Raw genomic sequence first — 113779 nt, 5'->3', positions numbered from 1 at the left:
CCGTCACCGTGCCCTGGCTGCCGCTCGCCGCCGCGGCGCTGCTCGCCTCCGCGGCGACGGCCCTGGCCTGCGCGCTCACCGGGCGACGCGGCTGACCGGCCCATCAGGACGCGGCGTACCCTCGCCCCATGCCGTCCACCGACCCGCACTCCGTGTCCGAGACGCCCGCCGCCCCCGACCGGGGTCCGGCCGACCGGGACCCGTCCGCCGTCCCCGGCGCGGTCGCGCCCCGCGCCGACTGCGTCGAGTGCGGCCGCCCGACGGAGTACCCGGCCGCCCGCCCGGGGATCGTCCGCTGCCCGGTCTGCGAGTGGCAGGAGGCCCAGCGGACGGCCTGCTCGGGCTGACAATCGCGGCGGCCGCCGCGGGGTACGTCCGGTGCGGCCTACGCCGCCAGCGTCTTGGCGTCCCTGGCCAGCGCGGTCAGCCGGGATATCGCCCGGAAGTACTTCTTGCGGTAGCCGCCGCGCAGCATCTCGTCGCTGAACAGCTCGTCGAAGGGCTTGCCGGCGGCCAGCACAGGCACCTCGCGGTCGTAGAGCCGGTCGGCGAGCACCACCAGGCGCAGCGCGGTGGACTGGTCCGGCACCGCCTGGACGTCGGTGAGGCAGACCGCCGATATGCCGTCGCACATCGCGCCGTACCGGCTGGGGTGCACCGTCGACAGGTGCCCCAGCAGGGACGGGAAGTCGTCCAGCGAGGCACCGGGGGTGCGGTGTGCCGCGCGGGTCACCGTCTCCTCGTCGAACGGGGCGGGCGCCTCGGGCAGTCCCCGGTGGCGGTAGTCCTCGCCGTCGATCCGCAGGGGGCGGAAGTGGGCGCTCAGGCCCTGGATCTCGCGCAGGAAGTCGGCGGCCGCGAACCGGCCCTCGCCGAGCTTGCCGGGCAGCGTGTTGGAGGTGGCGGCCAGCGCGACGCCCGCCTCCACCAGCTTGCCCAGCAGGGTGGAGACCAGCACCGTGTCGCCGGGGTCGTCCAGCTCGAACTCGTCGATGCACAGCAGCCGGTGGCCGCTGAGCGTCCGCACGGTCTGCTGGAAGCCGAGCGCGCCGACCAGGTTGGTCAGCTCGACGAAGGTGCCGAACGCCTTGAGCTCCGGCGCGGCCGGGGTGGCGTGCCAGAGGGAGGCCAGCAGGTGGGTCTTGCCGACGCCGTAGCCGCCGTCCAGATAGACCCCGCGCGGCCCCTTGGGGGCCGCGGCCTTCTTCGGCCCCCGGGAGAACCAGCGGCGCTTCCCGCCGCCCGCGTCCGCCCCGCCGTCGATGCCGGCGGCGAACGTCCGCAGGACCCGCACCGCCTCGGCCTGGCTGGGCTGGTTCGGGTCCGGGAGGTAGGTGTCGAAGCGGGCCCCCTGGAAGCGCGGCGGCGGCACCATCTCGGCGACCAGGCGCTCGGCCGGGACGTGCGGTGCGCGGGAGGTGAGCGCGGTGGGCGCCGCGGTGCCGTCCCCGTCGGCCGGGGGCCCGGCTATCGGGGTGGGCGCGGAAGAGGACGAGGGCTGGGAAGGTGACACAGCCGTCCAGCCTAGTCGCTGTGCGGTACCACCCGACCCGGTGAGCGAGGCATGTCACACTGCGCCCATGCGACGCCTGTTCCCCCTCCCGACCGCGACCGTCCCGTCCCCGGAAACCGGCCTGGAAACCGGCCCGGACGCGGGTCCCGACGCCACCGCCGACCGCGAGTGGACGCTGGACGAGCTGGCCGCGGCCTACGCGTACCCGGCGGCGGACGATCCGGTGCGCTCCGGCCGCCCCGGCTGGCTGCGCGCCAACATGGTGTCCTCCCTGGACGGCGCGGCGCACCACGAGGGCCGTTCGCAGCCGCTTTCCGGGGACGCCGACATGCGGATCTTCGGGGTGTTGCGGGCGCTCGCGGACGCGGTCGTGGTGGGCGCGGAAACGGTCCGGCGGGAGGGCTACCGGCCGGCCCGCGCGCGGGCCGCGTTCACCGGGCGGCGGGCCGCCGCCGGGCAGGCCCCGGCGCCCGCCATCGCCGTGGTGAGCGCGAGCCTGGACCTGGACTTCGCCCTGCCGCTGTTCACCGAGCCGCTGGTGCCCACCCTGGTGGTGACCGGCACCGGCGCCCCCGAGGAGCGGGTGCGGGCGGCCCGCGCGGCCGGCGCCGAGGTGCTCTTCGCCGGCGAGGGGCTCGGCGTCGACCCGGCGCGTGTCCCGGGGGCGCTGGCCGAGCGGGGCCACACCCGGCTGCTGTCCGAGGGCGGGCCGCGCCTGCTGGGGCAGTTCGCGGCGGCCGGGGCACTGGACGAGATGTGTCTCTCGCTCTCCCCGGTGGTGGCGGTGGGCGGTGCGCAGCGGATCATGGACGGACCCGCGGTGGCCGTGCCGGAGCGGTTCGCGCTGGTGTCCGTACTGGAGGAGGCCGGGTTCCTGTTCACCCGTTACCGCCGGTTCTGAGCGTGCTGCCGGTGCTCAAAAGAGCGTGCGGAATTGCCTGTTCCGCTTAGCTTCCGTTGGGCACACTAAAAGCCGACAGGTCCCGTGTGGCGACGGGGCAGGATGGTTTCTGTGGGTGCCGTGACAGCGGTGCCGGAAGAGAAGAAGGGCGTCCGTCGTGTTCACGAGCGTATTGATGATCGAGAAGCCTCTGACGCCCGCCGACGTGGAGTTCGTCACCACTCTGCACGGGGACGATCCGGTCTCCTTCGTGGTCCTCATGCAACCGCGCGGTAAACAGGACGTCCTGCTGCGGGCCATCGACGACGTCGCGCTCGGGGAGTTCGAGGACGCGGTGCGGGAGGGCGAGGAGCCGGGCGGGACGAACGCCGTGCTCCCCGCCGAGCAGGGGCTCTCGCACACCCTGCAGGCTCTGCGCGCAGCCGGCGCCGAGGCGGTCGGGCAGGTGGTCGAGGACCATCCGCTGGACCTGCTGAAGTCGGTCGTCGACGAGACCGGCGCGGACGAGGTGATCGTGCTGACCGCCCCGCACTTCGTCGAGGAGTTCTTCCACCGCGACTGGGCCTCCCGGGCCCGCCACAAGGTCGGCGTCCCGGTCCTGAAGCTGTTCTCGCACGCCGCCGACGACCAGCCGCGGCAGTCCGGCGGCGCCTGACGCGGTCCCCTAGGGCGCTTCTGACGGATCTCCGCGGCGTCCACGGAGATCCGTCAGAAGCGCCCTGGCCACGTCACCCCCGCGTCGGCCCGCCACCCGAACGGGCCAGCTCCGGCCCGCCGCCGCCACCGATCGGTGCGTTCCTGGTCAGAAAGCGGCCCGTGGCGGGCCGTATCCGACAGCCGAGGACCGGCGCAGAGAGGAAAGGGGCCGTCATGGCGGAGCAGCGGGGACGGGAACCGGGCGACGAACGGGAACGCGGCCGCGACGAGGGCCGGACCCGTGACGAGGAGCGCGGCAAGGAGGCGACGGAGGAGGCCGCCCCGGAGGCCGGGAAGCCGGGAAAGCGGGCGAGCGGTCCCTCCAAGGCGAGCGGCCCCTCCAAGGGGAAGACGGGCGGTCCGTCCGGCCTGTTCCCCACCTTCTCGCACCGCGACGAGTAGGTGTGACGAGCAGGTGTGCTGTCCGGGGAGGGGCGGAGGTTGTGGACAGAACACCGGGAGCCCGGGCCCGGCAGGTGTACGGGACGGCCGGTGTCCCGCCCGTCCCGTACCGGCTCACACCCCGGCGCCCGCCACCGAGGTCAGCCGGCCGTCCAGGACCTCCGCCACCGCGTCCACCGCGTCCAGGTGGGACCGGTCGTGGGTGACCAGGACCGTCGCGGTGCCGCGCGCGTGGGTCAGCTCGGTCAGCAGGGCGAGGACCGCGGCGCCCCGCTCGTGGTCCAGCGCGCTGGTCGGCTCGTCGACCAGCAGCACCGCGGGCTCGTTCATCAGCGCCCGGGCGATGTTGACCCGCTGCCGCTGGCCGCCCGAGAGCTGGTGCGGCCGCCGGTCCGCCTGCTCCGCCAGGCCCACCGCCGCCAGCAGCTCCCGCGCCCGGGACCGCGCCGTACGGGGCGGGCGGCCGTCCAGATGGGCCATCACCTGGAGCTGCTCGGCCGCCGTCAGCGCCGGCAGCAGGTTCGGCTGCTGGAAGACCGTCCCGATGGTGGTGCGGCGCAGCGCCGTCAGCTCGGCGCGGCTCAGGCCCGCGGTGTCCCGGCCGTCGACCACCACCCGGCCGCGGTCCGGCCGGATCAGCGTCGCGGCGACCGCCAGCAGGCTGGACTTGCCGGACCCGGACGGCCCGACCACCGCCGTCAGGCTGCCCGCCGGCACCGTCAGCGAGACCGCGTCCAGTGCGGTCAGCCGGGTGTCGCCGTCGGGGTAGGTGAGGGTGACATCGGTCAGTTCGAGGCTCATCGGGCACTTCCCAGGGCGGTCAGCGGGTCGACGGAGGTGATGCGGCGGATGGACAGCGCGGCGCCCACGGCACCCAGCGCGATCATGACCAGCGCCGGGACCAGCACGGTGGACGGGTCGAGGACGAACGGCACGGTCCCGCCCACCGCGGCGCCCACCCCGGCCGCCACCGCCGTCCCCAGGGCGGTGCCGGCCACCAGCAGGACGACGGCCTGGCCCAGGGCGTCCCGCAACAGATAGCGGGTCGAGGCGCCGAGTGCCTTGAGGACCGCGACGTCGCCGCTGCGCTGGATCGTCCAGACCGTGAAGAATGCCCCGATGACCAGCGCGGAGATCGCGAACAGGAAGCCGCGCATCAGCTGCAGCGAGCCGTTCTCGGCGCTGTAGGAACCGATCGCCGCCAGGGCGTCCGCGGCGGCCACCGTACGGGTGCCCAGCCGCCGGTCCGCGGCGGCCAGACCGTCCGTCCCGGTGGTGGACAGGGCGAGCACCGTCGCGCCCCCGGAGTCCGCGCCGCCGGGGCCGCCGGACAGCCGGTGCCAGTCGTCCAGGGAGGTCCACACCACCGGGGTGTGGCTGTACATCGCGGCCCCCGACACCGCCGTCACGGCGAGCTTCCGGCCGCCCAGCGCGACCCGGTCGCCGGCCCGCACCCCGAGCTTGTCGGCGGCCTTCTCCGACAGCACCACCGTGCCGTCGGCGGCCGGGCCCGCGGACGGCGCCAGGCGCGAACCGGGCCGCACCCCGAACACCGACACCGCCGCCGACCTCCCGCCGGCCCCCTCGGCCTTGGTGGTCGCGATCCCCAGCGGGTCCGCGCCGCGCACACCCGGCACCCGGGCCCACTCCCGCACCGTCCGCTCCGGGAGCCGGGAGTCGGTGAACGACGGCTTGCCGTCCCCGGCGGGCGCGGCGAAGACCAGGTGGTCGGCGGGGAGCGCGGTGATCGCCGAGGTGTTCTCCCGGCCCAGCCCCGCCGTCAGGCCGGACAGCAGCCCCACCAGCACCGTGATCAGCGTGACGACGGTCCCCATCAGGGCGAACCGGCCCTTGGCGAATCTCAGGTCTCTCCAGGCGACGAACACCGGCGCGGCCATCCTCGGCTCGGTGCCGGGCCCACTGCCCGGCGGCTGACCCCACCGTCGCCCGCCGGAGGGGCGCCGGGCATCGCGCCCAGGAGTGGTTCACCGCCGCCGAAGGATGCGGTCCGGCCTCCACCTTTGGACGCCCGCGCTCCACCTTTCGATTGATGCCGGCCCCGGTACCGGCCCGTAGCCTGGAGAGGCCGTGACCGAAGAAGCCAGGACCGACCACACCCTCACCCCCGTCCTGCGCGCGCTGCGCCTGTGCCTCCATCTGATGGTGGCCGCGCTGCTCGCGCTCGCCGCCGTACGCGCACTGGCGGCCGGCGCGCCCGCCGCCCCCGCCGTCCTCGCCACCGCCGTGGTCCTGCTGGCCCTCTACGTCCTCGGGCCCTTCCTGCCCCGGGTGCGCGGCTCCGCCCGCGCCGCCGCGCTCTGGCTCGCCGCCGTGGCCGCCGTCTGGCTGGTGCTGCTGGCGCTCACCCCGGACGGCGTCTGGCTGGCCTTCCCGCTCTTCTTCGTCCAGCTGCACCTGCTGCCGCTGCGCGCGGCGCTGCCCGCCGTCGCGGCCAGCACGGCCGTCGCCATCGCCGGCTTCGCCTGGCACACCGGCGCCCTCAGTGTCGGCACGGTCATCGGCCCCGTCCTGGGCGCCGCGGTCGCCATCGCCGTCGTCCTCGGCTACCAGGCCCTCTACCGGGAGAGCGAGCAGCGCCGCCGTCTCATCGAGGAGCTCACCGCGGCCCGCAGTGAACTGGCCGCCGCGGAACGGGCCGCCGGCGTCCTCGCCGAGCGGGAGCGGCTGGCCCGCGAGATCCACGACACCCTCGCCCAGGGCCTCTCCAGCATCCAGCTGCTGCTCCGGGCCGCCGAGCGGGCCGTACCGAGGCGGCCGGAGACGGCCCTGGACCACATCCGGCAGGCCCGCACCGCCGCCGTCGACAACCTCGCCGAGGCGCGCCGCTTCGTCCGCGCGCTGAGCCCGCCCGACCTGGAGGCCGGCTCGCTGCCGGCCGCCCTGGAGCGGCTGTGCGCGGCCACCGCCCGCACCTCCGGGCTGGCCGTGCACTGCCAGGTCTCCGGCGCCCCCGCCCCGCTGCCCACCCCGCACGAGGTCGCCCTGCTGCGCATCGCCCAGTCCGCGCTCGCCAACACCGTCCAGCACGCCGCCGCCCGCCGCGTCGAGCTGACCCTCAGCTACATGGACACCGAGGTCGCCCTGGACGTCGTCGACGACGGCGCCGGGTTCGTGCCCGCCGACGTCCCGCCGCCCGGCTCCGCGCCGGCCGGCGACTCCGGCTTCGGGCTGGCCGCGATGAGGGCCCGTGCCCGCGCCCTCCAGGGCACCCTCGCCGTCGAGTCCGCCCCCGGGGAGGGCACCGCGCTCGCCGTCACCCTGCCCTGCCCCGACCCGTCCGCCGTTCCCGACGAGCCCGACGAAGGGGCCGCCCCGTGACCGCGTCTGCTGGGCCTGCTGCGTCTGCCGCGCCCGTCCGCCTGCTGCTCGCCGACGACCACCCCGTCGTACGGGCCGGGCTGCGCGCCGTCCTGGAGACCGAGCCGGACTTCGAGGTGGCCGCCGACGTGCCCACCGCCGAGGAGGCCGTGGAACTGGCCGCCCGCCTGGACGTCGACGTGGTCCTCATGGACCTCCAGTTCGGCGGCCGGATGCTGGGCTCGCAGGCCACCGCCGAGATCACCGCCCGCCCCGGTGCGCCCCGTGTGCTGATCCTGACCACCTACGACAGCGACGCCGACATCCTCGCCGCCATCGAGGCCGGCGCCACCGGCTACCTCCTCAAGGACGCCCCGCCGGAAGAGCTGGCCGCCGCGGTGCGGGCCGCCGCGGCCGGGAAGTCCGCGCTCGCCCCGACCGTCGCGCTGCGCCTGATGGACCGGATGCGGACGCCCGCCACCGCGCTCTCCCGCCGCGAGACCGAGGTCCTCCAGCTCGTCGCCGACGGCCTCTCCAACGCGGCGATCAGCAAGCGGCTCTTCCTCAGCCAGGCGACCGTCAAGTCCCACCTTGTCCACATTTACTCAAAGTTGGGGGTCGACTCCCGTACCGCAGCGGTCGCCGCCGCCACCGCGCAGGGCCTGATCCGCCGCTGAGCGGCCCGCCGGGCGCCGGGACGCGCACCCCCGCGGGGTCACGGACCCCCGCTGTCGGTGCCGGGTGCGAGAATCGTCGGCAGCAGGCCCCACGCGCGGCCGGCACCACCCGCACGACCAGCACGCCCGCTCGACGATCAGGGAGACCCACCCATGGCACCCGCCATCCCAGCCTCGATGGAACGGCCGCACTTCATCGGCATCGGCGGCGCCGGCATGTCGGGCATCGCGAAGATCCTCGCGCAGCGCGGCGCCGAGGTGGCGGGCAGCGACGCCAAGGACTCCGCGACGGCCGCGGCCCTGCGCGAGCTGGGCGCCACCGTCCACATCGGCCACGCCGCCGAGCACCTCGCCGCCGGCGCCACCAGCGTCGTGGTCTCCTCCGCCATCCGCCCGGACAACCCCGAGCTGGCCGCCGCCCAGCAGCGCGGCATCCCCGTCATCCACCGCTCCGACGCCCTCGCCGCGCTCATGGACGGCCTGCGCCCCATCGCCGTCGCCGGCACCCACGGCAAGACCACCACCACGTCCATGCTCGCCGTCTCCCTCGGCGCCCTCGGCCTCAAGCCGTCGTACGCCATCGGCGGCGATCTCGACGCCCCCGGCTCCAACGCCGAGCACGGCACCGGCCGGATCTTCGTCGCCGAGGCCGACGAGAGCGACCGCAGCTTCCACAAGTACGCCCCCGAGGTCGCCATCGTCCTCAACGTCGAGCTGGACCACCACGCCAACTACGCCTCGATGGACGAGATCTACGCCTCGTTCGAGACCTTCGCCGACCGCATCCGCCCCGGCGGCACCCTGGTCATCTCCGCCGACCATCCCGGCGCCCGTGAGCTGACCGCCCGCCTCGCCGGCCGCGACGACATCGAGATCGTCACCTACGGCGAGGCCAAGGACGCCGACGTCCGCATCCTCCAGATCACCCCGCACGGCCTGGCCAGCGACGTCACCGTCACCCTCACCAGCGGCAAGATCCTCACCTTCACCGTCTCGGTCCCCGGCCGGCACTACGCGAGCAACGCCGTCGCCGCCCTGGCCGCCGGCGTCGCCCTCGACCTCCCGCCGCACCAACTCGCCGACGCCCTCGGCAAGTACACCGGCGTCAAGCGCCGCCTCCAGCTCAAGGGCGAGGCCGCCGGCGTCCAGGTCATCGACTCCTACGCCCACCACCCCACCGAGATGACCGCCGACCTGGAGGCCATCCGCAGCGCCACCGCCGAGTCCGGCGGCCGCATCCTCGTCGTCTTCCAGCCCCACCTCTACTCCCGCACCCAGGAGCTGGGCACCGAGATGGGCCAGGCGCTCGCCCTCGCCGACGCCTCCGTCGTCCTGGACATCTACCCGGCCCGCGAGGACCCGATCCCCGGCGTCACCAGCGCCCTGATCACCGACGCCGCCCGCGCCGCCGGCGCCGAGGTCACCCCCGAGGCCGACAAGAGCGCGATCCCGGACCTGATCGCCGGAATGGCCCGGCCCGGTGACCTTGTTCTCACCATGGGCGCGGGCGATGTGACCGACCTCGGCCCCGCCATCCTGTCCCGCCTGGGCGCATGAGCTGAGGAGGCCCCTCGATGACCTACGAGATCGACAAGCCCGACGACCAGTGGCGCGCCGAGCTGACCCCGGCCGAGTACCACGTCCTGCGCCAGGGCGGCACCGAGCCCGCCTTCGTCGGCGAGTACACCGACACCAGGACCACCGGCGTCTACTCCTGCCGCGCCTGCGGCGCCGAGCTGTTCCGCTCCGACACCAAGTTCGAGAGCCACTGCGGCTGGCCGTCCTTCTACGACCCCAAGGACTCCGCCGCCGTCGAGCTCCTGGAGGACCGCAGTCACGGCATGGTCCGCACCGAGGTCCGCTGCGCCCGCTGCGGCTCCCACCTCGGCCACGTCTTCGAGGGCGAGGGCTACCCGACACCCACGGACCAGCGGTACTGCATCAACTCGATCTCGTTGCGGCTGACGCCCGGCGCGGGTTGAGCATGCGGATGCCCGCGTCCTGGTGGCAAGGCGCGGGCATCCGGGTTTCAGGGGGTGGAGACATCCACCGCGGGCCCCTTCGGGCCGGCGCGTTACAGGTGGGCGACGTTGTTGCACCCCATCGACGTGCCGATCCGGACGTGCTGGTCGCCCCGCCGGTCATGCCACCGGTGCAGCGGCAGCCAGCCGTTCGCGACCCCGACCTCGCCGAACACGTCGACGTTCTTGTCGTACGTCCCGCACGCCGAGCTCTGCCGGAGGACGAGGACGTGGCCGCCCTCGTGGCGCCCGCGGTTGCTCTGCTGCCGGGGGGCGGTGCTGGGGCTCGCCTGCTGCTGCGGCTGGGGGGCGGCCTGCTGCGGTTGGGCGGGGGCGGGAGCCGCCTGCTGGGGGGCGGTCTGCTGCTGCGGCTGGCCGTTGATGACGGTCGTCTGCTGCCGCATCACGGTGCTGCGGCTCGGCCGGTGCCGGACGATGATGGTGCGGCTCGGCTGCTGCCGCACGATGATGTAGCGGGGCGGCTCCTGCCGCACGATGATGCCGCTGCGGCTCGTCTGGTGGCGGATGGTGTGGGGGCTCGCCTGCTGCCGGTGGGTGGTCTGCCGGACCGGCTCGGGGTGGCCGGAGTGGCCGCCCGCGTCGGTGCCGGCGTAGGAGGTACCGGCGCCGAGGAGTCCGACGCTGCCGAAAACGGCTACGACGACGGCAGCCTTGCGAAGCTTGCGCATGTCTTCTCCGAAAGTTGACCGGATGCGATCGGATGCGATCAGTAATTGATCGACTTCATACGGTTAGTGGAGGTTAATGGAAAAGACGATGCCGCCGCTCAGGGACGCGCCGAGTCCCGTGGTGGTCCCTGACGGCGGCGGCCGGCACCGCCTGCGACGGCGGGCCGGCCGCTGGACCCCGCTCGGCGGGGCACCAGGGGCGCGCGGGGGTATCGGGGGGTGTCAGGGAGTCCAGGGAGTCCCGGTGGCTGCCCGAAAGGGGTACCCGCGCGGGAGAGGCGGTCGAAGCGGGCTGCCGGTCAGACCGTTCCCGGCACCGTCACCGCCGTCATCACCAGCCCCGCCCCGATCAGCCACCGGCCGCTGAACGTGTCGAGGCGGCGGCCGTCCACCACCGGGCCCGGCACCAGCAGGCGGGCGGTGAAGGTGGCGTCGGTCGGGTCGAGGGTGAGGTGGGCGTCCTCGAAGCCCAGCCAGCGGCCGGTGAGCGGATACCACGCCTTGTAGACGCTCTCCTTGGCGCTGAAGATCAGCCGCGTCCAGCAGATCTCCGGCTGGTGCACGGTGAGTTGGGAGATCTGGGCGCGCTCCTCGGGGAGCGTCACCAGGTCGACGACCCCGAGGTCCTCGATGGGGGCGTGGGGTTCGGCGTCCACACCCAGGGAGCGGACGTCCCGGGCCCGGGCCACCGCGGCGCCGCGGTAGCCGGTGCAGTGGGTCATCGCGCCGACGATGCCGTCCGGCCAGCGCGGGGCGCGGCCGGGGCCGGGCAGCACGGGCGCCGGGTCGATGCCGAACGCCCCCAGGGCCCGGCGGGCGCAGTTGCGCACCGTCCCGAACTCCCGCTGCCGGTTGGGCACCGCGTTGGCGACCAGCTCGAACTCCTCGGGATACATCTCCGAGACGGGGTCGTCGGCGAACGACTCGGCGGTGGATATCGGTGCGGGCAGCAGCTTCTCGATCACGCGGGCACTCCGGTGGTCGCAAGGGGCAGGATCTGGACCGGGCGGCCGGGGGAACCGGAGCGGCGCCGCCATTCGCGAGGGTAGCCGAGCGACACCTCCTGATGGGGCACTCCGTCGCACAGCAGCAACCGCGGGATGTGGAGATGGCCGTAGACCACCGTGGCGGCGCGGAACCGGCGGGGCCAGTCGGCGGTGGCCTCCGTCCCGCACCACAGGGCGAACTCCGGGTACCACAGCGGCCTGGTGGGCTCGCGGACCAGCGGCCAGTGGTTGATCAGGACGGTCGGCAGGTCCTCCGGGAGCGCCGCCAGCCGGGCCTCGGTCTCCGCCACCCGGGCGCGACACCACGCCTCGCGGGACGGATAGGGGTCGGGGTGCAGGAAGTACTCGTCGGTGCAGACGACTCCGGCCTGCTCGGCGATCTTCAGGGCCTCCTCCTTGGAGGCCGCGCCGGGCATCCGGAAGGAGTAGTCGTAGAGCAGGAAGAGCGGCGCGATGACGACCGGGCCGCCGGCGCCCTCCCAGACCGGATAGGGGTCCTCGGGCGTCACCACCCCCAACTCCCGGCAGATCTCCAGCAGATGCTCGTAGCGGGCCACCCCGCGCAGCTGGACCGGGTCGTTGGCGGGGGTCCACAGCTCGTGGTTGCCGGGCACCCACACCACCTTGGCGAACCGGCTGCTCAGCAGGGTCAGCGCCCAGCGGATGTCGTCGGTCTGCTCCCCGACGTCGCCGGCGACCAGCAGCCAGTCGTCGTCGGACTCCGGCCGTAACTGCTCGACGATGTCGCGGTTCTCGTCGTACCGGACGTGCAGGTCGCTGACGGCCACCAGCCGGCCCGCGCGCGAGGCGGGGGCCGGCCCGGCGGTGGCGTACTCGGCGCCGGGGGCGAAGGTGCGGATCTCGTAGGTCACCTCAGCAGTAAAGACGCTGACCGGGGGAAAGGTGAAGCGCCGTCCGTGATCCGGAGGGTGATCCGGAGGGTGTGCCGAGAGTCCGCCGGGCTCAGGGCGGTGGGGCGGCGGGCCGCCGGCGCGCACCCGGGCGCCCGGTCGTCAACGGCCGCCGGGGAAGCGGTCACCGCGTCGGATACGGGTCGCCAGCCACAGGTCGAAGCGGTCGTCGGGGTCGTCGAGGCGGCGCCCGGTGAGGCCCATCGCCTTGTCCAGGCGGTTGCGCACGGTGTGCCGGTGGACGCCGAGCCGGCGGCTGGTGGCGTCCCAGGCGCCGCCGGTCTCCAACCAGGCGGCGAGGGTGGCGATCAGTTCCGCACCGCCGTCGGCGAGGTCCAGCGGGCCGAGCACGGTGTCGGCGTAGCCGTGCAGCGTCCGGCGGTCGCCCAGCTCCAGCAGAAGTCGGGCGGCCTCGCTCTGCCGGGCCTCCGCGGGCGCCCCGCCGGTCCGGCTGACCGCCAGCAGCCCCGTCGCCTGCCGCAGCGACACCCTTACGGCCTCCGGCGCGGTGGCCGGTCCGATGCCCGCCGGGCAGCCCGGCGCGAACCGGGCGAGCACCGCGTGGATGTCCAGCTCCTCGCCGACCACTGCCTCGATCACCGGTGCCGGCCCGGAATCCGGCCCGCCGGTCGGGGTCACCCGCACCAGCCCGCCGGGCATCGCCAACGCCAGATCGGCCGCCATCTCCTGGGCCGCGCCCTCCGGCAGCCCGGACGGCGCGGCGGCGCCGCCCGCGCCCTGTGGTCCCGTGGCCGGCGCGGCCTCCACGACGACCGCCCGCACCCGCTCCGCGGACAGCCCCACCGAGGCCAGCATGTCCCGGGCCCGGTCCGCCGTCAGGTCCTCGTCCGCCAGCAGCTCCGACAGCAGCGCCGACCGCCGGCGGCGCTCCGGCTCGTCGCGCAGATGGCGTCGCTCCAGCTCCAGGGAGAGCAGCGAGATCAGTCCCGGGATCACCGAGCGGGCGGCGTCGTCCGGGCGGCCGGCGAGCAGCAGCAGACCGCGCAGCCGGCGGGCGCCGAGCGGCTGCACCTCCAGCTGACGGCCGCCGGCGGTACTGGTCGCACTGCCCCGCAGCCCCCGTGCGGTGACCCGTTCGACCAGGTCACGGGCGTGCTCCGGCGGTGTCCGCGGCTCCTGCTCGGCGGTCGCCAGCTGCCTCCCCAGCGGATCGAGGACCGTGGCGCCGACCCCGGTGGCCGCCGTCCACTCCACCAGCATCGGCTGCAGCCCGTCGCTGGTCGCCGCGGCCGCGGTCAGCCGGCGCTGGGTGGCGAAAGCCCGCTGCAGCACCTCGCGTTGCTCGGCGGCCCGGGCGTCGAAGACCGCCTTGGTGACCGCGATGAACGGCACCTCGTCCGGCACCGTCAGCAGCGGCAGCCCCGCCTCCTTCGCCGCCGTGACCAGCGGCTCCGGTGCCTCCTGATACGGCAGCCCCTGCCCCAGCCCGAGCGCCAGGCAGGCCGCACCGCCCCCGGCCACGTCCCGGACGTAGGCCCGGCAGGCCGCCGGCTCCATCGGCAGCAGCAGCCCGATCGTCATCAGCAGCTCGCCGCCCTGCAGCCACTTCCCCGGGACCAGCAGATCGGAGACGGTCGCCGCGTCGACGGTGCGGGAGAGCAGCTCAGGCGGCACGTCGTAGGCGAGCGCCAGATGCAGCCCGGGCCGGGCCAGCAGGTCCGAGATACGCAACGGCATGGACATAGTGTCCACCACATATCCGTGGGGTGGACGGTCGGGCGATCGAGTGCCTTGCGGGCGGGCGCCTAGGTTCACGTAGGTTCACACCACGCCATCCAGGTTCACACCACCGCGGAAACCGCCGCCCCACGGCGGCCGCCCGCGGACCGCCCCGTACACCCCCGTCGCCACGCCCGAGGAGTGACCATGGACCCCGCGGTACCCATGGAAGGAACGAGCGCGGGGCGCGGCTCCCGCATGATCGAAGTCCGCTCCATCGACTACGTCCCGGTCCGCGAACGGCACGGGAAGGTGTGGCACCAGGGCCCCTTCTGGTTCACCGGCAACTTCGTGCCGACCACGATGGTCACCGGCTTCCTCGGCCCGGCCCTCGGCCTGAGCCTGCCCGCCTCCGTGGCCGCCGTCGTCCTCGGCGCCTGCTTCGGCACCTTCTTCATGGCGTTCCACGCCAACCAGGGCCCCCGGATGGGCCTGCCGCAGATGATCCAGTCGCGGGCCCAGTTCGGCATCCGCGGCGCCATCGTCCCGTTCGCCGCCGTGGTCTTCGTCTACGTCGGCTTCAACGTCTTCAACGTCGTCCTGGCCGCCCAGGGCCTGCGGACCGTCTTCTCCGGCGGTACCACCCTCTGGTACGCGCTGATCATCGGCGTCGCCCTCCTGCTCGCCGTCGTCGGCCACGACCTGCTGCACCTCGTCCAGCGCTGGCTCACCTATGTGCTGATCGCGGTCTTCGGCGTGCTGACCGTCGGCGTGCTGACCCGGCTCGACCCGCACTCCGCGGCCGCCGCCGGGCACGCCGCGCACTCGCACGGCTCCTGGACGTCCTTCCTGGTCGTCTTCTCCGCCGCGGCCGGCTACCAGATCAGCTACGCCGTCTACGTCTCGGACTACTCCCGCTACCTGCCCCGCGACGTCTCCGCGCGCAGGGTCATCTGGTGGACCTACGCGGGCGCGGCCGGTTCTGCCGCCTGGCTGATGTCGCTGGGCGCCCTGCTCGCCTCGGCGCTGCCGCACCCGGACGCGATCAGTAGCATCCGCCAGGTCGGCAACGCGATCGTCCCCGGCTTCGGCACCTTCGCGGTGGTCGTCTCCTCCGTCGCCCTGGTCGGCATCATGGCCGTCAACGCCTACGGCGCGATGCTCACCACCACCAGCGCGATCGACGCCTTCCGCGCGGTCAGGCCGACCGTCCGGATCCGGATCGCCGGCATCGTGGCCGTCGGCCTGATCGTCTTCACTGTGGCGATGCTGCTGCCGGAGAACTACCTGGAGAGCTTCAACACCTTCGTGCTGATGATGCTTTACTTCCTGATCCCGTGGACGGCGGTCAACCTCGTCGACTTCTACTGGGTCCGGCGCGGCCACTACGCGGTCACCGCCCTCTTCGACCCGTCCGGCATCTACGGCCGCTGGTCCTGGCGCGGCATCGCCGCCTACGCCGCGGGCTTCGCCGCGATGATCCCGTTCTTCGCCACGTCCTTCTACACCGGCCCGGTCGCCGAGGCGCTGGGCGGCGCGGACCTGTCCTTCGTGCCCGGTCTGCTGGTCGGCGGCGGCCTCTACTACCTGCTCACCCGCAACCTCGACCTGGCGGCGGAGGCGGCGGCGGTCACCGCGAGCGAGCGCGAGCTGGAGGGAGCCGAAGCGGACGGGCCGGCGGCCGCGGCCTCGCGCGCCTGAGCCGCGGGGGCGAGCGGCGCGGCGCGGGCTGCCCGGGGGCGCTGCGCACCAGCGGATGAGCCGCCCCCTTCCTCCCGTTATGGTCGGTCGGTAGGGACATGTCCCGCTGACCGGCTGGTGTCTTCCGGTGTCTACCGGTGTCTTCCGGTGTTTCCGGCGCCTTCCGGCCCGTTCGGCCCTCCGGCCGGTGGGCTGACGGGAACCGCCCAGCTGAAGGGAAGTGAGCGCACCATGCAGGTGGCGTTTCTGGTGGCCCCCGAGGGCACCGAGCAGGTCGAGCTGACCAGGCCCTGGCAGGCGGTCATCACCGCGGGCGGCACCCCCACGCTGGTCTCCACCAGGTCGGGCCGGATCCAGACGTTCCACCACCTCGACCGGGCTGACAGCTTCCCCGTCGACCTGACCGTGGACGCCGCGTCGGCCGCCGACTTCGACGCCCTGGTCCTCCCCGGCGGCGTGGCCAACCCCGACGCCCTCCGTATGGACAAGGGCGCCGTCTCCTTCACCGCGTCCTTCTTCGAGGCCGGCAAACCGGTCGCCGCCATCTGCCACGCTCCCTGGACCCTGATCGAGGCCGGCGTGGTCCGCGGCCGCACCCTCACCTCCTGGCCCAGTCTGCGCACCGACATCCGCAACGCCGGCGGCACGTGGGTCGACAAGCAGGTCGTCGTCTGCACCCAGGCCGACAACACCCTCGTCACCAGCCGCAGACCCGGCGATCTGGATGCCTTCTGCAAAACCCTGCTCGCGGAGTTCGCCCGCTGACGGGGCGTCGTGACGGCTGGCCGCCCGCCATGTCCAGCTCGACATACCCCACCCCGGGCGTACACCGGCGTCAGGTCCAGAGCACCCCCGCGCGTAGCGCTGTGCCGCCCCTGATGGGCCTTCTCTTAGGGCCCTCTCTGGAGGGCCTTCTCTGATGGGGGCCTCCTCTGACGGGCCTCTCTGCGGAATACCCCATCCCCGTCCGGGCGTTGGGAACCCGCAGGGGGCCCAGGCGTCCCCTAGGGAACATCCCCCACATCCCCAGCCCCGCCTCACCCACCTCCCCACCCCGCCCCGATCACCACCGCCACCGATTCCCCGGGCAGGTGCAACACCCCGTCGTCGTCCGGGAGTAGAGGGTGCGGCCAGCCCGCCGGGGCGTGGAAGACGGAGAGGGTGGGTGGGGTGGACGGGGCGAGGGGGATGGTGGCCGTGGAGTCGGGGGCGAGGTTGACGGCCAGGTGGAGGGGGCCGCGGCGGAGCAGGAGCCAGCGGGCCGTCCCGTCGTAGGCGACCTGTGTGCGGGACGGGTCGGGGTCGGTCAGGGCGGGGTGGGTGCGGCGGAGGGCGAGGAGGGCGCGGTACCACGACAGCAGGGCGGCGTGCGGCTCGGCGGACCGCTCGGACCAGTCCAGGACGGAGCGGTCGCGGGTGGCCGGGTTCTGCGGGTCGGGCCAGTCGGCGCCGAGGCCGTCCCCGTGCGTCGCGCCGTCCGAAGGGGCTGCGCCGTCCTTGTGCGGCGCGCCGCTCTCCTGTGCGGCGAACTCTCGACGCCGGCCGGCCCGTACGGCCTCCGCCAGCTCCGGGTCCGGATGGTCGGTGAAGTACTGCCACGGCGTCCGCGCGCCCCACTCCTCGCCCATGAAGAGCATCGGGGTGAACGGGGAACAGAGCACCAGCGCCGCGGCGCAGGCGAGCAGGCCGGGGGAGAGCGTAGCGGTGAGCCGGTCGCCGTACGCGCGGTTGCCGATCTGGTCGTGGGTCTGGGCGTAGGCGAGCAGCCGGTGCGGCGGGGTGGTCCGCAGGTCGAGCGGTGCGCCGTGCCGGCGGCCGCGGAAGCTGGAGTGGTCGCCGTCGTGGAAGAAGCCGCCGGTCAGGGTCTTGGCGAGGGCGGCGAGCGGGGCGCGCGCGAAGTCGGCGTAGTAGCCGTGGGATTCACCGGTCAGCGCGGTGTGCAGGGCATGGTGGAAGTCGTCGTTCCACTGGGCGTGCAGGCCGAGGCCGCCGCTCGACCGCGGCGCCGTGGTACGGGGGTCGTTGCGGTCGGACTCGGCGATCAGGAACAGCGGGCGGCGCAGCTGGGCGGCGAGCGCGTCCACCGCGGCGGAGAGTTCGGCCAGGAAGTGCTGGGCGCGGCCGTCGTGCAGGGCGTGCACGGCGTCCAGCCGGAGCCCGTCGACGCGGTAGTCGCGCAGCCAGCCGAGCGCGCTCCCGATGAGATAGCGGCGGACCTCGTCGGAACCGGGGGCGTCGAGGTTGACCGCGGCCCCCCAGGGCGTCCGGTGGGCGTCGGTGAAGTACGGGCCGAATTCCGGGAGGTGGTTGCCGGACGGGCCGAGGTGGTTGTGGACGACGTCGAGGACGACACCGAGCCCGTGGCCGTGCGCGGCGTCCACGAACCGCTTGAGACCGTCGGGCCCGCCGTACGGTTCGTGCACCGCCCAGGGCGCGATCCCGTCGTAGCCCCAGCCGTGCCGCCCGGGGAAAGGGCAGACCGGCATCAGGGAGACATGGGTGATGCCGAGGTCGGCGAGGTGGCCGAGGCGGGCCGCGGCCGCATCGAAGGTGCCCTCGGGGGTGTACGTCCCGATGTGCAGTTCGTAGAGGACGGCGCCGGGCAGCGGCCGGCCGGGCCAGGGGTGCCGCCAGGCGAACCGCGCGTGCTCGACGACCGCGCCGGGCCCGCCCGGGCCGTCCGGCAGCCGGGCGGCGCGTGGGTCCGGCCGCGGCGGGCCGCCGTCGAGCCGGAAGGCGTAGCGGTCGCCGTCGCCGGCCGGGGTCTCCGCGTGCCACCAGCCGGGGCGGACGGGATCGCGCTCCAGGGGGACCGGCGGCTCGTCCGACCGTTCGCCGGCCCACTGGAGCGCGACCCCGTCGGCGTCCGGCGCCCATACCTCGAACAGCACGCCTGTCCTCCTTCGTCACTCCGGCCCCGGCCGGCCCCGTACACCCGAAGGCCCCCGCGGACCCGCTTCCCGACGACGAAAGCACGCCGCCGCCCCGGACGGAAGGACGCGGTGCGGCGGGGCACCGACATCGCCTGGACACCGGCTCACCGCAGGTCGGAGAATCACCCCATGACTTCGCTCCAGTTCCCCGCGCGGCCCTCGGACGCCGACCGGGAACGCGCCCTTGAGCTGCTGCGCGACGGCGCGGCGGACGGTCGGCTGTCCCAGGACACCTTCCTGCGCCGGCTGGAACTCGTCCTGGCCGCCCAGCAGCACTCCGAACTCGCGGCCGCCACCGCGGATCTGGAGAGCCGCGGCAAGGTGCAGGCACTGGTGCTGCGGATGGTCGGCCGGGTGTCGGCGTTCCACATCCGGGTGCGCAGGGCGTGGCGCACGGAGCGACTGCCGAAGCTGCTGCTGCCGGAGCCCGGTCCGTTCCCGCTGCTGATCGGGCGGGCCCCGGGCGTCGGCCTGCGGCTCAACCACGAGACGGTCTCCCGCAACCATGCCGAGCTGCGCAGCGAGGGCACCGGCTGGATGCTGCGCGACCTCGGCTCCACCAACGGCACCTGCGTCAACGGCCGCCGCCTGGTGGGCGAGATACCGGTGGGGCCCGGCGACCACATCAGATTCGGACAGGTGGACTACGTTCTGACGGAGCGCCAAGAGGGGCGTCGGGAGCGCCAGGACCGCCCCGAGCGCTGAGGAACGGCGCCCTGCCCGGCGGCATGGCGCGCGCCTCCGCGGTCCCGTCGCGGCGCACTGTCACTGCTGGTGCAGCCCCCGCACCGCCGGCGTCACTCGCTGGCTGTCCTCGTCCGCTGTTCCCGTTCCCGCTCGTCCTCCCGCCGTTCGGCCCGTGCCGACCGTCGCCGTTCCTCCCGTACGAGCAGGGCCACCGGCCACTCCGTCAGCAGGGTGTCCACCCCCACTGCGGCGCCGCCCGCCAGTGTGCGGCCGGTGAGCAGCTCCCGCCAGGCGCCGCCCGCGGGCAGCCGTAGCACGGTGTCCCACCAGCCGCCGGTCTCCCGCAGGCGCAGCGACAGCCGGGTCACCGCCGTCACCACCTGCCCGCCGCGGACGAAGGCCACACAGTGCTCGGCCGCCGGGCCCTCCGCGGCCAGCGGCTCGTACGTCGAGGCGGCGCCGAACCACTCCGGGTGCGCCCGCCGCAGCCGCAGCGCGGCCGTCGTCAGCCGCAGCTTCTCGGCGGACGGGCCGGCCGGCGCGGCACCGCCGTCCAGTTCCGCGAGCAGCTCCGGCACGAACCGCGGGGGCCGCCGGTTGTCCGGATCGACCAGCGCCGCGTACTCCCGCTCGGTGCCCTGATAGAGGTCGGGGACGCCCGGCATGGTGAGGTGCAGCAGCGCGGCGCCCAGGACGTTCGCCCGGATGTGCGGGGCGAGTTCGGCCTCCAGGGCGGCCAGCCGGCCGGCCGCCGGGCCGCACGGCCCACTGCGGACGAACTCCGCCACCGCCTCCTCGTACACCGCGTCGGGCTCCGTCCAGGTCGTGCGCAGCCCGGCCTCCCGCACCGCCTTGAGGACCGCGGGCGTCAGACGCTCCGCCGCCCGGCCCCCGGCGGCGGACGCGCCGAGCCCGAACGCGGTCTGCCAGGCCGTCCAGGCCACCATCGGATCCACCGGAACCACATCGTCCGCGACCTCCCTCCCGTCGGCCACCGCACCCAGCACATCCCGCCACCGGTCCGGGCACTCCGACAACACCGCGATCCGTGCCCGCACATCGGCACTGCGCTTGGTGTCGTGCGTGGAGAGCGCCGTGCCGCTCTCCGGCCAGTCCCGCTGCAGCCGCGCGCAGTACTCGTGGAACGTCCCGGGCCCCAGCGCGGGTTCCCCGGGATCGCCGCCGACCTCGCACGCCGACAGCAGCACCGGATAGCGGTAGAAGGCGGTGTCCTCCACGGACTTGGCGTGCAGCGCGGACGCGGTCTGCGCGAAACGCGCCGCGAAGTCCGCGACTTCGCGGTTGACGGCGTTCCGGTCCGCGTCATCCAGGGCCGTGTCGTTCCGGTCCGCGGCCGCGGAGCCCGCCGCACCGTCCCCGTCGCCCGGGCCGCCCCCGCCGTCCTCCCCACCGTCGGCGAACCGCCCCAGCGCCAGGTCGTGGACGAGATCCACCGCCGCGGCCTCCTCCGGCACCCGGAAGGTGGCCCGGGCCCGTGCCGCCGCGTCGCCCAGCATCGCCGCGTCCGCCGCGGACCGCGCGACGTCCGTGGTGTCAGCGGTGTAGGGCCGGTAGACGGGCAGTCGCACCAGTAGTTCCCGCACCGCCTGCCGCAGCGCCCAGGGTGCGTGGTCGCCCGGCCGGGGCACCCGCTCGGCGATCCGGGCCGCGGTCCGCACCAGCCGCTCCACCTCTGCCGCCAGCTCGTGCTCGACGACCTCGTAGGCGGACCGGCGCACCGTCTCCTCCCAGTCGCCGCCCTCGTCGGCCAACGGGGTGACGAAGTCCCGGTAGTGCGAGAAGAGCCGCCCCGAGCCCTGCGGGCAGACGAACAGCCCGTCGATGTGGCGCAGCGCGTCATAGCCCGTGGTGCCGGCGCACGCCCAGGTGCCCGGCAGCCGCTCCGCGCCGGTCAGGATCTTCTCGACCACCGTCCAGCAGCCCTTGGTCCCGGCCCGCAGCCACGCCAGATAGCCGCCCGGATCCGCCAGCCCGTCCGGATGGTCGACCCGCAGCCCGTCGACGACGCCCTCCCGGACCAGCCGCAGCACCGTCGCGTGCGTCGCGGCGAACACCTCCGGGTCCTCGGCGCGGACCCCGATCAGCTGCGAAATGGTGAAGAAACGCCGGTAGTTGAGCTCGGTACGCGCCAGCCGCCACCAGGCGAGGCGGTACCACTGCGCCTCCAGGAGACGCGGCAAGGGCAGCCGCTCCGTACCGGGGCGCAGCGGGAAGACCTGCTCCCCGTAGTGCAGCAGCGGCCCTTCGACCCGGAAGCGGGGAAGTTCGTCCCCGATCCGCCCCTCCAGGACGGGCAGCAGCAGCCGCCCCCCGTGGCCGCCGTCCCAGTCGATGTCGAACCAGCGCGCGTACCGCGATGCCGGGCCGTCGCGCAGCACCTCCCACAGCGGCCCGTTCAGTGACACCGGCGAGGGCACCGCCATGTGGTTGGGCACGATGTCGACGACCAGTCCGAGGCCGTGCGCCCGGGCCGTCGCCGCCAGTGCCCGCAGCCCCTCCTCGCCGCCCAGTTCGGCGCGCACCGTCGCGTGGCCGGTCACGTCGTATCCGTGGGTGGAGCCCGGCACCGCCTCCAGTACGGGGGAGAGGTGCAGGTGGGACACTCCGAGTGCGGCGAGATAGGGGACCGCTCGTTCGGCGGCGGCGAACGGGAAGTCCGGCTGGAGCTGCAGCCGGTAGGTGGCGGTCGGCGACGTACTCGAAGGCTGCATCATGGGAACACCCGTACCCCGCCGGCGGCCCGTTCTGTCATCGGGTCGCGTCATCCCGGGCCGTCCCGCCGGTCGTGTTGTCGTCCGAGCCGGAAGGCCGCTCCCGGGTAGCGCTTCGTGCGTACCGACGGTACGGATCGCGCCGGGCCGGCGGATGGCTTCTTGTGATGACCGCCGCTGTCACCTGTCGCCGGGTGCTCGCCCTGAGCGGGCCGCTGCTGCCCGTCGTGTCCTTTCCCGCCCGCCCCCCTGATCACCCTCTTCGGACTCACCGAACGGCTGGTGCCGGCCACCCGGCCGGCCGAGTCGATGGCGTTCCTCACCAGTGCGGTGGTCGGCGGCCAGGCCGTGGCGCCGGCCGGCTCGCCGACGCCGACGGCCCGTCCGCCGCCTTCGCGGTCGCCGTCGGCGCCGCGGCGCTCGTCCTCGCCGTCGCCCTCACCACCCGCGCCGGCGCCCGGCCCACCGCGCCCGTACGCGCCTCCCGGCCCCGCAGGGGGGCCGCTGCGGACCGCGCACCGGCTCCCTGCGCACCCCGGGCCTCGCGGCCGCCGCGAGGCCCGCAGCGGACCGCTCAGGCCGGCCGCTGGAGCACCAGCAGGCTCCGCCCGATCAGTGTCAGCCGGTCGCCGCCCTTGACCTTGGCGCCCCGGCCCTCCGCCGCCGCCTCCGGCCGGTCGGTGTCCACCACCACCTGCCACTGCCGGCCCAGGTGCTCCGGCACCGTGAACTCCTTCTCCTGGTCATGGGCGTTGAACATCAGCAGGAACGAGTCGTCGGTGACCGGCTCGCCGCGCGGCCCCGGTTCCGAGATCGAGCTGCCGTTGAGGAAGACGGTCAGCGACTTGGCGTGGACGGACTGCCAGTCGCGGGTGCCCATCTCCGTGCCGGCCGCGGTGAACCAAGCGATGTCGGACAGCTCGTCCCGGGTGCCCTCCATCGGGTGCCCCTGGAAGAACCGCCGCCGCCGGAAGACCGGGTGGTCCCGGCGCAGCCACACCATCTGCCGGACGAATGCCAGCAGTGCCCGCTCCTCCTCCCGCTCGGCGGCCACCGGCGTCTCCGGCCCTGCCCCGTCGAACTCCTCGGCCCCGTCGGCGTCCTCCGCCCCGCCGGCGCCCGCCGCCCCCGGCTCCGGCCACCGCACCCAGGTCAGTTCGTTGTCCTGGCAGTAGGCGTTGTTGTTGCCGCGCTGGCTGCGCCCGAACTCGTCGCCGTGGCTGAGCATCGGCACGCCCTGCGACAGCATCAGCGTGGCGAGGAAGTTCCGCATCTGCCTCAGCCGCAGCCGGCGCACCGAGGGGTCGTCGGTCGGCCCCTCGGCCCCGCAGTTCCACGACCGGTTGCAGCGCTCGCCGTCCCGGTTGTCCTCGCCGTTGGCCTCGTTGTGCTTGTCGTTGTACGAGACCAGGTCGCGCAGGGTGAAACCGTCGTGGCAGGTGACGAAGTTGACCGAGGCCAGCGGCCGCCGCCCGTCCTCCTGGTAGAGGTCGGACGAACCGGCCAGCCGGGACCCGAAGTCCGCCAGTGTGCGCGGCTCACCGCGCCACAGGTCCCGCACGGTGTCCCGGTACTTGCCGTTCCACTCCGTCCACAGCGGCGGGAAGTTCCCCACCTGGTAGCCGCCCTCCCCGACGTCCCACGGCTCGGCGATCAGCTTCACCTGGCTGACCACGGGGTCCTGGTGCACCAGGTCGAAGAACGACGACAGCCGGTCCACCTCGTGGAACTGCCGCGCGAGCGTCGCCGCCAGGTCGAACCGGAACCCGTCCACCCGCATCTCCTGCACCCAGTAGCGCAGCGAGTCCATCACCAGTTGGAGCACGTGCGGGCTGCGCATCAGCAGGGAGTTCCCGGTGCCCGTGGTGTCCGTGTAGTAGCGGCGGTCGTCCGACAGCCGGTAGTACGAGGCGTTGTCCAGCCCCCGGAAGGACAGCGTCGGCCCCAGGTGGCTGCCCTCGGCCGTGTGGTTGTAGACGACGTCGAGGATGACCTCGATGCCCGCCCGGTGCAGCGCCCGGACCGCGGTCTTGAACTCCAGCACCTGCTGCCCGCGGTCGCCCCAGGAGGCGTAGGCGTTGTGCGGGGCGAAGAAGCCGATGGTGTTGTAGCCCCAGTAGTTGCTCAGCCCGGCGTCCACCAGCCGGTGGTCCTGGACGAACTGGTGCACCGGCATCAGCTCAAGGGCGGTGACCCCCAGCTCCGTCAGGTGGTCGATGACCGCCGGGTGCGCCAGCGCCGCGTAGGTGCCGCGCAGTTCCTCCGGCAATTCGGGGTGGCGCATCGTCAGGCCCTTCACGTGGGCCTCGTAGAGCACCGTCTCGTGGTAGGCGGTCCGCGGCGGACGGTCGTCTCCCCAGTCGAAGTACGGGTTGACCACCACCGACGCCATGGTGTGCGGCGCGGAGTCGAGGTCGTTGCGCACCTCGGGGCGGCCGAAGTGGTAGCCGTAGACCGCCTCGTCCCAGTCGATCACGCCGCTCATCGCCCGCGCGTACGGGTCGAGGAGGAGTTTGGCGGAATTGCAGCGGTGCCCGCGCTCCGGCTCGTAGGGGCCGTGCGCCCGGAAGCCGTAGCGCTGCCCCGGCATCACCCCCGGCAGGTACGCGTGCCGTACGAAGGCGTCGGACTCGCGCAGCTCGACGGCGGTCTCCGAGCCGTCGTCGTGCAGCAGACACAGCTCGATGCGTGTGGCGGCTTCGGAGAACACCGCGAAGTTGGTGCCCGCACCGTCGTAGGTGGCACCCAACGGATACATCTGTCCCGGCCAGACCTGCATGCGTAGACTCTTCCACTTTCTCTACGGGGCGGCGGCGGCTCCACGACACACGTCCGCGGACCGAATCGGAAATCCTTCACCAACGTGTCCCAAAGTGCCGGATAACGGGATCTTTTTGCGTGAATTCCGCTGGACGGTGGTTCATCTTCGGCGATGTCGGATTGTCGGATCCCGGTGCGCCGATCGGGGGGGGCGGGCCGCCGGCACGGACGGCCGACGCGGGCGGGGGAGCGGTGCGGTCGCCTCGAAGGCGACGCTCTCCCGCGGACTACCGGAGAGACGCGCGGTTCGCCAGTGGTGCCCCGGCCAATCACGGCGTCCGCGCCCTGCCGGGCCCGTGGCGCGGTGTCAACGGGCCGCCGCCGGAACACTCCATCGCGTGGGCCGGAATGCGCCCCCGTCCCGTGCCGTGGCTATGAATCCGCTCACTCCGGCCGTGCTTTCCGGTCACAACCGGCAGTATGTGCAAGGGGAGTTGGCATCCGACTCGATGCATCCTGCTGCACCGCCCCCCGCGCCGCAGTAGTCTGCCTTGATCGTTGGCACGGGGGTTCGGAAGGCGGTGGCAGGTGAGCGGCGGGCTGGAGTTGCCGCCTGGTGACGAGAGTCATGAGGGGCACGAGGGCGGCTCCATGGACGCACCGCCCGGCACGGTGTCCCTCGCCCGACCGCTGGAGATCGGCGCGGAACTGGACTGGGGGGCCGACGCCTGGAGCGAGGTGCGCACCCGGGCCCGCCGGGCCGGACGCGCCTATATCTGGCTGAATCTCGTCGAGCAGCGTCTGCGGGCCGTCGTCGCGGCCGTGCTGCGTCCCGTCTACGAGCCGGTGCACGGCGACGAGTGGGTCATCGCGGCGGCCGGGCCCGCCGGCCAGGAGTGGGTCCAGCGCGCGGTCGCGGTCCGCGAGGTCAGCCGCCGCAAGGGCTATCTCCTCGATCCCGCCGACGACAACATCGTCAGCTTCCTGACGCTCCCGCAGCTGCGCGAGCTGATGGTCCAGCACTGGCCCTGCTTCGAGCCCTACGTGGACGACCGCCGGGAGGTCGAGCTGGTCCTGGACGAGCTGGAGGTCGCCCGCAACATCGTCTCCCGCAACCGCGCGCTGTCCGAGACCGTGCTGGCCCAGGCCGAGCGGGCCAGTGCCCGGCTGCTGGACATCCTCGGTTCCGGCGCCGGGACCCGTATTTCCGGGCGGCTGCCCATCGACGCCGTGGAGGACCTCGTCGGCGACCGCTACGCCGACGTCGTGGGTGTGCACCCCGACCGGGTGCGGCTCCAGCGCCAGCTGCCCGCCGAGGACCTCTTCGGGGGCGCCCGCCGCCTCGACGCGGTGGGTATAGGTCTCAACCTGCTGGTCCAGAACTACTCCGGCCGCCGGCTGGTCCGGCTCGCCGAGTCCGGCTGCCGGGTCCGGCTGCTCTTCCTCAACCCGGCCAGCAGCGCGGTCCGCCGCCGGGAGCGCGAAATCGGCCTGAAGAAGGGCGAGATGAGCCGCTCCATCGAGATGAACATCCTCCACATGCGGCGGGTCCGGGCCCGGCTCCGGGACCCGGGCGCCTTCGAGATCCAGGTCTTCGACGAGACCCCGCGCTTCACCGCCTACCTCGTCGACGGCGACGGGCCCGACGGCCTGGCCGTCGTCCAGCCCTACCTCCGCAAGAGCCGCGGGATGGAGTCCCCGGTGTTCGTGCTGCGCGGCGGCAGCCGCGAGGTGGTCCGCCAGGACGCCCGCGACGGGCGGGAGGCCGACCACGGGCTCTTCGAGATCTACCGCGAGGAGTTCGAGAGCGTCTGGGCGGACTCCCGGCCGGTCTCCTGAACCGGTCGTCGGTTGGCGGCCGGAGCGGGCGGCCCGGTCCGTTGTCAGTGGCGCGTGGGAGAGTGTTCGGACACGGGGGAGGTACCACCGAAGGAGGCCGCATGAGTCAGCGCAGCGTGGGGGGCTTCCCGGCGAAGCGCCGGGGGAGCGTCGGGGAAGGGCGCGTACGACGCGCGTGCGGGGCCGGGCGGAGCGGGGGCGCGGCATGAGCTGGCATCAGAAGCTGCTGGCCGGCTTCGACCTGGAGACCACCGGCACGGACATCGAGCACGACCGCGTGGTCACGGCCGCGCTGATCCGGCTGGAGGCGGACGGCCGGGTGGCCGGCACACAGTCCTGGTTGCTCGATCCGGGCGTGCCGATTCCCGAGGAAGCCGCCCGCATTCACGGCATTTCGACCGCTCATGTCCAGGAGCACGGCCGTGCGCCGGCGAGCGCCATAGCGGAGATCACCGAGGCACTGGCCGAAGTCCTCCGCGCGGACATACCCCTGGTGGTGATGAACGCCCGCTACGACCTCTCGCTGCTCGACCGCGAGTGCCGCCGCCACGGCGTGCCGACCCTGACCGACCGGCTCGGCCGCCCGCCGTCCCCGGTCATCGACCCGCTCGTCCTCGACAAGCACGTGGACCGCTACCGCAAGGGCAGGCGCGCGCTCCAAGCGCTCTGCGGGCACTACGGCGTACGGCTCGACGGCGCGCACGAGGCGGGCGCCGACGCGGTCGCCGCGGCCGGGGTGGCCCGCCGCATCGGCGAGAAGTACCCGGCTGTCGCCCTGCCGTCACCGCGCGCCCTGCACACACTCCAGGAGCGGGCCGCCGCCGAGCAGGCCGCGTCGTTCCAGGCGTATCTGCGCCGCTCCGGCGACCCGGAGGCGAGGGTCGAGCCGGCCTGGCCGCTGATCCCGCATCAGCGCTGACGGCGCGCGCCCGTGGGCCGCCGGGCCGCCCTCAGAACGGGTACCACCGGACCGCCGTGTCCTTTTCGCGCAGCGAGGCGATCCGGCGCCGGAACTCCTTGAGGGCGGCCGGGTTCCCGGGCGCGTGCTGGGAGACCCAGGCGCAGCTCGCGGTCTCCCGGGACCCGCGCAGGACGGCGCAGCCCTCCCAGTCCCGGACGTCCCACCCGTACACCGACACAAAGGCGTCATAGGCGTCCGCGCCCAGCCCGTAGCGGTCCCGGCTCAGCGCCATCACCACCAGGTCGTGCTCACGCAGGTCCGAGGAGAAGGTCTCCAGGTCGACGAGGACGGGCCCGTCGGGCCCGATGTGGACGTTGCGGGGCAGCGCATCGCCGTGGATCGGGCCGCGCTGCAGATGCGGCTCCAGCGCCGTCGCGGCCAGTGCGAAGGCGTCCCGCCGCCCGCGCAGATACTCCGCGTCGGCCGGTGACACCGCATCGCCGGCCAGCCGCAGCCACCGCTCCACACCGTCCAGCAACTCCCGCCGGGGGAGGGCGAACGGCGGCTCGGGGAGCGCGTGGACGCGCCGCAGCAGCTCGGCCAGGTCCCGCGGCCCGGCGGGCCGCACAGCCTCGGACAGCTGCCGCCAGTAGGTGACGGGATGCCCGTCGACGAGCCGGGCGGCCGGTTCCGCGGCCCGCACCGCCGGGACGTCCTCGGCCGCCAGCCACTGGGCCACGGCCAGTTCCCGCTCGGCGCGCGCGAGCAGTTCGGGGCTTCGGCCGACCCGTACGACCACGCCGCGCTCGTCCAGCGCGAAGACGGCGTTCTCGCCGAGCGCGAGCAGCCGCGCGTCCGCCGCCGCCTCCGGGTGCCCGGCCGCGGCCAGCACCTCCCGGGCGCGCGCCTCGGTGAAGGCGGTACGGGGTTCGGTCATCGGGCTGCCTCCTGAGGTGCGTTCTCGCGCCCAGTCTCCCAGGTGCCGGCTGGCGGCTCGGCGCCCGTCCGCCCGCAGTCTCAAGTCCCTGCGGTGCGGCAGGCGTTACCGGATGAGGTGGGCGCCTGCCGGCGCTCCGGCCCGGCGGCTTTTCGGACTCTGGCGCTTTTACGGTTGCACGAGTCGTATCGTCTCGCACGCTTTCCCGGGCATGCCCCAGCGCCACTCCCAGAGAACCCGAAGGCCGGCGAAGTCGAACTCCTCGACCACCTCGACCGTTCCTCGGCGACGCGATCCAGGCACTGCCGCAACTCGCCGCCGCCTACGAGGACGACACCCCGGACCTCGTCCTCCATGACAGCGCCGCGTTCCCGGCCCCGCTCCTGGCCCGCCGGTGGAAGCGTCGGGTGTCGCCCGGCAGTTGTCGAAGGGAGGGGTGACCGCGCGGGCGCTGGGGGACGCGGTGTGCGCGCTGACCGGTGATCCGGAGGTGGCCGCGAGGCTGCGGCGGATTTGTGGGGAGATGGCGGAGGGGCGTGGCGGAGAAGGGTGGCAGCCGACGGGCCGCGGATCCGATCGAGGCCCGGCTTCCGCCCAAGTAACCGCCGGTATACGGCTCTTGCGAGGCGCGAGCCTGTCATAGAGGGACGGTTGAACGAGCAAACGAATTGTCAGCCGTCGCTCTACATTGCGTAAATGTAAACGGAGTTGAGTCCTCGTTCGTCAACTCAACCGTTCGCTTTGGGGGGTTCCGCGGTCTTTTGTATTTATGGAGGGTTGTTGTGAATCTCACACGGCTCGACGGCCCTTGAATTGCACTCGTCAATCCGACAGGGTTTCGAACCAGCCCGGTCCGGATCTTCGGGTCCTTCGGGCTATGCGCAGCGCTTCCCCCCACACCACGAACGAGGAGAACCCTCGCCATGGCTCACAAGCGTTCCAGCAAGAAGCGGCTCGTGACGGCGATATCCGCCGCCGTTGCCGCCACTGGTATCGCCGCCGTCACTGCGGTCACCGCGGGCGCGTCGCCCGCCGCCGAGGGCAAGATCTACGGTGCCGAGGCCAAGGGCGCCGTCAAGGGCAGCTACATCGTGCTGCTGAAGAAGTCCGCTTCGGTGCGTGCCGCCGAGAGCGGCGACCTCGCCGCGAAGTACGGCGGCAAGGTCAAGCGGACCTTCACCTCCGCCATCGACGGTTTCTCGACCACGGGCATGTCCGCCGAGGATGCCAAGCACCTCGCCGCCGACCCGGCCGTCGACAAGGTCGTCCAGAACCACACCTTCCACGTCGACGGCACCCAGGAGAACCCGCCGTCGTGGGGCCTGGACCGGATCGACCAGACCGACACCAAGGGCGACGGCAAGTACAACTACCCGGACAGCGCGGGCGACGGCGTCACCGCCTACGTCATCGACACCGGGATCCACATCAGCCACAAGGACTTCGGCGGCCGCGCCTCCTACGGCTTCAACGCGATCGACAACAGCAACAAGGCCGAGGACGACAACGGCCACGGCACCCACGTCTCCGGCACCATCGGCGGCACCGCCCACGGCGTCGCCAAGAAGGTCAAGCTGGTCGCCGTCAAGGTGCTCGACGGGCAGGGCTCCGGCAGCACCGAGCAGGTCGTCGCCGGTATCGACTGGGTCACCAAGAACCACAAGGGCCCCTCGGTCGCCAACATGTCGCTCGGTGGCGGCGCGGACGAGGCGCTCGACGCGGCCGTGAAGAAGGCCATCGACTCCGGTGTCACCTTCGGCGTCGCGGCCGGCAACGAGTCCACCGACGCGGGCCAGGGCTCCCCGGCGCGGGTCAAGGAGGCCATCACGGTCGCCTCCAGCACCAAGGACGACCAGCAGTCCGACTTCTCCAACTACGGCAGCGTCGTGGACCTCTACGCTCCGGGCTCCGACATCACCTCGGACTGGAACGGCAGCGACGACGCCACCAAGACCATCTCCGGTACGTCGATGGCGACCCCGCACGTCGTGGGTGCCGCCGCGCTCTACCTGGCCGACCACAAGGACGCCAAGCCGGCCGACGTGGAGAAGGCGCTGACGGACGGGGCCACCCCGGACAAGATCAGCAACCCGGGCCAGGGCACGCCCAACAAGCTGCTGAAGATCGGGAAGTAGCGGCTCGGGCCGCTCGGCTCCGCACGCCGGCCGTCGCGCTCGCCCCCACGGGGCGCGGCGGCCGGCGTCGCCGTGCTCCGGGCCGCCCAACGCGCTTTCCCCCGCGGCGGGATATCCACAGGAGGCTTCCTCCGGAACCGTGGACGGCCGGGCGTGACTACCGTCGAAGACATGCACGGAGTCACGCCGATTCTCGGCATCAGCACCATCGTCTACGGAGTCATCGGACTGGTCTGCGTCGTCGCCGGCGCGGTCCGCACGACAGGGGGGAGCCCGCCATGCACACCGTCACCGTCATCGTCCCGGCCCACAACGAAGAGGAGGGCCTGCCGGCCACGCTGGCGTCCCTCGCCCGGCAAACCGTCCCGCCCGACCGGATCCTGGTCGTCGACGACGCCTCCACCGACCGCACCGGCGAAGTAGCCGCCGCACACGGCGTCACGGTGCTCCGCCCGCCGCGCAACCTCGGCAGCAAGGCCCGGGCACAGAACTACGCCCTGCCGCGGTGCACCACCGACCTCGTCCTGGCCGTCGACGCCGACACCGTCCTCGCCCCGGACTACCTCGAACGGGTCCTCCCGGCCTTCGACGACCCCGCGGTCGCCGTCGCCGCGGGCACGGTGCGCACCCGCCACACCCGCACCGTCTGGGAGCGGGGCCGCTCCACCGAGTACCTCTTCGGGTTTCACTTCCACCGCCCCATCCAGGCCCTTGCCGACAGCCCCATGGTCTGCTCCGGTTGCTGCTCGGTCTTCCGCCGCGCGGAGTTGGTGGCCTGCGGCGGGTTTCCCGAGCGCACCATCGTCGAGGACATGGACTACACCTGGTCCCGGCAGATCGCCGGCCGCCGCGCGGTCTACGTCTCCGACGCGGTCGCCCTCGCCGCCGACCCGGAGAATCTCACCTACTTCCGCAAACAGGTCAAGCGCTGGATGGCCGGCTTCTGCCAGAACGTCCGGCTCCACCTCGGCCCGCTCCTCGTCCGCAAGCCCCTGCTGGCGGTCTGGGTGCTGCTCGCGCTGTTCGAGATCCTCACCGCGCCGCTGTGGTGGGTCACCCCGTTCCTGCTCACCGCGACGACGGGGGCGTCACCGCCGGCCGCCCTCGTGTGGTGGGCCGGAGCCGACCTCCTGCTGACGCTGCCACCCCTGGTGTACGCCGCCCGGCGCCGCAGACTGCCCCTGTGGGGCGTGCTGGTGAACATCCCGTGCGCCTACGCCACCAAGGCGGTCAACGTCGTCTACGCCTGGAAGGCCCTGGTCGTGGAGCTGCTGCTGGTGCCCCTGCACCTGGCGCGGGGGCTCACGGTCTACGAGAAGGGGCGCGCCGACACACCCCCGGGGAAGGCGGTCGCCATGGTGACATGAGCCGGGTCCGGCCGGGCCGGGAGCGGGGCGCCGCCGGGTGGCCTTGCCTCAGGCGGTGAGCGCCGTCAGGCCGCCCCGGGCGCGGGCCCGGACGGCCTGGTCGTAGCGGCGCAGCAGCAGCCGGGCCAGCTCGGGAGCGGCGCCGAGCACGGGGGCGAGGATGTCGGCGCGGGCCTCGCGGGCACCGTCGGCGATCCGGTCCGGCAGAAAGCCCGGCGCGATGACGTACGGGGCGACGGCCACCCGTTGGACGCCCTCGTCCCGCAGGGCCCGCACGGCGTCGGCCGTACGGGGCAGAGAGGCGGAGGCGAACGCAGGCCGCACGGCACACCATTCGGCGGTGCGCCGCCACTCCCGCGCGATGTCAGCGATCACTGCGATCGCCTCCGGGTCGGAGGAGCCCGCCGAGGCCAGGACGACCCCGGTCGAGCGGCGGTCTTCGGGCCGCAGCCCGGCCTCCTCCAGCCGGCGCTCCAGGGCGTGGGTCAGGAGGCGGGAGGGGCCGAGCACGTCGGCCTGATGGACGGTCAGCAACGGCAGCCGTGCGGCGGCCTCTTGCAGCACCGCGGGGATGTCGGACTTCGCGTGGAAGGCGCGAGTGAGGAGGAGCGGAAGCGCCACCACGTCCCGTTCGCCCTCCCGTCGCCCGACGCGACCCTGGAACGGAGGCGTGTCGCGCCGCCCCTCCGCCTCGGCCGAGAGGCGCTCCAGCACCCGGGGCACCCGGGGCGCGTTGAAGTCGAGATAGCCGACTTCCACGCGCAGCCCGGGCCGCAGCTTCCGGACCCGCGCGCACAGCGCGGTGACGGTCGCGGCGTGCCGGGGGTCGCGGCTGCCGTGGGCGATGACGAGGAGAGAGGGACGGGTGCTCATGGTTTTCAGCTCTTGACGAGGAGGCCGCGGGTGCGCAGCACCCGGCGTTCTATCGGGGCGAAGATCAACAGCTCGATACCGATGCCGACGATCAGGATCAGCAGGATCGCGGACAACACCCAGGACATGTCCTGGAGTTCCCGGCCCTGCTCCAGGAGCTGGCCCAGGCCGGTGCCGAGATCGGGCGCGCTGACGATGAGTTCGGCGGCCATCAGGGAGCGCCAGGAGAAGGCCCAGCCCTGCTTGAGGCCGGCGAGGTAGCCGGGCAGTGCGGCGGGCAGCAGCACATGGCGGACGCCGGTCAGGCCGGTCGCGCCGATGCTGCGGCCGGCGCGCAGATAGAGAGGAGAGATCTGGTCGACACCGGACACCAGCCCGTTGGCGATCGAGGGGACGGCCCCGAGCAGCACCACCGCGTAGATGGTGGCGTCGCTCAGCCCGAACCAGATGATCGCCGCCGGGACCCAGGCCACCGAGGGGAGGGACTGCAGCCCGCTCAGGATCGGGCCGATCGCGGCGCGTACGGGCCTGATGCGGGCCACGATCAGGCCGAGCACCGTACCGAGGGCGACCGACGCCACGAAGCCGAGTGCGCCACGGGAGACGCTGGTCCACACGAAGTCCAGCAGGGTGCCCTCGAACCACTTCTGCTGCAGCGAGCGGAAGACGTCGAGCGGGCTCGGCAGCAGGTAGTGCGGCTTGAGTTGGAGGTGGTAGGCGAGCTGCCACAGCGCCAGCACGATCACGATCGCGATGAGGGGAGGGAACGCCTTTGACAGCGTGGTGCGCAGCCACGGCTGCCGGGCGACCACGGCGGAGTCGAGCGCGTCGAGTCCGGCCTCCAGACCGGCGAGGTCTCCGGGGCCGGCGGCCTCGGTGCCGGCCCTGGTGGCCGCTTCGGGCCCGGAGCCGTCGTCGGCGGCGTCCGGCGAACCGGTGGCCTGGGTGGTGGACGGTCCGGTGGGGGCGTCGCCGGGGCTTTTCGCGGCGGCGGCGGAGGAGGTGGTCTCAGTGCTGGCCATGGCGGCGGATCTCCCCACGGAGCTGTTCGGTGATCTCGACGGACAGGTCGGCGACCGCGGAGTCCTCGATGCGGCGCGGCTGGGGGATGTCCACCTGCCACTCCCGGGCGACGCGGCCGGGGCGGGAGGAGAGCAGCACGACCCGCTCGCCGAGCCGCACCGCCTCACGGACGTTGTGGGTGACGAAGAGGATGGAGAGGCTGCTTCCGCCGGAGCCGCCGGAGCCGCCGGAGTTCTGGGTCTGCCAGATCCGGGTCAGCTCGTCGTGCAGCACATCGCGGGTGATCGCGTCGAGGGCGGCGAACGGCTCGTCCATCAGCAGCAGTCGGCTGTTCTGGGCGAGCGCCCGGGCCATCGCCACCCGCTGGCGCATCCCGCCGGACAGCTCGTGCACCCGCTTGCCGTACGCGCCCTTGAGGCGGACGAGCTCCAGCAGCCGCTCGGCCTCCTCGCGGCGCTCCGCGCGTGGCACGCCGCGCAGCCGCAGCGCCAGTTCGATGTTGCGGCCCGCGGTCAGCCACGGGAACAGCGCGTGCTCCTGGAACATCAGCGCCGGCCGGCCGCCGGGCGTCTCGATGGTGCCGGAGGTCGGCGCGTCCAGGCCGGCCACCAGGCTGAGCAGGGTGGACTTTCCGCACCCCGAGGCCCCCAGGAGGCAGACGAACGCGCCGGGGGCGACGTCGAGTTCGATGTCGTCGAGCACCTGCTGTCGCGCGCCGGGGCGGCCGAACGACTTCGAGACATGGTGGATGCGAGCGGCGTACGGACCGGCGGTGCCGGCGTCCGCCGGGGCGGGCTTGGTGAGCGTGCTGGTCGTCATCGGTGTCACCTCCTGGGAGATCGGGGGGCCGGGGTCACTTGCCGCCGAGGCCGGCGTCGTCGGCCGGCGGCTTGCCCTCGGACTTGAGCACCTTGTTCAGCAGGGTGAGGTCGTAGATGCCCTTGAGGTCGGGCTGCTTCAGCAGCCCTGCCTTGACGGCGTGGTCCGCCTCCTCCTGGAGCGTGGCGGCCAGCGGGTCGTCGGTGATGTCGACGTTCTTGAACGCCGGGTCGATGACGTCGTCGGGGAGCGGCTTGCCGGCGATCGTCGGATCGGCGAGCTTCTCGTTGAGCGCCTTGACCGCCTCGGCGGGGTGCGAACGGATCCAGGCGTTGGTCCGCACCGAGGCGCGCAGCACCGCCTCGACCGCCTTCGGATGCTCCTTGAGGAAGCGCTGCGAGACGATCATGTTGGTGATGACGAACTTGCCGTCCTTCCACAGCTTCTTCTCGTCCAGCAGCGGCCGGCCGCCCGCGGCGACGAGCTTGGAGGCGGTGGGCTCGGGGACCCAGGCGCCGTCGATGCTGCCCTGCTTGAGGGCGGTGGGGACGACCTTGTTGTCGATGCGCTGGACGGTGACGTCGCCCTTGCCGCTGGTGGCGTCGACCTTGTAGCCCTTGCCGGCGAGGAAGTTCAGCAGGGCGACGTCCTGGGTGTTGCCCAGCTGCGGGGTCGCGAGCGTCTTGCCCTTGAGGTCGTCCAGGCTCTTGATCTTCTTGGGGTCGACGATCAGCGAGACACCGCCGGAGGCCGAACCGGCGATGATCTTCAGACTCTTGCCGTGCGACTTCACATAGCCGTTGATCGCGGGGGAGGGGCCGATCCAGCCGATGTCGACGGCGTTGGAGTTGAGCGCCTCGATCTCGGCGGGGCCGGCGTTGAAGACCGAGGACCGCACCGCCGTGCCGCCCAACTCCTTCTGGAACAGGCCGGTCTGCAGGCCGACCAGCGGCGTGGCGTGGGTGGTGTTGCCGAAGAAGCCGATCCTGACCTGGTCGAGCCCGTCGACCTTGGGGCCCTTCGGGGCGACGCCGGCCGCGGTGTCCTTCGGGGCCTGGGAGCCGTAGCCGCAGGCCCCCAGCGCGACGGTCAGCAACGGGACGGCGGTGGCGGCGGCAAGGAGGCGATGACGAACGGCGGTCACGGGAGGTGTTCCTCTCGGAAGGCCGGGGCAGTACGCGCCTCGTTACGGCGCGCCCGGCGAGATGGCGGATCTTCGGACCGAGGGCGTGGGGGGTACGGAGTCGGGCATCGTCAGCACGCACATCGGCCGACTCCGCCCTGTCCGCTCCCCAGGGCCCCGCTGCCCACGCGGCCGCCCTCCTTCGCGAAGGTCGAGAACACGTCCCCGCGCATGATCAGAAGTCCCATCCCTCGTCGTCCGCCGCCTCCGGCGCGGGGGCCCCGGCCGCCTCCGCGAAGGCGGTGCCCGCCATGCCCGCGGTCAGCGTGGTCCCGTCCGCCGGGTCGATCAGCAGGAAGGAGCCGGTGCGCCGGGAGTCCGCGTAGGCGTCCAGCGCCAGCGGCGCGGCGGTGCGGAGCACGACCCGGCCGATGTCGTTGGCGGCCAGTTCGCCGGGGGCCGGGTGCTGGGAGTCGGTCGGGGGTGTGGGGGTCGTCCCCCGCAATGACGCAGTGCCCAGGGCCAGCCGGGACGGGATCTCCTTCACGATCGCCTTGACGGTGCGGGTGGTGTGCTTGAGCAGCACCCGCTGCCCGACGGTCAGCGGCCGGTCGGCGACATGGCAGACGGTGGCCGCGACGTCCTGGGTGACCGGCGGCGCCACGTCGGCCGGGGCGATCAGGTCGCCGCGGGAGACGTCGAGGTCGTCGGCGAGCCGGACGGTCACCGACTGCGGCGCCCAGGCGACGTCCACGCTGTGCCCGAGCACGTCGATGCCCTCGATGGTGCTCGTCCGGCCCGACGGCAGGACGGTGACGGCGTCGCCGACGCGCAGCACGCCGGAGGCGACCTGGCCCGCGTAGCCGCGGTAGTCGGGGTGTTCGGCGGACTGCGGGCGGATGACGTACTGGACCGGGAAGCGGGCCGGTTCGTCCGACGGGTCGGCGACCACCGGCACGGTCTCCAGGTGCTCCAGCACGGTCGGCCCGCCGTACCAGTCCATGGTGGCCGACGGCGTCACGACGTTGTCGCCGGCCAGCGCGGAGATCGGGATCGCGGTCACCTCCGGAACGCCCAGCGAGCCCGCGTAGGCGGTGAACTCCTCGGCGATCGCCGCGAAGACGGATTCCTGGTAACCGACCAGGTCCATCTTGTTGACCGCCAGGACGACATGCGGGACGCGCAGCAGGGCGGCGACCGCGGCGTGCCGGCGGGTCTGCTCGACCACGCCGTTGCGGGCGTCGACGAGCACCACGGCCAGCTCGGCGGTGGAGGCCCCGGTCACCATGTTCCGGGTGTACTGCACGTGTCCGGGGGTGTCGGCGAGGATGAAGCGGCGGCGCGGGGTGGCGAAGTAGCGGTAGGCCACGTCGATGGTGATGCCCTGCTCGCGCTCGGCGCGCAGCCCGTCCGTCAGCAGCGCCAGGTCGGGCGCCTCCTGCCCGCGGTTCCGGGAGGCGTGCTCGACCGCCTCCAGCTGGTCGGCCAGCACCGACTTGGAGTCGTGCAGCAGCCGGCCGACCAGGGTCGACTTGCCGTCGTCCACGGAGCCGGCGGTGGCGAAGCGCAGCAGCGAGGTCGGGCCCGCGTCCACCACGCCCTCAACAACATGGGTGGAGTTCATGATCAGAAGTACCCCTCGCGCTTGCGGTCTTCCATGGCCGCCTCGGAGAGCTTGTCGTCGGCTCGCGTCGCGCCTCTCTCGGTGAGGCGCGAGGCGGCGATCTCCGCGATGACGGCCTCGATGGTGTCCGCGTCCGACTCGACGGCGCCGGTGCAGGACATGTCGCCGACGGTGCGGTAGCGCACCTGCCGGAGCTCCAGCCGTTCGCCGTCCTTCGGGCCGCCCCAGTCACCGGGCGCCAGCCACATCCCGCCGCGGGCGAAGACCTCCCGCTCGTGGGCGTAGTAGATGGCGGGCAGTTCGATCTTCTCGCGGGCGATGTACTGCCAGACGTCCAGCTCGGTCCAGTTGGAGAGCGGGAAGACCCGCACATGCTCGCCGGGCGAGTGCCGGCCGTTGTAGAGCTGCCACAGCTCGGGCCGCTGCCGGCGCGGGTCCCAGCCGCCGAACTCGTCGCGCAGCGAGAACACCCGCTCCTTGGCGCGCGCCTTCTCCTCGTCGCGGCGGCCGCCGCCGAAGACCGCGTCGAAGCGGTTCTTCTCGATGGCGTCCAGCAGCGGCACGGTCTGCAGCGGATTGCGGGTGCCGTCCGGGCGCTCGCGCAGCTCGCCGCGGTCGATGAAGTCCTGCACGGAGGCGACGTGCAGCCGCAGGCCGTGCCGCGCCACGGCGCGGTCGCGGTAGTCGAGGACCTCGGGGAAGTTGTGCCCGGTGTCCACGTGCAGCAGGGCGAACGGCACCGGCGCCGGCGCGAACGCCTTCAGCGCCAGGTGCAGCATGACGATGGAGTCCTTGCCGCCGGAGAAGAGGATCACCGGCCGCTCGAACTCGCCCGCCACCTCGCGGAAGATGTGCACCGCCTCGGACTCCAGGGCGTCCAGGTGCGACAGCGCGTACGGGTTGGCCGATTCCTCGGATTCCTCGGAAAAAATCGAAGCCGCGGTGCTCACGCCAGCCCCCTCTCGACGAGCAGCGCGTGCAGCGCCGCCGCGGACTCCCGCACGGTCTGGGTGTGCGACGCGATCCGCAGGTCCGGTGCCGCGGGCGCCTCGTAGGGGTCGTCCACACCGGTCAGGCCGGAGATCTCGCCGGCCGCCTGCTTGGCGTACAGGCCCTTCACATCGCGCTCGGAGCACACCTCGACCGGAGTGGCGACATGCACCTCCAGATACGGGGTGCCCTCGCTCTGGTGGCGCTTGCGCACCGCCTCGCGGCTGTCCGCGTACGGGGCGATCACCGGGACCAGGACCTTCACGCCGTTGCGGGCCAGCAGTTCGGCGACGAAGCCGATCCGCTGGACGTTGGTGTGCCGGTCCTCGCGGCTGAAGCCGAGGCCCGCGGAGAGGAACTCGCGGATCTCGTCGCCGTCGAGCACCTCGATGCGGTGGCCCTCGCCGCGCAGCCGGTCGGCCAGCGCACGCGCGAGGGTCGTCTTGCCCGCGCTCGGCAGACCGGTCAGCCAGATCGTGGCGCCCGTCATCCGTATCTCCTGAAACTCTGCCGTCGGTGCGGTCAGTTCCGTCGTTGCCGTCATCAGTGCAGTCCGCACTCGGTCTTGGTGGTGCCGGCCCAGCGGCCGGCCCGCGCGTCCTCGCCCGCCAGCACCCGGCGGGTGCACGGGGCGCAGCCGACGGAGGCGTAGCCGTCCATCAGCAGCGGGTTGGTGAGCACCCCGTGCTCGGCGACGTAGGCGTCCACGTCGTCCTGCGTCCAGCGGGCGATCGGCGAGACCTTCACCTTGCGCCGCCGGGCGTCCCAGCCGACGACCGGGGTGTTCGCCCGGGTCGGCGACTCGTCCCGGCGCAGCCCGGTCGCCCATGCGTCGTAGTGGGCTAGCCCCTCTTCGAGCGGCGCAACCTTGCGCAGCGCGCAGCACAGGTCGGGATCGCGGTCGTGCAGCCGCGGCCCGTATTCGGCGTCCTGCTCCGCCACCGCCTGACGGGGCATCAATGTCAGGACGTTGACATCCATCACTGCCGCAACCGCGTCCCGGGTGCCGATCGTCTCCGGGAAGTGGTAGCCGGTGTCCAGGAACACCACGTCCACGCCGGGGAACGCCCGCGAGGCCAGGTGCGCCACGACCGCGTCCTCCATCGAGGAGGTGACGCAGAAGCGCGGACCGAAGGTCTCGGCGGCCCACCGGAGGATCTCCAGGGCGGGCGCCTCCTCCAGCTCGCGGCCCGCCTGCTCGGCGAGCCGCTGAAGATCGGTGGTGGTCACGGCGTACCTCCGTCGGAAGCGGAAGGAACTGCGGACGGGAAGGAGGAAGAGGACGGGGAGGGGGACGGAGAAGACGGAGAAGGGGGCGGGGCGGAGCCGGCGGCCCCCGGGGACAGCAGCCCCAGGAACTTCAGCCGGAAGGCGCGGCTGCACGCCCGGCACTCCCAGGCCGCCCCCGCTCCGCGGGAGGTCTCCTCCTCGGAGGGCCGCAGGTCCTCGTCACCGCAGTACGGGCAGTGGAACGGCACGGCGCGCTCGGTCACTTCAGTGCCCCCTCGTCGGCGCGCGCCGCCCAGGTGGCGAACCGCTCGCCCTCCTCACGCTGCGCCTCGAAGTTACGCAGCACCCGCTCGACGTAGTCGGGCAGTTCGTCCGCGGTGACCTTCAGGCCGCGGACCTTGCGGCCGAAGCCCGGCTCCAGGCCCAGCGCACCGCCGAGGTGCACCTGGTAGCCCTCGACCTGGTTGCCGTCGTCGTCCAGCACCAGCTGGCCCTTGAGGCCGATGTCGGCGACCTGGATGCGGGCGCAGGCGTTCGGGCAGCCGTTGAGGTTGATGGTGATCGGCTCCTCGAAGTCCGGCATCCGGCGCTCCAGTTCGTCGATCAGCGTGGCGCCCCGGCCCTTGGTCTCGACGATGGCGAGCTTGCAGAACTCGATGCCGGTGCAGGCCATGGTGCCGCGCCGGAACGGCGAGGGGGTGACCTGGAAGTCCAGCGCCTCCAGCCCGGCGACCAGGGAGTCGATCCGGTCCTCGGTCACGTCGAGGATGATCAGCTTCTGCTCGACGGTGGTGCGCAGCCGGTCGGAGCCGTGCGCGGCGGCGAGTTCGGCGACCTTGGTCAGGGTGGCGCCGTCGACCCGGCCGACGCGCGGTGCGAAGCCCACGTAGAAGCGGCCGTCCTGCTGCGGGTGCACGCCGACGTGGTCGCGCCACCGGTGCGCGGGCTGCTCGGGTGCCGGGCCGTCGACCAGTTTCCGCTGGAGGTACTCGTCCTCCAGCACCTGGCGGAACTTCTCCGGGCCCCAGTCGGCCATCAGGAACTTCAGGCGGGCGCGGGTGCGCAGCCGGCGGTAGCCGTAGTCGCGGAAGATGCCGACCACGCCGGCCCAGACGTCGGCGACCTCGTCCAGCGGCACCCAGGTGCCCAGGCGCTGCGCGAACTTGGGGTTGGTGGACAGGCCGCCGCCGACCCACAGGTCGAAGCCCGGGCCGTGCTCGGGGTGGACGACACCGACGAAGGCCACGTCGTTGATCTCGTGCACCACGTCCTGGACGGGCGAGCCGGAGATCGCGGTCTTGAACTTGCGCGGCAGGTTGGAGAACTCCTTGCTGCCGATGTAGCGCTCGTGGATCTCGTCCACGGCCGGGGTGCCGTCGATGATCTCGTCCGCCGCTATGCCGGCCACGGGGGAGCCGATGATCACGCGCGGGCAGTCGCCGCACGCCTCGGTCGTGGACAGGCCCACGGCCTCCAGCTTCTCCCAGATGGCCGGGACGTCCTCGATGCGCACCCAGTGCAGCTGGATGTTCTGCCGGTCGGTGATGTCGGCGGTGCCGCGGGCGTACTGCTCGGAGACCTCGCCGATCGCGCGCAGCTGGGCGACGGTGAGCCGGCCGCCGTCGATGCGGACCCGCAGCATGAAGTACTTGTCGTCCAGCTCCTCCGGCTCCAGCACCGCGGTCTTGCCGCCGTCGATCCCGGGCCTGCGCTGGGTGTACAGGCCCCACCAACGCATCCGGCCGCGCAGGTCGTTGGGGTCGATCGAGTCGAAACCGGCCTTGGAGTAGATCGTCTCAATGCGTGTCCGCACATTGAGACCGTCGTCGTCCTTCTTGAACTGTTCGTTGCCGTTGAGCGGCGTGAAGTGACCAACGGCCCACTGGCCCTCGCCGCGGTGGCGGCCGGCCTTGCGGCGGGTCGTGGCGGTGGGGCTGTCCGGGGTGGCGGCCATGGGTTTACGTCCTTCTGGGCGGCTCAAAGGGGGGCGCGCAGGATGCGGTGCACCCCCGTCGACCTGCGCGGACGCACCACGGCACGGCGCGGGCGCGTGGCGCGGTGGGCTGCGGGGTCGAGGGCGCGACGCGTCCGCGACGGTGGGGACGGCGTGCGAAGCGGGGGGTGCCGAGTGCTGTCCGGGGTGACGCGGGGCGGGGCCCTCACGCGTACGGCGTCAGCCTGCCCGACAAATGGCGCTGGACATGCGGCCGAGGTCGACGTGGCGTCGACTCACCAAGGCAATTCCAGCGCGAGACATGACGGAAGCGTGGCACGCGGCTCTCCGGACAGTCCACCGTCATCCAGGATATGGACACGGATGTCCCGCATGGCGAGACGCTGTGGCGCTCGTCACGTGGTGGAACGGGTGCGTCCGGGGCGGTCGGCCGGGCCCCGTGCGGGCGCCTCAGTGCCCGGCGGTCGGCAGCGCGCCGGCGCCGGGCCACGGGCCGGGCTGCTCGGCCTCCGGCTCCTGGGTCACCGTGGTCTCGTACACCCGGAAGCCGCGCCGCTCGTAGTTGGCCCGCGCATGGGCCCCGTCGTCGCTGCAGGTGTGCACCCACACCCGCGCGGTCTCCGGCAGCCCCGGCCACCGCTCGGCCAGGTCCCAGGCCCGCGCCGTCCCGTACCCGAGCAGATGCCCGCCGATCCGCCGTCCCCGGAAGGCCGGCAGCAGCCCGAAGTAGACGACCTCCACCGCCCCCGCCGGCTCGGCCCGGAGCTCGATGAACCCCGCGGGCGTCCCGCGCTCGTACGCCACCCAGGTCTCGGTCCCCGGCTGCCCGAGGTGCTCGGTCCACCGCGCGTACGACCACCCCAGGCGGTCGGTCCACAGGATGTCCCCGCCGACCGCCGTATAGAGGAACCGGCTGAACTCGGGCGAGGGCACCTCGGACCGGACGATCCGTACACCCTGCTCGGCGGGCGGCTCCACGGCGGGCGTGAGGTCGGCGCGCGCGGTCTGTTCGAGATACCAGGTGGTGACGGTGCGGCTCATGGGGCCAGCACATCACACCGGGGGAGACGGCCCGGGGCCGGTCCGGGGAACGGACGGTGCCCCGGACCGGCGCCGCACGACCGGGTGCGGCCAGGAGGCCAAGCCCGGCCGGTCGTCGTCCACGGCGAAGACGGCGTCCGCGAGCCGGCCGACCTGGTCGGGTTCGGTGACCACCACCATGGCTCGGGGCCGAGGGCGACGTTCACCTGGGCCAGCAGCCGGGGGCGGCCGGGCCGGCCGGCGCGTTCCCAGGCCGCCTCCACATCACGGAACAGCCCGTCCATCTGCTGGGACGGCAGGGCCGCGCCGAGGAAGCCGTCGCCCCAGCGGGCCACCCGCTCCACCACGGCCGGCACAAAGCCGCCGAACAGTACCTCAGGACCGCCGGGCCGCGCTCAGCCCCGGCCGGGCCCGCTCGCCCCCGGCCCGGGACCGCTCAGCCCCGGCCGGGACCGGGCCCCGTCCGGCGGGCCGTCAGTACCGCCGGTGCCGTGGAGTGCGGCAGCAGCTCCGCGGGCCGGTCCGGCAGCCGGAGCTCCACCTCCACCCCGTCGGCGAAGCGGTACGGCCGGTGGGCCAGCACGCCGCCGAGATGGCGCCGCAGCCGGGACAGCTCGGCCCGGACCGTCACCGTCCGCCCGCCGTCGCCGAAGAGGTCCCGGGCCAGTTCGGCGGCGCTGCGCCCGCGCGGCCGGGCGGCCAGCAGGAACAGCAGCTCGGCATGGCGCGGGGTCAGCGCGTGCGACCAGCTGCCCGCGGGCCCCGCCACCGTCACCGCCGGGCCGCCCGGCCCGCCGAGATCCAGCACGACCCGGTGCGGCCCGGCCGCCGGCTCCGGCCGGCCGAGCCGGATCAGCCAGCCGCCCGGCAGCGGCTCCAGCGTGCACATCCCATAGCGCGGCAGCCACAGCGGCCCGGCTACCGGCTCCTTGGGCAGCGCCACCCGGTCCGGCGGGGGCATACCGGTCACCGCCGCCGTCCAGCCGTGCGGGTCGACGGCCAGCGCCCGGCCGCCGATCCGCGCCAGCACCGGCGCCGCGCTCGCCCGCAGCCGCTCCAGGGACGCGTGGTGCCGGGTCCGCAACTCGCCCTCGGCGAGCCGGGCCACCGCGGAGACCAGGGCCAGCGTCGTCGGATGGAACGAGTGGGCCGGGCCGCTGACGTCCACCGTGCCCAGCAGCCGCCCGTCGCGTGGGTCGTGCAGCGGCGCCGCGGCACACGTCCAGGTGTGGTGGCTGCGCAGGAAGTGTTCGGCGGAGTGCACCAGCACCGGGCTGCGGGCCACCAGCGCGGTGCCGATCGCGTTGGTGCCGACCGTCCCCTCCGTCCAGTCGGCTCCCTTCTCGAAGCCCAGCCGGTCGGCCATCCGCCGGATCGGGGCGCTGCCCTCCCGCCACAGCACCCGGCCGTCGGCGTCGGTGACCACCATGATCTGCTGCGCGGCGTCGGCGGTCGGCAGCAGTCCGCCGCCGAGCACCGGCAGTATCGACGCCAGCTGCGACCTCTGCCGCCGGTACTCCAACTCCGCGACGGACAGCGGGTGTTGGTCGCTGCCGCGCTCCGGGTCCACCCCGCGGTCCAGGACCCGCCGCCAGGACTCGCCGATCACCGTGCGGGGCGCGTCCCGGGGTGCCTCCCGGGGCACGTCCGCCGGCAGGTGGTCGCCGGCCAGCGCCGTCTCGTGCAGGCCGGCCAGCCGCCGCGCGGTCTCCCGGATGTCCTGGGCCGACCGGACGGCGCTCTCGACCGGGTGCCCGGCCGGCCGGTCGCCGGCCCGCCCGCCGGCCCTGTCGATCGGTCTGTCGCTCACACTGCTCTCCGTTGTGCCCGTCCATTGTGCCCGTCCGTCGGTCCGCCGCTGGTCGGCTGCCGGTCCGGTCCGTGCCCATCGTGCCGTCAGCCGCCGCCCGGGGAGGGCCCCTTGACCAGATCGGGTGCAACGCACTGCAACCGTTGTGGCCTATGACGCAGGCGAGGAACTGTGTTCCCAGCGGTCGATGGCGTCCTGTCCTCACGCCTCACGGCGCGGGGGGCCCGGAGGTTTCGCCGGACACCCGACGGAGAACCCGCCGGTGCCCGCCGAGGACGCGATCGGCCGCCCGCGTCGTCGGCACGGTGTGGGAGGGGGCTCGCCATGGTGGCCGCCGCCCCGCGTGTCGTGGTGATCGGCAGTGGCGAGGGCGGCCGGATCGCCCGGGCCGCCCGGCTGGCCGGACACTACGGCGTGCCCCGGCTGTCCGCGGTCGACGTCCTGATCAGGCGTCAGCCGCTGCCGGCCGCGGGATATGTGATCGACGGCGCGCCGCAACTCCTCGACCGGGTCGCGCGCTTCGGCGGTCCGCTGCCCGCACCGGCCTTCGCCGACCTCGTCGTGCATCTGCGCGAGGCGGAGCGGGACGGCACGGGCGACGCCTCCCGGGTGATCCGCTACTACGAGGCGCGGGGCGTCCTGGTCGGTTTCCGGCCGGACGTGCCGGACGCCGAGATCATCGTGGCCGTCGACGCGGCGCTGCGCGGGCGCACCGCGCCTCGGCCGCCGCGATGGCCCTGAAGACCGGGACCGGTGCCGAGTCGGCGCGGCACCGCTCCCCGCCCGGGTGCGGCGGCGGTTCATCCCCTGTCACGTCCCCTGCCCGGAGCCGTCTGGCCGCGGCTCCGCGGGGACGCGGAACCGCCGCCGCGCCACCCGAGGCCGGCCGGCCGCGCCCGGTGGCATCCGCTACCCGGCGACCACCGGCCGCGCCCGCTCCACCACCGCCGCCAGGTCCAGCGTGTGCGGCAGCGTGCCGAACGCCGCCCCCGCGTCGCCGCCGAGCCGGGTGGCGCAGAACGCGTCGGCCACCTCCGGCGGCGCGTACCGCACCAGCAGCGCCCCCTGGAGCACCAGCGCCATCCGTTCGGCCAGCCGCCGGGCCCGGGCCTCGATGCCCTCCAGGTCGGCGAGTTCGGTCAGCAGCCCCCGGATCGCCCGGTCCAGCCGGTGGTCGGCGCCCCGGGCGGTGCCGATCTCGGACAGATACGCGTCCAGGGCCGCGGGTTCGCGGCGCAGCGCCCGCAGCACATCGAGCGCCTGGACGTTGCCCGCGCCCTCCCAGATCGAGTTCAGCGGCGCCTCGCGCAGCAGCCGCGGCAGCCCCGACTCCTCCACGTAGCCGTTGCCGCCCAGGCACTCCAGTGCCTCCGCCACCAGCGGCGTGCACCGCTTGGTCACCCAGTACTTGGCCGCCGGCACCGCCAGCCGCAGAAAGGCCCGGTCCCGCGCGGTGCCGCCGTCGCAGGCCGCCGCCAGCCGCAGCGCCAGGGTGGTCGCCGCCTCCGACTCGACCGCCAGATCGGCCAGCACATTGCGCATCAGCGGCTGTTCGGCCAGCTTGCGCCCGAACGCCTCCCGGTGCGCGGTGTGGTGCAGCGCCTGCGCCACCGCCTGCCGCATCACCGCCGCCGACGCGGTGACGCAGTCCAGCCGGGTCGCCGCGACCATCTCCAGGATCGTCGCCACCCCGCGCCCCTCCTCACCGACCCGGCGCGCCCACGTGCGCCCGTCGAACTCCACCTCCGCGGACGCGTTCGAGCGGTTGCCGAGCTTGTCCTTCAGCCGTTGGATCCGGAACGCGTTACGGGTGCCGTCCGGCAGCACCCGCGGCAGCAGGAAGCAGGTCAGCCCGCCGGGCGCCTGGGCCAGCACCAGGAACGCGTCCGACATCGGCGCGGAGCAGAACCACTTGTGGCCGGTCAGGGCGTACTCGCCGGGCGCCGCCAGCGGTTCGGCGCGGGTGGTGTTGGCCCGGACGTCGCTGCCGCCCTGCTTCTCCGTCATCGCCATCCCCGCCAGCGCGCCCGCCTTCCTTGCGGCCGGCCGCAGTTCGGCCTCGTACACCCGCGAGGTCAGCAGCGGCTCCCACACCGCCGCAAGCTCCGGCTCGGCGCGCAGCGCGGGCACCGCCGCGTGGGTCATCGACAGCGGGCAGCCGTGCCCCGCCTCCACCTGCGTCCACACCAGGAAGCCCGCGGTGCGCCGGACATGCCCGTGCGGACGTCCCCAGGCATCGGTCAGCCCGGCCGTGACGGCGTGCCCGAGCAGCCGGTGCCAGGCCGGGTGGAACTCCACCTCGTCGATGCGGTGGCCGTAGCGGTCGTGGGTGCGCAGCACCGGCGGATACGCGTTGGCCTGCTCGCCCCAGCGCTGCGCCTGGGCCGAACCGGCCGCCTGCCCCAGCCGGCTCAGTTCCTCGCGCGCCTCGCCCAGGTGTTCCCCGGCGACGTACCGGGCCACCCCCTCGGTGAGCGCCGGATCGGCGGCGAAGACGTCGTACCCGGTGAGCGGCGGCGGCTGGTTCGTCACGGTATGCGTACTAGGTGTGGTAGGTGCCATGCCCGATACGGTAAGGAGGTGCCGCCGCCGAACGAACCGACCGAACCGCACGGGCCGCCCCGGGGCCGCCTCACCCGCGCCCGGGTCCTCTACCGCAACGTCTCCAAGCGGCGGCTGGTGTGGCTGCTCCTCAAGGACATCGTGGGCAGCTGCATGCGCTACCGCGTCACCGGCCTGGCCGCCGAGGCGGCGTTCTGGTGCCTGCTGTCCCTGCCCCCGCTGATCCTGGGCCTGCTCGGCGTCCTCGGCTACACCGAGGCGTGGATCGGCCACACCACCCTGGAGAACTTCCGCCTCCACCTGCTGCGCGCCGCCGGCACCGTGCTCTCCCACCGCGGCGTCGACGAGATCGCCCGCCCCCTGCTGACCGATGTCTTCACCGGCCGCCGCCCCGACGTCATCTCCCTGGGCTTCGCCATCGCCCTGTGGTCCGGCTCCCGCGCGCTGAACGTCTTCGTGGACACCATCACGATCATGTACGGGCTCGACGGCCGCCGCGGCATCGTCCGGACCCGGCTGCTGTCCTTCGCGCTCTACCTCGCCGCGCTCGCGGCCGGCGCCGTCGCCCTGCCGCTGATGGTCGCCGGCCCCGATGTCGTCGCCGGCTGGCTCCCCGCCGGCGAGGACATCATCCGCATCGTGTACTGGCCGGTGGTGCTGGTGTTGTCCATCGCCTTCCTCACCACCCTCTACCACGTGTCGGTGCCGGTCCGTTCGCCCTGGCGCGAGGACATCCCCGGCGCCGTGGTCGCGCTGGGGATGTGGGTCCTGGGCAGCTTCCTGCTCCGCCTCTACCTGACGGCGGCCGTCGAGGGCCCCACCGTCTACGGCTCGTTGGCGGCCCCGGTCGCGGTCCTGTTGTGGATCGGCGTCTCCGCGTTCGCCGTCCTGGTCGGCGCCGCCATGAACGCCGCGCTGGACCGGGTGTGGCCCTCGGTCGCCACCGCGGCCGCCCGCGCGGAGAGCGCTCGGCGCCGCGCGGCAGCGGACGGCGGCGACGACTGACGACAACTGACGTCAACTGACGACGACTGACGGCAACTGACGCTCGGTAGATCACGATTCACGGCAGCGCCCGGTTCAGGGCAGCGCCCCGTTCACGGCAGCGCCCGGCTCACGGCACCGGAACCGGCAGATAGCGCCCGGCCACCCGCAGCTCCGCCTCCACCGCGGCGGCGGTCTCGCGCAGCGCGGGCAGCACCGCGGCGCGGGCGGCCGCCGGCGCCCGGCCCGCCGCATGGGCGGACACCGCGACCGCGGCCACCGCCCGCCCGGCGCGGTCGCGCACCGGCACCGCCACGGAGCGCACACCCGCCTCCCGTTCGTCGTCCACCAGGGCGTGGCCGTCGGCGCGGACCCGGTCCAGCAGGTCCGGCGGCCCGGCCGGGCCGGCGGCGGGCGCCAGGGCCGCCAGCAGTACCCGGCCGGGCGCGGTGGCCCGCGCCGGGGCGCGCCCGCCCGGGCTGACGGTGACGCTCATGATGCGGGCGGCGGGCACCGCGGCGACGTACCGGATGTGCCGTACGGCCCGCCCGGCGCCGTCGTCCTCGTCGGCCGGCACCGCCAACGAGGCCGACTCCCCGACCCGTTCGGCCAGCGCGGCCAGGTGCGGCCGGGCCAGGTCGGGCAGGGTGAGCCCGGAGAGCCGCGCGAAGCCCAGCTCCAGTACCCGCGGGGTGAGCCGGTGGCGTCCCCCGGCGGCGGCGGTGTAGCCGAGGTGCTCCAGGGTGATCAGGGCGCGCCGGGCGGTGGCGCGGGGGAGCCCGGTGGCCTCGGCGACGGCGGACAGCGTCAGCGCGGACCGGCCGGTGCCGAACGCGGTGAGGACGGCCAGCCCGCGGGCGACGGACTCGACGAATCCGGGCCCCAGTTGCCGTTTGGCGGCGCGCCGTGCCGCGGCCCGGCGGCCGGCGTCCGGGTCCTCGGCGGCCGATGCGGCGGTCGGCGCGGAAGTGGGTCCGGCAGTGGGCGCGGCAGTGGGCACGGCCAGGGCGGCCTCCATGGCGGCGACGGTCTCGCGCAGCCGGGGGAGGACCGCCTCCGGCAGCCCAGCCGCGCTGTGCCGGCTGGTGTGGCTGACCACGCTCACCGCGCAGGCCGGGCCGCCGGCCGGGTCCCGCACCGGCACCGCCACCGCGATCAGCCCCGGTTCGATGAGCTGGTCGTCCGCGGACCAGCCGGCGGCCCGGGCCGCGGCCACCCGCGCCGCGAAGTCCGCCGCGATCCGGCGGGCCCCGGCCGGCGCTGCCTCGCCGGCGGGCCGGGCCGGTACGGCGGGGAAGCCCGCGTCGGCCGGATCGGCGGCCCGGCGCGCCCGCCAGCGGCGCCACTCCGCCGGACCCCAGTCCGCCGCGAACAGCGCGCCCGGCGCGCCCCGTTCGGCCGGCAGCAGATCGCCGATGCGGAACGCCAGCGACATGGCGCGGCGGCGGGTCGCCTGGTGGACGAAGCGCACCCCGTCGCCGTCCGGGACGGCCAGCGACACCGACTCGTCGAGGGCGTCGGCCAGGCGGTCGGCGAGCGGACCGAGCCGGTCCGGCAGGCCGGTGGCGGCGAGATAGGCGTTGCCCAGTTCCAGCAGGCCGGGGGCGAGCACCGCGTCGCGGCCCTCGGCGCGGACGTGGCCCAGGGCGGCGAGGGTGCTCAGGATCCGGTCCACGGTGGCGCGTGCCAGACGGGTGGCCCGCACCAGATCGCTCACCGCCGCCCGGCCGCCGGCGGCCGTCAGCGCGCGCAGCACGGCCAGCGCGCGCAGCAGCGGCGTCACCGCCTCCGGCGGCGGCGTCGGGTCGGGCGGAGCGGGGCGGGCGGACGGCGGCACGGGGCTCTCCTAGGTGGTCCGGGGCAGTCCGGAACCGTACCGGGCGCACCGTTGACACGGCCCGGGGCCGGGGCCAGACTCGGGGCAGCGCATGAGGTGAACTTCGGTTCACTGGGCGAACGCCGTTAGTCCAGAGGGTAATTGAGCTGCCAGGACGGTCGGCGCACCGCGGCCGGCCGGGTCCTGACGGGTGTTCGGCAGGACGCCGCGGCCGCCGCCCGGCGCGCCCCGGTGACCGCCGGGGAAATCGTCGGCACGCTGGACCGCGTCCCGGCAGCAGCGGTGTCCGCCGCCCGGTCCGTACCCGTCCACCCCAGGGAAAGGACACCATGACCGCACCGGCCTCCTCCGCCCCACCGTCCCCGGCCCCCGCGCCGTACCGCGGCGCGCCGGAGCGCCACCCCCGGCGCCCGCCCCTGCCCTTCGACCCCGGCACCGACCCGGAGACCGTGGAGCTGACCGGGCCGGTCTTCGGCCCCTCCGACGTCGGCGACCTCGACGCCGACCTCACCCGGCAGCACCCCGGCGTACCGCTCGGCGAGCGGATCATCGTCACCGGCCGGGTGCGGGACCGCGCCGGCCGCCCGGTCCGCGGCCAGCTCGTCGAGATCTGGCAGGCCAACGCCGCCGGCCGGTACGCCCACCGGCAGGACCGCAACCCGGCGCCGGCGGACCCGAACTTCACCGGCGCCGGCCGTTGCCGCACCGACGACCACGGCCGCTACGCCTTCACCACCATCAGGCCCGGCGCCTACCCGCTGCCCGGCGAGCGCACCTGGCGCCCGGCCCACATCCACTTCTCGTTCTTCGGCAGCGCCTTCACCCAGCGGCTGGTCACCCAGATGTACTTCCCCGGCGACCCGCTGCTGCCGTACGACGAGATCCTCGCGTCGGTCCCCGACCCCGCCGACCGCCACCGCCTGGTCGCCACCTACGACCACGCGCGCTCGCTCCCCGCGGGGCCGCTCGCCTACCGCTGGGACGTGGTCCTCGACGGCCCGTCCGCCACCTGGACCGAGGAGGGCCGCTGATGCCGGACACCGACGGCCGCGGGCCGCTCGCCCCGACGCCCGCCCAGACCATCGGCCCCTTCTTCGGCCACGCCCTGCCGCACCCCGGTGGCGGCCGGATCGCGCCCGACGGGCACCCCGGCACCGTCACCGTGCACGGCCGGGTGCGCGACGGGGCGGGCGCACCGGTGTCGGACGCGCTGCTGGAGTTCTGGCAGGCCGGACCGGACGGCAGCCTGACCGGCGCGCCCGGCTCGCTGCCCCGCGACCGGGCCACCGGCGAAGCCCTGGGCCGCGGCGCCGTGTTCACCGGTTTCGGCCGGGTCCCCACCGACGCCGACGGGCGGTACGCGGTGCACACCCTGCTGCCCTCGGCCCCCGCGGGAAGCCCGGACGCCGCGCCGTACCTCGCGGTCTGCGTGCACGCCCGCGGCCTGCTGCACCACCTCTTCACCCGGGTCTACTTCCCCGAGCACACCGCGGCGCACGCCACCGACCCGCTGCTGGCGGGGCTGCCAGCGGAACGCGCCCGCACCCTGCTGGCCCGCCCCGACGGCCCGGGCCGCTACCGCTTCGACGTGCGGCTCCAGCAGCCGGCGGACGGCTCCGCCGAGGAGACGGTGTTCCTTGCCTTCGGCTGAACCGCCGGCGCCGGCCCGCCCCGCGGCGCGGGCGCCGCACCGCGCCGGCCCGACCGCGGGCCTGCCGGGACCGGCGTCGCCGATGCGGTACAACCTCGGTACGGCCGGGGATCCGGTCGCCCCCCTGGGGGCCCCGGGCACAGTCCGGGGCAGCCCCGCCGCGGCCCTCACCGCCCTGACCGGCCGCGGCGGGGCCCACGGGGCACCGCCCGTCCGGCCGCCGGGCCGTCCCGCCGACGCCCGCCCCGCGCACGGGATCGCCCGGCCCGCACCCGCCGACGCCACCACGCGCACCTCACGTCAGCCCGTGTCCCTCACGCCCCTCACATCACTCCGACCACCACCCGCACCACCCGCACGGCCGGTACGACCCGCAGGAGCCCGTATGATGCCGCCCGCCGCCCCCGCACCGCACCACACCGCCGACGGCCCACCCGGCGCCCCGCCGCTCGTCCTCGGCCCGTCCCTGGGCACCGCGCTCAGCCTCTGGGACGCCCAACTCCCGGCCCTGGCCCGCCGGTTCCACGTCCTGCGCTGGGACCTCCCGGGCCACGGCGGCACCCCCGTCGACGTCCTGGCCGACCCCCGGTCCGCCACCGTCCCCGAGCTGGCCGGGCTGGTCCTCGCCCTCGCCGACGCCCACGGCCTCGACCGGTTCGCCTATGCCGGCGTCTCGCTGGGCGGCGCGGTGGGCGCCTGGATCGCCGCGCACCACCCGGGCCGGATCGCCTCGCTCGCCCTGATCTGCTCCTCCGCGTGGTTCGGCGAGCCGGCCGGCTGGCGCGAACGGGCCGCCCTGGTCCGCGCCAAGGGCACCGACGCGGTCGCCGACACGGCCGCCGCCCGCTGGTTCACCCCCGCCTTCGCCGGCTCCCCCGAGGCCACCGCCCTCGTCGAGGCGCTCCGTACGGACGTCTCCCCCGAGGGGTACGCGGCCTGCTGCGACGCCCTCGCCGCCTTCGACCTGCGCAGCGCCCTGCCCCGGATCGGCGCCCCCACCCTCGTCGTGGCCGGCCGTGCCGACCCGGCCACCCCGCCCGCGCACGCCCGCGAACTCGCCGACGGCATCCCGGGCGCCCACCTCGTCGAACTGTCCGGCGCCGCCCACCTCGCCGGCGTGGAACGCCCCGCCGAGGTCCTCGCCGCGCTCCTCGCCCACCTCGCCCCCCTCCACACCCACCCCGACCCGGAAACGGACCGCTGATGCCCCCCGAGGCGGACGAGACGACCGTCGGCATCATCGGCGGCGGGCCCGCCGGACTGCTGCTCGCCCGGCTGCTGCACCGCGCCGGCGTCGACTGCGTGGTCCTGGAGAGCCGCGACCGCGACTACGTCGAACACCGGCAGCGCGCCGGCGTCCTCGAACAGGGCACCACCGACGTGCTGCGTGCCTGCGGGGCGGGGGAGCGGCTGGACCGCGAGGGAATGGTCCACGACGGCATCGAGCTGCGCTACGACGGGCGCGCCCACCGCCTGGACTTCCCGGCGCTGACCGGCGGCCGCCGGGTGACCGTCTACGCCCAGACCGAGGTCGTCAAGGACCTGATAGCGCTCCAGCTGGCCGACGGCCCGCCGCTGCTGTTCGGCGCCCGGGCGCGCGCGGTGACCGGCGCGGACACCGACCGGCCCCGCATCCACTACGTCCAGGGCGGCCGCGAACACACCCTCACCTGCGCCTACGTCGCCGGCTGCGACGGCTTCCACGGCGTGGCCCGGCAGGCGGTCCCGGAGTCCGCCCGCCGCACCTACACCCGCGGCTACCCGTACTCCTGGCTCGGTGTCCTCGCCGACGCCCCGCCCGCCCACGACGAGCTGGTCTACGCCCACTCCGACCGCGGCTTCGCCCTGCTCAGCATGCGCACCCCCACCGTCAGCCGGCTCTACCTCCAGGTCCCCAACGGCACCGACCCGGCGGACTGGCCCGACGAGCGGATCCGGGACGAGCTGGAGGCCCGCGCCGCCGTCGACACCGAGCCCTGGAAACCGGTCCGCGGCCCGCTCACCGCCAAGACGGTCCTCCCGCTGCGCAGTTCGGTCACCGAGCCGATGCGCTGGGGCCGGATCCTGCTGGCCGGCGACGCCGCCCACATCGTCCCGCCCGCCGGCGCCAAGGGCCTCAACCTCGCCGTCGCCGACGTCACCGTCCTGGCCCGCGCCCTGGCGCACTGGCACCGCACCGGCTCGGCCGAACTGCTCGACGGCTACTCCGCCACCTGCCTGCGCCGGGTCTGGCGCGCCGAGCACTTCTCGCACTTCATGACCACGACCCTGCACACCGCCCCGGACCAGAGCCCGTTCGACACCCGGCTCCAGCTCGCCCAGCTCGACCGGATCGCCGGCTCCCGGCACGCCGCCGCCGAACTCGCCGAGAACTACACCGGGCTGCCGCTGCCCTGACCGGCCCCGGGGCCCGGCCGCTCCGGCGCCAGATGCCCCCTGCGGTAGCGCACCAGCAGCATCGCCGCGTCGTCGTGCAGCGGCCCCTCCGCGTGGTCGACCACGTCCTGGCGGACCGCCTGCAGCGCCGCCTCCGGATCGGGGTCCTTCAGCAGGTGGGCGCGCTCGTTCAGCGGGTAGAACCAGCCGGCCGAGTCCCGGGCCTCGGTGACCCCGTCGGTGTAGAAGAGCAACTGGTCGCCGGGGGCGAACGGCACCTCGTAGGGGACCGGCGCGTCCGGCCGGTGGTCCATCAGGCCCAGCGGCAGGGCGCGTTCGGGCGGCGCGGCGTAGCGGACCTCGCCGGAGGGACGGACGACGAGGGGGGAGGGGTGGCCGAAGTTCAGCAGCGTCGCGTTCGGCCCGTCGCCGATCTCGGCGAGCACCGCGGTCACGAACCGCTCACCGGACAGATGGCGGTTCAGCGCCCGCTCGACCCGGGCGCCCACCGCCGGCAGGTCCGGCTCGTCGTGCGCCGCCTCCCGGAACGCGCCGAGGACCACCGCCGCGCTCTCCACCGCCTCCAGTCCCTTGCCCTGCACGTCCCCGACGATGATCCGCACCCCCGCGGGCGAGGTCACCACCTCGTAGAGATCACCGCCGATCCGGGCCTCGGCCACCGCCGAGGTGTACGACACCGCGATCCGCAGCGGACCGGCGCCGCGCGGCACCGGCCGCAGCAGCACCCGCTGGGCGACCTCGGCGATCGACCGGACGCTGGCCAGCTCCGCCTCCCGGCGCTGCCGCATCACCGCGGCCACCACACCGGCCGCGGTCACCCCGGCCACCGACAGCAGCGCGGTCAGCCCGCGCCGGCTCTCGAACAGCCCGCTGTGCACGCCGAGCCCCACGCAGAGCACGGCCGCGGTCAGCCCGACCAGCGCGGTCCGCCGCCAGCCGCCGACCAGACCGGCGAACGCCGGGCCCAGCGACACCAGGGGCAGAAAGCCGACCCCCGGGCCCGCGGTGAGGTCCACCGCGCCGACCGCGGCCATGACCAGATACGGAAGCGCCGCCAGCGCACGGGAGCGGGTGCGCTGCTCCCCCTTCTCCACGGTCAAAGGTCCACTCCGGCGTTGTGACGGCCCGGGACCGGCCGGCCGGCGGTCCCTGGGAGGTGATCGGGCGCGCGGGGCCGGCCACCGGTCGTTCGAGTGTCCGAAACCGGCCTTCAGGCCCCCGACCTGAGCATATGCAACATTTGCCGGGCTGGCGGACGGGGGTCGTACCGCCGTTACCGAATCGCATCGGCACGGGGCGGCGCCGGGCGCCGGCGACCGGAGGGGTTACGGGAGGTACGTCCGGGTGGTGTTCACCCGGCCGGGGCGCAGGATGCGGATCGGGCCGCGGTCGCAGGCGGGACAGTCCGCGCGGGTCAGCGGCGAGGGCACCCGGCGGCCGTGCGTGAAGTACTCGGCGCGGTGCTGGCCCGCCAGATCGGTGATGTGCCGGATCTCGTACTCCTCCTCCCAGCCGTGACCGCAGTGCAGGCAGACGAACGCGTACGCCTCGTGAACCGTCTCGGTGTCCCTCTCCATCGTCACCACGCCCTCTCTCCGGGCCGTCGCGGCCGCGGCGGCGCCGGACGGATCCATGCCGCACCACCCATTATCGCGCCACAACGGCGCGATAAAAGGGCCGGAAACCGCCCCTCAGGTCCTGCCCCGGACCTCCGCCAGCGCCGTGTACACCGCCGCCACCAGCGCCCGGCTCCGCGGATCCTCGCCGCTGGTCCCGCCCCCGAAGCGGTTCATGGTGTACGCGTACGCCAGCCCGTTCTCCGGATCGGCGAAGGCGTACGAACCGCCGGCGCCGCCGTGCCCGAACGCCCGCTGGTTGGGGCCCGCCTGGCCCCGGTCGTTGAGCATGTAGCCCAGCCCCCAGCGGTACGCCGCGCCGCGGCCCTCCGGCGCGAACGCGCCGAGCGTCAGGTCCGGCTCGTCCGGCCGGCTCTGCGAGCTGCGCATCGCCTCCAGGGTGGCGGGGCCGACCAGCCGGCCGCCGGCCAGCGCCGCGTAGACGGCGGCCAGGCCGCGCGCCGTGGCGTGGCCGTTGCCGGCCGGGATCTCGGCCGAGCGGTAGGCGGCGCTGTTGACGTCGCCGATGGGGACGTAGCGCAGCGCCAGCGTGACCGGGGCCAGCGGATGGTCCGCGATCCCGTGCACCGGGGGGTTGGGCAGGTCCGGGTAGCGCTGGTCGAACAGCGCCTCGTCCAGCTGTCCCACCATGTCGGCGCACCGCGGATGCTCCGCGGCCGGGGTGCCGACGAAGAGGTCGGCGCCGAGCGGCCCGGTGATCTCACGGCGCAGGAACGTGCCCAGCGACTGCCCGGTGATCCGCCGGACCACCTCGCCCACCAGGTAGCCGAACGTCGTCGCGTGGTAGCCCTGCGCGGTGCCCGGCTCCCACCAGGGCTGGGTGTTCGCCAGGGCGTCGCAGACGTACTCCCAGTCGTAGGCGCGGCCCTCGGCCAGCGGTTCCCGGGGCGCCGGGAGCCCGGCGCGGTGGCAGAGCAGCCAGCGCACCGGTAAGGCCTCCTTCCCCGCCCGGGCGAATTCCGGCCAGTACCGCGCGACCGGCGCGTCCAGGTCCAACTCGCCGCGATCGACCAGGAGATGGGCGCACAGCGCGGTCATGCCCTTGGTCGTCGAGTAGACGTTGACCAGGGTGTCGCGCTCCCACGGGCGGCCGTCCGCGTCCGCCCGCCCGGCCCACAGGTCCACCACCGGCTCCCCGTCCAGCATCACGGCGACCGCCGCCCCGAGCTCGCGGCCCGCGCGGAAGTTCTCCTCGAACGCCGCCCGCACCCCCTCGAAACCCGGTGCGCAGCGGCCGTTGACGGTGGCAGCTTCCACGGTGGCCCTCCTCGACGTCGTCGCGGTGCGGTCGTGTGTGGTGCCCCACCGTCCGGACGTCCCGCGCACGGACGCGGCCTCTGTGCGGCCGTGGAGCACCTACGGATGATCCGCCGGGTCGATGCCTGTGGCAACTACGCGGGTGCGGCCGGAAGTCGTCCCGCCCGACCGGACCAGCGCCGCGGGGGCGCGATGATGGCCGGTATGACCGCAGCGCCGCCCGCTCCGCCGATCCGCCCCGTCCACGCGCTCTTCGTCGTCGACCTGCAAACCGCGTTCGTCACCGGAAAGGAGGCGGTCCCCGACGCGGAACGGGTCCTGGACCGCGCCCGCGACCTGCTCGCCCGGGCCCGCGCGGCCGGCGCCCTCGTCGTCCACCTCCAGAACGACGGCCCGCCCGGCAGCGTCGACGCCCCGCACACCCCCGGCTGGGAACTCCACCTGCCCGTCGGGTCCGGCCCGCGCGAGCACGTCGTCCGCAAGACCGAGGACGACGGCTTCGCCGGCACCCCGCTCGGCGCCCTGCTCACCGGCGCGGGCGCCACCGAACTGGCCGTGTGCGGGGTGCTCTCCGAGATGTGTGTGGCCGCCACCGCGCGGACCGCGCTGGCGCTGGGCCACCGCGTCGTCCTGCCGCACGACGCGCACGCCACCTACGACATCCCGGCCGCGCCCGGCATCAGCGGTGTCGTGCCGGCCGCGATGTCCTCCCGGGCCGCCGAGTGGGCCCTCGGCGACGAGGTCGAGATCGTCCCGCACGCCGCCGCCGTGCCCTTCACCGCCCCGCCCCTCCCGCCCGCCCCGCCCGCTCCCACCGCCTCCGGCCGTGGGCTCAGCCCCGCGGTGCCGCCGCCTTCTCCAGCGCGCTGACGTACGCGGTGATGAAGTGGTCCCGGATGCCGTCCGAGGCGGGGGCCAGCAGATCGGCGGTGAGGCCCCGGCCGCGGTCCAGCAGGCCGCCGAGCAGCGGCATGGTGTTGTGCACCGCGCCGCGGGAGTCGATGTAGCGCAGCGCGGAGACATGGCGGAAGACCGGCTCCGGGGGGAGCTGGGGGACGATGTCGTTGTTGTTGACGAAGCGGAACATCCGCTCGGCGAAGGCGGTGTTGAACTCCCGGGCCAGGGTCGGGTCGCAGGTGCGGGGCTGGCCGAAGGTGTAGACGCCGTCGGCGGTCAGCCGGGGGTCCTCGAAGTGGAGCCGGGCGCCGGCCAGCATCGCCAGCGCCCCGCCCAGGCTGTGGCCGGTGAAGTAGAGCGCCTGGCCGTCGTCCCGGAACTCCTTGAGCGCGGTGAGCAGCTGGGGCCAGACCGACTCCAGCGCCTCGGCGAAACCGTGGTGGACGGCGCCCCGGCCGCCCGGTCCTGGCCACGGCGGGGTGGTGGCGTCGGTCAGCCAGTCCCGCAGCTCGGCCGGTTCGGTGCCGCGGAACGCAGTGATGATCATGTGCTGCCCGCCGAGGGTGTACGCCTGGGTGTCCTGGAGCGGGAACGGCGGGCGGAACGCGGTGTGGTGGTGGCGCACCCGGTCGAACCCCCACCTTCGGGCCGCCTCCTCGATGGTCTGCTCGTCCTGGTACGCGAGCGCGGCGGCGCGCACCATGCACAGAGCCTGGCGGAGGCTGTAGCCGGTGGCCTGCTGGTCGACGGGGGAACTGGTCAACGGGTGCTCCTGGGAGATCGGGAGATGCGGACGGCGGGTACGGCTGGTGCGCGGTGCGACTACGGAGCGCACGCCTCGACTACACAAAGTAACGCCGCGGTGGTGCGACGAGCAGGTGCGCCCGTTTAAACCACTCGTTCGAGCCTCGGGTCGCACACACCGGGGCGCGGAGCGAGCCTGGAAGCGTCCGGAACCCCCGTCCGGCACCCACAGGAAGGGCCCACAGTGAACAGCGCGGAACACGCGTCACCCCCGGAACACGTATCGGCCGAAGTCGTGGTGGAGGTCGAGGGCTGCCGGACGGCGGACGCCCACGCCGTCTTCAGCGCCCTTCGCAGCGCCTTCCGCTCCGACCGCGCCGCGGACGACGTCCCCCAGGAGATGGCCGGGCCCGGCACGACGGTGTGGACCTCCACCGTCGACGTCAGCGAGCGCGGCGGCACGCCCGAGCCGCGGCGGCTGACCGCCCCCGTCACCGTCAGCCTCCAGGGCGGCTACTGGGCGGTGGACCAGCTGTGCGCCGGCCTGAAACCGGCCTTCGCCGTCACCGTCCTCGGCATGGCCGCCGGTGACCAGGAGAAGGAGGTCGAACTGCGGCTGGAGACGCTGCGGCAGACCGTCACGAAGGGCGCCCCCTGATGGCACCGGGGGAGGACCGCCCGGACGGCCCCGGACCCGGCACCGGCCCCCACCTGGTCAACGGCGGCCACTCCGCACTGACCCTCACCGTCAACGGCACCCCGCACACCCTCACCCTCGACCACCGCACCACCCTCCTGGACCTGCTCCGCGAACAACTCGGCCTCACGGGCGCCAAGAAGGGCTGCGACCACGGGCAGTGCGGCGCCTGCACCGTGCTGGTCGACGGGCGGCGCGCCAACAGCTGCCTGCTGCTGGCCGTGACGCTCGACGGCCGCCGGATCACCACCGTCGAGGGCCTCGCCGACGGCGACCGGCTGCACCCCCTCCAGGCCGCCTTCCTGGACCGCGACGCCCTCCAGTGCGGCTACTGCACCCCCGGCCAGATCTGCTCGGCCGCCGGCGTGCTGGCCGAAGCGGCCGCCGGCTTCCCCTCCCACGTCACACCGGAGTCCGCCCCGCCCGGGGAACCGGTGCCGCTCACCGCCGACGAGATCCGCGAGCGGATGAGCGGCAACCTCTGCCGCTGCGGCGCCTACCCCGGGATCGTCGCGGCGGTCGCCGACGCCGCGGCCGCCGGGGCCGAGGTGAGCGGCCGATGAGACCCTTCGGATACCTGCGGGCCGGCAGCGTCGACGAGGCGGTACGCGCGGCGGCCGGCCAGCCCGGCGCCCAGTTCCTCGCCGGCGGCACCAACCTCGTCGACCTGATGAAGCTCGGCGTGGAGTCCCCGCGCACCCTGATCGACGTGGGCCGGCTCCCGCTGGACCGCGTCGAGGAACTGCCCGGCGGCGGCCTGCGGATCGGCGCCATGGTCCGCGGCGCCGACCTCGCCGCGGCGCCCGCCGTCCGCGAGCGCTACCCCGCGCTGTCCCAGGCCCTGCTGGCCGGCGCCTCCGGGCAGCTCCGCAACGTCGCCACCACCGGCGGCAACCTCCTCCAGCGCACCCGCTGCAGCTACTTCCAGGACACCGCCAAGCCCTGCAACAAACGCGAGCCCGGCAGCGGCTGCCCGGCCCGCGAGGGCGCCCACCGCGACCTCGCCGTCCTCGGCCACTCCGCGCACTGCGTCGCCACCCAGCCCTCCGACATGGCGGTCGCCCTCGCCGCCCTGGACGCCACCGTGCGCCTGCACGGCCCCGAGGGCGAACGCACCGTCCCCGCCGCCGACTTCCACCGGCTGCCCGGCGACACCCCCGAACGGGACACCGAGATCCGGCTCGGCGAACTCCTCACCGCCGTCGACCTGCCGCCGCCCCGCCCCGGCGCCCGCTCCCGCTACCGCAAGGCCCGCGACCGCGCCTCGTTCGCCTTCGCCCTGGCCTCCGTCGCCGCCGTCCTCACCGTCCGCGACGGCTCCGTCGAACACGCCGCCCTCGCCTTCGGCGGACTCGCCCACCGCCCCTGGCGGGCCCGCGCCGCCGAGGCCGTGCTGCACGGCGCACCCGCCACCGAGGAGACCTTCGCCCGCGCCGCCGACGCCGAACTCGCCGCCGCCGCACCGCTGCGCGACAACGGCTTCAAGGTCCCGCTGGCGCACGCCCTCGCCGTCGGCGTGCTCACCGACCTCGCCGGACCCGCCGCCCACGGCTGACCCGCCCGCCCCCGACCGCAAGGACCCGCGCCATGAACCACCCCCCGGAACGGCCGGCGCCGAGCGACCCGCCGGCGAGCCCACCGCCGTACCCCCTGGGCGCCCCCCTGGTCCGCCGCGAGGGCCGTGAGAAGGTCACCGGCACCGCCCGCTACGCCGCCGAGCACACCCCGCCCGGCTGCGCCCACGCCTGGCCGGTGCCGGCCACCGTCGCCCGCGGCCGGATCACCGCCGTCGACACCGCCGCGGCGCTCGCCCTGCCCGGGGTGATCGCCGTCCTGACCCACGAGAACGCGCCCCGCCTGGCCTCCACCGACGACCCCACCCTCGCCGTGCTCCAGGAGGACCGCGTCCCGCACCGCGGCTGGTACGTCGCGCTCGCCGTCGCCGACACCCTGGAGGTCGCCCGGGACGCCGCCGAGGCCGTCCGCGTCACCTACGCCGAGGAGGACCACGACGTCCTCCTCACCGCGGACCACCCCCGGCTGTACGTGCCGGAGGAGGTCTTCGGCGGCCCCGGGGCCCGCGAACGCGGCGACTTCGACACGGCGTTCGCCGCCGCACCGGCGACCGTCGACGTCACCTACACCGTGCCGCCGCTGCACAACCACCCCATGGAGCCGCACGCCGCCACCGCCCGGTGGACGGACGGCCACCTCACCGTCCACGACTCCAGCCAGGGCTCCACCAGGGTCTGCGAGGAACTGGCCGCCCTCTTCAAACTCGGCACCGACGAGATCACCGTGCACTCCGAGCACGTCGGCGGCGGCTTCGGCTCCAAAGGGACGCCCCGCCCGCACGTCGTGCTCGCCGCGATGGCCGCCCGGCACACCGGCCGCCCCGTCAAACTCGCCCTGCCCCGCCGCCACATGGCAGGCATCGTCGGCCACCGCGCCCCCACGATCCAACGGGTGCGGATCGGCGCCGCCCGCGACGGCGTGATCACCGCCCTCGCCCACGAGAGCGTCACCCACACCTCCACCGTCACCGAGTTCGTCGAACAGGCCGCGGTCCCGGCCCGCGTCATGTACACCTCGCCGCACAGCCGCACCGTGCACCGCGTCGCCCCCCTCGACGTCCCCACCCCCTCCTGGATGCGCGCCCCCGGCGAGGCCCCCGGGATGTACGCCCTGGAGTCCGCCGTCGACGAACTCGCCGCCGTCCTGGACCTCGACCCCGTCGCACTGCGCCTGCGCAACGACCCCGCCACCGAACCGGACTCCGGCCGCCCCTTCAGCAGCCGCCACCTCGCCGACTGCCTCCGCGCCGGCGCCGACCGCTTCGGCTGGTCGTCCCGCGACCCGCGACCCGGCGTGCGCCGCGACGGCGACCTGCTGCTGGGCACCGGCGTCGCCGCGGCCACCTACCCCTTCCAGATCGCCGCCACCGACGCCGAGGCACACGCCGACCCCGACGGCGGCTACCGCATCCGGGTCAACGCCACCGACATCGGCACCGGCGCCCGCACCGTCCTCACCCAGATCGCCGCCGCCGCGCTCGGCGCCCCCGAGGACCGGGTCCGGGTCGACATCGGCAACAGCGACCTGCCGTCCGCCGTGCTCGCCGGCGGCTCCGCCGGCACCGGCTCCTGGGGCTGGGCCGTCCACAAGGCGTGCACCGCGCTGCGGGCCCGGCTCCGCGACCACGACGGGCCGCTCCCCGCCGAGGGGATCACGGTCGCCGAGGACACCCGCCGGGAGGCCGAGGAGCCGTCCCCGTACGCCCGGCACTCCTTCGGCGCGGTCTTCGCCGAGGTGCAGGTCGACACCCGCACCGGCGAGGTACGCGTCCGCCGCCTGCTCGGCCAGTACGCGGCCGGGCGGATCCTCAACCCCCGCACCGCACGCTCCCAGTTCGTCGGCGGCCTGACCATGGGCCTGGGCATGGCGCTCATGGAGGACAGCGCCCTGGACCCGGTCTTCGGCGACTTCACCGCCCGCGACCTGGCCGCGTACCACGTCCCGGCCTGCGCCGACGTGCGGGCCGTCGAGGCGCACTGGCTCGACGAGGAGGACCCGCACCTCAACCCCATGGGCAGCAAGGGCATCGGCGAGATCGGCATCGTCGGCACCCCGGCCGCGATCGGCAACGCGGTGTGGCACGCCACCGGCGCCCGGCTGCGCGAGCTGCCGCTGACACCGGACAAGGTCCTCGCCGCACTGGCCGCGCCGCTCACCTGAGAGCGGTCCGCCTCAAACGGACCTCCCGCGTTGCGGGCCCGGAACCCCCGGGTCAGCATGGCAGTCCACCCATACTGACGGTTGCTCACTCTTCGTGTTCGGGGTTCGTTGGTCCAACGAGGTGAAGGACGTGAGCCTCGCGGTGAGGAGCCACGACATGACACCACCCGGCGACCGGCACTACACGGTCGAACTGCACGTCTCGGCGGAGCGCGTCCCCCAGATCCGGCGCATCGTCGCCGCGCACCTGCGCCACTGGAACCTCGAACCGCAGATCCCGGCCGTGTGCGACGGGGTGGCGGAACTCCTGACCAACGTCCACCGCCATATCGGCCCCGACGCCCGCTGTGTGGTCGAACTCCGCCGGACCGGCCGCCACCTGACCGCCGCGGTCGCCGACCAGGGCCCCCGGCTGCCGCGGCTGGACAGCGCCGCCGGCGGCGGACTCGCCCGGATCGCCGCCCGCAACGACAGCTGGGGCACCTGCGGCACCCCCGACGGCAAGGTCGTCTGGTTCACCCGCCGCGTCGAAGCCGCCCGCACCGCCCCGTCCACCCCACCCGACCCCCTGCGCAGCGTCCCGGACGTGGTGCCGCCCCCGCCCGTCCCCCAGGAGCCCTTCCCCACGCCGCAGGAGCCCCTCCCCACGCCCTAGCCCCCGGCTCGGCACCGCCCACGGCCGGCGGGTCACGGTACAACCACCGTGACCCGCCGGCCGTTTGCCGTGCCCGGGCGCCTCCGGCCTGCGAGTTCGTCCTGCGTACCGCGAGGTGTCACCTCCGGGACATCCCCCCTTCCCGGACCCTCGTTCCTCTTGGAACACTCTGCTGACCGCTGTACCGCGGTATCCGAACGACCCCTTCCGCACCGCGCTCCCGATCCGACCGTCCGTCATCCCCCACCCACACGAGGTCCCCAGACACATGGCTGACATCAACCGCCGGCGCTTCCTCCAGATAGCCGGTGCCACCGCGGGCGCCACCGCCCTCTCCAGCAGCATCGCCCGCGCCGCCGCCATCCCCGCCCGGCGCAGCGCCGGCTCCATCAAGGACGTCGAGCACATCGTCGTCCTGATGCAGGAGAACCGCTCCTTCGACCACTACTTCGGCTCGCTGCGCGGCGTCCGCGGCTTCGGCGACCCGCGCCCGGTCACCCAGCCGAACGGCAAGTCCGTCTGGTACCAGGCCGACGGCGGCAAGGACGTACTGCCCTACCACCCCGACGCCGAGAACCTCGGGATGCAGTTCATCGAGGGCCTCAACCACGACTGGCACGGCGGCCACCAGGCATGGAACAACGGCCGGTACGACCAGTGGATCCCCGCCAAGGGCACCGGCACCATGGCGTACCTGACGCGCAAGGACATCCCCTTCCACTACGCGCTCGCCGACGCCTTCACCATCTGCGACGCCTACCACTGCTCGCTGATGAGCTCCACCGACCCCAACCGCTACTACATGTGGACCGGCTACGTCGGCAACGACGGCACCGGCGGCGGCCCGGTCGTCGGCAACGAGGAGGCCGGCTACGGCTGGACCACCTACCCCGAGCGCCTGGAGAAGGCCGGCGTCTCCTGGAAGATCTACCAGGACATCGGCGACGGCCTGGACGCGGCCGGCAAGTGGGGCTGGATCGACGACGCCTACCGCGGCACCTACGGCGACAACTCACTGCTCTTCTTCAACCAGTACCGCAACGCCAAGCCCGGCGACCCGCTCTACGACAAGGCCCGCACCGGCACCAACGCCAAGCAGGGCGATGGCTACTTCGACCAGCTCAAGGCCGACGTCAAGGCCGGCAAACTGCCCCAGATCTCCTGGATCGCGGCCCCCGAGGCGTTCTCCGAGCACCCCAACTGGCCCGCCAACTACGGCGCCTGGTACGTGTCCCAGGTCCTGGACGCGCTCACCTCCAACCCCGAGGTGTGGAGCAAAACCGCGCTGTTCATCACCTACGACGAGAACGACGGCTACTTCGACCACGTCGTCCCGCCGTTCCCGCCGGCCTCCGCCGACCAGGGCCGCTCCACCGTGGACACCGCCCTGGAGCACTTCCCCGGCAACGCCACCTACGCCGCCGGCCCCTACGGCCTGGGCCAGCGCGTCCCGATGCTGGTGGTCTCCCCCTGGAGCACCGGCGGCTACGTCTGTTCCGAGGTCTTCGACCACACCTCCGTGATCCGCTTCATGGAGCGCCGCTTCGGGGTCCACGAGCCCAACATCTCGCCCTGGCGCCGCGCGATCTGCGGCGACCTGACCTCCGCCTTCGACTTCTCCCTGGAGAACACCGAGCCGGCCTCGCTCCCGGACACCAAGGGCTACCAGCCGCCGGACCACGACCGGCACGACAGCTACCACCCCACGCCGCCCGCCACCCCCGTGCTGCCCAAGCAGGAGGCCGGTTCCCGCCCCAGCCGGCCGCTGCCCTACGTCCCGCTGACCGACGGCCGGGCCGATGTCGCCGGCGGCCGCTTCACCCTCACGTTCAGCGGCGGCGGCGCCGCCGGCGCCTGCTTCCTGGTCACCTCCGGCAACCGCACCGACGGCCCCTGGACGTACACCACCGAGGCCGGCAAGACCCTCTCCGACACCTGGAACACCGCCTACTCCAAGGGCAGTTACGACCTGACGGTGCACGGCCCCAACGGCTTCCTGCGCACCTTCCGGGGCCCCGGCAAGAAGCCGGTCCCCGAGGTGACCGCCCGCCACGACGCCGCCTCCGGCCGCCTGGAGCTGTCCTTCACCAACCCGGGCACCGCCCCCGCCCGCCTGACCGTCGCCAACACCTACGGCGGCGCCAAGCGGACCGTGCGGGTCGACCCCGGCGGCACCGTCACCCAGCGCGTGGACCTCACCGCGAGCAAGCGCTGGTACGACCTCACCATCACCGCCGACACCGACGCCGGCTTCCTGCGCCGCCTCGCCGGCCACGTCGAGACCGGCAAGCCCGGCGTCAGCGACCCGGCCCTGCACACCGCCTGACCGGCCGCACGCCACCCGGCCCGTACGCCGAACGCCGCCGCCCGGACGTCCCGGGTGGCGGCGCTTCGGTGGGGTGTGGCCGGTGTGGCTACTTCAGGGCGCTGCGCTGCTGCCACTGCTGCCAGGATTCCTGCCAGACCTCCAGGCCGTTGCCGACGTCGGTCTTCACGGTGCTGGAGGTGCCCTTCACCTCGACCGTGGAGCCGATGCTCAGGAAGTCGTACGCCTTCTTGGCGTCCGAGGTCGTCATGCCGAAGCAGCCGTGGCTGTTGTTGACCACGCCGATGGACTGGTTCCAGGGCGCGGAGTGCAGGAAGGTGCCGGAGGCGGTGAGGTGGGTGACCCACTTGGAGTCCAGCATCCACTGGTTGCCGTAGCCGATGGTGGCGGAGTCCATGGTCTCGGCGGCGTTCTTGCTGCGGACGGTATGGATGCCGCCGCGGGTGGGGGCCTCCGGGGAGCCCGCGGAGCCCTTGATCGTGTCGACCGGCTTGCCGTTCTCGTACAGGGTCATGCTGTGCGAGGGCACGTCGATGACGGCCTTGTGGTCGGCGCCGATCTTGAAGTCGAAGTCGTAGTCGCGCGTGAAGTAGCGGCCGCCGCCGGAATCTATCCCGCCCAGCGCGCCCCGCACGGAGACCTTGGTGCCGCTCGGCCAGTAGTCCTTGGGCCGCCAGTCGATCCGGTCCTTGCCGTCCCAGTCCCTGACCCAGCCCCAGGCGCCCTCCACCTTCGGCTGGCTGGTGACCTTCAGTGCCTTCTCGACCTCGGCGCGCTGGCTCTTGGCCACCTTGTGGTCGAACTTGATCGAGACCGGCATACCGGTGCCGACCGTCTGCCCGTTGCCCGGCGTGTTGGTGAGCTTGTTGACCTTCTCGGCCTGCTCGGTGGTGAACTTCGAGGTGGCCTCGGACTCCTTGCCGCCGGTGGACTTCGCCTTGGTGGTCACGGTGTAGGTGGTCTTCGGCCGGACCTTGCCCTCGGACGTCCATGACGCGCCGTCGGCGGTCAGGTGGCCCGGCACCTTCTCGCCCTTGTCGTCCTTGACGTCGACCGCGGTCAGCTTGCCCCCGTCCGCCTTGACGGATATCGGCGAGCCGAGCTTCGCGGCGTTGCCGCCGGCGGCCGGGGTGACGGTCACCTTGGCCGCCGGCTCCGCCGCCGTGGACGAGCCGGCGCCGGTCCCGCACGCGGTCAGCAGCAGCCCCGCCGCGAGGGCGGCGGGTATCAACCGGGCGGTGTGGCGACGTGTTCCGGCGTGCACGAGGGTCCCTCCAAAGCTGAACAACGGACAGCGGCGGTGCCACAGGCATCCGCCGCATATCCAGACGTTTTGTCCGCTTCAGAGGTTGTGCGGTGCATCGGTTTATTAGGACACGGTTCGATATCGAAGCCCGGAGGGCGCCGGGCGGGTCAGCCGGAGCCGGCCGGGGTGCCGGGAGACTCGCCCCCGCCGGGCGTACTGGGCTGCTCCGGTGAGGTGGGTCCGGGTGTGGGCTGCGAGGGGGGCGAGGGGCTGCCCGGCGTCGAGCCGGGACCCGACGGGGACTCCGGCGAGGTGCTGCCCGGCGACTGCGGGGACGACGGCGTCGTGCTTCCCGGCGAACCGGAGGAGGACCCGGGGGAGGGCGAGGTCGACGGGGGCGGGGAGAACGGCGAGGTGGACGGCGGCGGCGCCGGCTGGTCCGTACTGCCGTCGCTGCCGCACGGGCGGGTGAAGTACTGCCCGGTGTCCGGGTCCTTGAGGACGAACTTCTTCACCGGCTTCGGCGCCTGCTGCACGGTCACCACGTTGGCGGTCCGGAACCCCGGCCAGGGCTTTCCCTGGATTGTCAGGCCCTTGCCGCCGGTGGCCGCCGGCGGCGTCAGCGGGTTTCCGCAGATGCAGCGCACCCGCGGCACCCCGAGCGCGTCCACCAGCACCGCCGTGCCCGCCTGGAGCACTGCCTGGAAGTCGGTGGCCTTGCCGTCCTGGTAGCCGTGGTTGGTGACCCAGGTGTCGACCTGCAGCTGTACGGGGGTCAGGGACCGCAGATACGCCGGCAGCTCCTCGGTGCTCTTCCCCACCACCCCGGCGAACGCCCGCGCCTTGTCCGGGTTGTCCCGGAGGTAGCGGATCTGCTTCTCGACGTCGCAGCTGGCCTTGGACTGGCTGCCGCCGTACAGGCCGGGCGCCGCCCCCGACACGCTGGTGGCCTGGTGGTCGCCGCGCGGCGCGACGGACGGGGTGGCCGTCGGGGACGCGGTGCCGTCCTCGTTCACCGTGGTGCCGGTATACGGGGACGGGCCCGACGCGCCGGCCGGCTCCAGGACCAGCTGGCCCGCGCTTCCGCCGCCGCCCAAGCGGGGCAGCACCACCGCGAGGATCACGGCCACGACCACCGCGGCCGTGGCGAGCGCGATCCGCGGCGCCGACCGCCACCAGGGCCGGCGCGGCCCGGGGGGCTCGCCGCCCGGTTCACCCCGGCCACGGTCGCCGCCTCCCCCGTCCCCGCCGCCCCCTTCGCGGCCTCCGCCGCCGGTGTCGTCCGGCGAAGGGGTCGGCCGCCAGGGTTGGGTCCGTGGGTGGGAGGGCTCGGTGGGGCGGTCGGAGAGCGGACCGGACGGCGGGCCGGTCGGCTCGCTTCCCGGCTGGTCGTCCGGTGGCGGTGAAGATGTCACGGGGTCCCTCTTCCCGGCGTGCTCGGGCCGTCGGGCGCGGCGAACTACGCCCGGATTTGCGGCTTAACAGCCATATGTAGGCATATGCGGCTGGTTCATTGTGTGCTCAGGTCGGGCGCGCTCCGCAAGCGGGGCGGCACGGAACGTGCGTACCGTGGCCGGGACGGCGCCTCGGCCCCGCGCCCGGCACGAGACCCCGCAGGAGGCAGTCGTGAGCCAGACGCCCGGCCCGGCGGCGGCCGGCCCGGAGAACCCGTCCTCCCACGGTGTCCCGGTGGCCCTGCGCCACTGGGGCGAGGCGCTCGGCGCCGCCCTGGCGGGCCTGGTGACCATGGCCGTGACCGCCGCGCTCGGCCTGTGGGCGGCGGGCGCGGCCGGCCTGCCGGCGGGCGCCTTCCCTTCGGTCGTCGCGGCCGCCGTCATCGCCGCGGCCGGTGGCTCGCTGGACGCGACCGGGGACGCCGGGATCATCGCCGAGGCCCACGCCGCCGTGGACGCCGTCCCGCTGTCGGTGACCCTCGCCGGCGCCCTGGTCACCGCCGCGGTCTTCCTGCGTCCGCTGCGGCACCGCGCGGTCGCGCCGACCGGCGAACTCCTCGGCCGGATCGCCCGGACGGCGGGGTGCTGGCTGGTCCTGCTGTGGCTGATCGCGCTCGCCGCCCGCCACAGCTTCACCGTCACCGTCGGCAACGACCTCGCCGACCGGATCGGCGCCCTCCTGGGCAGCACCCCCACCGTCGGCTTCCGCGCCGACGTCCCGGCCACCCTCGGCTACGGCCTGCTGTGGGTGCTCGCCATACTGGTGCTGGCCTTCCTCGTCTCCCGCGGGGCGCCGCTCTCCTCCCGGCTGCTGCGCTTCCAGGACTCGGTCCGCCCGCCCGCCCACGCGATGCTGCTGACCCTGCTGGTCTACGCCGGGCTCGGGCTGCTGGTCGGGATCGCCGAGCTGATCACCCGCGGCGACCCGGCCCGGACCCTCGCGGTGATCCTGCTCGGCCTGCCCAACCTCGCCTGGCTCGCGCTGGGCATCGGCACCGGCGGCGCCTGGACCGGCCATGTCGACAAGGCCCTCGGACTGCCGATGCCGCACGCCCTGCAGGAGGTGCTGGGGCACCGCGGGGCGCACACCGTCGACCTGGGCTCGCTCGGCGCCGAGGACGGGCGGGTCCGGCTGCTGGTCGCGGTGGCCGCGGTGGTGCTGCTCGGCGCCGCGTTCGCCGCGGCGGTCCGCGCCCCGGCCCGAACGCCCCTGTGGCGGCACGCCGTGGAGATGGCGGTGGCGCTGGCGCTGACCCTCCTCGTCGTCGGGCTGCTCACCCGGATCGACGCCCACTACGGGCTCTCCCTGATCGGCGTCGGCGACCTCGGCGGCGACCTGGGCGGCGCGGTGACGCTGCGGCCGCAGCTGTGGCGGCTGGTGGGGGTGGGCGCCGCCTGGGGCCTGGTCACCGGCCTCGCCGGCGGCCTCGCGGCGCGCCGGGTCCGCCACCCGGGCCGGCTCCGCGGCGCCCGCCCGCCGGGCGGCTCCTGACGACAGGACTCCCGACTGACTGGGCTGGGCCCCTGACTGGGCCGGGCCCCTGACGACCGGACTCCCGGCCGCAGGACCGGGCCCGGCCGTCGGCCCACGCCCCCGGCCTACGCCCCGGCCGACCTACGCCCCCGCCCGCCGGACACCGGGAACACCGGCAGCGCCCAACTCGGGGGCGGCGGGGGAGCGTTACCCCGCGCGGTCCCGCGGTCCGCCCCGCCGACCGGGACGTCCGGCCGGGTCCGGGCCGGCTCCGCCGGCGACACCCCCGCCGCCCCGGTCCGCCCGGCCACCCGCAGTGCCGCCACGAACTCCCGGCAGGTCCCGTACCGCTCCTCCGGCGCCTTGGCCAGCGCGCGGGCGAACACCGCGTCCACCGCCGGCGGAAGGTCGGTCCGGGCACCGCTGGGCGCCGGCGGCGCCTGGTGCAGATGGGCGCCGAGCAGCGCCCGGTCGTCGTCGCGGACGAACGGCGGCGTCCCGGCCAGCATCTCGTAGGTCACGCAGGCCAGCCCGTAGACGTCGCAGCGGCCGTCCACCGGGCGCCCGGCGATCTGCTCGGGCGCCACGTAGTCCAGCGTCCCGATGAACTGGCCGACGCTGGTGAAGCCGGTCAGCGACAGCGACTTCTTCATCAGCCCGAAGTCGGTCAGATACACGTGCTCGGGCCGGTCGCTGTCGGTGCCCTCGGCGATCAGCACATTGCCGGGCTTGACGTCGCGGTGCACCAGGTCGCGGGCGTGCGCCGCGTCCAGCGCGGACGCCACCTGGCCGGCGATCCGGCAGGCGGTCGCCAGCGGCAGCCGGCCCTCGGAGTCCAGCAGCGCCCGCAGATCGCGGCCCGCGACGTAGCGCATCGCGATGTAGAGGAGCCCGTCGGCCTCCCCGGCCTCGAAGACGGGCACGATGTGCGGATGGTCGAGTGACGCGGCCACCCGCGACTCGTACACGAAGCGCTTACGGAAGGTGTCGTTCCGGGCGAGCTCGGGCGCCAGCAGCTTCACTGCCACGGTCCGGCCCAGCCGCAGGTCCTCGGCCTTGTAGACCACCGCCATCCCGCCCCGGCCGATCTCCTCCCCGAGCAGGTACCCGGCGATCCGCCGGCCGCGCAGCCCGCCCGAGTCCGGCACCGGCGACCGCTCCCCGGGCCGGGCGTCCGCCGGCTCACCGGCCCGCTCGCCGCCCGGCCACCCGGTCACGTCCGGTCACCCGGCCCGCCGGGCGGCGGGAACGGCGGCGGGAACTCCGCCTCCCCGGGCAGCCCGCCCCCGCCCCGCGCACTCCTCGCGTCCCCCGCGTCTGCCGCCCCGGCCTCCCCCGTGCCGGCCTCCTCCGCCCCGTCCGTCGAGGGCTCGTCCGTCACGGCGAACGTCACCAGCGACGCCCCGTCGCAGAAGCACCACCGCTCGTGCCGCGCGTCGTACAGCCACACCGCGTCGCCGTCCACCACCGCCCCGATCCGCGTCCCGCGCGTCCGCTCCGCGAACGCCTCCCGGTCCAGCCGCCCGGCCAGCAACTCCTCGACCCCCTGCCGGTAGCGGGCCAGCGCGTCCTCGGCGGCGGCCAGCAGCGGGCGGGGGTCCGCGGTCCGGGCGGTGGGCTGCCCGGCGGCCGGCGGGCCGTGCGGCACCGCCAGCAGCCGCCGCCCGTCCACCCACGCCGACCAGCCGTTGGAGCACCGCGCCAGCGCCCAGTCGCCGCGCCGCCGGACGACCTGGACGGGCAGCAGCGGATCGAGCGGCACCAGCGGACGGGTACCATCGGGCGCCGCCCACGTCGGCATCCCGTCCGGCGGGACGACATGGCTGGGGCGGAAGTCCGGCGCGGTCACAGGCGGCTCCTCGACGCTTCTCGCGCACGGCCCGGCGCCGTACGCACCGACGGTCCCGGCTAACGGCGCATGACCTCGGGCTCATGGCGCCGCAGCAGCCGCAGGACCAGGAAGCCGCACACCGCCGACAGCACCACCAGCATCCCCATGTCCAGCAGCCAGGGGCCCACCGCATGCCGGAGCAGCGGGTCCCCGGTCAGCGGTTGCGGCGGCAGGATCCGGTGCAGGTCGACGGTGCCCGCCATGGCCGCGAGCGCCCAGCGGGACGGCACCAGCCACGACACCTGCTCCAGCACCGGCGTGCCGCGCAGCGAGCGCAGCGCCCCGCAGAACACCACCTGCACGAGGGCGAGGAGCACCAGCAGCGGCATGGTGACCTCCTCCTTGCGCACCAGCGCCGACACCAGCAGCCCCAGCATCATCGCGGTGAACGCCAACAGCGCCACCGCCAGGGCGATTTCGAGCAGCGGCGGCATCAGCACCCCGGCGCCGCCCGGCGCCCCGAGCCCCACCCCGAACAGCGCGACCACCGTCAGCACCACCGCCTGGACCACCGTGACCGTCCCCAGCACCAGCACCTTCGACATCAGGTACGCCGACCGGGACAGCCCCACCGCCCGCTCCCGCTGGTAGATCACCCGCTCCTTGACCAGCTCGCGCACCGCGTTGGCGGCCCCCGTGAGCACCGCGCCCACGCACAGGATCAGCAGCACGTTCGTCGCCGTGCCCGCGGCCAGCTTCCCGCCGCTCAGGCCGTGCGCCATCGCCCCCATCACGAAGGGCAGCGCCACCATGATGACCAGGAACGTCCGGTCCGAGGACAGCGCCGCCGCGTACCGCCGCACCAGCGTCCACAGCTGCGCGCCCCAGCGCCGGGTCGGCGGCGGCGCGGCCACCCCGGCCCGCGGCACCGGCGGCGCGGGCGGCTGCCGGCTCTCCCCGGTGACATACCGCCCGTACAGCGGCGAGGCCCGGAACTCCCCGTCCCAGTCCCGCCCGCGGTCGTTCTCGAACGCCTCGAACGCCTCCGGCCACTGCCCGAACCCGAAGTACGGCAGCGCCTCCTCCGGCGGCCCGTAGTACGCGAGCGTGCCGCCCGGCGCCAGCACCAGCAGCCGGTCGCAGACGTCCAGGCTCAGCACGCTGTGGGTGACCACGATGACGGTGCGGCCGTCGTCGGCCAGCCCGCGCAGCATGTGCATCACCGACCGGTCCATCCCCGGATCGAGGCCCGAGGTCGGCTCGTCGAGGAAGAGCAGCGACGGTTTGGTCAGCAGCTCCAGCGCCACGCTGACACGCTTGCGCTGCCCGCCGGAGAGCTTGTGGATCGGCAGCCCGGCCCGCTCGCCCAGGCCGAGTTCGCCGATCACCTCCCCGACCCGGGCGGCCCGCTCGGCCGGCGCGGTGTCCTCGGGGAACCGCAGCTCCGCGGCGTAGCCCAGCGCCCGGCGGACCTTCAGCTGGGTGTGCAGGATGTCGTCCTGCGGCACCAGTCCGATGCGCCGGCGCAGCTCGGCGTAGTCCCGGTAGAGGTCCCGGCCGTCGTAGAGCACGGTGCCCTCGTCGGCGGGCCGCAGCCCGGTCAGCGCGTTCAGCAGCGTCGACTTGCCCACGCCGCTGGGGCCGATCACGGCCAGCAGCGACTTCTCACCCACCGGGAACGACACCCCGCCCAGCAGCGTCCGGCGCGCGGTGCCCCTGCCGACCCGGACGGACAGCCGCTGCACGTCCAGCGAGACCTCGCCGGTGTCGACGTACTCCTGGAGCCGGTCGTCGACGAGGACGAAGGAGGAGTGGCCGATGCCGATGATGTCGCCGGGCCGCACCGGGGCGACCTCGACCGGACGGCCGTTGAGATAGGTGCCGTTGTGGCTGCCGAGGTCCGCGATGAGGTAGCCGTCCGGGCCGGAGCGGAGTTCGGCGTGCCGGCGGGAGACCGCGAGGTCGGCCACGACCAGGTCGTTGTCGGCGGCCCGGCCGATGCGGGTGGTGCGGGCCGGCGGCAGCGGCCGGACCGTGCTGGGGCGCCGGAAGGTGTGGGTGGCCGCCGGACGCGACACCGACGACGGCCGGCCGGCGCTCGTCGGGCGGGGGACGCCGGTGAGCACCGCGCACGGCCCGTCGGCCGGATTCCCGAAGCGGATCACGCTCCCCGGTCCGACCCCGGACCGCGACACCCGATGCCCGTCCGTGTACGTACCGTTCGTGCTGCCCTCGTCCTCCACCAGCCAGTGGCCCCCGGAGGCCCGGAGCACCGCGTGGTGCCACGACACCCGGTCGTCGCGGAACACCAGCTCGCTGTGCGGGTCCCGGCCGACGTGGTAGTCATGGCCCGGACTCATCACCTGGCTGACACCGCCGGACTCCACGAGGAGCTCGGGCGCACGGGACGCATCCGGCCGCTCAGCCATATTCCAGATTTTACGGCGCATTCCTCGCCGTCGCCCCTGGCTGGTCGCGCGGAGCGGCAGAGGTCAACTAGTGTGAGCGCCCCGACGAGCCCGCACCTGCGCAATTCCACGGAATTACCGGACTTCGGTCCGCTGAGCAAAGGATGCCCCGGCGAACCGGGACGTACCGCACTTGCAGGGCAACGCACCACAGGGCCCGGGTTCCTTCTTATTCACCTACCTCATGAAGGCAAGGCAGAGATGGCACGACTCGCGCGACAATCGTCTCGGCAGTTTCCCCGGCAGCGGGCCCATCCCGTCGACGAGGTGCTGCCGTTCGGCAAACTCGCCCTCTACGGCTTCCAGCACGTCCTGGCCTTCTACGCGGCCGCCGTCATCGTCCCGATCATGCTCGGCAACGCCCTCGGACTGTCCCGCGAGGAACTCGTCTACCTCATCAACGCAGACCTGCTGACCTGCGGAATCGCCTCCATCATCCAGGCGTTCGGGATATGGAGAATAGGCGCCCGGATGCCCCTCGTCCAGGGCGTCACCTTCACCGCGGTCTCCCCGATGATCGCCATCGGACTGGGCGCCGGCGGCGGCACCGCCGGACTTCTGGTGGTCTACGGCGCGGTCATCACCGCAGGAATCGCCACTTTCCTTTTCGCCCCGTTCTTCAGCAAATTGGTGAAGTATTTCCCGCCGGTCGTCATCGGCACGATTCTCACCATCATCGGCCTGACCCTCATCCCGCAGGCACTCCAGGACGCGGCCGGCGGAGCGCAGTTGGCCGGCAAGCCGGAATTCGGCGACCTGAAGAACCTCGGATACGCGCTGGGCACCCTGCTGTTCATTCTCGCGATCGTGCGGATCGGCAAGCCGCTGCTGAGCAGCATCGCGGTACTGCTCGGACTCGTCGGCGGAACGTCCGTCGCCTGGCTGCTCGGTGACGTCGATTTCAGTGGCGTGGGTCAGACCGGTTGGTTCGGCGTCAGCACTCCGTTCCATTACGGAATGCCCAGGTTCGAGCCGTTCCCGATCCTCGCGATGATCGTCGTCATGCTGATCACGATGGTGGAGACCACCGGCGACGTCTACGCCATCGGCGAGATCACCGGCAAGCAGGTCGGCAACGACACCGTCGCCCGGGCGCTGCGCGCCGACGGCGTCGCCACCGTCCTCGGCGGCATCTTCAACTCCTTCCCGTATGTGGCCTTCGCCGAGAACATCGGCCTGGTGCGGATGTCACGGGTGATGAGCCGGTTCGTGGTGGTCGCGGCCGGCGGCTTCATGATCGTGCTGGGGCTGGTGCCCAAGGCCGGCTCGGTGGTCGCCGCGATCCCGCACCCGGTGCTCGGTGGTGCCGCGCTCTCCATGTTCGGCATGGTCGCCGCGGTCGGCGTCCAGATCCTCGGCAAGGTGGACCTGCGCGAGGAGCGCAACGCCCTGATCCTGGCGGTGAGTCTGGGCGCCTCGTTCCTGCCCACCGCGGTCGCGCCGTTCTTCGAGCGGATGCCGCAGGGCGTCCGGGCGGTCTCGACTCCGGCATCACCCTGGGCGGACTGACCGCCATCGCGCTGAACCTGATCTTCAACGTCTTCACCCGTCGCAGGTCGGTGGAGATCGACTGGGACGAGTTCGCGGAGGACGAGCCCGAGGAGGCGGCCGTGGCCACGGCGGCCGCGGACGGCCCGGCACCGGACGGCCCGCCGCCGCACTCCCCGAACGCCTACGGCCCGGGCGCCTACGGACCGAACGCCTACTGACCGCGCCGCACACCGCACACCGCGGCGCACCGACCCTCGGCCGTTCGGCGGGCCGGGCCCACCACCGGTCCCGCCCCGCCGAACGGCCGTGTCAGTGCACCGAGTTGAACGGCGGCGCCTCGCCCGCCTCCCCGATCAGCTCCCAGAAGTGGTCCACCAGCCGCCGCAGATACGCCGACCGCTCGGCCGCGATCTCCTTCAGCCGGGCATCGGCGTTCCGCGCCACCACATGCCCCATGTACCGCTCGGAGAAGTCCGCGAACTCCGCGTGCATGGTGCGCAGCGCGTCGCCCACCCGCGTCCGGTTCAGCGTGGTGATCTCGGTGACCGGCGCGACATGCGGCTTCCAGCGGCCCTCGATGGCCGCCCGCAGATGCCCGGCCAGCTCCTCGACCTGCCCCATCACCCCGATCAGCGTGCGCAGCGACAGTCCCAGCGCCTCCACCAGCGCCTTGGTCTGCCGGTAGTCGCCGGGCCACTCGTTGGCCGCCTCCGCCGCGTGGTACGCCTCCGGGGTCATCCCGACCAGCTGTGCCAGCCGCTCCCCGCTCAGCTGCCGGGCCAGCCGGTGCTCCAGCAGCGTCCGCGGCTCCACCCCCATCAGCACCGCCGCCGGACACCACAGCACATCCGCCAGGGCGAACAACTGCGGCTCGGTGGGCAGCAGGGAGCCGTACTCCCACGCCTCGATCACCTCGGGGCGCACCGGCGCGCCGCACGCCGTCATGGACTGGGCGACCTGACGCGTGGTCAGACCCACGCGGGCCCGCGCGGAGCGAGCCTGAGCGGGAGAGAACGGAACGCTGTTCACGTACGCGACACCTCGCTGCACCCGGTGAGCAGGGGGTGCTGGGGGAGGAGAAAGGGAGCGGACATGGAGGAACATCCAGGAGCGGGCAGATTAACAGATCGGCCAGACGTACGAACCTCCAGTGCGTATCTCCTCACCGGGTATGGCCGATGTGCCGGTATCTGCCAGGCGGTTGGCGGCAGTTGGGATCGTCGCGAGGGCGGGACGTAATGAAGGCGTTACGTGGATGACGGTGCCGCGTCACAGTGGTCGCGGAGGCTTGGCGGGTGCCGACGGCCTTGCCGAGCGGGGCCCGTCGGTGTACACCAGACATCCGGTCCTCCCCCCACGATCCGATCAGGATGGGACCCTTCCTATGCGATACGCGCTCGACCGCCCCCGCGCGGTCCGATGCCTGCCGTCCGCCGTGCCGCCCGCCGGGGCCGCGTGCCGCTGTGCCGCCGTCCCTTCCGTCGAGAGAAGACGCAGCCCGGCGCACCCTGTTCAGCTGTCATGCATCTGACAATCGGTTGCGCGTCGCCGGCCCTCGCCTCCGAGCGCCACCCGACGCCCGCCTGATCGTCACCCTCCCCGCATCGCGCGCGCCATGGAGCCGCCGGCGCCCCCACCGCCGGCCACCCGGCATGCCCAACTCGCCGCCGCACAGGGGCGGTTGCTCCGCCCTGTCCGCGCGGCCACCGGGCCAGGACCGCCCCGAGGAGCCCCGACCGGCTCCCGGCCCCGGGCCCCGCCGCCGGCCTCCGCGTGCCCCGCAGCCAGAAAGGACCACCTCAGGTGCTCACTTCGCACCACGCACACTCCCAGGGCGGCTCACCCACGGCCCTGCTCGGCGGCACGGACCACCCCACCCCCACCGCCCCCCAGCCCGCCGGTCACGTCCTCGTCGTCGGTACCCCAGGCCCCCGTCTGGAACGCCTCACCCACACCCTTCGCACCACCGGACACGACGTCACCCACGCACCGCCCGGCGAAGCCGGCCGCCGCCTCCACCAGGCGCCCCCGGACGCCGTCGTCGCCCTCGACGAACCGGCCGCCGGGCACGCCGGCGCCGACGTCATCCGCGAAGTCCGCACCGTCCCCGCCGGACGTGCCCTGCCGCTCCTCATGGTCACCGGCGCCCCCGGCCCCGCCGGCGTCGCCGACCTGCTCCGCCGGGGAGCCGACGACTGCATATCCGAGGCATCCGACCCCGACGAACTCTCCGCCCGCATCGAGGCCAAGCTCCGCCGCGTCCCGGTCCCCGTCGAGCACCTGCTCCGCGACCCGCGCACCGGCCTGTACTCCCGGCCCCACTTCCTCGACGAACTCGACCGCGAACTCAAGCGCCCGGACGCCGCCCGGCACCACGGCGTCCTCGCCGTCATAGCGGTCGCCGAGCTCGCCGCCCTGGAGGAACGGCTCGGCCCCCGGGTCCGCCGCGAGATCGCCGAACGGCTGGCCGGCGTCGCCGAAAGACTCGGCGGCGCCTGCGACCGGCTCGGCCGCGACGACGACGGCCACCTGCTGATGCTGCTCCCCGGCATCGACGAGGAGACCGCCGTACGCGGCCTGAGCGCCCTCGCCACCGCCGCCGCCGGCACCCGCTTCGTCGTCGCCGACGAGAACGTCCGCCTCACCCCCGCCGTCGGCTGGCTCCCGCTCGCCGAGGCCGCCGACGCCGCCGACGCCGTCGACCGGGCCCGCGACGCGGCCCGCGAGGCGCTCCGCCACCGCGACCTGCGCCCCGTCCGCCACGCCCCCTGGATGCGCGGCACCCCCGGCCGCCACCGCCGGCCCCCGCTGCGCGCCCTGCTCCGCCCCGCGCTCTCCGCGCTCTCTCCGGTCCTGGCGTTACTCCTGGGCATCGGCGTGCCGTTCGTCCTCTACCGGCAGGCGTACCTGGCCGGCTGGGACCTCGGCTCCGGCATGTACTGGGCGGTGGTCGCCGGACTGGTGCTCTCCGCGCTGCTGATCATCCTCGAATGCCTCTACGCGCTGGACGCGCCGGCCCGTCCGCAACGGCCCGGCGCCCCCTACCCGCCGGCCAGCGCGGTGATCGCCGCGTACCTCCCCAACGAGGCCGCCACCATCGTCGACACCGTCGAGTCGTTCCTGCGTCAGGAGTACCCCGGCGAGCTGGAGATCGTCCTCGCCTACAACACCCCGCACCCGCTCCCCGTCGAGGGCACCCTCCGCGAGATTGCCGCCCGCGACCCCCGTCTCGTCCTCCTGCCCGTCGCCGGCAGCACCTCCAAGGCCCAGAACGTCAACGCCGCCGTCACCCGCGTCCGCGGCGAGTTCGTCGGCATCTTCGACGCCGACCACCACCCCGCCCCGCACGCCTTCCGGCACGCCTGGCACTGGCTCTCCCACGGCTACGACGTCGTCCAGGGCCACTGCGTCGTCCGCAACGGCGACAGCTCCCGCATCGCCCGGCTCGTCGCCGTCGAGTTCGAGGCGATCTACGCCGTCAGCCACCCCGGCCGCACCCGGCTGTACGGCTTCGGCGTCTTCGGCGGCTCCAACGGCTTCTGGCGCACCGACCTGCTCGCCCGCACCCGGATGCACGGCTCCATGCTCACCGAGGACATCGACTCCACCCTGCGCACCCTCACCGCGGGCGCCCGGATCGCCGTCGACCGCACCCTGATCTCCCGCGAACTGGCCCCCACCACCCTTACCGCCCTGTGGAACCAGCGCTCCCGCTGGGCCCAGGGCTGGCTCCAGGTCTCCCTCAAGCACCTCCGGAACGGGCTGCGTTCGCCGCTCCTGACGTTACGTCAGAAGTTCGGGCTGCTGGTCCTGCTGGGCTGGCGCGAGATCCAGCCCTGGCTGACCCTCCAGATCCTGCCGATCCTGCTCTACGCCGGCTGGAAGGCCGGCGGCATCCAGCACCTCGACTGGGCCGTACCGGTCTGCGTGCTCGCCCTGCTCCTCACCCTCGCCGCCGGCCCCGTCCAGGCCCTCTTCGCCTGGCGCCTGGCCGTCCCCGAACTCCGCGCCCGCCGCCGCTGGTTCTGGTCCTATCTCCTGGTCTCGACCGTCTTCTACAGCCACTTCAAGAACATGATCGCCCGCCAGTCCCACCTCAAGGAGGCCCTCGGCGACCGCCAGTGGCGGGTCACCCCGCGCACCCGGACGGCCGGTCAGACGGCCGGGGAGAAGGCCGGGGCGGTGGCCCGCCGATGACAACCGCCACCACCCCGACCACCCGGCCCCGCACACCGGAAAGCCGGGAGAAGCCCCCGAGCCGCCGCGCCGGCGACATCGACAGCTTCCGCGGACTCGCCGCACTCAGCACCGTCGCCTTCCACGTCCGCCAGGAGTACACCGTCTACGACGCCCAGGGCACCCACCCGCCCATCGACACCCCCGGCGTCGACGCGCTCTTCTCCTTCGAGGCCCTCGACCTCTTCTTCGTCCTCTCCGCCTTCCTCCTCACCTCCTCCTACGCGCGGGCCGCGATCGACGGCGGCTCCACCCGTCCGGCCCGCGCCTTCCTCTTCCGCCGCGCCATCCGCATCCTCCCGCTCTACGTCCTCGCCATCCTCGTCATCTGGGCCACCCGCAACCCCACCCTCCCCGGCGACTGGCGGGACCTCGCCGAACACCTCACCTTCACCCACGTCTTCGACCAGGAGCGGATCTTCTACACCCTCGGCCCCACCTGGTCACTCTCCCTGGAGGTGCTCTTCTACCTCGTCCTCGCCGGCCTCGGCCCGCTCGCGGTACGCGCCTGCCGGCCGCTGCGCCGTCGCGGCAGCCGGGTCGCGGTCTGCGCGGCCGGCTGCCTGCTCCTCTACGCCGCCCCGCTCGCCTGGATCACGTACGCGCACTACGGCCTCGGCGTCCCGCACACCGACTGGGTGGCCTACTTCGGCCCGCAGGCCCGCTTCGGAGGCTTCGCGGCCGGCATGGGACTGGCGGTGGCCCGCGCCGCCCTCGGCGACCGGGCCCGCCTCACCCGGCGCACCGCCCTGCCCCTCACCGCCCTCACCCTGGCCGGCCTCTTCTGCCTCTCCCTCCTCTCCCGCCAGTCCGGCCCGGAGGGCTTCACCACCACCTACTACCACCCGCTCGCTTCCGCCCTGTGGATGCTGCTGCTCTTCAGCACCTTCCACATCCGCCAACTGACCTTCTGGAACCGCCTTCTGACGGCACGTTGGCTCACCCTCGTCGGCCTGGTCAGCTACAGCCTCTTCATCTGGCACGAGCCGGTCATGCTCCTGCTCCACAACGCCGGCCTGCTGCCCGAGGGCGCCGCCGGCTTCCCCCGGGCCCTGCTGATCGTCCTCCTCGCCGCCCTGCTCGCGGCGACGGCCAGCTACTGGCTCATCGAATACCCGGCGAGCCTGCTCGGCCGCCTCAAGGACAACCAGGGCCGCCCCCGGGACTTCTATCCGGAACCCGCCCTCCGCTGACGGCTCGCGCGAGAAACGCCTCGGCCGCCGGAAGTGATCCGGCGGCCGAGGCGGGCGGGGGAGCGGGCGGCGTCAGCCGACGTGGACCCGCGGGCGGCGCCGCAGGTCCGGCTCCGCGCGGCGCAGCACCTCGCGGGTCACCGGCGCGACCTCGCCGTCACCGAAGACCAGGAACCGCAGCAGGTGGCTGAGCGGATGGCCCTCGGTCCAGTTGAAGTAGATGTGCGGTACCTGGCCGGTCCGGTCCCGCAGCCGCATCAGCACCGCCGCGATGGTGTTCGGCACGCCCGCGCCCTGCACCCGCAGGATCCGGGTGCCGTACGCCTCCACGCCGTGCACGTGCGAGTCCGCGGTGAAGTCCGACGAGTCCTCGACGAGCACCTCCAGGAAGAGCACCGGCCCGCCGTCGGGGATGTGGGTCTCCTCGCGCTGGCTGTACTCCTTCTCCCGGTAGTCCGCCGCGTTGCGCTCGTCGGGCTCGTTGGCGATCACCCGCAGCGGGCCGGCTGTCATCGCCTCGTCGATCAGCCGCTCCGCGGTCTCGTCGAACACCACGTCCGCGGCGCGCAGTTCGAAGGCGCGGTGCACCCGCGAGGCGAACGACGTCAGCAGGATGCCGAGGATGAACAGCAGGGCGATCTTCAATCCGTCCGGCCGCTCGATGACGTTGGTGACCAGCGTGTAGCCGAAGACCAGGGTGATCGCGCCGAAGCCGATGGCCGCGCCCCGGTGGCCGCGATGCCGGGCGGCGACGGTCGAGGCGAACGACGCGGAGAGCATCAGCACCAGCACACCGGTCGCGTAGGCGCCGCTCTGGTCGTCGACGCTGGCGTCGAAGACGATCGTGATCCCGAACGCGATGGTCAGGAAGATCAGCACCAGCGGCCGCACCGCGCGGGTCCACTCCGGGGCCATGCCGTAGCGCGGCAGGTAGCGCGGGACGAGGTTGAGCAGCCCCGCCATCGCCGACGCGCCGGCGAACCACAGGATCGCGATGGTCGAGATGTCGTAGACCGTGCCGAACGCCTCGCCCAGGTGCTGGTGCGCCAGGTACGCCAGCGCCCGCCCGTTGGCCGCACCGCCGGGGGCGAACTCCTTCTGCGGGATCAGGATGGTGGTGGCCAGACTGGACAGCAGCAGGAAGCCGCTCATGATGAGCGCCGCGGTGGTCAGCAGCCGGCGGGTGTCCCGGATCCGGCCGGCCGGCTTGGCCGGGTCGTCCCCGGCGTCGCCGCGCACCTGCGGCATCACGGCCACACCGGTCTCGAAGCCGGACATGCCCAGCGCCAGTTTCGGGAAGACGAGCAGGGCGACCCCGACGATCGCCAGCGGTGACGAGTGCTGCGCGGTCATCGCGCCCCACCAGTCGCCGATGGCCACCGGGTGGGAGAGCACCTGCCAGGCCGAGGTGGCCAGCACGACCACGTTGAGCACCAGGTAGACGCCGACCAGCGCCACGGCTATCCCGATCGCCTCCTTGAACCCCTTGAGGAAGACCGCGCCCAGCGCGGCGAGGAGCAGCAGGGTGATCCAGAGGTTGGCGCCGTGCAGCGCGGCCGGGGCGAACGGGTTCTCCACGACGTGGGCCGAGGCGTCGGCCGCCGACAGCGTCATCGTGATGACGAAGTCCGTGGCGGCGAACCCGAGCAGCACCAGCACCAGCAGCTTCCCCGCCCACCAGGGCAGCAGCCGCTCCAGCATCGCGATCGACCCCTCGCCCTGCGGGCTCTCCCTGGCGACCCGCCGGTAGACGGGCAGCGCGCCCAGCAGCGTCAGCGCGATCAGCACCAGCGTGGCGAACGGCGACAGCAGCCCGGCCGCCAGCGCCGCGATGCCCGGCTGGTAGCCCAGCGTCGAGAAGTAGTCGACGCCGGTCAGGCACATCACCCGCCACCAGGAGTGGCCCTTGTGCTCGGCGGGCGGCGTGCCGTGCGGTCCGGGGTGGCGGGCGCTCCGCTCGCTCAGTCCGTCCAGCAGCCAGGACCGCCACCTCGGCGGGGTGGCGGCCGGCGGCGGAGTGGGGTCCACCTGGGTACTGGTCATGCGGCTACGTCCTGCCGATCGTGGTTCGGTTCGCCGGGCGGATCCCGGGCGACGAGGTGCGAGTATGCAACACGCCCCCGCACCTCCTGCGTGCCAGGGGCGCGACAGGAACCATCCGGTGTCCGGACGCCCGGTGTCAGGGCCGCGTCAGAATCTCCTCGCCGCCCGTACGCACCGCGTTAAGACCCTCGCGGAATCGCCCCCCGTCCCCGCGGCCCGCGCACCCTGGCACACAGGCCCCCGGCCCCAGGAGGTGCTCCCATGGCGACCCTTCACCATCCCGTCCCCGCCCATCCACGGCCCACGCCGCGCTTCCCCGCGCCACGGCCCGCCGACACGCCGGGCCGCGACTTGGTGCTGCCGGTCGGCGCCGCGGCGAGCGCGGTCGCGGTGACCGCCCTGCTGGTGACCGACGAGGCCGCGCACCTGACGCTGTCGCTCACCGCGTTCGCGCTGCTGACCGCCGCCGTCACCGCGGCGGCCCGGCTCCGCCTGGTCCCCGCCGTCGTCCTCGTCTCCTGGATGTTCTTCGACGGCTTCGTGGTGAACCAGCGCTCGGAGCTGGCCTGGCAGCCGGCGGACCGGACGAGCCTGTGGGTCCTGGCGGCGGCGGGGCTGGCGGGAGCGGGGTGCGCGGCGGCGGCGCGGGCCGTCCGCACGGTATGGGCGGCCCGAGCGGTACGGCTCAGTAAGTCTTCAACGCAAGGGAGTTGACGACTTCGTAGAACTTCGCCATGTCACTGTCGTTGACGACCGGCGGCGTCTCCGGCTCGCCCTGAGCGGTGGCGGCCATCGCCTCCTCCAGGCGTTCCACGTTGTCCAGCGCGAGCTGTTGCGTCCGTGCGACGTATTCCCGCAGCTCCCTCTCGTAGGCGGCGAACGCCGCGCGGTGGTCGCCGCGCGCGGCCCTGAGTTCGCCCGCCAGTACGTAGGCGCCGATCAGCGCCAGGCTCGTGCCCTGGCCGGTCATGGGGGAACCGCAGTAACCCGCGTCGCCGAGCAGCACCACGCGGCCCCGCGACCAGCTGTCCAGGTGGATCTGGCTCATCGAGTCGAAGTGGAAGTCGGGCGCGTCCCACATGTACTTCAGTGTGTGCGGAAGCTCCCAGCCCGCGTCGGCGAAACGCTCCGCCAGCAGGCGCTTCTGCGCGCCGACGTCGCGGTGGTCGTACTCCAGCGGCTCGGCCTGCCGCAGAGCCAGGAGCACCCGGGACTCCGTGTTGTTCCGGGCGCTCATGACCATGCCGCCCAGGTCGCCGCTCTGGTGATAGACCTGCCAGTAGTCGAGGTCGAGGAAGTTGGGAGCGGTGAACAGCCCGACGTAGCTGCCGAGATGGCGCAGGCAGTCGGCTTCCGGGCCGAAGGCGAGCCGGCGCACGGTGGAGTGCAGTCCGTCGGCCCCCACGACGAGATCGAACGTGCGGGGCGCGCCGCGCTCGAAGGTGACGTGGACCTTCCGGTCGTCCTGGGTGAGGGAGGTGAGGGAGTCGTCGAACAGGTACTCCACCGTGTCGCCGGTGGCCTGGTGGATGATGCGGCACAGGTCGTCGCGCATGACCTCGACGTCGGGGTTGTCGATCTGTCCGCCGGTGAAAGTGCGCTCGGTGCTGCGGTACAGCTCCTTGCCGGACGCGTCGACGACCGTGACGCCGCGCAGGTCGGTGGTGAGTTGGCGGATCTCGGACAGGATGCCCATGCGCTCCGCGACGTCCAGCGCCGGCCCGCGCACGTCGATCGCCTGGCCACCGGGGCGCGGTTCGGGAGCCCGCTCCACCACGGTGACGTGGAATCCGTAGCGGCTCAGCCAGTACGCCAGGGCCGGCCCGGCGACGCCGGCGCCGGAGATGAGGACATCCGGATTCTCCATCTGGAGGCTCCTCCACAGTCAGTGAAAGTCAGTTGGATGAGAGTCAGTTGGACCCACTGACTTGGCTGGACGCGAAGCGCCCCCACCGTGGTTGACCGAAGCGGTGATCGGCGCGCCACCATAAGCATTACTTTCGGAATGACAAAGCGGCCTTAAGAGGGCAAATTCGGTCGGTTGTGGAGGGGGGACGGGCGTCGACGTAGGGGGCCTTGGGTGCTGCGAGGCGGCCCGTGAAGGCCGATTCCACGCGGTGTAACGCCCGCGCGACACAAGGTAATCGCACGTAGGTCCGTCATGGTGGGTTTCGGGTTCCGAGCGTTTCCGGCCGCGGGCCCGCCGGTGAGCCATTGCGCACCGCATATTCCGGCCCCGACCATCCCGGTGTCCCGCATGCCGCCGGCCCCGCGCCGGGTGGCCGGCATGCCGTTGGTCCCGTATGGAGGTCCCAGTGAACGACCGGATGACGCTCGCCCCGGATGCGGCACGGCAACTCGCGACCACGACCAAGACCACACCCCAGATGCGCGGCATCACCCCGCGCTACCTGCTGCGCGCCCTGCCGTGGGTGGACGTCGAATCCGGCGTCTTCCGCGTCAACCGCCGCCGCACCTACGTCCTCGGTGACGACCGCATCGCCACCTACCAGGACGGCGACACCCACCGCGTCATCCCCGGCGACCTGCGTGAACTGCCGTATCTGCGTGAGGCGGACGACGCGCTGCTGACCGAACTCGCCGGTGACTTCGAGACGGTGCCCTTCGACGCCGGACAAGTCCTCGCCGAGAGCGGGGAGGTGACGGGCCGTCTGCTCGTGATCGTACAGGGCCGCGCCGAGAAGCGGGCGCGCGGCCGCTACGGCGAGGACGCGCTGCTCGACGTGATCGGCGACGGCCAGTTCTTCGACCTCGACGCCTGGACCCGCTCGGCCCCGATGCCCTACCGGGTCACCGCGCTCACCCCCGGCACCGCGCTCAGCCTCGACCGCGCCGTCCTGGCCCGCCTCGGTGACCGCGACCCGGCGCTGCGGGCCGCGACCGACGCCTACCTCGCCGCGGACGGCGTACTGCCGGGCAGCGAGGTGCCGGTCGACCTCAGCTCCGGACACACCGGCGAACCCGACCTGCCGGCGACCTTCGTCGACTACGAGGACACGCCCCGCGAGTACCACATGAACCTCGCCCAGACCGTGCTGCGCGTCCACACCCGGGTCTCCGACCTCTACAGCGGCACCATGGACCAGGTCCGCACCCAGGCCAATCTCACCGCGCACGCGCTCCGCGAGCGGCAGGAGGACGTCCTCCTCAACCACCCCGAGCACGGCCTCTTCAGCAACGTCGCCCCCGGCCAGCGCGTCCAGGCCCGCTACGGCGCCCCCACCCCCGACGACCTCGACGAGCTCCTCAGCCGGGTCTGGAAGCAGCCCGGCTACTTCCTCGCCCACCCCCGGACCATCGCCGCGTTCGGCCGCGAATGTACCCGGCGGGGCGTGCCCCCGGTCATCGACACCAGCTTCGGCAGCCCGCTGCTGACCTGGCGCGGGGTGCCGCTGCTCCCGTCCGACAAGGTGCGGTTCTCCGGCGGGGCGGACACCGGCACCACCGAGATCCTGCTGATGCGGGTCGGCGAGGCCGAGCAGGGCGTGGTCGGGCTGCGCCCGGCGAACGTCTCCGACGAGATCGAACCGGGCCTGTCCATGCGGAACATGGGCGTCGACAAGAAGGGCATCACCTCGTACCTGATGACCGCGTACTTCAACGCCGCGGTCCTCGTCGAGGACGCCCTCGCCGTCCTCCAGAACGTCGAGGTGTCCCGCTACCATGACTACGCCTGACCTGCTGGGACTCCCGTCGGCCGGGACCGGCGCTGCGGGCGTCCCCACGACCGGAGCGGCGGTGCCCGGCCTCGGCACCGCCGCGGCACCCGCCGCCCCCGCGGCCGCGTCCGGCGCCGGCACCGGTGCCCCCGCGCCGGCCCCCGAGTCCGCCGGCGCCCCCTGGAACGGCACCGAACCGACGGGCCGTCACCTGACCCAACAGCCGCCCTTCTCGCCCGAGTCGGCGCGCCGCGACGTGCCGATCCTGCACCGGACCGTCAACGGCAAACCGCTGGTCTGGCTCGACAACGGGGCCACCACCCAGAAGCCCCGCCAGGTCATCGAGGCGGTCTCCGGCTTCTACGCCGCGGGCAACTCCAACATCCACCGCGGCGCGCACACGATGGCCCGCGAGGCCACCGAGGCGTACGAGGCGGGCCGCACCGCCGTCGCCCGCTTCCTGGGCGCGGCGTCCCCGGACGAGATCGTCTTCACCCGCGGCACGACCGAGGCGATCAACCTCGTCGCCCAGAGCTGGGGGCGGGCCAACCTCGGCCCCGGCGACGACATCCTGGTGCCGGTGCTGGAGCACCACTCCAACATCGTCCCCTGGCAGATGGTGGCCAAGGAGACCCGCGCCCGGGTGGTGCCCGTACCGCTGCGGCCGGACGGGCAGATCGACCTCGACGCCTACGCCGACCGGCTCTCCATGCGGACCCGGCTGGTCGCCCTCGGCCAGGCGTCGAACGTCCTCGGCACCGTCCCGCCGGTCAAGGAGATGACCGCGCTCGCCCACCGCTACCGGGCCAAGGTCCTGGTGGACGGCGCCCAGGCGGTGGCCCACTTCCCGGTCGACGTCAAGGACCTCGACGCCGACTTCTACGTCTTCTCCGGCCACAAGCTGTTCGCCCCCACGGGCATCGGCGCCCTGTACGCCAAGCCGGAGATCCTGGAGGAGATGGCGCCGTGGCAGGGCGGCGGCAACATGATCGACTCGGTCTCCTTCGACCACACCACGTACGCGCCCGTGCCGCACCGCCTGGAGGCCGGCACCGGGCACATCGCCGGCGTGGTCGGCCTGCTCGCCGCGATCAACTGGCTGACCGGCTTCGACCGTTCCGCGGTCGCCGCGTACGAGACCGAGCTGCTGGGCCATGCCCAACAGGCACTGGCCGCGGTCCCCGGCCTGGACCTGATCGGCTCCGCCCCCGACCGGATCGCGGTGCTCACCTTCACCCTGGCGGGCCAGGACCCGGCCCGGATCGCGCAGTGGCTCGACGAGGACGGCATCGCCGTCCGGGCCGGCCACCACTGCGCCCAGCCGGCCCTGGCCCACTACGGGCTGGAGAGCGCGGCCCGGGCCTCGCTCGCCCTCTACAACACCCCGGAGGAGGTGGACCAACTGGCCGCGTCGCTCCTGCGGCTGCAGCAGTCCGGCTGATCCCGGCCGGCCTCCCCGGCGTCTCTGCCGAGGCCGGTCCGTGCCCGTGGTGTGTAGGGTGGGGGGCTGCGAAGGGGAGTAGCCCCGCAAACCGGTCGTCGACACACTGGAGCCGCAGGCGGCTCCCGGTGGCCGGGCCCGCGCCGTCACGGTGCGGGCGGGCGAGACCTTCGGCCCTTTGTCGACGATTCGAACGCGTCGGCGGGGTCGAAGCCGTCCGCCGCTCCCACGCCGGTCGCCCTCGAAGCCCGCCGGTGCGGAAAGGCTGACGATCAGCGTGTTGCATTTCGTCCTGCTCATCGCGTGCGCGGTGGCGATCTACCTCTCCTGCGAGTGGTTCGTCAACGCCGTGGAATGGCTCGGTGAGCGGCTCAACGTGGGCCGGATGGCGGTGGGCACCATCCTGGCCGCCTTCGGCACCGCCCTGCCGGAGTCCGTGGTGACCCTGGTCGCGGTGACCACCGGCGCCACCCCTGAGGCCAAGGACATCGGCGTCGGCGCCGCGATGGGCGGCCCGTTGGCACTGGCCACCGTGGCATACGGCGTGACCGGCGCGGTGCTGCTGCTCCAGCGGCGCAGGCGGCGCGCCGCGGTCCCCGCGGGCGCATCCGCCGGCGCGGTCGGCGCGGCGGCCACCGCGGAGCGGCCGGGGGAGGCCCTCGGCACGGAGCGGGACCTGCGGCGACTGGCCAAGGACCAGACGTGGTTCCTGCCGGTGTTCGTCGTCAAGGTCGCGCTCGGCCTGGTCGCCTTCGCCTTCAAGCCGGTGCTCGGCGTGGCGTTCTTCGCGGTGTACGCGGTCTACTTCTGGCGCGAGCTCCGCGGCGACCACGAGGACGACGAGGAGGGCGTCGAGCTGGAGCCGCTGAAGTTCCAGCCCCGGGCCGCGTCCCCGGCGACCTGGGCGGTCGTCGCCCAGACCCTGGTCACCCTGGTGGTGATCTTCTTCGCCTCGCAGCTCTTCGTCCACCAGCTGGACGCCATCGGCCCGATGCTCGGACTCTCCGCGTCGGTCACCGCGCTGCTGCTCTCCCCGGTCGCCACCGAACTGCCGGAGATCATGAACGCGGTGATCTGGGTCCGCCAGGGCAAGACCAAACTCGCCCTGGCCAACATCTCCGGCGCCATGATGATCCAGGCGACCGTCCCCAGCGGCCTCGGCCTGCTCTTCACCAGCTGGCACTTCGACACCGCCCTGCTGTGGTCCGGCCTGATCACCATGGCCGCGATCGGCTACCTCCTGCTGACCATGCGCGCCCACCGGCTGACCCCCCGGCGGCTGGCCCTGGCGGCCGGCTTCTACGTGGTGTTCGGACTGGGGCTGATCCCCCTCCTGAGCTGAGCCGGTGCGGGCCGGCCGCGGGCAGGCGCGGCGTGGTGGTCCAGCGCCGCGTGCGGATCCGCGGCACCGTCCTCTGGTGTGTGGTCGAGGTGGACGGTGGCCGCGGTCAGCCGCGGCACGCCGTGGATCAGCGCGTGCTCGGCGGCCACCGCGATCCGGTGGCCCCGGGCCACGGTCAGCCGCGGGTCGAGGACGATGTCCGCCTCGGCCCGCAGGGTGTGACCGATCCAGCGCATCCGCAGCTGCCCCACCCCGCGCACCCCGGGCACCGCCCGCAGCGCCGCCTCGGCGGCCGCCACCAGCGCCGGGTCCACCGAGTCCATCAGCCGCCGGAACACCTCCCGGGCGGTGCCCTTGAGGACCAGCAGGATCGCGGCGGTGATCAGCAGGCCGACGACCGGGTCGGCGGCCCGCCAGCCCAGTGCGGCACCGCCCGCGCCCAGCAGCACCGCCAGGGACGTGAAGCCGTCGGTGCGGGCGTGCAGCCCGTCGGCGACCAGGGCGGCCGAGCCGATCCGGCGGCCGGTGCGGATGCGGTAGCGGGCCACCCACTCGTTCCCCACGAAACCGGCCAGCGCGGCGGCCGCGACCGCCCCCAGGTGCTGCACGTCGCGCGGGTGCAGCAGCCGGTCGACGGCCGTGTAGAGGGCGGGCACCGCGGACGCCGCGATGGTGAGCACGATGACCACCCCGGCCAGGTCCTCGGCCCGGCCGTAGCCGTAGGTGTAGCGGCGGTTGGCGGCCCGCCGGCCGAGGACGAAGGCGATGCCGAGGGGGACCGCGGTCAGCGCGTCGGCGGCGTTGTGCAGGGTGTCGCCGAGCAGCGCCACCGAACCGGAGAGCGCGAAGACCGCCGCCTGGACCACGGTCGTCAAGGCGAGGACCGCGAGCGACAGCCAGAGAGTGCGCAGGCCCTCGCGGGAACTCTCCAGCGCGGGATCGACCTTGTCCATGGCCTCGTGGCTGTGCGGGGTGACGGCGTGCGCGAGCCGGTGCCGCAGCCGGGCCGCCCGCGAGCGCCCGCAGGGGGCGTGGGGCGGATGGTGGTGGCTGTGTCCGTGCCCATGGCTGTGTCCGTGCCCGTGGCCGTGGGAGGGGAGTTCGGGGGCCGACTCGTGCGCGTTCACAGGCATCGCACCTTCCCGTCGTCCGGGGCGCGGCTTGTGCCGTCCGCCCTCGTCCCTCCATTATGTGCGTATGAGCGCACGCATGCACCTATCAGCTGCGCACGATGCGCAGGAGCCGGACGACGGCACGCGGATCGCGGCCGCCGTGGAGATCCTGGGACTCCTCGCCGACCGCACCCGGCTCACCCTGCTGCGGCGCCTGAGCGCGGGCGAGGCCGACGTCACCACCCTCACCGAGGCGTGCGACGCCTCCCGCACCTCCGTCAGCCAGCACCTCGCCCGGCTCCGGCTGGCCGGGCTGGTCACCACCCGCAAGGACGGCCGCCGCGCCGTGTACGCCCTGCGCCACGGCCATCTGCGGCGCCTGGTCGACGAGGCCCTCAACGCCGCCGACCACCAGGTCCGCCAACTGCCGCCGCACGACTGAGCGGACGCCGGGCACCCGGGCCGCGACGGCGCGCCCGTATGCTGAGCCCGGCCGGGTCGGCGATACGGGAGGGGCGGCCGTGCGGATCGGAGAACTGTCGGAACGCACCGGCACACCCCGGCGGCTGCTGCGCTACTACGAGGAGCAGGGGCTGATCGCCGCCGCCCGCACCCCGAACGGCTACCGCGACTACGACGAGCGCTTCGTGGACCGCGTACTGCAGATCAGGGGACTGCTCGACGCCGGACTGCCGACCCGCATCATCAAGCAGATCCTGCCTTGCCTGGACCGGCCGCGGACCATCTACTTCCCCGACGCGACCCCGGAGATGATCGCCACCCTGGAGCGCGAACGGGACCGGATGACCGACCGCATCGCCTGCCTGATCCGCAACCGCGACGCCATCGGCGAGTACCTCGACGCGGTTCTCGCCTACGACGCCGGGAAGTCGGCCGGCGGGTAGGCCGTGGCGTCACCCCCAGGTCGAGGTCTCCGGGTCCACGCCGTGGGCCTCGGCGTTCGCAAAGATCACGTCGCGCAGCCAGCGGGTGAGGTCCGGCGCGAAGGTGTCGAAGTACTCCGCGTAACGAGGGTCGTCGACGAACTGCCGCCCGATGCAGACCTGCATCGCGTGGGTGCAGTCGAAGTAGCGCGAGAGCAGCGCGCGATGGCGCTCGGCGAGGGCGTTCGCCTCGTCCGAGCCGGGGGCGACACCGGCGCGCCGCGCGGCGGCCAGGTCGGTGTTGAGCGCGTCGGTCGTCGCCGCGACCTCCTTCCAGTCCTCCGGCGACATGGCGGCCGCCCGCTCCGCGTACTGGGCCCACTGCGCGGTGTCGCCCCAGCGCTCCTCGGCCTCGTCGACCCAGCCCGGCTGCCAGTCCGCGCCGAAGATCTCGACCTGCTGCTCCGGGGTGAGCCGCAGGCCCGTCCTCGACGCCTCCAGCATCCGGTCGACCGCGCCGACCATCTTCTCCAGGCGGGCGATCCGCTCCACGAGCTGTGACCGCTGCCGGCGCAGATGCGCGCGGGCGTCGGTGTCCGGATCGTCGAGCAGCCGGCCGATCTGTGCGAGCGGGAACCCGAGTTCCTTGTAGACGAGGACCCGGTGGATCCGGGCGACGTCGTCCGCCGAGTACACGCGGTACCCGGCCCAGGTGCGCCCGCTCGGCCGCACCAGCCCGACCGTGTCCCAGTGGTGCAGCGTCTTCACGCTGACCCCGACCAGCGCGGCCGTGCGGCCGACGGTGAGGCCGTCGGGGCCGACGGGTCCGGCACCCTCCCAGATGATGGTCGGTTCCTGCTCGGGGGGCTCACTCGTCATCGGGCCAGTGTCCCGCACCGGGCGGCGATCCGCCCTCCGCCGGCGATCCGGGCACCGCAGTCGATCCGGGCTCCGGGTAAATCGTTGGCGCGACGCGGCCGGCCCGTCTACCGTCTGACCCGTCGTCGACACCATCCGTCGGCGCCCGACGCACGCCGCGCCGGGGAACCGCACCGAAGAGGGAGGTGGCATCTGATGACCGTCGCTGCCACGGGCACCGCCCGCATCCGCATCCAGAAGACCATCGATGTCCTCCCCGCGGTCCTCGGCTGAGCCGACTCCTTCTCGTTCCTCCGCGTGCTCCTCCCGTGTGCCCGGCCTCACCGGGCGCACCGAGCACGCACGGCCGGGACCGCGCCTTTCCGACTTCCGAAAGGCCCTCCCGTTGTTCGATCACGCTCTCTCCGCTGCCCATCCGCTGACCGCCGACTACGGCTGGGACGACGGATTCGCGGAGCTCTTCACCCCCTTCGCCGGGCAGGGGTTCGTGCCCGGCCGCATCGTCCGCGTCGACCGCGGCCGCGTGGACGCCGTGGTGCCGGACGGCGACCGCGTCCGCACCGTCCTGGCGGACACCGCGCTGGTGGCCACCGGCGACCCGACGCGGGTCCCGTGCACCGGCGACTGGGCCGTGCTCGACCTGCACAACGGGCGCGCCGGCGACCATCTCGACGGCGTGGTACGGGCGTTGCTGCCGCGCCGCACCGCCATCCTGCGGTCCGCCTCGACCAAGCGCTCCGAGGGCCAGGTCCTCGCCGCGAACGTCGGGTACGCCGTCGTCGCGGTCTCCCTGGCCGAGGCCCTGGACCTGGACCGCGTCGAGCGGTTCGTCTCCCTGGTGTGGGAGAGCGGGGCGCAGCCGGTGGTGGCTCTCACCAAGGCCGACCTGGTGGCGGACCCGGTCACGCTCGGCCACCTTGTGGCGGACGCGGCGGACGCCGCCCCCGGTGTGCGGGTGGTTGCGGTCAGCGCGGCCACCGGGGAGGGCGTCGACACGCTCTCCACCGTGCTCACCGGCGCCACCTCCGTCCTCCTGGGGCGGTCCGGGGCCGGCAAGTCCACCCTGGCCAACGCCCTCCACGGCGCGGACGTCCAGGACGTACGGGCGGTGCGCGACCAGGACGGCAAGGGCCGGCACACCACCACGACCCGCGATCTGCTGGTGCTGCCCGGAGGCGGCGTACTGATCGACACGCCGGGACTCCGCGGCGTCGGCATGTGGGATGCGGCGGACGGACTGGCCCGGACGTTCGCCGACGTCGAGGAACTGGCCGAACGGTGCCGTTTCCACGACTGCGCACACGATGCCGAACCGGGCTGTGCGGTCCAAGAGGCAGTGGTTAGTGGTGAGTTGACGGCCCGTCGGCTGGAGAGCTACCGCAAGCTGCAGCGGGAGAACCAGCGCATCGTGGCCAAGACGGACGCCCGGCTGCGCGCCGAGATCCGGCGTGACTGGAAGCAGAAGCAGGCACTGGGCCGGCACCAGATGGAGCAGAAGCGGGGGCAGGCGGCGGCCGGGCGCCGACGGCCGGGCCGGTAAGGCGCCGGGCACACGGGGGCACGCGGGGCGGTGGCTCCGGACGGAAGCCTCCGGTGGGGGCAGAGGTCCGGGCCGGCCGCCCCTCAGCCCGCGAGCACCGCCCCCACCCAGGCACCCACCACCAGCAGACAGGCGAACAGTTCGACCAGCACGCTCAGGCCGATGGCGCGCAGGACCGTACGGGTCGAGGCCCAGGCATCGCCGTGGCTGCCCAGGCGGACGCGTTCGAGGAGGTAGAGGCCGCCGAGCGCGCCCAGCGGACAGCCGATGACGGGTACGAGGAAGAACCCCGCGACACCGGCCGCGCCTGCGAGGAGCAGCGTGCGGTAGGGCACGCCCGCGTCGCGCAGACTGCGGGTCGGCAGCAGCCACTTGAGCACCTGGTTGAGCAGCAGCACGCCGGTGCCGGCCATCAGTACCGTCCACGCCAGGGTCGACCGTTCGGCCGTCGCCCACCACAGCAGCCCCGCCCAGATGACCAGCGGGCCGGGGAGGCCGGGGACCAGCACCCCGAACACGCCGAACAGCATGACCAGCCCGACGCCGATCAGCTGCCAGGCGTTCATGCGCCGGCCCCGGAGCCGCCGGCGCGCGGGCGCGGCCCGAACGGCGCACGCCGGACGAGGGCCCGGACGCTGCGCTCTCTCACGGCCCGCATGGCCCAAGCCTGCCGGAAGCGGGCGACCGGCGCTTCCTGGAGTGCCCTGTTCGCGCCCTGTTCGCACCCTGTTTCGGCGGCATGCGCCACGGGACAATGCGGGCCATGAAGCAGCAGGGGGCGGGCCGCGGAAGAGGGGACGACTGGTGGTGGCGGGAGCTGTACGGCGACGATTCCGGGACGGGGGAGGGGACGAAGGAGGGGACGGGGCAGAGGACGAGGGAGGCGACGAGGGAGGGGAACGGCAAGTCCCCGTCCTCGGCAGCCGCCGCGGGAGAGCTCTCCCTGACGTCGTTCGAGCCCCGGCAGTGGGAGCCGAGCGCCTGGGAACCGCCGTCCTGGGACCCGCCCGCCCGGCGGACACCGTCCCCGCCCCGGCCCGCGGAGCCCTCTCCGCCCCCGCCCCCGCCGTCCTCCTCGTCGGTCCCGCCGTTGTCGGCCCCGCCCCCCGGCGATGCCGCCACGACGGACGCGCCGATCGATGACGCCGCCACGGCGGAAGCGCCGCTCGACGCCGTCATGGATCCCGAGCCCGCTGCCTGGGAGGCGACCGTCCCCGTCACGTTCCCGCTCCCCGAGGCGGGTCCGGCGGACGACCTCGGCGAGCCGGTGCCCGACACGGTCCTGGACGGCGCCCGGTTCGGCCGGGCCGACGTCCGTGCCGTCTCGCAACGCGGCGCCGACGCGTATCAGCGGGGCGAGGTGCGCGGGGAGACGTTCCTCGTCGCCCGGTTCGGGGCGGACCCGGACGCGGTCCTCCTGGTGGCCGTCGCCACCGGCCTGTCCCCCAGGGGAGCGGTCGCCCAGCGCGCGGCCCGCGCGGCCTGTGCCTGGGCCGGCGGTGCCGTCGGCCGCTGCGCCACCCGGTTGGCCCAGGACCTCCGCGCCGGGCGGCGCGAGTCGCTCAGGGCGGGGTTGCAGCGCCTCACCGCCCGCGGTTTCGGGCGGCTGCGCGGCCGGGCGGCGGAGCTGGGCGTGGCGGCCGACGCGGACCCGGCTGCGCTGTGCTGCCTGTTGGTGCCCGGCGACCCGGACTGCCGTACGTGGGTGTTCTTCGGCGCCGGCGCGGGCGGGCTGTTCCGGCTCCGTCACGACGGCTGGGAGGACCTGGATCCGGTCGGCGCGAGACCGGCGGGCCTGGCCCCCCACTCCGTCCCGGACCCCGCCCCCGGCCCTCCTCCGGCGATTCCGTCGGCGACGCCGTTCCGGTTCCGCGCCGTGCCGGGCCGGTCGGGCGACGTGCTGCTGCTGTGCGGCGCCGGAGTGGCGGCACCGCTGAGCGGCGATCCGGACTTCGCCGCCCGGCTCGCCGCCGCATGGTCCGTCCCGGGGCCGCCCGACCTCGTCGACTTCCTCGCCGCCGTCCAGCCGCGCGGCGCCGGCGACACCAGGGACCGCACGGCGGTGGGCATCTGGGATCTGTAGCAAACGGAAGCAGAAAGGCGAACGGAAGCAGAAGAACGGTCGGAGGCAGGAAGAGGAAGGAAAGCGAACGGAAGCAGGAACCGGTCGCCCAGAGGCGGAGTGCGTCCCTCCATGGGTTCATGGGAAGGAGCCGGAAAGGAGCCGGCCGGTTGCCCGTTCCGCCCGTTCGCCGTGTGAAGGAGGCTCTTCTCGTGGCCAAGCAGACCGTTGCCGAGCAGTTCATCGACATCCTGGTGCGGGCCGGTGTCCGGCGGCTCTACGGGGTCGTAGGGGACAGCCTGAACCCGGTGGTGGACGCCATCCGCCGCAACTCCGCCATCGACTGGATCCAGGTCCGGCACGAGGAGACCGCCGCCTTCGCCGCCGGGGCGGAGGCCCAGCTCACCGGGAAGCTGGCGGCCTGCGCGGGGTCCTGCGGGCCCGGCAACCTGCATCTGATCAACGGCCTGTTCGACGCGCACCGGTCCATGGCCCCGGTGCTCGCGCTGGCCTCGCACATCCCGTCCAGCGAGATCGGCACCACCTTCTTCCAGGAGACCCACCCGGACCGGCTGTTCTCCGAGTGCAGCCACTACAGCGAGCTGATCTCCAGCACCCGGCAGATGCCGCGGGTGCTCCAGACCGCCATCCAGCACGCCGTCGGGCAGAGCGGCGTCGCGGTCGTCTCGCTCCCCGGCGACCTCGCCGCCGAACCCGCGCCGGAACGCGCCTTCCAGCACGCCCTGGTCACCAGCCGCCCCTCGGTCCGCCCCGGTGACGAGGAGATCGACGCGCTGGCCCGGATGGTCGACGCGGCCGACAAGGTCACGCTTTTCTGCGGCAGCGGCACGGCGGGCGCGCACGCCGAGGTGATGGAGTTCGCGGAGCGGGTGAAGTCGCCGGTGGGCCATGCGCTGCGCGGCAAGGAATGGATCCAGTACGAGAACCCGTACGACGTCGGGATGAGCGGGCTGCTCGGGTACGGCGCGGCCTACGAGGCCACCCACGAGTGCGATCTGCTGATCCTGCTCGGCACGGACTTCCCCTACAACGCCTTCCTCCCCGACGACGTGCGGATCGTCCAGGTGGACGTGCGGCCCGAGCACCTGGGCCGGCGCACCAAACTGGACCTCGCCGTCTGGGGCGACGTCCGGGAGACGCTGCGCTGCCTGACCCCGAAGGTGCGGGTGAAGGAGAACCGCCGGTTCCTGGACCGGATGCTGAAGAAGCACGCCGACGCCCTGGAGGGCGTGGTCAAGGCGTACACCCGCAAGGTGGAGAAGCACGTCCCGATCCACCCCGAGTACGTCGCCTCGGTGCTCGACGAGGAGGCCGCCGAGGACGCGGTCTTCACCGTGGACACGGGCATGTGCAATGTCTGGGCGGCGCGTTATCTGACGCCCAACGGGCGCCGGCGGGTGATCGGTTCGTTCAGCCACGGGTCGATGGCCAACGCGCTGCCGCAGGCGATCGGCGCCCAGTTCATGGACCGCGGGCGGCAGATCGTGTCGATGTCGGGCGACGGCGGCTTCGCGATGCTGATGGGGGACTTCCTGACGCTGGTCCAGTACGACCTGCCGGTGAAGGTGGTGCTCTTCAACAACTCCTCGCTGGGGATGGTGGAGTTGGAGATGATGGTGTCGGGGCTGCCCGCGTACGGCACCACCAACCGCAACCCCGACTTCTCCGCGATCGCCCGTGCGGCCGGGGCGTTCGGCGTGCGGGTGGAGAAGCCCAAGGAGCTGCGCGGGGCGCTGCGCGACGCCTTCCGGCACAAGGGGCCGGCGCTGGTCGATGTGGTCACCGACCCCAACGCGCTCTCCATCCCGCCGAAGATCAGCGCGGAGATGGTGTCCGGCTTCGCGCTCTCCGCGGGGAAGATCGTGCTGGACGGCGGGGTGGGGCGGATGGTGCAGATGGCCCGTTCCAACCTGCGGAACATTCCGCGGGTGTGACGCCGCGTACGGGCGGGCCGCCGGGCGGTTCCGGCCGCGTGCCCGCGGGTGGCAAGCGGAAGCATCGCGGCGGGCCGCAAGCGGAAGCATGGCAGCGGGCCCGATGGGAATGCTGACCGTGAGGCTGTTCGAGGCAGAGCGCCGGTGGTTCGTCTGGGGGGCGGGGGAGAGATGCGTCAGCCTGTGCGGTGCGAGGAACGGAACAGACGGCAGGGGGCGGACAGGGGGGACGGAAACGGCGCGGTGGCGCTGCGCGCGCCCCGGGTGCTGGAGCGCAAGGTACGGCAGGCGGACCTCAAGGCGGTCGGCGAACTCCGCGGTGAGCTGCGGGAGTTACTCGGCCGCTGGGCGCCGCCGGACGGCGGGGCGCCGGCGGATCCCGAGGTGGCGGCGCTGCTGACCAGCGAGTTGGTGACCAACGCCCTGCTGCACACCGACGGCGGGGCGGTGGTGACGGCGCGGGTCACCGACCGCCTGCGGGTGGAGGTGCGGGACTTCGCCGAACGCCGTCCGGAACCGCGTGCCCCGTCGGTCGACGGCACCTCGGGGCGCGGGCTGATGCTGGTACGCGCCCTGGCGGACGCCTGGGGCATCCGCCCCGAAGGGGTCGGCAAGTGCGTCTGGTTCGAGTTGGGTGGCGGACCGGCCTGAGGGCCTGTCGTCAAGCCGGGGGTGAGGGTCGGCGCGGTCCGCCACCGTTCAGCCGAATTGCCTTTCGATCTCGGCGAGTTTCTCCTCCAGGGAGTCCAGCCGGGGAATCGTCTGGGTGTCGTCCTCGGCGGTGAGGTCGACGGGGGCGCGGCGCCCGGGTATGGCGGAGCCCTCGGGCTCGGTACCGTTCACGGCCTTCAGGGCCGGCCGGGGGCGGCCGGCCGGGTCGCCGGGAGGCAACGGCGCCGGGTCGACCGGCCCTACGGCCTCCGGGCCGGCCTCCACGGAGGGCAGCGGCGCGCCCGCCGGGAGGGCGTGGCGTCCACCGCCTCTGGCCCAGGAGCGGTGCTGCCGGTTGAGGGCCTTGATCCGGGCCCGGTCGAGCTTGCCCTGCTCCCGCCGGTGGAGCCGGTTCCGGGCCCGCTCCCGCTTGTCGTCGCGGACCTCCTCGACCGCCTCGTCCAGCGTCCCCACGCCTTCCAGCAGCATCAGCGACCAGGCCGCGAAGGTCTCGCGGGGCGCGCGCAGCCAGCGCACGATGCGGATCTGCGGCAGCGGCCGGGGCACCAGGCCCTGTTCGCGCAGCGCCGCCCGGCGGGTCTGCTTCAGCGCCCGGTCGAAGAGGATCGCCGCCGACAGCGACATCCCGGCGAAGAACTGCGGGGCGCCCGCGTGGTCCAACCCGCGCGGTGCGTGCACCCAGTTGAACCAGGCGGCGGCGCAGGCGAACATCCACACCAGAATCCGGGAGCCGAGTGCGGCGTCACCGTGACTGGCCTCGCGCACCGCCAGGACGGAGCAGAACATCGCGGCGCCGTCGAGCCCGAACGGCACCAGGTACTCCCAGCCGCCGGTGAGCCCGAGGTTCTGGACGCCGAAGCCGACCAGGCCGTGGAAGGACAGCGCCGCGGCGACGGCGGCGCAGCAGAACAGCAGCATGTAGGCGGCCGAGGCGAAGACCGCCTCTTTGCGCCGGCGGCGGTCCACGGTGCGTTCCCAGGACTCGTCGGTGCCGGCCCGCCGGCCCGCGTGCCTGCCGCGCAGGAAGCGGAAGGCGGTGACGGTGCCCCCGGCGAGCAGCAGAAACGTCGGAATCATCCAATTCAGCGATATCTCGTTCATTCTCACTCCGGGATTCCTCGCTCAGGTGGTGGCACTTCCGCGGGTTCGCGAGTGCGCGCGCCATCCTTACGGGATCGACCCCGGGTGCAGGGGGTTTCGGAGCAAGAGAACGCCAAGGTGTACCGGGGCCCGCGGCGGAATGACCCGGAGGTCTCGAACTTCCTTGCGTGGAGGGGAAGTTGTGTGCGAGAGGAGGGGCGGCCGTGGGGGCGGTCGGCGGGTCAGGAGGTTGCGGTGAGGCGGCTGATGCGCTCCGCGTCGCAGGTGCGCGGGCAGGTGACGCAGGTGTCCTCGGGACGCAGGGTGTAGTACATGCAGCAGCTGGCGCGGTCCCGGGTGGGCAGCGCGGTGCCGCCGGGGCCGGGCAGCTCGCGGAAGCCGGCGCCGGCCACGTACGGCGCGACGGCGCCCGGCAGCAGCCGCGCCAGCTCGGCCACCGCCCGTGCCTCCTCGCCCAGCAGGTGCCCGATGTACCAGAGCCCCTCGACGATCTCGTCGGAGGCCATGCCCCAGGCTGCCCGGGGGCCGCGCCGCATCCGGGCGCGGAAGCCCTCCAGGACGGGCCGCAGATGGTCGGCGACCGCGGTGCGGACCTCGGCGCGCAGCGCCTCCTCGTCCGGCACCACCCGCGCGCCGGGCAGGGCCGCCGCCGGGTCGTCCGGAAGGCACCCGAACGAGCCCGCCCGCACCGCCATCCGGCCCAGCTCACGGTGGAAGCCCACGTCTTCCGCGGAGAGGTACGGCACCCGGCGGTGCAGGAACCACGGGACGGTGATCAGCAGGCAGGCCGGCCAGGCGTAGCGGTGCAGCGCGAAGCTCGCGACCACGTCGGGGCGGGCGGGCTGACCGTAGTCCCGGGCGATCCGGTCCGCCTCGTCGGCGAGGAAGGCGTCCAGCGCCGGGCCGCCCGCGGCCAGGGCGGACGCCGTCAGCCAGCCGTCGTCCTCGGGCGGTGTGGCGTCCCGCACCGTCACCCGCAGGTCCGGGAAGACCTCGGCGAGCCGGGCGTAGGCGTCCCCGGCGGGGTGGGAGCAGTGGGCGGCGGGCGCGGCAGCAGTGGCAGGAGGCATGCGGGGGACCACCGAATCGCGATCGTTGGCAGGTAAGGCTTACCTTATCCGAAATCCCTACCCGCGCCCGCGAAGGTGTGAACCGGCACTTCGGGCGCTTATGGTGCTGACACCCCGGATCCGGACACCGGCGTCGCGCCGGCGGATCCACGCAAGCCGTCAGCAGCAGGAGGAGCGCCATGGAGCAGGGCACAGCGGAGCCGCGACCGGAGGCCCGGGTGCGGACGCCCGGGGCCGGCGGCTTGCTGCCCGGTCCGCGGCGGCCGCTCCGCCACTCGGTCCGCGGCCAGGTCCTGGACGCGCTGCGCCAGGCACTGGCCGCCGGGGAACTGCTCCCCGGCGAGGTCTACTCCGCCCCGGTCCTCGCCGAGCGGTACGGCGTCTCCGCGACCCCGGTCCGCGAGGCGATGCAGCAGCTCGCCGGGGAGGGCGCCGTCGAGGTCGTACCCAACCGCGGCTTCCGGGTCTGCGAGCGCAGCTCCCGCGACCTCGCCGAGCTCGCCGAGGTCCGCACCATGCTGGAGCTGCCCGCGATCGTGCGGCTGGCCCGGGCGGTGCGCCCCGAGCGCTGGGAGGAGCTGCGGCCGCTGGCCGACGAAGGGGTGGCCGCCGCCGCCCGGGGCGACCGGGCCGGGTACGCCGACGCCGACCACGCCTTCCACCAGGCGCTGATCGCGCTCACCGGGAACCGCCGGCTCACCCAGGTCACCGGCGATCTGCTGCGCCGCGCGCAGTGGTCGGGGGGCGGCGGCGCCCGGCTGCGCACCGCCGAGCTGCTGGCCGACGCCTCCGAGCACACGGCTCTGCTCGACGCGCTGGTCGCCGGGGAGCACGCGGTCGTCGAGCGGATCGCCCGCGAGCACCTGTCGGCGGCCCGGCACCCGCACTGAGGCGGCGGGGCGGCCGCGGAGGCGCAGGGCGGCCGGGCGCGGGGTGCCGCGGGGGCGAGCTCAGGAGACCTGCTCAGAAGGCCGGTCAGAGGGTCGGCCGGAACGCCGGTCAGAAGACCGGCAGGATTTCCGGCAGCGGCAGTGCCGCGACGTCGGCGGCGGGCCGGGAGACGTACAGCTCGGCGTGGTAGAAGCCGTCGGCTTCCTTGCCGCCGGTGGTCAGTCCGCGCGCCGCCAGCGCCTCGAAAGCCGCCCGCTGCTCGGCGTCGTCGGCGAACCGCCGCTGTCGGAACGTCCGCGTGGTCAGCCGCTCGGTCACCAGCCCGGCCCGCGCCAGCAGCGCGGAGACCGGCCGGTACGACACCGTGCGCAGCACGAACGCGGCGACCCAGGGCGGCGCGGTGAAGCAGTCGAAGAGCCGGGCGAAGGTGCGCGCGGTGATGTAGCCGACGCCGCCGGTGACGGTGATCAGGTCCGTGCCGTCCAGTGCCCGGCACAGCTGCGGGCTCGGGGCGTCCGCCTCCAGGTTCGCGGCGAAGCCGTGGTCGAGCAGGCCGGCCGCCACGGCGTAGCCGACCGCGTGCTCCGCGGCGTCGATGCCGGTCACCAGGGCCGCGTCGGGGCGGCGCAGCCCGGCGTAGAAGGCGCGGTCCGCGCGGGCCAGGGCGTCGCCCGCGGGGGCGCCGGGCCCGCCTCCCGTGTAGCGGTCGTAGAGGTCGTCGAGGGTCAGCCGGTGGTTCAGCAGCGCCGCGTTGACCCCGTACGAGCAGCAGAGGTCGACGACGCGCAGCGGTGGGCGGTCGCCGCGCCGGCGTTGCAGCGCGTCGGCCAGCGCGCGGAACACGGCCTGGCCGTGGTGCGGGATCTGGTACTCCAGGGGCTGCAGACCGCCGAAGTAGCGGCGCGGATCAGGGCAGTTGTAGATCGCCTCGAAATGCGCCTTGCCCCAGTCGGTTCCGGTGCTGGTGGTGTGGGTCACTCCTGCCACGGTGCGCCTCCTGAAGGCTGTGCCAATGGGAGCTGGTCGCGGACCAGCATTCAGGCCGCGCCCGCCAGGTCGCAGTGCGACTTGTGGCCATTCTCGGGGCACCTGAGGCGTGGCGCTACCGACCGCTGGGCGCCCGGCAGCCCCCTCGGCCCGGCCGATCCACCCCCGGGAGGGTCCGGATCCGGCCAATCGGCGCGGGTCGCGGCATGGCCGAGGCGGGGTGGTTGACGGCCGGAGAACGCGGACCCGGGGCCGTTTCCCGACGGCGAACGGGGGCGGCGGACGGCCGGCGGCGGGCTGCGAACGGCAGGCGGCCGACCGCGGACGGTAAGCGGTGCACGGTGAGTGACGGAGGGCGAGTGACGCACGGCGGGCGCCGGGGGAGCCCGGGGCCCGGTCCGATCCCGGGCCGTCCGGTGGACGCGCCTCAGCCCGCCGCTCAGCCCGCTGCGTCGGGTTCCTCCGGCGGGGCCGGGGGCAGCTGGCCGGCCAGCCAGGTGGGGAGGCCGCCCATGAGGCGGAACAGGCGGGCGGCCTCGGTGCGCAGGCGGACCGCCTCGTCGTCGGGGACGGCGTCGGCCAGGGCGGCCAGCGCCGGCGCGGTGCCGATCAGGAAGCCCAGCTCCTCGCGGATCCGCAGGGACTCGGTGAAGCCGTGCCGGGCCTCCGTCAACTCCCCCTCGCGCAGCGCCAGTCCGGCCAGGTGGCGCCAGGTGAAGGAGAGCAGTAAGGCGTCGCCCTGGTCGGCGGCGCCGGCGTGGGCGCGGCGGTAGGCGGCGCGGGCGGCGTCCGGGCTGTCGGCGAGGTGCTCGGCCAGCAGCCCGCGGCGGTAGTCCAGCAGCGGGCGGGCGGCCTCGCCGGGGGCCAGCAGCGCCGCCGCCCGGCCGAGCGCCGAGCGCGCCTCGTCGGCCCGGTCGCGGACGCCCAACACCGTTGAGGCGTAGGCTAGTTGGCCGCGCTCGCAGGCCGCGGCGCCGCGTTCGCCGTCGTCGCCGGCGAGCGCCTCCGCGGTGCGCAGCGCGTCCTCGGCCTCGGCGAAGCCGGCGGCGGTGAACATGCAGCGCTCCACCAGGAGCGCGGCGCGGCGCAGTGCGGCGGGTGCCTGCCGGGCGGCGTAGGGCTCCAGGAGGGCGGCCGCGTCGAGCCAGCAGCCCCGGGAGCGCAGCCGCCACACGGCGCGGTCCAGGGGATCGTCGCCCGCCGGGCCGCCCGCTCCCGGCGCGGCTCCCGGCCGCGGTGCCGGGACCGGTACCTGATCCTCGGACCTCATGGAATCCGCGGGATCCGCGGATCCGGACATGGCGGTGTCCGCCACAGTGCCCTCCCCGAGCGCGCCATTGAGCGGGAATGCAGGATGCAGTGGGCGCATCTCAGCATGAATCCCGTCGCCGGGCCAAGGGGATGGGTGAAAGATTTCACAATCGCGCGGGGCGCTCCCGGTGGCCGATACGCGGTGGTTTGGCCGCCGTGCGCGACGAGCCGTGCGCCGGGCGCGGCAACGGTGCCGACGCGACGCCGCCCGATCGGGGGACCCGGGGACGGGGCACGGGCGGCGATGGGCCGCCGCCCCGCGCGCCCGGTACGGAATCCGCACCGGGCGCGGCCCGCCGCCCGGCCCGACGGGCCGTCAGCTCATCCGCAGGGCCAGGAAGAAGTCCAGCTTGTCCTCCAGGCGCGAGAGGTCACGGCCGGTCAGCTGCTCGATCCGGCCGACGCGGTAGCGGAGGGTGTTGACGTGCAGGTGCAGGCGGGTGGCGCAGCGTGTCCAGGAGCCGTCGCAGTCCAGGAACGCCTCCAGGGTCGGGATCAGCTCGGCGCGGTGGCGGCGGTCGTAGTCCCGCAGGGGGTCCAGCAGCCGGGCGGTGAAGGCCCGGCGGACGTCGTCGGGGACGAACGGCAGCAGCAGGACGTGCGAGGCCAGTTCCTCGTGGCCGGCGGCGCAGACCCGGCCCGGGCGGGCGGCGGCGACCCGGCGGGCGTGCCGGGCCTCCTCCAGGGCGCCGCGCAGCCCCTCGGCCGAGTGGACGGCGGCGCTGACGCCGATGGTGAGCCGGCCGTCGCCGTCCAGGCCGCGGGCGAGCGGCTCCTGGACGGCGCGCAGCAGCCGGTCGGCGTGCAGGCCGTCCGTCGCGGTGGTGTCGGCGGAGTCCTCGGGGACGGCCGGCAGCGGCACCAGCGCCACCGCCTCGTCGCCGGTGTGCGCCACCGCGATCCGGTCCGACGGCTCCGGGCCGAACGTGCCGGGATCGATCAGCACCTCCTCCAGCAGGCTCTGCGCCACCGGGCCGCCGGGCACGTCGCCGCCCTCCCACTCGACCCGGGCCACCACGATCTGCCAGTGTGGCGCGGCGCCCAGACCGGGCAGCAGCACCGGGGCGGCCACCCGCAGCCGGGCGGCGATCTCGGCCGGCGGCGCACCGGTCTGCACCAGCTCCAGGACCTCCTGGGCGAGCCGCCGGCGGACCGTGCGGGCGGCCTCCCGGCGGTCCCGTTCGACGGCGATCAGCTGGGTGACGCCGTGCAGCAGGTCCAGGCGCTCCTCGGACCAGTCGCCGGCGTCCGCCTCGACCGCCAGCAGCCAGTCACTGAGCACCGTCTGCCGCAGGTCACGGCCTTCGTGGCGGATCGGGAAGAGCGAGTAGGCGGTGCCGGCGAGGTCGATCCGGTACGGGCCGCGGCGGCCGCCGCGGGCGGCGGCCAGGTGCTCGCCGGCCAGGCGGGCACCCAGCTCCGCGGGCAGCTCAGGACCGGCGTCGGCCAGTGTGGAGCCGGCGATCTGCCGGCCGGTGGGGGAGAGCACCCAGGCGCGCAGGTCGAGATCGGAGCCGAGCAGGTCCAGGACGACCTCGGGGCCGCCGCCGGCCGGACCGGAGGTCATCAGCCGCCGGTGCCGGTCCACCACGGCGGCCAGGTCGCCGGCCCGCTCGCTCGAGACCTGCCGGACGACGTGCTCGGTGATCGAGGCGAACGAGACCTTCTCGTCGACCGAGAACAGCGGCAGCCGGTGCCGGGCGCACGCCTGGACGAGGTCGTCGGGGATGGCGCCCAACTCGGCCTCGCCGGCGGCCAGCCCGGCGACGCCCGCGCCGGCCAGGATGCGGACGAACCGCTCGGAGTCCTCCGGTTCCCGGCGCCAGGCCAGGCCGGTGAGGACCAGCTCCCCGCCGGAGAGGTACCGGCTGGGGTCCCGCAGGTCGGTGGTCATCACGCCACGGACGGTACGGTCGAGCTCTTCCTCGCCCCCGAGGAGCTTCAGGCCCAGGGAGTGTGTGTCCAGGAGTGCGCGGAGCCGCATGACCTCGCCCGCCGTTCTGTGCTGTCTGGTGTTGCCGGTGGAATTCCGCGAGGTGTCGATCCCTCGTCTTTCGTTCGAATCTACAAGACGGGCGGCGTGGCCAGCCAACCGCTTCATGGTTTCGGTGACTGCACCGCGCGGGTGCCGGGCGCGTTCACTAAGGCCAACCGCGTGAACAAGACATGAACGGCGCCATGGCGACAAGGGCCCGAGGTCCCGACCATGAGCAGCGGACGACCCCATTTCGTAGAAGAGGCCAACCATGGACTTCCTTCGCCCCGCCAGCTGGGAGGAGGCGCTCGCCGCCAAGGCTGAGCACCCTACCGCTGTGCCCATCGCGGGCGGTACGGACGTGATGGTCGAGATCAACTTCGACCACCGCCGCCCGGAGTACCTGCTCGATCTGAACCGGATCGGCGACCTGGAGGAGTGGGAGGTCGGGGAGCGGGCCGTCCGGGTGGGCGCCTCCGTCCCGTACACCCGCATCATGGAGAACCTGCGCGCCGAGCTGCCGGGCCTCGCGCTCGCCTCGCACACGGTCGCCTCACCGCAGATCCGCAACCGCGGCGGCGTCGGCGGCAACCTCGGCACCGCCTCCCCGGCCGGTGACGCGCACCCCGCCCTCCTCGCCGCCGGCGCCGAGGTCGAGGTGGAGTCCGCGGCCCGCGGCACCCGGATGATCCCCATCGACGCGTTCTACACGGGCGTGAAGCGCAACGCGCTCCAGCCCGACGAGCTGATCCGCGCGGTGCACGTCGCCAGGGCCGACGGCCCGCAGCAGTACTCCAAGGTCGGCACCCGCAACGCCATGGTCATCGCGGTGTGCGCCTTCGGCCTTGCGCTGCACCCCGAGACCCGCACGGTGCGCACCGGCATCGGCTCGGCCGCCCCGACCCCGGTCCGGGCCAAGGCCGCCGAGGAGTTCCTGAACGCGGCCCTGGAGGAGGGCGGCTTCTGGGACAACGGACGGATCATCACCCCGTCGGTCGCCAAGCAGTTCGCCGCCCTGTGCTCGGCGGCCTGCAACCCGATCGACGACGTGCGCGGTACCGCCTCGTACCGCCGCCACGCGGTCGGCATCATGGCCCGCCGCACGCTGACCTGGGCCTGGGAGTCCTACCGCGGCCCGGGAGCGGGCACTTCTCAGAAGGGTGGCGTTGCCTGATGCGCGTCAATTTCACGGTCAACGGCCGCAAGCAGGAAGCCGACGACGTGTGGGAGGGCGAGTCGCTGCTGTACGTCCTGCGCGAGCGGCTCGGCCTGCCCGGTTCCAAGAACGCCTGTGAGCAGGGCGAGTGCGGTTCGTGCACGGTCCGCCTGGACGGCGTGCCGGTCTGCTCGTGCCTGGTGGCCGCCGGCCAGGTGGAGGGCCGCGAGGTCGTCACCGTCGAGGGCCTCGCCGACTTCGCGAAGAACCGCTCCTGCGGCGGCCACGAGGAGGGCGACACCTGCGGCACCTCCCTCCAGGAGGCACAGGGCTGGTCCGCCAAGGGAACCGACTCGCAGACCGGCGAGGGCGCCGAACTGGCCCCGATCCAGCAGGCGTTCATCGACGCCGGCGCCGTCCAGTGCGGTTTCTGCACACCGGGTCTGCTGGTCGCCTCCGACGAGCTCCTGGAGCGCAACCCGAACCCGTCCGACGCGGACATCCGCGAGGCGCTCTCCGGCAACCTGTGCCGCTGCACCGGCTACGAGAAGATCATGGACGCGGTACGTCTCGCCGCGGCCCGCCAGTCCGAGCCCGAGGGGGTCTGAGGCCATGGCAGACACACGCACCACCGGTATCCCGGCCAAGGTCACCCAGGGGTCCCAGACCAAGGGCGGCATCGGCGAGTCCACGCTCCGCCCCGACGGCACCCTCAAGGTCACCGGCGAGTTCGCCTACTCGTCCGACATGTGGCACGAGGACATGCTCTGGGGCCAGATCCTGCGCTCCCCGGTCGCGCACGCCGAGATCGTCTCGATCGACACCGGCGAGGCGCTGGCCACCCCCGGCGTCTACGCGGTCCTCACCTACGAGGACCTGCCGACCGAGGTGAAGAACTACGGCCTGGAGATCCAGGACACCCCGGTGCTCGCCCACGGCAAGGTCCGCCACCACGGCGAGCCCGTCGCGCTGGTCGCCGCCGACCACCCGGAGACCGCCCGCCGCGCCGCCGCCAAGATCAAGGTCGAGTACCGCGAACTGCCCGTCATCACCGACGAGGCGAGCGCCACCGCACCGGACGCGATCCTCGTCCACGAGCACCGCGACGACCACCACATCGGCCACGTCCCGCACCCGAACATCGTTCACCGCCAGCCGATCATCCGGGGGAACGCCGACGAGGCCGCCAAGAAGGCCGACGTCATCGTCAAGGGCGAGTACACCTTCGGCATGCAGGACCAGGCGTTCCTCGGCCCCGAGTCCGGGCTCGCCGTGCCGTCCGAGGACGGCGGCGTCGACCTCTACGTCGCCACCCAGTGGCTGCACTCGGACCTCAGGCAGATCGCCCCGGTGCTCGGCCTGCCCGAGGACAAGGTGCGGATGACGCTCGCCGGCGTCGGCGGCGCGTTCGGCGGCCGCGAGGACCTGTCGATGCAGATCCACGCCTGCCTCCTGGCACTGCGCACCGGAAAGCCGGTCAAGATCGTCTACAACCGGTTCGAGTCGTTCTTCGGGCACGTCCACCGCCACCCCGCCAAGCTCTACTACGAGCACGGCGCGACCAAGGACGGCAAGCTCACGCACATGAAGTGCCGGATCGTCCTGGACGGCGGCGCCTACGCCTCGGCCTCCCCGGCCGTCGTCGGCAACGCCTCGTCCCTGTCGGTCGGCCCGTACGTGATCGACGACGTCGACATCGAGGCGTACGCGCTCTACACCAACAACCCGCCCTGCGGCGCCATGCGCGGCTTCGGCGCGGTCCAGGCGTGCTTCGCCTACGAGGCGCAGATGGACAAGCTCGCCGACAAGCTGGGCATGGACCGCGTCGAGTTCCGTCAGCTCAACGCGATGGAACAGGGCACGATCATGCCCACCGGACAGCCGGTCGACTCCCCGGCCCCGGTCGCCGAACTCCTGCGCCGCGTCAAGGCGATGCCGCTGCCGCCCGAGCGCCAGTGGGAGTCCAGCGAGGGCGCCGACGTCCGGCAGCTGCCCGGCGGCCTGTCCAACACCACGCACGGCGAGGGCGTCGTCCGCGGCGTCGGCTACGCGGTCGGCATCAAGAACGTCGGCTTCTCCGAGGGCTTCGACGACTACTCCACCGCCAAGGTCCGCATGGAGGTCCTCGGCGGCGAGCCCGTCGCCACCGTGCACACCGCCATGGCGGAGGTCGGCCAGGGCGGCGTCACCGTCCACGCGCAGATCGCCCGCACCGAACTCGGCGTCACCCAGGTGACCATCCACCCCGCCGACACCCAGGTGGGCTCGGCCGGCTCCACCTCCGCGTCGCGTCAGACGTACGTCACCGGCGGCGCCGTCAAGAACGCCTGCGAGCTGGTGCGCGAGAAGGTCCTGGAGCTCGGCCGCCGCAAGCTGGGTACGTACCACCCGGCGTGGGCGACCGCCGAACTCCTCCTGGAGGGCGGCAAGGTCGTCACCGACGGCGGCGAGGTCCTCGCGGACCTGGCCGACGTGCTGGAGGACGAGGCGGTCGAGATCGAGGCGGAGTGGCGCCACCGGCCCACCGTGGCCTTCGACCTCAGGACCGGCCAGGGCGACGGCCACGTCCAGTACTCCTTCGCCGCGCACCGCGCGGTCGTCGAGGTGGACACCGAACTCGGCCTGGTCAAGGTGATCGAGCTGGCCTGCGCCCAGGACGTCGGCAAGGCGCTCAACCCGCTCTCCGTCCTCGGCCAGATCCAGGGCGGCACCACCCAGGGCCTGGGCGTGGCGGTGATGGAGGAGATCATCGTCGACCCCAAGACCGCGAAGGTGCGCAACCCCTCCTTCACCGACTACCTGATCCCCACCATCCTCGACACGCCGACCATCCCGGTCGACGTCCTCGAACTCGCCGACGAGCACGCCCCGTACGGGCTGCGCGGCATCGGCGAGGCCCCGACCCTGTCGTCCACCCCGGCCGTCCTCGCGGCGATCCGGAACGCGACCGGGCTGGAGCTCAACCGGACCCCGGTACGTCCCGAGCACCTGACGGGCACGTAGCGGAGCAACGCCTGGGGCCGCCTTCCCAGGCACCCGAACCCTCCGGGCGGTGCGCAGCAAGGGGTGTCCCTGTCCGTCCTTCTCAGCACACCGCCCGGAGCCCCCACCGCACCAACCCCAGGCTGACCCACCGCAACTCCGCGCAGTCAGTACCACGTTCGTCTCGGGCCGTCCCCCGGGTCGTGCAGCCGAAGTTCCATCCCAAATCTCGCCCCCTCGCGAGTGCCCCTATGAACCTTGGGAGTAAGGCACCATGACCCAGCAGTCCACCGAGCCGAGGACCACGGCGGAAGACGCGGGTGACGGCTCGCGCCCGCCCGCCGGCCGATCCTGGCTCGACCGGTACTTCCACATATCCGACAGAGGGTCGACCCTCGCGCGGGAGACGCGCGGCGGCATCACCACCTTCATGGCCATGTGCTACATCCTGCTGCTCAACCCGGTGATCCTGGGTACCGTGCAGGACGTCCACAAGAACACCCTGGACCACCCCGCCCTGGTGACCGCCACCGCACTGGGCGCGGCGGCCTGCACCCTGCTGATGGGCTTCGTCGGCAAGGTCCCGCTGGCCCTGGCCGCCGGCCTCAACGTCTCCGCCGCGCTGACCACCCAGGTGGTCCCGCACATGACCTGGCCGCAGGCGATGGGCATGTGCGTGATGTACGGCGTCGTCATCTGCCTCCTGGTCGTCACCGGGCTGCGCGAGATGGTCATGAACGCCATCCCGCTCGCGCTCAAGCACGCCATCACCATGGGCATCGGCATGTTCGTGGCCCTGCTGGGGCTGGTGAAGGCCGGCTTCGTGGGCAAGGGTGCCGGCGGCCCGGTCACGCTCGGCAGCGACCTGTCGGGCCACCTCGTCGGCTGGCCGGTCCTGTTCTTCTGTATCACCCTCCTGCTGATCTTCATGCTGCAGGCCCGCAAGGTGCCCGGCGCGATCCTGATCGGCATCGTCGTCGGCTCGGCGCTCGCCATCGGGGCCACCAGGCTGGGCGGGCTGACCGCCAAGGACTGGGGCGGCACGCCCCCGGAGCTGGGCGGCTCGGCGGTCTCCATGCCGGACTTCGGGCTCTTCGGGCATGTGGCGTTCGGCGGCTGGGGCTCCATCGGCGCACTCAGCGTCACCATGATCGTCTTCACCCTGGTGCTGGCCGGGTTCTTCGACGCCATGGCCACCATCATCGGCGTCGGCACCGAGGCCAAGCTCGCCGACGACAAGGGCCGGATGCCGGGCCTGTCCAAGGCGCTGTTCGTCGACGGCGCCGGCGGTGCGATCGGCGGCCTGACCGGCAGTTCCGGCCAGACCGTGTTCATCGAGTCGGCCAGCGGCGTCGGCGAGGGCGCCCGCACCGGCCTGTCGTCGGTGATCACCGGTCTGCTCTTCGCGGCCTGCCTCTTCTTCACCCCGGTCACCCAGCTCGTGCCCGCCCAGGTGGCCGCCGCCGCGCTGGTCGTCATCGGGTCCATGATGATGAGTGTCGCGGGACATGTGGACTGGAGCGACCGGGCGACCTCGGTTCCGGTGTTCCTGACCGTGGCCCTGATGCCGTTCACGTACCAGATCACCACCGGCGTCGGTGCCGGCGTCATCGCCTACACCGCCATCAAGGCGGCCCAGGGCAAGTGGCGCGAGATCGGTGCCTTCATGTGGGTGCTGACCGGCGTCTTCCTCGTCTACTTCTCGCTCCATCCGATCGAGCAGTGGCTGGGCGTCAAGTAGCGCCCGCCCGCTCCCCGTCCGTAAGGAGACCGACATGCTGGACATCGCCGACGAGCTGAACCGGTGGATGCAGCAGGGACGCACCTTCGCCGTGGCCACCGTCGTGGCCACCCACGGCAGCGCCCCCCGCCAGCCCGGCGCCGCACTCGCCGTCGACAGCGACGGCACGGCGATCGGGTCGGTCTCCGGCGGGTGCGTGGAGGGCGCGGTCTACGAGCTGTGCCAGGAGGCGCTGCAGACCGGCAGACCCGTCCTGGAGCGCTTCGGATACAGCGATGAGGATGCCTTCGCGGTGGGCCTGACCTGCGGCGGAATCATCGACATCGCCATCACTCCGATACGGGCGAGCACTCCCGCCGCCGACGGCGGCCCCGCAGGGGGCGGGGTGGACGCGGCGGACGCGGTGGACGGCAACGCCGCGACGCTCGCCGCCGCGCTGACCGCCGCCGCCTCGGGGGAGGCGGCGGCGCTCGCGCGGATCATCGAAGGGCCGGCCGAACTGCTCGGCCGCGCCCTCCTGGTCCGCCCCGACGGCAGCCACACCGGCAGTCTCGGCGGACACCCGGCCCTGGACCGCACCGCGGTCGAGGAGACCCGGGCCCTGCTGGACGCCGGACGGACCACGACCCTGGAGATCGGGGCGGGCTTCGCATCCGAGGAGGAATCAGAGAGCGAAGGCGGAGCGCAGCGGAGCGGGTCGCAGTGCGGGCAGCCCGTCGTTCTCCTCGTCGAGTCCTCCGTCCCGGCCCCCCGCATGATCGTCTTCGGCGCGATCGACTTCGCGTCAGCGCTGGTCAAGGTCGGCAAGTTCCTCAACTACCACGTCACGGTCTGCGACGCCCGCCCCGTCTTCGCGACCCGCACCCGCTTCCCGGACGCGGACGAGATCGTCGTCGACTGGCCGCACCGCTACCTCGACTCCCAGCAGCTGGACTCCCGCGCGGTGCTCTGCGTCCTCACCCACGACGCCAAGTTCGACGTCCCGCTGCTGGAACGGGCGCTCAAGCTCCCGGTCGCCTACGTCGGCGCGATGGGCTCCCGCCGCACCCACCTCGACCGCCAGCAGCGGCTGCGCGACGTCGGACTCACCGAGCTGGAGCTGAACCGGCTGCGCTCGCCCATAGGGCTGGACCTGGGCGCCCGCACCCCCGAGGAGACCGCGCTCTCCATCGCCGCCGAGATCGTCGCCAACCGCCGCGGCGGCACCGGCGCCCCACTGACCGGCGCGCACACCCCCATCCACCGGGAGACGTCCCGGCCGGTGGGGCGGATCGGCGAGGTTGCCTGACGCTACGTCAACGTGCCTGTTTCACGGTGCTGTTGACTGCGGCGGCGGACGCGGAACCGGTCGTCCGTCGCCTGTTGAAGCGCCGGCCGTCGCCCGGGTCCGCGCCGGTGTCTCCCGGGGCGTCCGGCGGTCCCGGGCGACGCCGCCGCACCAGCCCGGCCGCGCCGACCAGCAGGGCCGCCAGGGCCAGCCCGGCGGGCACGGTCAGCCCCGCGTGATAGCCGGCGAGCACCGCGCCCGGGGCGCCGCCGGTGCCGGTGGCCGCGACCGTCACCGCGGTCACCGCCGACAGCCCGAAGGCCGCGCCGAACTGGAACGAGGTGTACAACAGGCCGCCGGCCAGGCCCTGTTCGGCGGCCGCGACCCCGTCCGTCGCCACGATCGTCAGCGGACCGTAGACCAGCGCGAACGCGACGCCCACCAGCAGCATGCTCGGGAACATCGCCACATACGGCCAGTCAGCGCCCACCGGCAGGAACAGCGCATAGCCCAGCCCGGCGCACAGCAGGCCGGCGACGATCACCCGGGCGTGCCCGAACCGCCGCACCAGCCGCGGGGTGAGCACCGGCGCCAGCACCGCGTCGGCGCCCATCGCCAGCAT

At 73.8% G+C, this 113779-nt stretch carries 96 protein-coding genes and 2 pseudogenes (2 of these 98 running past the window's edge); 50 read left to right on the top strand and 48 right to left on the bottom strand.

Features of this window, described 5'->3' with window-relative positions:
- Window positions 1-95, top strand: partial view of an ABC transporter gene (locus tag ACRAS8_RS08535; RefSeq protein ID WP_438485347.1) — the 3' portion only. It extends 586 nt beyond the left edge of the window; the window shows 95 of its 681 coding nt (coding positions 587-681); its start codon lies off the left edge, out of view; it ends in the stop codon at window positions 93-95.
- Between the two features lie 33 nt (window positions 96-128).
- Window positions 129-347 carry a hypothetical protein gene (locus ACRAS8_RS08530; RefSeq protein ID WP_438485346.1) on the top strand — a complete coding sequence of 73 codons (219 nt, stop codon included), beginning with the start codon at window positions 129-131 and terminating at the stop codon, window positions 345-347.
- A gap of 38 nt (window positions 348-385) precedes the next feature.
- Here ACRAS8_RS08530 and zapE read toward each other — a convergent pair whose 3' ends face one another.
- The gene (zapE, locus tag ACRAS8_RS08525; RefSeq protein ID WP_438485345.1) at window positions 386-1513 is read right to left on the bottom strand and encodes a cell division protein ZapE; all 1128 of its coding nucleotides are present in this window, start codon (window positions 1511-1513) and stop codon (window positions 386-388) included.
- Between the two features lie 67 nt (window positions 1514-1580).
- On the opposite strand from zapE, the gene ACRAS8_RS08520 reads away from it, so the two are divergent.
- From ACRAS8_RS08520 to ACRAS8_RS08510, 3 genes are all read left to right on the top strand, one after another.
- Window positions 1581-2414 (top strand): pyrimidine reductase family protein, encoded by an 834-nt coding sequence (locus ACRAS8_RS08520; protein WP_438485344.1) that lies wholly within the window; start codon window positions 1581-1583, stop codon window positions 2412-2414.
- Between the two features lie 157 nt (window positions 2415-2571).
- Window positions 2572-3069 carry an indole-3-glycerol phosphate synthase gene (locus ACRAS8_RS08515; protein WP_438485343.1) on the top strand — a complete coding sequence of 166 codons (498 nt, stop codon included), beginning with the start codon at window positions 2572-2574 and terminating at the stop codon, window positions 3067-3069.
- A 215-nt stretch (window positions 3070-3284) separates the two neighbouring features.
- On the top strand, window positions 3285-3512 hold the full coding sequence (locus ACRAS8_RS08510; RefSeq protein WP_438485342.1) for a hypothetical protein: 228 nt from the start codon (window positions 3285-3287) through the stop codon (window positions 3510-3512).
- Between the two features lie 114 nt (window positions 3513-3626).
- On the opposite strand, the gene ACRAS8_RS08505 is transcribed toward ACRAS8_RS08510, so the two are convergent.
- Together ACRAS8_RS08505 and ACRAS8_RS08500 are read right to left on the bottom strand one after the other, a co-directional pair.
- Window positions 3627-4313 carry an ABC transporter ATP-binding protein gene (locus ACRAS8_RS08505; RefSeq protein ID WP_438485341.1) on the bottom strand — a complete coding sequence of 229 codons (687 nt, stop codon included), beginning with the start codon at window positions 4311-4313 and terminating at the stop codon, window positions 3627-3629.
- Window positions 4310-5398, bottom strand: coding sequence for an ABC transporter permease (locus tag ACRAS8_RS08500; protein WP_438490387.1), 1089 nt, complete (start codon window positions 5396-5398; stop codon window positions 4310-4312). The genes ACRAS8_RS08505 and ACRAS8_RS08500 overlap by 4 nt, the downstream gene beginning before the upstream one ends.
- A 202-nt stretch (window positions 5399-5600) precedes the next feature.
- On the opposite strand from ACRAS8_RS08500, the gene ACRAS8_RS08495 reads away from it, so the two are divergent.
- From ACRAS8_RS08495 to msrB, 4 genes are all read left to right on the top strand, one after another.
- Window positions 5601-6851, top strand: a complete 1251-nt coding sequence (locus ACRAS8_RS08495) for a sensor histidine kinase (protein ID WP_438485340.1) — start codon at window positions 5601-5603, stop codon at window positions 6849-6851.
- A complete protein-coding gene (locus ACRAS8_RS08490) occupies window positions 6848-7507 on the top strand; it encodes a response regulator (RefSeq protein ID WP_438485339.1) in 660 nt (219 codons plus the stop codon). The genes ACRAS8_RS08495 and ACRAS8_RS08490 overlap by 4 nt, the downstream gene beginning before the upstream one ends.
- A 153-nt stretch (window positions 7508-7660) precedes the next feature.
- A complete protein-coding gene (murC, locus tag ACRAS8_RS08485; RefSeq protein ID WP_438485338.1) occupies window positions 7661-9064 on the top strand; it encodes a UDP-N-acetylmuramate--L-alanine ligase in 1404 nt (467 codons plus the stop codon).
- Window positions 9065-9081: 17 nt separating this feature from the next.
- A complete protein-coding gene (msrB, locus tag ACRAS8_RS08480) occupies window positions 9082-9489 on the top strand; it encodes a peptide-methionine (R)-S-oxide reductase MsrB (RefSeq protein ID WP_438485337.1) in 408 nt (135 codons plus the stop codon).
- A gap of 92 nt (window positions 9490-9581) precedes the next feature.
- Here the strand turns inward: msrB and ACRAS8_RS08475 are convergent, their stop codons facing one another.
- The 4 genes from ACRAS8_RS08475 to ACRAS8_RS08460 form a co-directional block, all read right to left on the bottom strand.
- Window positions 9582-10217: a hypothetical protein gene (locus ACRAS8_RS08475; protein ID WP_438485336.1), complete on the bottom strand. Its 636-nt coding sequence runs from the start codon at window positions 10215-10217 to the stop codon at window positions 9582-9584.
- 299 nt (window positions 10218-10516) lie between these two features.
- Entirely contained in the window at window positions 10517-11182 is a 666-nt protein-coding gene (locus tag ACRAS8_RS08470) for a 4'-phosphopantetheinyl transferase family protein (protein WP_438485335.1), read from the bottom strand.
- On the bottom strand, window positions 11179-12096 hold the full coding sequence (locus ACRAS8_RS08465; protein ID WP_438485334.1) for a metallophosphoesterase family protein: 918 nt from the start codon (window positions 12094-12096) through the stop codon (window positions 11179-11181). The genes ACRAS8_RS08470 and ACRAS8_RS08465 overlap by 4 nt, the downstream gene beginning before the upstream one ends.
- A gap of 141 nt (window positions 12097-12237) precedes the next feature.
- The gene (locus tag ACRAS8_RS08460) at window positions 12238-13833 is read right to left on the bottom strand and encodes a PucR family transcriptional regulator (RefSeq protein WP_438485333.1); all 1596 of its coding nucleotides are present in this window, start codon (window positions 13831-13833) and stop codon (window positions 12238-12240) included.
- Between the two features lie 189 nt (window positions 13834-14022).
- On the opposite strand from ACRAS8_RS08460, the gene ACRAS8_RS08455 reads away from it, so the two are divergent.
- Window positions 14023-15516: a purine-cytosine permease family protein gene (locus ACRAS8_RS08455; RefSeq protein ID WP_438485332.1), complete on the top strand. Its 1494-nt coding sequence runs from the start codon at window positions 14023-14025 to the stop codon at window positions 15514-15516.
- 231 nt (window positions 15517-15747) lie between these two features.
- On the top strand, window positions 15748-16281 hold the full coding sequence (locus tag ACRAS8_RS08450) for a type 1 glutamine amidotransferase domain-containing protein (protein ID WP_438485331.1): 534 nt from the start codon (window positions 15748-15750) through the stop codon (window positions 16279-16281).
- 272 nt (window positions 16282-16553) lie between these two features.
- Here ACRAS8_RS08450 and treZ read toward each other — a convergent pair whose 3' ends face one another.
- Window positions 16554-18407 (bottom strand): malto-oligosyltrehalose trehalohydrolase, encoded by a 1854-nt coding sequence (treZ, locus tag ACRAS8_RS08445; protein WP_438485330.1) that lies wholly within the window; start codon window positions 18405-18407, stop codon window positions 16554-16556.
- Between the two features lie 171 nt (window positions 18408-18578).
- Between treZ and ACRAS8_RS08440 the strand changes: the two genes are divergently transcribed.
- Window positions 18579-19154: an FHA domain-containing protein gene (locus ACRAS8_RS08440; protein WP_438485329.1), complete on the top strand. Its 576-nt coding sequence runs from the start codon at window positions 18579-18581 to the stop codon at window positions 19152-19154.
- Window positions 19155-19246: 92 nt separating this feature from the next.
- Here the strand turns inward: ACRAS8_RS08440 and treY are convergent, their stop codons facing one another.
- Both treY and glgX read right to left on the bottom strand, forming a co-directional pair.
- Window positions 19247-21871, bottom strand: a complete 2625-nt coding sequence (gene treY / locus ACRAS8_RS08435; protein WP_438485328.1) for a malto-oligosyltrehalose synthase — start codon at window positions 21869-21871, stop codon at window positions 19247-19249.
- A 571-nt stretch (window positions 21872-22442) separates the two neighbouring features.
- Window positions 22443-24647: a glycogen debranching protein GlgX gene (glgX, locus tag ACRAS8_RS08430; RefSeq protein WP_438485327.1), complete on the bottom strand. Its 2205-nt coding sequence runs from the start codon at window positions 24645-24647 to the stop codon at window positions 22443-22445.
- Between the two features lie 632 nt (window positions 24648-25279).
- On the opposite strand from glgX, the gene ACRAS8_RS08425 reads away from it, so the two are divergent.
- Window positions 25280-26467 (top strand): SAV2148 family HEPN domain-containing protein, encoded by a 1188-nt coding sequence (locus ACRAS8_RS08425; protein WP_438490386.1) that lies wholly within the window; start codon window positions 25280-25282, stop codon window positions 26465-26467.
- A gap of 205 nt (window positions 26468-26672) precedes the next feature.
- A complete protein-coding gene (locus ACRAS8_RS08420; protein ID WP_438485326.1) occupies window positions 26673-27386 on the top strand; it encodes a 3'-5' exonuclease in 714 nt (237 codons plus the stop codon).
- Between the two features lie 31 nt (window positions 27387-27417).
- Here the strand turns inward: ACRAS8_RS08420 and ACRAS8_RS08415 are convergent, their stop codons facing one another.
- Window positions 27418-28305: an aminoglycoside phosphotransferase family protein gene (locus ACRAS8_RS08415; RefSeq protein WP_438485325.1), complete on the bottom strand. Its 888-nt coding sequence runs from the start codon at window positions 28303-28305 to the stop codon at window positions 27418-27420.
- 923 nt (window positions 28306-29228) lie between these two features.
- Here ACRAS8_RS08415 and ACRAS8_RS08410 point away from each other — a divergent pair.
- Together ACRAS8_RS08410 and ACRAS8_RS08405 are read left to right on the top strand one after the other, a co-directional pair.
- Window positions 29229-30440 carry a S8 family peptidase gene (locus ACRAS8_RS08410; protein ID WP_438485324.1) on the top strand — a complete coding sequence of 404 codons (1212 nt, stop codon included), beginning with the start codon at window positions 29229-29231 and terminating at the stop codon, window positions 30438-30440.
- 278 nt (window positions 30441-30718) lie between these two features.
- Entirely contained in the window at window positions 30719-31807 is a 1089-nt protein-coding gene (locus ACRAS8_RS08405; protein WP_438485323.1) for a glycosyltransferase family 2 protein, read from the top strand.
- A 48-nt stretch (window positions 31808-31855) separates the two neighbouring features.
- Here the strand turns inward: ACRAS8_RS08405 and ACRAS8_RS08400 are convergent, their stop codons facing one another.
- The 14 genes and pseudogenes from ACRAS8_RS08400 to ACRAS8_RS08335 all read right to left on the bottom strand — a co-directional run bounded on the left by ACRAS8_RS08400 (window position 31856) and on the right by ACRAS8_RS08335 (window position 44294).
- A complete protein-coding gene (locus ACRAS8_RS08400) occupies window positions 31856-32680 on the bottom strand; it encodes a sirohydrochlorin chelatase (protein ID WP_438485322.1) in 825 nt (274 codons plus the stop codon).
- A gap of 5 nt (window positions 32681-32685) precedes the next feature.
- Window positions 32686-33702 (bottom strand): ABC transporter permease, encoded by a 1017-nt coding sequence (locus ACRAS8_RS08395; RefSeq protein ID WP_438485321.1) that lies wholly within the window; start codon window positions 33700-33702, stop codon window positions 32686-32688.
- Window positions 33689-34522, bottom strand: a complete 834-nt coding sequence (locus ACRAS8_RS08390; RefSeq protein ID WP_438485320.1) for an ABC transporter ATP-binding protein — start codon at window positions 34520-34522, stop codon at window positions 33689-33691. The genes ACRAS8_RS08395 and ACRAS8_RS08390 overlap by 14 nt, the downstream gene beginning before the upstream one ends.
- A gap of 34 nt (window positions 34523-34556) precedes the next feature.
- A complete protein-coding gene (locus ACRAS8_RS08385) occupies window positions 34557-35666 on the bottom strand; it encodes an aliphatic sulfonate ABC transporter substrate-binding protein (protein ID WP_438485319.1) in 1110 nt (369 codons plus the stop codon).
- 214 nt (window positions 35667-35880) lie between these two features.
- Complete coding sequence (locus tag ACRAS8_RS08380; protein WP_438485318.1) at window positions 35881-37269, bottom strand: sulfate adenylyltransferase subunit 1; 1389 nt, start codon at window positions 37267-37269, stop codon at window positions 35881-35883.
- A gap of 2 nt (window positions 37270-37271) precedes the next feature.
- On the bottom strand, window positions 37272-38219 hold the full coding sequence (cysD, locus tag ACRAS8_RS08375) for a sulfate adenylyltransferase subunit CysD (RefSeq protein WP_438485317.1): 948 nt from the start codon (window positions 38217-38219) through the stop codon (window positions 37272-37274).
- Entirely contained in the window at window positions 38216-38749 is a 534-nt protein-coding gene (gene cysC, locus ACRAS8_RS08370; RefSeq protein WP_438485316.1) for an adenylyl-sulfate kinase, read from the bottom strand. The genes cysD and cysC overlap by 4 nt, the downstream gene beginning before the upstream one ends.
- A gap of 53 nt (window positions 38750-38802) precedes the next feature.
- Window positions 38803-39489 carry a phosphoadenylyl-sulfate reductase gene (locus tag ACRAS8_RS08365; protein WP_438485315.1) on the bottom strand — a complete coding sequence of 229 codons (687 nt, stop codon included), beginning with the start codon at window positions 39487-39489 and terminating at the stop codon, window positions 38803-38805.
- Window positions 39486-39752, bottom strand: a complete 267-nt coding sequence (locus ACRAS8_RS08360) for a hypothetical protein (protein WP_438485313.1) — start codon at window positions 39750-39752, stop codon at window positions 39486-39488. The genes ACRAS8_RS08365 and ACRAS8_RS08360 overlap by 4 nt, the downstream gene beginning before the upstream one ends.
- Complete coding sequence (locus tag ACRAS8_RS08355; protein ID WP_438485311.1) at window positions 39749-41443, bottom strand: nitrite/sulfite reductase; 1695 nt, start codon at window positions 41441-41443, stop codon at window positions 39749-39751. The genes ACRAS8_RS08360 and ACRAS8_RS08355 overlap by 4 nt, the downstream gene beginning before the upstream one ends.
- Before the next feature lie 219 nt (window positions 41444-41662).
- A complete protein-coding gene (locus ACRAS8_RS08350) occupies window positions 41663-41746 on the bottom strand; it encodes a putative leader peptide (RefSeq protein ID WP_350257049.1) in 84 nt (27 codons plus the stop codon).
- 147 nt (window positions 41747-41893) lie between these two features.
- Window positions 41894-42484, bottom strand: a complete 591-nt coding sequence (locus tag ACRAS8_RS08345; RefSeq protein ID WP_438485309.1) for a GNAT family N-acetyltransferase — start codon at window positions 42482-42484, stop codon at window positions 41894-41896.
- Window positions 42485-42666: 182 nt separating this feature from the next.
- A pseudogene (locus ACRAS8_RS08340) lies at window positions 42667-42879 on the bottom strand (LLM class flavin-dependent oxidoreductase); the annotation flags it as partial.
- 41 nt (window positions 42880-42920) lie between these two features.
- Window positions 42921-44294, bottom strand: coding sequence for a GAF domain-containing protein (locus ACRAS8_RS08335; protein ID WP_438485307.1), 1374 nt, complete (start codon window positions 44292-44294; stop codon window positions 42921-42923).
- 324 nt (window positions 44295-44618) lie between these two features.
- Here ACRAS8_RS08335 and ACRAS8_RS08330 point away from each other — a divergent pair, with 324 nt between their 5' ends.
- Entirely contained in the window at window positions 44619-45035 is a 417-nt protein-coding gene (locus ACRAS8_RS08330; RefSeq protein WP_438485306.1) for a hypothetical protein, read from the top strand.
- Window positions 45036-45203: 168 nt separating this feature from the next.
- On the opposite strand, the gene ACRAS8_RS08325 is transcribed toward ACRAS8_RS08330, so the two are convergent.
- Window positions 45204-46856: an acyl-CoA dehydrogenase family protein gene (locus ACRAS8_RS08325; RefSeq protein ID WP_438485304.1), complete on the bottom strand. Its 1653-nt coding sequence runs from the start codon at window positions 46854-46856 to the stop codon at window positions 45204-45206.
- An 18-nt stretch (window positions 46857-46874) separates the two neighbouring features.
- Between ACRAS8_RS08325 and ACRAS8_RS08320 the strand changes: the two genes are divergently transcribed.
- Window positions 46875-47861: a YihY/virulence factor BrkB family protein gene (locus ACRAS8_RS08320; protein WP_438485302.1), complete on the top strand. Its 987-nt coding sequence runs from the start codon at window positions 46875-46877 to the stop codon at window positions 47859-47861.
- A gap of 109 nt (window positions 47862-47970) precedes the next feature.
- On the opposite strand, the gene ACRAS8_RS08315 is transcribed toward ACRAS8_RS08320, so the two are convergent.
- Window positions 47971-49677 (bottom strand): IclR family transcriptional regulator domain-containing protein, encoded by a 1707-nt coding sequence (locus tag ACRAS8_RS08315; protein ID WP_438485300.1) that lies wholly within the window; start codon window positions 49675-49677, stop codon window positions 47971-47973.
- Window positions 49678-49818: 141 nt separating this feature from the next.
- Between ACRAS8_RS08315 and ACRAS8_RS08310 the strand changes: the two genes are divergently transcribed.
- The 5 genes from ACRAS8_RS08310 (at window position 49819) to ACRAS8_RS08290 (ending at window position 53725) form a co-directional block, all read left to right on the top strand.
- Window positions 49819-50010, top strand: a complete 192-nt coding sequence (locus ACRAS8_RS08310; protein WP_438485298.1) for a hypothetical protein — start codon at window positions 49819-49821, stop codon at window positions 50008-50010.
- On the top strand, window positions 50007-50708 hold the full coding sequence (gene pcaH, locus ACRAS8_RS08305) for a protocatechuate 3,4-dioxygenase subunit beta (RefSeq protein WP_438485296.1): 702 nt from the start codon (window positions 50007-50009) through the stop codon (window positions 50706-50708). Before ACRAS8_RS08310 ends, pcaH begins: the two co-directional genes overlap by 4 nt.
- Window positions 50708-51328 carry a protocatechuate 3,4-dioxygenase subunit alpha gene (gene pcaG / locus ACRAS8_RS08300; protein WP_438485294.1) on the top strand — a complete coding sequence of 207 codons (621 nt, stop codon included), beginning with the start codon at window positions 50708-50710 and terminating at the stop codon, window positions 51326-51328. The genes pcaH and pcaG overlap by 1 nt, the downstream gene beginning before the upstream one ends.
- A 385-nt stretch (window positions 51329-51713) precedes the next feature.
- Window positions 51714-52532 carry a 3-oxoadipate enol-lactonase gene (gene pcaD, locus ACRAS8_RS08295; RefSeq protein ID WP_438485292.1) on the top strand — a complete coding sequence of 273 codons (819 nt, stop codon included), beginning with the start codon at window positions 51714-51716 and terminating at the stop codon, window positions 52530-52532.
- Window positions 52532-53725, top strand: a complete 1194-nt coding sequence (locus ACRAS8_RS08290; protein ID WP_438485291.1) for a 4-hydroxybenzoate 3-monooxygenase — start codon at window positions 52532-52534, stop codon at window positions 53723-53725. The genes pcaD and ACRAS8_RS08290 overlap by 1 nt, the downstream gene beginning before the upstream one ends.
- Here ACRAS8_RS08290 and ACRAS8_RS08285 read toward each other — a convergent pair.
- The 3 genes from ACRAS8_RS08285 to ACRAS8_RS08275 form a co-directional block, all read right to left on the bottom strand.
- Window positions 53701-54759 (bottom strand): PP2C family protein-serine/threonine phosphatase, encoded by a 1059-nt coding sequence (locus ACRAS8_RS08285; protein WP_438490385.1) that lies wholly within the window; start codon window positions 54757-54759, stop codon window positions 53701-53703. The two genes, ACRAS8_RS08290 and ACRAS8_RS08285, sit on opposite strands and share 25 nt — an antisense overlap.
- Window positions 54760-55050: 291 nt before the next feature.
- Entirely contained in the window at window positions 55051-55311 is a 261-nt protein-coding gene (locus ACRAS8_RS08280; RefSeq protein ID WP_438490384.1) for a hypothetical protein, read from the bottom strand.
- Window positions 55312-55416: 105 nt separating this feature from the next.
- The gene (locus ACRAS8_RS08275; protein ID WP_438485289.1) at window positions 55417-56619 is read right to left on the bottom strand and encodes a serine hydrolase domain-containing protein; all 1203 of its coding nucleotides are present in this window, start codon (window positions 56617-56619) and stop codon (window positions 55417-55419) included.
- Window positions 56620-56823: 204 nt separating this feature from the next.
- On the opposite strand from ACRAS8_RS08275, the gene ACRAS8_RS08270 reads away from it, so the two are divergent.
- Entirely contained in the window at window positions 56824-57489 is a 666-nt protein-coding gene (locus ACRAS8_RS08270) for an isochorismatase family protein (RefSeq protein ID WP_438485287.1), read from the top strand.
- Here the strand turns inward: ACRAS8_RS08270 and ACRAS8_RS08265 are convergent.
- Complete coding sequence (locus tag ACRAS8_RS08265) at window positions 57452-58279, bottom strand: lipase family protein (RefSeq protein WP_438485285.1); 828 nt, start codon at window positions 58277-58279, stop codon at window positions 57452-57454. The two genes, ACRAS8_RS08270 and ACRAS8_RS08265, sit on opposite strands and share 38 nt — an antisense overlap.
- Window positions 58280-58504: 225 nt before the next feature.
- Here ACRAS8_RS08265 and ACRAS8_RS08260 point away from each other — a divergent pair, with 225 nt between their 5' ends.
- The 6 genes from ACRAS8_RS08260 to ACRAS8_RS08235 all read left to right on the top strand — a co-directional run bounded on the left by ACRAS8_RS08260 (window position 58505) and on the right by ACRAS8_RS08235 (window position 65673).
- On the top strand, window positions 58505-58918 hold the full coding sequence (locus ACRAS8_RS08260; protein WP_438485283.1) for a hypothetical protein: 414 nt from the start codon (window positions 58505-58507) through the stop codon (window positions 58916-58918).
- On the top strand, window positions 58918-59520 hold the full coding sequence (locus ACRAS8_RS08255; RefSeq protein ID WP_438485281.1) for a 2Fe-2S iron-sulfur cluster-binding protein: 603 nt from the start codon (window positions 58918-58920) through the stop codon (window positions 59518-59520). Before ACRAS8_RS08260 ends, ACRAS8_RS08255 begins: the two co-directional genes overlap by 1 nt.
- Window positions 59517-60512 carry an FAD binding domain-containing protein gene (locus tag ACRAS8_RS08250; RefSeq protein WP_438485279.1) on the top strand — a complete coding sequence of 332 codons (996 nt, stop codon included), beginning with the start codon at window positions 59517-59519 and terminating at the stop codon, window positions 60510-60512. Before ACRAS8_RS08255 ends, ACRAS8_RS08250 begins: the two co-directional genes overlap by 4 nt.
- A 32-nt stretch (window positions 60513-60544) precedes the next feature.
- Window positions 60545-62692 (top strand): xanthine dehydrogenase family protein molybdopterin-binding subunit, encoded by a 2148-nt coding sequence (locus ACRAS8_RS08245; protein ID WP_438485277.1) that lies wholly within the window; start codon window positions 60545-60547, stop codon window positions 62690-62692.
- 157 nt (window positions 62693-62849) lie between these two features.
- On the top strand, window positions 62850-63347 hold the full coding sequence (locus ACRAS8_RS08240; protein WP_438485274.1) for an ATP-binding protein: 498 nt from the start codon (window positions 62850-62852) through the stop codon (window positions 63345-63347).
- Between the two features lie 268 nt (window positions 63348-63615).
- Window positions 63616-65673 carry a phosphocholine-specific phospholipase C gene (locus tag ACRAS8_RS08235; RefSeq protein ID WP_438485272.1) on the top strand — a complete coding sequence of 686 codons (2058 nt, stop codon included), beginning with the start codon at window positions 63616-63618 and terminating at the stop codon, window positions 65671-65673.
- 88 nt (window positions 65674-65761) lie between these two features.
- Here ACRAS8_RS08235 and ACRAS8_RS08230 read toward each other — a convergent pair whose 3' ends face one another.
- Window positions 65762-66937, bottom strand: a complete 1176-nt coding sequence (locus ACRAS8_RS08230) for a L,D-transpeptidase (RefSeq protein ID WP_438485270.1) — start codon at window positions 66935-66937, stop codon at window positions 65762-65764.
- A 149-nt stretch (window positions 66938-67086) separates the two neighbouring features.
- Complete coding sequence (locus ACRAS8_RS08225) at window positions 67087-68334, bottom strand: DUF6777 domain-containing protein (protein WP_438485268.1); 1248 nt, start codon at window positions 68332-68334, stop codon at window positions 67087-67089.
- Window positions 68335-68545: 211 nt separating this feature from the next.
- Between ACRAS8_RS08225 and ACRAS8_RS08220 the strand changes: the two genes are divergently transcribed.
- The gene (locus ACRAS8_RS08220; RefSeq protein ID WP_438485266.1) at window positions 68546-69865 is read left to right on the top strand and encodes a streptophobe family protein; all 1320 of its coding nucleotides are present in this window, start codon (window positions 68546-68548) and stop codon (window positions 69863-69865) included.
- 107 nt (window positions 69866-69972) lie between these two features.
- Here the strand turns inward: ACRAS8_RS08220 and ACRAS8_RS08215 are convergent, their stop codons facing one another.
- Genes ACRAS8_RS08215 through ACRAS8_RS08205 form a run of 3 tightly spaced genes read right to left on the bottom strand, consistent with a single transcriptional unit; the run spans window position 69973 to window position 74107 of the window.
- The gene (locus tag ACRAS8_RS08215) at window positions 69973-71064 is read right to left on the bottom strand and encodes a serine/threonine-protein kinase (protein WP_438485264.1); all 1092 of its coding nucleotides are present in this window, start codon (window positions 71062-71064) and stop codon (window positions 69973-69975) included.
- Window positions 71061-71696, bottom strand: coding sequence for a hypothetical protein (locus ACRAS8_RS08210; protein ID WP_438485262.1), 636 nt, complete (start codon window positions 71694-71696; stop codon window positions 71061-71063). The genes ACRAS8_RS08215 and ACRAS8_RS08210 overlap by 4 nt, the downstream gene beginning before the upstream one ends.
- A 59-nt stretch (window positions 71697-71755) precedes the next feature.
- Window positions 71756-74107 (bottom strand): FHA domain-containing protein, encoded by a 2352-nt coding sequence (locus ACRAS8_RS08205; protein WP_438485260.1) that lies wholly within the window; start codon window positions 74105-74107, stop codon window positions 71756-71758.
- 240 nt (window positions 74108-74347) lie between these two features.
- On the opposite strand from ACRAS8_RS08205, the pseudogene ACRAS8_RS08200 reads away from it, so the two are divergent.
- A pseudogene (locus ACRAS8_RS08200) lies at window positions 74348-75855 on the top strand (nucleobase:cation symporter-2 family protein).
- Window positions 75856-75946: 91 nt separating this feature from the next.
- On the opposite strand, the gene ACRAS8_RS08195 reads toward ACRAS8_RS08200, so the two are convergent.
- Entirely contained in the window at window positions 75947-76582 is a 636-nt protein-coding gene (locus tag ACRAS8_RS08195; protein WP_438490383.1) for a transcriptional regulator, read from the bottom strand.
- A gap of 858 nt (window positions 76583-77440) precedes the next feature.
- On the opposite strand from ACRAS8_RS08195, the gene ACRAS8_RS08190 reads away from it, so the two are divergent.
- Both ACRAS8_RS08190 and ACRAS8_RS08185 read left to right on the top strand, forming a co-directional pair.
- On the top strand, window positions 77441-79834 hold the full coding sequence (locus ACRAS8_RS08190) for a glycosyltransferase (RefSeq protein ID WP_438485258.1): 2394 nt from the start codon (window positions 77441-77443) through the stop codon (window positions 79832-79834).
- Window positions 79831-81066, top strand: coding sequence for an acyltransferase family protein (locus ACRAS8_RS08185; RefSeq protein WP_438485257.1), 1236 nt, complete (start codon window positions 79831-79833; stop codon window positions 81064-81066). The genes ACRAS8_RS08190 and ACRAS8_RS08185 overlap by 4 nt, the downstream gene beginning before the upstream one ends.
- A 72-nt stretch (window positions 81067-81138) precedes the next feature.
- On the opposite strand, the gene ACRAS8_RS08180 is transcribed toward ACRAS8_RS08185, so the two are convergent.
- The gene (locus tag ACRAS8_RS08180) at window positions 81139-83109 is read right to left on the bottom strand and encodes an amino acid transporter (RefSeq protein ID WP_438485255.1); all 1971 of its coding nucleotides are present in this window, start codon (window positions 83107-83109) and stop codon (window positions 81139-81141) included.
- A gap of 261 nt (window positions 83110-83370) precedes the next feature.
- On the opposite strand from ACRAS8_RS08180, the gene ACRAS8_RS08175 reads away from it, so the two are divergent.
- A complete protein-coding gene (locus ACRAS8_RS08175) occupies window positions 83371-83823 on the top strand; it encodes a DUF4118 domain-containing protein (protein WP_438485253.1) in 453 nt (150 codons plus the stop codon).
- Here the strand turns inward: ACRAS8_RS08175 and ACRAS8_RS08170 are convergent.
- Entirely contained in the window at window positions 83795-84976 is a 1182-nt protein-coding gene (locus ACRAS8_RS08170) for an FAD-dependent monooxygenase (RefSeq protein WP_438485251.1), read from the bottom strand. The genes ACRAS8_RS08175 and ACRAS8_RS08170 overlap by 29 nt on opposite strands.
- Before the next feature lie 448 nt (window positions 84977-85424).
- Between ACRAS8_RS08170 and ACRAS8_RS08165 the strand changes: the two genes are divergently transcribed.
- The 3 genes from ACRAS8_RS08165 (at window position 85425) to ACRAS8_RS08155 (ending at window position 89572) form a co-directional block, all read left to right on the top strand.
- Complete coding sequence (locus ACRAS8_RS08165; protein WP_438485249.1) at window positions 85425-86807, top strand: family 2B encapsulin nanocompartment shell protein; 1383 nt, start codon at window positions 85425-85427, stop codon at window positions 86805-86807.
- A complete protein-coding gene (locus tag ACRAS8_RS08160) occupies window positions 86794-88230 on the top strand; it encodes a SufS family cysteine desulfurase (RefSeq protein ID WP_438485247.1) in 1437 nt (478 codons plus the stop codon). Before ACRAS8_RS08165 ends, ACRAS8_RS08160 begins: the two co-directional genes overlap by 14 nt.
- A gap of 277 nt (window positions 88231-88507) precedes the next feature.
- Window positions 88508-89572, top strand: coding sequence for a sodium:calcium antiporter (locus ACRAS8_RS08155; protein ID WP_438485245.1), 1065 nt, complete (start codon window positions 88508-88510; stop codon window positions 89570-89572).
- Here ACRAS8_RS08155 and ACRAS8_RS08150 read toward each other — a convergent pair.
- Window positions 89530-90705 (bottom strand): cation diffusion facilitator family transporter, encoded by a 1176-nt coding sequence (locus ACRAS8_RS08150; RefSeq protein WP_438485243.1) that lies wholly within the window; start codon window positions 90703-90705, stop codon window positions 89530-89532. The genes ACRAS8_RS08155 and ACRAS8_RS08150 overlap by 43 nt on opposite strands.
- Window positions 90706-90769: 64 nt before the next feature.
- On the opposite strand from ACRAS8_RS08150, the gene ACRAS8_RS08145 reads away from it, so the two are divergent.
- Both ACRAS8_RS08145 and ACRAS8_RS08140 read left to right on the top strand, forming a co-directional pair.
- Window positions 90770-91126 carry an ArsR/SmtB family transcription factor gene (locus tag ACRAS8_RS08145; RefSeq protein WP_438485241.1) on the top strand — a complete coding sequence of 119 codons (357 nt, stop codon included), beginning with the start codon at window positions 90770-90772 and terminating at the stop codon, window positions 91124-91126.
- A gap of 79 nt (window positions 91127-91205) precedes the next feature.
- Entirely contained in the window at window positions 91206-91589 is a 384-nt protein-coding gene (locus ACRAS8_RS08140) for a MerR family transcriptional regulator (protein ID WP_438485240.1), read from the top strand.
- Between the two features lie 9 nt (window positions 91590-91598).
- Here ACRAS8_RS08140 and ACRAS8_RS08135 read toward each other — a convergent pair whose 3' ends face one another.
- Window positions 91599-92447 carry a MerR family transcriptional regulator gene (locus tag ACRAS8_RS08135; protein ID WP_438485238.1) on the bottom strand — a complete coding sequence of 283 codons (849 nt, stop codon included), beginning with the start codon at window positions 92445-92447 and terminating at the stop codon, window positions 91599-91601.
- Window positions 92448-92832: 385 nt separating this feature from the next.
- Here ACRAS8_RS08135 and rsgA point away from each other — a divergent pair, with 385 nt between their 5' ends.
- Window positions 92833-93987: a ribosome small subunit-dependent GTPase A gene (gene rsgA, locus ACRAS8_RS08130; RefSeq protein WP_438485237.1), complete on the top strand. Its 1155-nt coding sequence runs from the start codon at window positions 92833-92835 to the stop codon at window positions 93985-93987.
- Between the two features lie 83 nt (window positions 93988-94070).
- On the opposite strand, the gene ACRAS8_RS08125 is transcribed toward rsgA, so the two are convergent.
- Window positions 94071-94553 (bottom strand): DUF456 domain-containing protein, encoded by a 483-nt coding sequence (locus ACRAS8_RS08125; RefSeq protein ID WP_438485235.1) that lies wholly within the window; start codon window positions 94551-94553, stop codon window positions 94071-94073.
- A gap of 197 nt (window positions 94554-94750) precedes the next feature.
- Between ACRAS8_RS08125 and ACRAS8_RS08120 the strand changes: the two genes are divergently transcribed.
- The 3 genes from ACRAS8_RS08120 (at window position 94751) to ACRAS8_RS08110 (ending at window position 98655) form a co-directional block, all read left to right on the top strand.
- Window positions 94751-96070, top strand: a complete 1320-nt coding sequence (locus ACRAS8_RS08120; protein WP_438485233.1) for a protein phosphatase 2C domain-containing protein — start codon at window positions 94751-94753, stop codon at window positions 96068-96070.
- Window positions 96071-96261: 191 nt separating this feature from the next.
- Window positions 96262-98004, top strand: a complete 1743-nt coding sequence (locus tag ACRAS8_RS08115; protein ID WP_438485231.1) for a pyruvate dehydrogenase — start codon at window positions 96262-96264, stop codon at window positions 98002-98004.
- Between the two features lie 171 nt (window positions 98005-98175).
- A complete protein-coding gene (locus tag ACRAS8_RS08110) occupies window positions 98176-98655 on the top strand; it encodes an ATP-binding protein (protein ID WP_438485229.1) in 480 nt (159 codons plus the stop codon).
- Between the two features lie 48 nt (window positions 98656-98703).
- Here ACRAS8_RS08110 and ACRAS8_RS08105 read toward each other — a convergent pair whose 3' ends face one another.
- Window positions 98704-99783, bottom strand: a complete 1080-nt coding sequence (locus tag ACRAS8_RS08105) for a DUF2637 domain-containing protein (RefSeq protein ID WP_438485227.1) — start codon at window positions 99781-99783, stop codon at window positions 98704-98706.
- 215 nt (window positions 99784-99998) lie between these two features.
- Window positions 99999-100847, bottom strand: coding sequence for a (2Fe-2S)-binding protein (locus tag ACRAS8_RS08100; protein WP_438485226.1), 849 nt, complete (start codon window positions 100845-100847; stop codon window positions 99999-100001).
- A gap of 179 nt (window positions 100848-101026) precedes the next feature.
- On the opposite strand from ACRAS8_RS08100, the gene ACRAS8_RS08095 reads away from it, so the two are divergent.
- Entirely contained in the window at window positions 101027-101737 is a 711-nt protein-coding gene (locus tag ACRAS8_RS08095) for a GntR family transcriptional regulator (protein ID WP_438485224.1), read from the top strand.
- Window positions 101738-101846: 109 nt separating this feature from the next.
- Here ACRAS8_RS08095 and ACRAS8_RS08090 read toward each other — a convergent pair whose 3' ends face one another.
- The 3 genes from ACRAS8_RS08090 to ACRAS8_RS08080 form a co-directional block, all read right to left on the bottom strand.
- Window positions 101847-102716, bottom strand: coding sequence for a hypothetical protein (locus ACRAS8_RS08090; protein WP_438490382.1), 870 nt, complete (start codon window positions 102714-102716; stop codon window positions 101847-101849).
- Window positions 102717-103164: 448 nt separating this feature from the next.
- Window positions 103165-103995 carry a hypothetical protein gene (locus tag ACRAS8_RS08085; RefSeq protein WP_438485222.1) on the bottom strand — a complete coding sequence of 277 codons (831 nt, stop codon included), beginning with the start codon at window positions 103993-103995 and terminating at the stop codon, window positions 103165-103167.
- A gap of 357 nt (window positions 103996-104352) precedes the next feature.
- Window positions 104353-106020: a PucR family transcriptional regulator gene (locus ACRAS8_RS08080; RefSeq protein ID WP_438485221.1), complete on the bottom strand. Its 1668-nt coding sequence runs from the start codon at window positions 106018-106020 to the stop codon at window positions 104353-104355.
- Window positions 106021-106282: 262 nt separating this feature from the next.
- Between ACRAS8_RS08080 and ACRAS8_RS08075 the strand changes: the two genes are divergently transcribed.
- The 5 genes from ACRAS8_RS08075 (at window position 106283) to ACRAS8_RS08055 (ending at window position 113178) form a co-directional block, all read left to right on the top strand.
- Window positions 106283-107185, top strand: coding sequence for an FAD binding domain-containing protein (locus tag ACRAS8_RS08075; protein WP_438485219.1), 903 nt, complete (start codon window positions 106283-106285; stop codon window positions 107183-107185).
- Window positions 107185-107775 (top strand): (2Fe-2S)-binding protein, encoded by a 591-nt coding sequence (locus ACRAS8_RS08070; protein WP_438485217.1) that lies wholly within the window; start codon window positions 107185-107187, stop codon window positions 107773-107775. Before ACRAS8_RS08075 ends, ACRAS8_RS08070 begins: the two co-directional genes overlap by 1 nt.
- A 4-nt stretch (window positions 107776-107779) precedes the next feature.
- On the top strand, window positions 107780-110170 hold the full coding sequence (locus ACRAS8_RS08065; RefSeq protein WP_438485215.1) for a xanthine dehydrogenase family protein molybdopterin-binding subunit: 2391 nt from the start codon (window positions 107780-107782) through the stop codon (window positions 110168-110170).
- Between the two features lie 253 nt (window positions 110171-110423).
- Window positions 110424-111890 carry an NCS2 family permease gene (locus tag ACRAS8_RS08060; RefSeq protein ID WP_438485213.1) on the top strand — a complete coding sequence of 489 codons (1467 nt, stop codon included), beginning with the start codon at window positions 110424-110426 and terminating at the stop codon, window positions 111888-111890.
- Window positions 111891-111924: 34 nt separating this feature from the next.
- Entirely contained in the window at window positions 111925-113178 is a 1254-nt protein-coding gene (locus ACRAS8_RS08055) for an XdhC family protein (protein WP_438485211.1), read from the top strand.
- Between the two features lie 7 nt (window positions 113179-113185).
- On the opposite strand, the gene ACRAS8_RS08050 is transcribed toward ACRAS8_RS08055, so the two are convergent.
- Window positions 113186-113779 carry the end of an MFS transporter gene (locus ACRAS8_RS08050; RefSeq protein ID WP_438485209.1) on the bottom strand. The gene runs 909 nt beyond the window's last position, so only the last 594 of its 1503 coding nucleotides appear in the window; the start codon falls outside the window, past its right edge; its stop codon occupies window positions 113186-113188.

Origin of the sequence: Streptomyces sp. S186, from assembly GCF_051603415.1 — a bacterium.
Lineage (GTDB): Bacteria > Actinomycetota > Actinomycetes > Streptomycetales > Streptomycetaceae > Streptomyces.
This window is presented reverse-complemented; position numbering and strand designations above follow the sequence as displayed.

What these genes read in the sequence shown, in the direction of transcription:
- ACRAS8_RS08150 (WP_438485243.1), bottom strand. Translation starts at nt 90,705, where the DNA reads ATGCCTGTGAACGCGCACGAGTCGGCCCCCGAACTCCCCTCCCACGGC.
- ACRAS8_RS08185 (WP_438485257.1), top strand. Translation starts at nt 79,831, where the DNA reads ATGACAACCGCCACCACCCCGACCACCCGGCCCCGCACACCGGAAAGC.
- ACRAS8_RS08450 (WP_438485331.1), top strand. Translation starts at nt 15,748, where the DNA reads ATGCAGGTGGCGTTTCTGGTGGCCCCCGAGGGCACCGAGCAGGTCGAG.
- ACRAS8_RS08160 (WP_438485247.1), top strand. Translation starts at nt 86,794, where the DNA reads ATGACTACGCCTGACCTGCTGGGACTCCCGTCGGCCGGGACCGGCGCT.
- msrB (WP_438485337.1), top strand. Translation starts at nt 9,082, where the DNA reads ATGACCTACGAGATCGACAAGCCCGACGACCAGTGGCGCGCCGAGCTG.
- ACRAS8_RS08270 (WP_438485287.1), top strand. Translation starts at nt 56,824, where the DNA reads ATGACCGCAGCGCCGCCCGCTCCGCCGATCCGCCCCGTCCACGCGCTC.
- pcaH (WP_438485296.1), top strand. Translation starts at nt 50,007, where the DNA reads ATGACCGCACCGGCCTCCTCCGCCCCACCGTCCCCGGCCCCCGCGCCG.
- ACRAS8_RS08125 (WP_438485235.1), bottom strand. Translation starts at nt 94,553, where the DNA reads ATGAACGCCTGGCAGCTGATCGGCGTCGGGCTGGTCATGCTGTTCGGC.
- ACRAS8_RS08240 (WP_438485274.1), top strand. Translation starts at nt 62,850, where the DNA reads ATGACACCACCCGGCGACCGGCACTACACGGTCGAACTGCACGTCTCG.
- ACRAS8_RS08290 (WP_438485291.1), top strand. Translation starts at nt 52,532, where the DNA reads ATGCCCCCCGAGGCGGACGAGACGACCGTCGGCATCATCGGCGGCGGG.
- ACRAS8_RS08410 (WP_438485324.1), top strand. Translation starts at nt 29,229, where the DNA reads ATGGCTCACAAGCGTTCCAGCAAGAAGCGGCTCGTGACGGCGATATCC.
- ACRAS8_RS08400 (WP_438485322.1), bottom strand. Translation starts at nt 32,680, where the DNA reads ATGAGCACCCGTCCCTCTCTCCTCGTCATCGCCCACGGCAGCCGCGAC.
- ACRAS8_RS08405 (WP_438485323.1), top strand. Translation starts at nt 30,719, where the DNA reads ATGCACACCGTCACCGTCATCGTCCCGGCCCACAACGAAGAGGAGGGC.
- ACRAS8_RS08170 (WP_438485251.1), bottom strand. Translation starts at nt 84,976, where the DNA reads ATGGAGAATCCGGATGTCCTCATCTCCGGCGCCGGCGTCGCCGGGCCG.
- ACRAS8_RS08255 (WP_438485281.1), top strand. Translation starts at nt 58,918, where the DNA reads ATGGCACCGGGGGAGGACCGCCCGGACGGCCCCGGACCCGGCACCGGC.
- ACRAS8_RS08250 (WP_438485279.1), top strand. Translation starts at nt 59,517, where the DNA reads ATGAGACCCTTCGGATACCTGCGGGCCGGCAGCGTCGACGAGGCGGTA.
- glgX (WP_438485327.1), bottom strand. Translation starts at nt 24,647, where the DNA reads ATGCAGGTCTGGCCGGGACAGATGTATCCGTTGGGTGCCACCTACGAC.
- ACRAS8_RS08085 (WP_438485222.1), bottom strand. Translation starts at nt 103,995, where the DNA reads ATGAGGTCCGAGGATCAGGTACCGGTCCCGGCACCGCGGCCGGGAGCC.
- ACRAS8_RS08505 (WP_438485341.1), bottom strand. Translation starts at nt 4,313, where the DNA reads ATGAGCCTCGAACTGACCGATGTCACCCTCACCTACCCCGACGGCGAC.
- ACRAS8_RS08285 (WP_438490385.1), bottom strand. Translation starts at nt 54,759, where the DNA reads ATGGCCGCGGTCGGCGCGGTGGACCTCACCGCGGGCCCGGGGGTCGGC.
- ACRAS8_RS08520 (WP_438485344.1), top strand. Translation starts at nt 1,581, where the DNA reads ATGCGACGCCTGTTCCCCCTCCCGACCGCGACCGTCCCGTCCCCGGAA.
- ACRAS8_RS08530 (WP_438485346.1), top strand. Translation starts at nt 129, where the DNA reads ATGCCGTCCACCGACCCGCACTCCGTGTCCGAGACGCCCGCCGCCCCC.
- cysC (WP_438485316.1), bottom strand. Translation starts at nt 38,749, where the DNA reads ATGACGGGCGCCACGATCTGGCTGACCGGTCTGCCGAGCGCGGGCAAG.
- ACRAS8_RS08180 (WP_438485255.1), bottom strand. Translation starts at nt 83,109, where the DNA reads ATGACCAGTACCCAGGTGGACCCCACTCCGCCGCCGGCCGCCACCCCG.
- ACRAS8_RS08355 (WP_438485311.1), bottom strand. Translation starts at nt 41,443, where the DNA reads ATGGCCGCCACCCCGGACAGCCCCACCGCCACGACCCGCCGCAAGGCC.
- ACRAS8_RS08330 (WP_438485306.1), top strand. Translation starts at nt 44,619, where the DNA reads ATGGTGGCCGCCGCCCCGCGTGTCGTGGTGATCGGCAGTGGCGAGGGC.
- ACRAS8_RS08395 (WP_438485321.1), bottom strand. Translation starts at nt 33,702, where the DNA reads ATGGCCAGCACTGAGACCACCTCCTCCGCCGCCGCCGCGAAAAGCCCC.
- ACRAS8_RS08065 (WP_438485215.1), top strand. Translation starts at nt 107,780, where the DNA reads ATGGCAGACACACGCACCACCGGTATCCCGGCCAAGGTCACCCAGGGG.
- ACRAS8_RS08390 (WP_438485320.1), bottom strand. Translation starts at nt 34,522, where the DNA reads ATGACGACCAGCACGCTCACCAAGCCCGCCCCGGCGGACGCCGGCACC.
- ACRAS8_RS08415 (WP_438485325.1), bottom strand. Translation starts at nt 28,305, where the DNA reads ATGACCGAACCCCGTACCGCCTTCACCGAGGCGCGCGCCCGGGAGGTG.
- ACRAS8_RS08475 (WP_438485336.1), bottom strand. Translation starts at nt 10,217, where the DNA reads ATGCGCAAGCTTCGCAAGGCTGCCGTCGTCGTAGCCGTTTTCGGCAGC.
- ACRAS8_RS08420 (WP_438485326.1), top strand. Translation starts at nt 26,673, where the DNA reads ATGAGCTGGCATCAGAAGCTGCTGGCCGGCTTCGACCTGGAGACCACC.
- ACRAS8_RS08070 (WP_438485217.1), top strand. Translation starts at nt 107,185, where the DNA reads ATGCGCGTCAATTTCACGGTCAACGGCCGCAAGCAGGAAGCCGACGAC.
- ACRAS8_RS08460 (WP_438485333.1), bottom strand. Translation starts at nt 13,833, where the DNA reads ATGCCGTTGCGTATCTCGGACCTGCTGGCCCGGCCCGGGCTGCATCTG.
- ACRAS8_RS08060 (WP_438485213.1), top strand. Translation starts at nt 110,424, where the DNA reads ATGACCCAGCAGTCCACCGAGCCGAGGACCACGGCGGAAGACGCGGGT.
- ACRAS8_RS08080 (WP_438485221.1), bottom strand. Translation starts at nt 106,020, where the DNA reads ATGCGGCTCCGCGCACTCCTGGACACACACTCCCTGGGCCTGAAGCTC.
- murC (WP_438485338.1), top strand. Translation starts at nt 7,661, where the DNA reads ATGGCACCCGCCATCCCAGCCTCGATGGAACGGCCGCACTTCATCGGC.
- ACRAS8_RS08135 (WP_438485238.1), bottom strand. Translation starts at nt 92,447, where the DNA reads ATGACGAGTGAGCCCCCCGAGCAGGAACCGACCATCATCTGGGAGGGT.
- pcaG (WP_438485294.1), top strand. Translation starts at nt 50,708, where the DNA reads ATGCCGGACACCGACGGCCGCGGGCCGCTCGCCCCGACGCCCGCCCAG.
- ACRAS8_RS08175 (WP_438485253.1), top strand. Translation starts at nt 83,371, where the DNA reads ATGGCGACCCTTCACCATCCCGTCCCCGCCCATCCACGGCCCACGCCG.
- ACRAS8_RS08100 (WP_438485226.1), bottom strand. Translation starts at nt 100,847, where the DNA reads ATGCCTCCTGCCACTGCTGCCGCGCCCGCCGCCCACTGCTCCCACCCC.
- pcaD (WP_438485292.1), top strand. Translation starts at nt 51,714, where the DNA reads ATGATGCCGCCCGCCGCCCCCGCACCGCACCACACCGCCGACGGCCCA.
- ACRAS8_RS08510 (WP_438485342.1), top strand. Translation starts at nt 3,285, where the DNA reads ATGGCGGAGCAGCGGGGACGGGAACCGGGCGACGAACGGGAACGCGGC.
- ACRAS8_RS08055 (WP_438485211.1), top strand. Translation starts at nt 111,925, where the DNA reads ATGCTGGACATCGCCGACGAGCTGAACCGGTGGATGCAGCAGGGACGC.
- ACRAS8_RS08235 (WP_438485272.1), top strand. Translation starts at nt 63,616, where the DNA reads ATGGCTGACATCAACCGCCGGCGCTTCCTCCAGATAGCCGGTGCCACC.
- ACRAS8_RS08350 (WP_350257049.1), bottom strand. Translation starts at nt 41,746, where the DNA reads ATGTCTCGCGCTGGAATTGCCTTGGTGAGTCGACGCCACGTCGACCTC.
- ACRAS8_RS08380 (WP_438485318.1), bottom strand. Translation starts at nt 37,269, where the DNA reads ATGAACTCCACCCATGTTGTTGAGGGCGTGGTGGACGCGGGCCCGACC.
- ACRAS8_RS08245 (WP_438485277.1), top strand. Translation starts at nt 60,545, where the DNA reads ATGAACCACCCCCCGGAACGGCCGGCGCCGAGCGACCCGCCGGCGAGC.
- treY (WP_438485328.1), bottom strand. Translation starts at nt 21,871, where the DNA reads ATGATGCAGCCTTCGAGTACGTCGCCGACCGCCACCTACCGGCTGCAG.
- ACRAS8_RS08195 (WP_438490383.1), bottom strand. Translation starts at nt 76,582, where the DNA reads ATGACGGCGTGCGGCGCGCCGGTGCGCCCCGAGGTGATCGAGGCGTGG.
- ACRAS8_RS08145 (WP_438485241.1), top strand. Translation starts at nt 90,770, where the DNA reads ATGAGCGCACGCATGCACCTATCAGCTGCGCACGATGCGCAGGAGCCG.
- ACRAS8_RS08205 (WP_438485260.1), bottom strand. Translation starts at nt 74,107, where the DNA reads ATGGCTGAGCGGCCGGATGCGTCCCGTGCGCCCGAGCTCCTCGTGGAG.
- ACRAS8_RS08325 (WP_438485304.1), bottom strand. Translation starts at nt 46,856, where the DNA reads ATGGCACCTACCACACCTAGTACGCATACCGTGACGAACCAGCCGCCG.
- ACRAS8_RS08120 (WP_438485233.1), top strand. Translation starts at nt 94,751, where the DNA reads ATGAAGCAGCAGGGGGCGGGCCGCGGAAGAGGGGACGACTGGTGGTGG.
- ACRAS8_RS08075 (WP_438485219.1), top strand. Translation starts at nt 106,283, where the DNA reads ATGGACTTCCTTCGCCCCGCCAGCTGGGAGGAGGCGCTCGCCGCCAAG.
- ACRAS8_RS08425 (WP_438490386.1), top strand. Translation starts at nt 25,280, where the DNA reads ATGGACGCACCGCCCGGCACGGTGTCCCTCGCCCGACCGCTGGAGATC.
- ACRAS8_RS08110 (WP_438485229.1), top strand. Translation starts at nt 98,176, where the DNA reads ATGCGTCAGCCTGTGCGGTGCGAGGAACGGAACAGACGGCAGGGGGCG.
- ACRAS8_RS08455 (WP_438485332.1), top strand. Translation starts at nt 14,023, where the DNA reads ATGGACCCCGCGGTACCCATGGAAGGAACGAGCGCGGGGCGCGGCTCC.
- ACRAS8_RS08095 (WP_438485224.1), top strand. Translation starts at nt 101,027, where the DNA reads ATGGAGCAGGGCACAGCGGAGCCGCGACCGGAGGCCCGGGTGCGGACG.
- ACRAS8_RS08345 (WP_438485309.1), bottom strand. Translation starts at nt 42,484, where the DNA reads ATGAGCCGCACCGTCACCACCTGGTATCTCGAACAGACCGCGCGCGCC.
- ACRAS8_RS08440 (WP_438485329.1), top strand. Translation starts at nt 18,579, where the DNA reads ATGACTTCGCTCCAGTTCCCCGCGCGGCCCTCGGACGCCGACCGGGAA.